Annotated in this window: 106 protein-coding genes and 1 tRNA gene (2 of these 107 cut by a window edge); 87 read left to right on the top strand and 20 right to left on the bottom strand. The window is 38.3% G+C overall.

Annotated elements, in window-relative coordinates:
- From D1B33_RS05550 to D1B33_RS05440, 22 genes are all read left to right on the top strand, one after another.
- Window positions 1–269 carry the final stretch of an N-acetylmuramoyl-L-alanine amidase gene (locus tag D1B33_RS05550; RefSeq protein ID WP_118875383.1) on the top strand. Its footprint begins 1,432 nt before the window's first position, so the window shows 269 of its 1,701 coding nt (coding positions 1,433–1,701); its start codon lies off the left edge, out of view; its stop codon occupies window positions 267–269.
- Window positions 270–581: 312 nt separating this feature from the next.
- Window positions 582–1,313: a FadR/GntR family transcriptional regulator gene (locus D1B33_RS05540; RefSeq protein WP_118875382.1), complete on the top strand. Its 732-nt coding sequence runs from the start codon at window positions 582–584 to the stop codon at window positions 1,311–1,313.
- Between the two features lie 378 nt (window positions 1,314–1,691).
- Window positions 1,692–3,296, top strand: coding sequence for a bifunctional 3-(3-hydroxy-phenyl)propionate/3-hydroxycinnamic acid hydroxylase MhpA (mhpA, locus tag D1B33_RS05535; protein WP_118875381.1), 1,605 nt, complete (start codon window positions 1,692–1,694; stop codon window positions 3,294–3,296).
- A 132-nt stretch (window positions 3,297–3,428) separates the two neighbouring features.
- Window positions 3,429–4,400, top strand: coding sequence for a fumarylacetoacetate hydrolase family protein (locus D1B33_RS05530; protein ID WP_118875380.1), 972 nt, complete (start codon window positions 3,429–3,431; stop codon window positions 4,398–4,400).
- A 98-nt stretch (window positions 4,401–4,498) separates the two neighbouring features.
- Window positions 4,499–5,446 carry a VOC family protein gene (locus D1B33_RS05525; protein WP_118875379.1) on the top strand — a complete coding sequence of 316 codons (948 nt, stop codon included), beginning with the start codon at window positions 4,499–4,501 and terminating at the stop codon, window positions 5,444–5,446.
- A gap of 154 nt (window positions 5,447–5,600) precedes the next feature.
- Window positions 5,601–6,287, top strand: a complete 687-nt coding sequence (locus tag D1B33_RS05520) for a CoA transferase subunit A (protein WP_118875378.1) — start codon at window positions 5,601–5,603, stop codon at window positions 6,285–6,287.
- Entirely contained in the window at window positions 6,271–6,927 is a 657-nt protein-coding gene (locus tag D1B33_RS05515) for a 3-oxoacid CoA-transferase subunit B (RefSeq protein ID WP_118875377.1), read from the top strand. The genes D1B33_RS05520 and D1B33_RS05515 overlap by 17 nt, the downstream gene beginning before the upstream one ends.
- A 496-nt stretch (window positions 6,928–7,423) precedes the next feature.
- Window positions 7,424–7,864 (top strand): MaoC/PaaZ C-terminal domain-containing protein, encoded by a 441-nt coding sequence (locus D1B33_RS05510; RefSeq protein ID WP_118875376.1) that lies wholly within the window; start codon window positions 7,424–7,426, stop codon window positions 7,862–7,864.
- A gap of 20 nt (window positions 7,865–7,884) precedes the next feature.
- On the top strand, window positions 7,885–8,670 hold the full coding sequence (locus D1B33_RS05505; RefSeq protein WP_118875375.1) for a DUF169 domain-containing protein: 786 nt from the start codon (window positions 7,885–7,887) through the stop codon (window positions 8,668–8,670).
- Between the two features lie 384 nt (window positions 8,671–9,054).
- A complete protein-coding gene (locus D1B33_RS05500; RefSeq protein WP_118875374.1) occupies window positions 9,055–9,762 on the top strand; it encodes a CoA transferase subunit A in 708 nt (235 codons plus the stop codon).
- The gene (locus D1B33_RS05495) at window positions 9,759–10,412 is read left to right on the top strand and encodes a 3-oxoacid CoA-transferase subunit B (protein ID WP_118875373.1); all 654 of its coding nucleotides are present in this window, start codon (window positions 9,759–9,761) and stop codon (window positions 10,410–10,412) included. Before D1B33_RS05500 ends, D1B33_RS05495 begins: the two co-directional genes overlap by 4 nt.
- 128 nt (window positions 10,413–10,540) lie before the next feature.
- Window positions 10,541–11,161 carry a TetR/AcrR family transcriptional regulator gene (locus D1B33_RS05490; protein WP_118875766.1) on the top strand — a complete coding sequence of 207 codons (621 nt, stop codon included), beginning with the start codon at window positions 10,541–10,543 and terminating at the stop codon, window positions 11,159–11,161.
- A gap of 103 nt (window positions 11,162–11,264) precedes the next feature.
- On the top strand, window positions 11,265–12,407 hold the full coding sequence (locus D1B33_RS05485; RefSeq protein WP_118875372.1) for an acyl-CoA dehydrogenase family protein: 1,143 nt from the start codon (window positions 11,265–11,267) through the stop codon (window positions 12,405–12,407).
- Between the two features lie 40 nt (window positions 12,408–12,447).
- Entirely contained in the window at window positions 12,448–14,088 is a 1,641-nt protein-coding gene (locus tag D1B33_RS05480; protein WP_199677361.1) for an AMP-binding protein, read from the top strand.
- Between the two features lie 15 nt (window positions 14,089–14,103).
- Window positions 14,104–15,465: an acetyl-CoA carboxylase biotin carboxylase subunit gene (locus D1B33_RS05475; RefSeq protein WP_118875371.1), complete on the top strand. Its 1,362-nt coding sequence runs from the start codon at window positions 14,104–14,106 to the stop codon at window positions 15,463–15,465.
- A gap of 90 nt (window positions 15,466–15,555) precedes the next feature.
- A complete protein-coding gene (locus tag D1B33_RS05470; protein WP_118875370.1) occupies window positions 15,556–15,768 on the top strand; it encodes an acetyl-CoA carboxylase biotin carboxyl carrier protein subunit in 213 nt (70 codons plus the stop codon).
- 13 nt (window positions 15,769–15,781) lie between these two features.
- Window positions 15,782–16,702, top strand: coding sequence for a hydroxymethylglutaryl-CoA lyase (locus D1B33_RS05465; RefSeq protein WP_118875369.1), 921 nt, complete (start codon window positions 15,782–15,784; stop codon window positions 16,700–16,702).
- The gene (locus D1B33_RS05460; RefSeq protein ID WP_118875368.1) at window positions 16,687–17,466 is read left to right on the top strand and encodes an enoyl-CoA hydratase; all 780 of its coding nucleotides are present in this window, start codon (window positions 16,687–16,689) and stop codon (window positions 17,464–17,466) included. Before D1B33_RS05465 ends, D1B33_RS05460 begins: the two co-directional genes overlap by 16 nt.
- A gap of 15 nt (window positions 17,467–17,481) precedes the next feature.
- Window positions 17,482–19,020: an acyl-CoA carboxylase subunit beta gene (locus D1B33_RS05455; protein WP_118875367.1), complete on the top strand. Its 1,539-nt coding sequence runs from the start codon at window positions 17,482–17,484 to the stop codon at window positions 19,018–19,020.
- Between the two features lie 411 nt (window positions 19,021–19,431).
- Window positions 19,432–20,400, top strand: coding sequence for a copper amine oxidase N-terminal domain-containing protein (locus tag D1B33_RS05450; RefSeq protein WP_118875366.1), 969 nt, complete (start codon window positions 19,432–19,434; stop codon window positions 20,398–20,400).
- Window positions 20,401–21,272: 872 nt separating this feature from the next.
- Window positions 21,273–21,860, top strand: coding sequence for a copper amine oxidase N-terminal domain-containing protein (locus D1B33_RS05445; protein ID WP_118875365.1), 588 nt, complete (start codon window positions 21,273–21,275; stop codon window positions 21,858–21,860).
- A 168-nt stretch (window positions 21,861–22,028) separates the two neighbouring features.
- Entirely contained in the window at window positions 22,029–22,799 is a 771-nt protein-coding gene (locus tag D1B33_RS05440) for a hypothetical protein (RefSeq protein WP_118875364.1), read from the top strand.
- 34 nt (window positions 22,800–22,833) lie between these two features.
- Here D1B33_RS05440 and D1B33_RS18945 read toward each other — a convergent pair whose 3' ends face one another.
- Window positions 22,834–23,046 (bottom strand): hypothetical protein, encoded by a 213-nt coding sequence (locus tag D1B33_RS18945; RefSeq protein ID WP_118875363.1) that lies wholly within the window; start codon window positions 23,044–23,046, stop codon window positions 22,834–22,836.
- A gap of 572 nt (window positions 23,047–23,618) precedes the next feature.
- Between D1B33_RS18945 and D1B33_RS18940 the strand changes: the two genes are divergently transcribed.
- The 18 genes from D1B33_RS18940 to D1B33_RS05340 all read left to right on the top strand — a co-directional run bounded on the left by D1B33_RS18940 (window position 23,619) and on the right by D1B33_RS05340 (window position 43,689).
- Window positions 23,619–23,804 (top strand): rolling circle replication-associated protein, encoded by a 186-nt coding sequence (locus D1B33_RS18940; RefSeq protein ID WP_419095280.1) that lies wholly within the window; start codon window positions 23,619–23,621, stop codon window positions 23,802–23,804.
- Window positions 23,805–25,127: 1,323 nt separating this feature from the next.
- On the top strand, window positions 25,128–25,898 hold the full coding sequence (locus tag D1B33_RS05420) for a 3-hydroxyacyl-CoA dehydrogenase (protein ID WP_118875360.1): 771 nt from the start codon (window positions 25,128–25,130) through the stop codon (window positions 25,896–25,898).
- A 27-nt stretch (window positions 25,899–25,925) separates the two neighbouring features.
- Window positions 25,926–26,708, top strand: coding sequence for an enoyl-CoA hydratase/isomerase family protein (locus D1B33_RS05415; RefSeq protein WP_118875359.1), 783 nt, complete (start codon window positions 25,926–25,928; stop codon window positions 26,706–26,708).
- Between the two features lie 24 nt (window positions 26,709–26,732).
- Window positions 26,733–27,878, top strand: coding sequence for an acyl-CoA dehydrogenase family protein (locus D1B33_RS05410; RefSeq protein WP_118875358.1), 1,146 nt, complete (start codon window positions 26,733–26,735; stop codon window positions 27,876–27,878).
- 50 nt (window positions 27,879–27,928) lie between these two features.
- On the top strand, window positions 27,929–28,711 hold the full coding sequence (locus tag D1B33_RS05405; protein ID WP_118875357.1) for an enoyl-CoA hydratase/isomerase family protein: 783 nt from the start codon (window positions 27,929–27,931) through the stop codon (window positions 28,709–28,711).
- Between the two features lie 22 nt (window positions 28,712–28,733).
- Window positions 28,734–29,885, top strand: a complete 1,152-nt coding sequence (locus D1B33_RS05400; protein WP_118875356.1) for a thiolase family protein — start codon at window positions 28,734–28,736, stop codon at window positions 29,883–29,885.
- Window positions 29,886–29,907: 22 nt separating this feature from the next.
- Window positions 29,908–30,492, top strand: a complete 585-nt coding sequence (locus D1B33_RS05395) for a TetR/AcrR family transcriptional regulator (protein ID WP_118875355.1) — start codon at window positions 29,908–29,910, stop codon at window positions 30,490–30,492.
- Window positions 30,493–30,528: 36 nt separating this feature from the next.
- Window positions 30,529–31,371 carry a 3-hydroxybutyryl-CoA dehydrogenase gene (locus tag D1B33_RS05390; RefSeq protein WP_118875354.1) on the top strand — a complete coding sequence of 281 codons (843 nt, stop codon included), beginning with the start codon at window positions 30,529–30,531 and terminating at the stop codon, window positions 31,369–31,371.
- 146 nt (window positions 31,372–31,517) lie between these two features.
- Entirely contained in the window at window positions 31,518–32,777 is a 1,260-nt protein-coding gene (locus D1B33_RS05385; RefSeq protein WP_118875353.1) for a dihydrolipoamide acetyltransferase family protein, read from the top strand.
- Window positions 32,778–32,791: 14 nt separating this feature from the next.
- Window positions 32,792–33,874, top strand: a complete 1,083-nt coding sequence (gene pdhA, locus D1B33_RS05380) for a pyruvate dehydrogenase (acetyl-transferring) E1 component subunit alpha (RefSeq protein ID WP_118875352.1) — start codon at window positions 32,792–32,794, stop codon at window positions 33,872–33,874.
- 5 nt (window positions 33,875–33,879) lie between these two features.
- Window positions 33,880–34,857, top strand: coding sequence for an alpha-ketoacid dehydrogenase subunit beta (locus D1B33_RS05375; protein WP_118875351.1), 978 nt, complete (start codon window positions 33,880–33,882; stop codon window positions 34,855–34,857).
- Between the two features lie 14 nt (window positions 34,858–34,871).
- Window positions 34,872–35,657: a 2-keto-4-pentenoate hydratase gene (locus D1B33_RS05370; RefSeq protein WP_118875350.1), complete on the top strand. Its 786-nt coding sequence runs from the start codon at window positions 34,872–34,874 to the stop codon at window positions 35,655–35,657.
- Window positions 35,658–35,741: 84 nt separating this feature from the next.
- The gene (locus D1B33_RS05365; RefSeq protein WP_118875349.1) at window positions 35,742–36,899 is read left to right on the top strand and encodes a Glu/Leu/Phe/Val dehydrogenase dimerization domain-containing protein; all 1,158 of its coding nucleotides are present in this window, start codon (window positions 35,742–35,744) and stop codon (window positions 36,897–36,899) included.
- 170 nt (window positions 36,900–37,069) lie between these two features.
- The gene (brnQ, locus tag D1B33_RS05360; protein ID WP_118875348.1) at window positions 37,070–38,413 is read left to right on the top strand and encodes a branched-chain amino acid transport system II carrier protein; all 1,344 of its coding nucleotides are present in this window, start codon (window positions 37,070–37,072) and stop codon (window positions 38,411–38,413) included.
- A gap of 137 nt (window positions 38,414–38,550) precedes the next feature.
- Entirely contained in the window at window positions 38,551–39,330 is a 780-nt protein-coding gene (locus D1B33_RS05355; protein ID WP_118875347.1) for an SDR family NAD(P)-dependent oxidoreductase, read from the top strand.
- A gap of 206 nt (window positions 39,331–39,536) precedes the next feature.
- Window positions 39,537–40,901: an MFS transporter gene (locus D1B33_RS05350; protein WP_158582922.1), complete on the top strand. Its 1,365-nt coding sequence runs from the start codon at window positions 39,537–39,539 to the stop codon at window positions 40,899–40,901.
- A gap of 61 nt (window positions 40,902–40,962) precedes the next feature.
- Window positions 40,963–42,120: an alpha-hydroxy-acid oxidizing protein gene (locus D1B33_RS05345; protein WP_233549396.1), complete on the top strand. Its 1,158-nt coding sequence runs from the start codon at window positions 40,963–40,965 to the stop codon at window positions 42,118–42,120.
- Window positions 42,121–42,318: 198 nt separating this feature from the next.
- Window positions 42,319–43,689, top strand: coding sequence for an FAD-binding oxidoreductase (locus tag D1B33_RS05340; protein WP_407656703.1), 1,371 nt, complete (start codon window positions 42,319–42,321; stop codon window positions 43,687–43,689).
- 647 nt (window positions 43,690–44,336) lie between these two features.
- On the opposite strand, the gene D1B33_RS05335 is transcribed toward D1B33_RS05340, so the two are convergent.
- Together D1B33_RS05335 and D1B33_RS05330 are read right to left on the bottom strand one after the other, a co-directional pair.
- A complete protein-coding gene (locus D1B33_RS05335) occupies window positions 44,337–45,212 on the bottom strand; it encodes a hydroxymethylglutaryl-CoA lyase (RefSeq protein ID WP_118875344.1) in 876 nt (291 codons plus the stop codon).
- Entirely contained in the window at window positions 45,212–45,910 is a 699-nt protein-coding gene (locus D1B33_RS05330) for a GntR family transcriptional regulator (RefSeq protein WP_233549395.1), read from the bottom strand. Before D1B33_RS05330 ends, D1B33_RS05335 begins: the two co-directional genes overlap by 1 nt.
- A gap of 634 nt (window positions 45,911–46,544) precedes the next feature.
- Between D1B33_RS05330 and D1B33_RS05325 the strand changes: the two genes are divergently transcribed.
- The 6 genes from D1B33_RS05325 to D1B33_RS05300 all read left to right on the top strand — a co-directional run bounded on the left by D1B33_RS05325 (window position 46,545) and on the right by D1B33_RS05300 (window position 53,944).
- Window positions 46,545–46,946 carry a nuclear transport factor 2 family protein gene (locus D1B33_RS05325; RefSeq protein ID WP_118875343.1) on the top strand — a complete coding sequence of 134 codons (402 nt, stop codon included), beginning with the start codon at window positions 46,545–46,547 and terminating at the stop codon, window positions 46,944–46,946.
- 24 nt (window positions 46,947–46,970) lie between these two features.
- Complete coding sequence (locus D1B33_RS05320; RefSeq protein ID WP_118875342.1) at window positions 46,971–47,726, top strand: aspartate/glutamate racemase family protein; 756 nt, start codon at window positions 46,971–46,973, stop codon at window positions 47,724–47,726.
- Between the two features lie 460 nt (window positions 47,727–48,186).
- Window positions 48,187–48,810, top strand: coding sequence for an isochorismatase family protein (locus D1B33_RS05315; RefSeq protein ID WP_118875762.1), 624 nt, complete (start codon window positions 48,187–48,189; stop codon window positions 48,808–48,810).
- 1 nt (window position 48,811) lies between these two features.
- Window positions 48,812–50,860: a hydantoinase/oxoprolinase family protein gene (locus D1B33_RS05310; RefSeq protein WP_118875341.1), complete on the top strand. Its 2,049-nt coding sequence runs from the start codon at window positions 48,812–48,814 to the stop codon at window positions 50,858–50,860.
- A 4-nt stretch (window positions 50,861–50,864) separates the two neighbouring features.
- The gene (locus D1B33_RS05305) at window positions 50,865–52,634 is read left to right on the top strand and encodes a hydantoinase B/oxoprolinase family protein (protein WP_118875340.1); all 1,770 of its coding nucleotides are present in this window, start codon (window positions 50,865–50,867) and stop codon (window positions 52,632–52,634) included.
- Window positions 52,635–52,699: 65 nt separating this feature from the next.
- Window positions 52,700–53,944, top strand: a complete 1,245-nt coding sequence (locus D1B33_RS05300; RefSeq protein WP_118875339.1) for a CaiB/BaiF CoA transferase family protein — start codon at window positions 52,700–52,702, stop codon at window positions 53,942–53,944.
- Window positions 53,945–54,982: 1,038 nt separating this feature from the next.
- Here the strand turns inward: D1B33_RS05300 and D1B33_RS05290 are convergent.
- A tRNA-Val gene (locus D1B33_RS05290) sits at window positions 54,983–55,055 on the bottom strand.
- A 253-nt stretch (window positions 55,056–55,308) separates the two neighbouring features.
- Between D1B33_RS05290 and D1B33_RS05285 the strand changes: the two genes are divergently transcribed.
- The 3 genes from D1B33_RS05285 (at window position 55,309) to D1B33_RS05275 (ending at window position 57,286) form a co-directional block, all read left to right on the top strand.
- Window positions 55,309–56,655 carry an acetyl-CoA carboxylase biotin carboxylase subunit gene (locus D1B33_RS05285; RefSeq protein ID WP_118875337.1) on the top strand — a complete coding sequence of 449 codons (1,347 nt, stop codon included), beginning with the start codon at window positions 55,309–55,311 and terminating at the stop codon, window positions 56,653–56,655.
- Between the two features lie 74 nt (window positions 56,656–56,729).
- The gene (locus D1B33_RS18720; protein ID WP_325049431.1) at window positions 56,730–56,873 is read left to right on the top strand and encodes a biotin/lipoyl-containing protein; all 144 of its coding nucleotides are present in this window, start codon (window positions 56,730–56,732) and stop codon (window positions 56,871–56,873) included.
- A 206-nt stretch (window positions 56,874–57,079) separates the two neighbouring features.
- Entirely contained in the window at window positions 57,080–57,286 is a 207-nt protein-coding gene (locus tag D1B33_RS05275; RefSeq protein ID WP_118875335.1) for a hypothetical protein, read from the top strand.
- Between the two features lie 45 nt (window positions 57,287–57,331).
- Here D1B33_RS05275 and qoxD read toward each other — a convergent pair whose 3' ends face one another.
- The 5 genes from qoxD to D1B33_RS18400 form a co-directional block, all read right to left on the bottom strand.
- Window positions 57,332–57,613 carry a cytochrome aa3 quinol oxidase subunit IV gene (qoxD, locus tag D1B33_RS05270; protein ID WP_118875334.1) on the bottom strand — a complete coding sequence of 94 codons (282 nt, stop codon included), beginning with the start codon at window positions 57,611–57,613 and terminating at the stop codon, window positions 57,332–57,334.
- Window position 57,614: 1 nt separating this feature from the next.
- Window positions 57,615–58,211: a cytochrome aa3 quinol oxidase subunit III gene (gene qoxC, locus D1B33_RS05265; RefSeq protein ID WP_118875333.1), complete on the bottom strand. Its 597-nt coding sequence runs from the start codon at window positions 58,209–58,211 to the stop codon at window positions 57,615–57,617.
- Window positions 58,211–60,157 carry a cytochrome aa3 quinol oxidase subunit I gene (gene qoxB / locus D1B33_RS05260; RefSeq protein ID WP_118875332.1) on the bottom strand — a complete coding sequence of 649 codons (1,947 nt, stop codon included), beginning with the start codon at window positions 60,155–60,157 and terminating at the stop codon, window positions 58,211–58,213. Before qoxB ends, qoxC begins: the two co-directional genes overlap by 1 nt.
- A 45-nt stretch (window positions 60,158–60,202) precedes the next feature.
- Window positions 60,203–61,090 (bottom strand): cytochrome aa3 quinol oxidase subunit II, encoded by an 888-nt coding sequence (gene qoxA / locus D1B33_RS05255; RefSeq protein ID WP_118875331.1) that lies wholly within the window; start codon window positions 61,088–61,090, stop codon window positions 60,203–60,205.
- 358 nt (window positions 61,091–61,448) lie between these two features.
- On the bottom strand, window positions 61,449–61,589 hold the full coding sequence (locus D1B33_RS18400; RefSeq protein WP_158582919.1) for a hypothetical protein: 141 nt from the start codon (window positions 61,587–61,589) through the stop codon (window positions 61,449–61,451).
- 170 nt (window positions 61,590–61,759) lie between these two features.
- Here D1B33_RS18400 and D1B33_RS05250 point away from each other — a divergent pair, with 170 nt between their 5' ends.
- Both D1B33_RS05250 and D1B33_RS05245 read left to right on the top strand, forming a co-directional pair.
- Window positions 61,760–62,278, top strand: coding sequence for a hypothetical protein (locus D1B33_RS05250; RefSeq protein WP_118875330.1), 519 nt, complete (start codon window positions 61,760–61,762; stop codon window positions 62,276–62,278).
- A gap of 174 nt (window positions 62,279–62,452) precedes the next feature.
- Window positions 62,453–63,190, top strand: coding sequence for an alpha/beta fold hydrolase (locus D1B33_RS05245; RefSeq protein WP_118875329.1), 738 nt, complete (start codon window positions 62,453–62,455; stop codon window positions 63,188–63,190).
- Window positions 63,191–63,294: 104 nt separating this feature from the next.
- Here the strand turns inward: D1B33_RS05245 and pabB are convergent, their stop codons facing one another.
- Entirely contained in the window at window positions 63,295–65,028 is a 1,734-nt protein-coding gene (gene pabB, locus D1B33_RS05240) for an aminodeoxychorismate synthase component I (RefSeq protein ID WP_118875328.1), read from the bottom strand.
- Entirely contained in the window at window positions 65,028–65,606 is a 579-nt protein-coding gene (locus D1B33_RS05235; protein ID WP_118875327.1) for an anthranilate synthase component II, read from the bottom strand. The genes pabB and D1B33_RS05235 overlap by 1 nt, the downstream gene beginning before the upstream one ends.
- A gap of 263 nt (window positions 65,607–65,869) precedes the next feature.
- Between D1B33_RS05235 and purU the strand changes: the two genes are divergently transcribed.
- Together purU and D1B33_RS05225 are read left to right on the top strand one after the other, a co-directional pair.
- Window positions 65,870–66,775 (top strand): formyltetrahydrofolate deformylase, encoded by a 906-nt coding sequence (purU, locus tag D1B33_RS05230; RefSeq protein ID WP_118875326.1) that lies wholly within the window; start codon window positions 65,870–65,872, stop codon window positions 66,773–66,775.
- 403 nt (window positions 66,776–67,178) lie between these two features.
- Entirely contained in the window at window positions 67,179–68,603 is a 1,425-nt protein-coding gene (locus D1B33_RS05225; RefSeq protein WP_118875325.1) for a purine-cytosine permease family protein, read from the top strand.
- A gap of 52 nt (window positions 68,604–68,655) precedes the next feature.
- Here D1B33_RS05225 and D1B33_RS05220 read toward each other — a convergent pair whose 3' ends face one another.
- On the bottom strand, window positions 68,656–69,489 hold the full coding sequence (locus tag D1B33_RS05220) for an EcsC family protein (protein WP_118875324.1): 834 nt from the start codon (window positions 69,487–69,489) through the stop codon (window positions 68,656–68,658).
- A gap of 197 nt (window positions 69,490–69,686) precedes the next feature.
- Between D1B33_RS05220 and D1B33_RS05215 the strand changes: the two genes are divergently transcribed.
- Both D1B33_RS05215 and D1B33_RS05210 read left to right on the top strand, forming a co-directional pair.
- A complete protein-coding gene (locus tag D1B33_RS05215; RefSeq protein ID WP_158582918.1) occupies window positions 69,687–70,352 on the top strand; it encodes an SDR family oxidoreductase in 666 nt (221 codons plus the stop codon).
- A gap of 262 nt (window positions 70,353–70,614) precedes the next feature.
- Window positions 70,615–72,114: a malate:quinone oxidoreductase gene (locus D1B33_RS05210; protein WP_118875322.1), complete on the top strand. Its 1,500-nt coding sequence runs from the start codon at window positions 70,615–70,617 to the stop codon at window positions 72,112–72,114.
- A 49-nt stretch (window positions 72,115–72,163) separates the two neighbouring features.
- Here the strand turns inward: D1B33_RS05210 and D1B33_RS05205 are convergent, their stop codons facing one another.
- Window positions 72,164–73,168: a nucleoid-associated protein gene (locus tag D1B33_RS05205; RefSeq protein WP_118875321.1), complete on the bottom strand. Its 1,005-nt coding sequence runs from the start codon at window positions 73,166–73,168 to the stop codon at window positions 72,164–72,166.
- Between the two features lie 350 nt (window positions 73,169–73,518).
- Here D1B33_RS05205 and D1B33_RS05200 point away from each other — a divergent pair, with 350 nt between their 5' ends.
- From D1B33_RS05200 to proS, 7 genes are all read left to right on the top strand, one after another.
- A complete protein-coding gene (locus D1B33_RS05200) occupies window positions 73,519–74,175 on the top strand; it encodes a ribonuclease H family protein (protein WP_118875320.1) in 657 nt (218 codons plus the stop codon).
- A 147-nt stretch (window positions 74,176–74,322) separates the two neighbouring features.
- Window positions 74,323–75,828: an acetyl-CoA hydrolase/transferase family protein gene (locus D1B33_RS05195; protein WP_118875319.1), complete on the top strand. Its 1,506-nt coding sequence runs from the start codon at window positions 74,323–74,325 to the stop codon at window positions 75,826–75,828.
- Between the two features lie 143 nt (window positions 75,829–75,971).
- A complete protein-coding gene (locus D1B33_RS05190; RefSeq protein ID WP_118875318.1) occupies window positions 75,972–76,175 on the top strand; it encodes a small acid-soluble spore protein Tlp in 204 nt (67 codons plus the stop codon).
- Between the two features lie 306 nt (window positions 76,176–76,481).
- The gene (locus D1B33_RS05185) at window positions 76,482–76,829 is read left to right on the top strand and encodes a hypothetical protein (protein WP_233549394.1); all 348 of its coding nucleotides are present in this window, start codon (window positions 76,482–76,484) and stop codon (window positions 76,827–76,829) included.
- Window positions 76,830–76,963: 134 nt separating this feature from the next.
- Entirely contained in the window at window positions 76,964–77,803 is an 840-nt protein-coding gene (locus D1B33_RS05180) for an MBL fold metallo-hydrolase (RefSeq protein ID WP_118875317.1), read from the top strand.
- A 120-nt stretch (window positions 77,804–77,923) separates the two neighbouring features.
- Window positions 77,924–78,694: a hypothetical protein gene (locus tag D1B33_RS05175; protein ID WP_118875316.1), complete on the top strand. Its 771-nt coding sequence runs from the start codon at window positions 77,924–77,926 to the stop codon at window positions 78,692–78,694.
- A 474-nt stretch (window positions 78,695–79,168) separates the two neighbouring features.
- Window positions 79,169–80,605 (top strand): proline--tRNA ligase, encoded by a 1,437-nt coding sequence (gene proS / locus D1B33_RS05170; protein ID WP_118875315.1) that lies wholly within the window; start codon window positions 79,169–79,171, stop codon window positions 80,603–80,605.
- Between the two features lie 238 nt (window positions 80,606–80,843).
- Here the strand turns inward: proS and D1B33_RS05165 are convergent, their stop codons facing one another.
- Both D1B33_RS05165 and serC read right to left on the bottom strand, forming a co-directional pair.
- Window positions 80,844–81,764: a cation diffusion facilitator family transporter gene (locus D1B33_RS05165; protein WP_118875314.1), complete on the bottom strand. Its 921-nt coding sequence runs from the start codon at window positions 81,762–81,764 to the stop codon at window positions 80,844–80,846.
- Window positions 81,765–82,332: 568 nt separating this feature from the next.
- Entirely contained in the window at window positions 82,333–83,430 is a 1,098-nt protein-coding gene (gene serC / locus D1B33_RS05160) for a 3-phosphoserine/phosphohydroxythreonine transaminase (protein ID WP_118875313.1), read from the bottom strand.
- Window positions 83,431–83,600: 170 nt separating this feature from the next.
- On the opposite strand from serC, the gene D1B33_RS18560 reads away from it, so the two are divergent.
- From D1B33_RS18560 to D1B33_RS05135, 6 genes are all read left to right on the top strand, one after another.
- Window positions 83,601–83,747 carry a hypothetical protein gene (locus D1B33_RS18560; protein ID WP_199677357.1) on the top strand — a complete coding sequence of 49 codons (147 nt, stop codon included), beginning with the start codon at window positions 83,601–83,603 and terminating at the stop codon, window positions 83,745–83,747.
- A gap of 158 nt (window positions 83,748–83,905) precedes the next feature.
- The gene (locus D1B33_RS05155) at window positions 83,906–84,049 is read left to right on the top strand and encodes a YjcZ family sporulation protein (RefSeq protein ID WP_118875312.1); all 144 of its coding nucleotides are present in this window, start codon (window positions 83,906–83,908) and stop codon (window positions 84,047–84,049) included.
- A 167-nt stretch (window positions 84,050–84,216) separates the two neighbouring features.
- Window positions 84,217–84,321, top strand: a complete 105-nt coding sequence (locus D1B33_RS05150; RefSeq protein WP_118875311.1) for a YjcZ family sporulation protein — start codon at window positions 84,217–84,219, stop codon at window positions 84,319–84,321.
- A 172-nt stretch (window positions 84,322–84,493) separates the two neighbouring features.
- Window positions 84,494–86,650 carry a DUF2339 domain-containing protein gene (locus tag D1B33_RS05145; RefSeq protein WP_118875310.1) on the top strand — a complete coding sequence of 719 codons (2,157 nt, stop codon included), beginning with the start codon at window positions 84,494–84,496 and terminating at the stop codon, window positions 86,648–86,650.
- A 72-nt stretch (window positions 86,651–86,722) separates the two neighbouring features.
- Window positions 86,723–87,505: an SDR family NAD(P)-dependent oxidoreductase gene (locus tag D1B33_RS05140; protein WP_118875309.1), complete on the top strand. Its 783-nt coding sequence runs from the start codon at window positions 86,723–86,725 to the stop codon at window positions 87,503–87,505.
- 359 nt (window positions 87,506–87,864) lie between these two features.
- The gene (locus D1B33_RS05135) at window positions 87,865–88,965 is read left to right on the top strand and encodes a toxic anion resistance protein (protein ID WP_233549413.1); all 1,101 of its coding nucleotides are present in this window, start codon (window positions 87,865–87,867) and stop codon (window positions 88,963–88,965) included.
- A 92-nt stretch (window positions 88,966–89,057) separates the two neighbouring features.
- Here the strand turns inward: D1B33_RS05135 and D1B33_RS05130 are convergent, their stop codons facing one another.
- The gene (locus D1B33_RS05130; protein ID WP_118875307.1) at window positions 89,058–89,387 is read right to left on the bottom strand and encodes a CotD family spore coat protein; all 330 of its coding nucleotides are present in this window, start codon (window positions 89,385–89,387) and stop codon (window positions 89,058–89,060) included.
- Window positions 89,388–89,610: 223 nt separating this feature from the next.
- Between D1B33_RS05130 and D1B33_RS05125 the strand changes: the two genes are divergently transcribed.
- The 9 genes from D1B33_RS05125 to D1B33_RS05085 all read left to right on the top strand — a co-directional run bounded on the left by D1B33_RS05125 (window position 89,611) and on the right by D1B33_RS05085 (window position 99,889).
- Complete coding sequence (locus D1B33_RS05125; protein ID WP_118875306.1) at window positions 89,611–90,543, top strand: alpha/beta hydrolase; 933 nt, start codon at window positions 89,611–89,613, stop codon at window positions 90,541–90,543.
- A gap of 293 nt (window positions 90,544–90,836) precedes the next feature.
- Window positions 90,837–91,736 (top strand): ABC transporter ATP-binding protein, encoded by a 900-nt coding sequence (locus D1B33_RS05120; RefSeq protein WP_118875305.1) that lies wholly within the window; start codon window positions 90,837–90,839, stop codon window positions 91,734–91,736.
- Complete coding sequence (locus D1B33_RS05115) at window positions 91,726–92,967, top strand: ABC transporter permease (RefSeq protein WP_199677356.1); 1,242 nt, start codon at window positions 91,726–91,728, stop codon at window positions 92,965–92,967. The genes D1B33_RS05120 and D1B33_RS05115 overlap by 11 nt, the downstream gene beginning before the upstream one ends.
- Window positions 92,968–93,226: 259 nt before the next feature.
- Complete coding sequence (locus D1B33_RS05110) at window positions 93,227–94,987, top strand: ABC transporter transmembrane domain-containing protein (protein WP_118875303.1); 1,761 nt, start codon at window positions 93,227–93,229, stop codon at window positions 94,985–94,987.
- Window positions 94,980–96,749, top strand: a complete 1,770-nt coding sequence (locus D1B33_RS05105; protein ID WP_118875302.1) for an ABC transporter ATP-binding protein — start codon at window positions 94,980–94,982, stop codon at window positions 96,747–96,749. The genes D1B33_RS05110 and D1B33_RS05105 overlap by 8 nt, the downstream gene beginning before the upstream one ends.
- A 136-nt stretch (window positions 96,750–96,885) precedes the next feature.
- Window positions 96,886–97,809: an EamA family transporter RarD gene (gene rarD / locus D1B33_RS05100; RefSeq protein WP_118875301.1), complete on the top strand. Its 924-nt coding sequence runs from the start codon at window positions 96,886–96,888 to the stop codon at window positions 97,807–97,809.
- Window positions 97,810–97,991: 182 nt separating this feature from the next.
- Window positions 97,992–98,702, top strand: a complete 711-nt coding sequence (locus tag D1B33_RS05095; RefSeq protein ID WP_118875300.1) for a cytochrome c biogenesis CcdA family protein — start codon at window positions 97,992–97,994, stop codon at window positions 98,700–98,702.
- Between the two features lie 66 nt (window positions 98,703–98,768).
- Entirely contained in the window at window positions 98,769–99,140 is a 372-nt protein-coding gene (locus tag D1B33_RS05090; RefSeq protein ID WP_118875299.1) for a response regulator, read from the top strand.
- A gap of 257 nt (window positions 99,141–99,397) precedes the next feature.
- The gene (locus D1B33_RS05085; protein ID WP_118875298.1) at window positions 99,398–99,889 is read left to right on the top strand and encodes a CcdC family protein; all 492 of its coding nucleotides are present in this window, start codon (window positions 99,398–99,400) and stop codon (window positions 99,887–99,889) included.
- A 117-nt stretch (window positions 99,890–100,006) separates the two neighbouring features.
- Here the strand turns inward: D1B33_RS05085 and D1B33_RS05080 are convergent, their stop codons facing one another.
- Window positions 100,007–100,501, bottom strand: a complete 495-nt coding sequence (locus D1B33_RS05080) for a DUF2621 domain-containing protein (protein ID WP_118875297.1) — start codon at window positions 100,499–100,501, stop codon at window positions 100,007–100,009.
- 172 nt (window positions 100,502–100,673) lie between these two features.
- Between D1B33_RS05080 and D1B33_RS05075 the strand changes: the two genes are divergently transcribed.
- Both D1B33_RS05075 and D1B33_RS05070 read left to right on the top strand, forming a co-directional pair.
- Entirely contained in the window at window positions 100,674–101,288 is a 615-nt protein-coding gene (locus D1B33_RS05075) for an SCO family protein (RefSeq protein WP_118875296.1), read from the top strand.
- Between the two features lie 143 nt (window positions 101,289–101,431).
- On the top strand, window positions 101,432–101,863 hold the full coding sequence (locus tag D1B33_RS05070; protein WP_118875295.1) for a CBS domain-containing protein: 432 nt from the start codon (window positions 101,432–101,434) through the stop codon (window positions 101,861–101,863).
- Window positions 101,864–101,944: 81 nt separating this feature from the next.
- Here the strand turns inward: D1B33_RS05070 and D1B33_RS05065 are convergent, their stop codons facing one another.
- Both D1B33_RS05065 and mscL read right to left on the bottom strand, forming a co-directional pair.
- Window positions 101,945–103,051, bottom strand: a complete 1,107-nt coding sequence (locus tag D1B33_RS05065) for a methionine biosynthesis PLP-dependent protein (protein WP_118875294.1) — start codon at window positions 103,049–103,051, stop codon at window positions 101,945–101,947.
- A 150-nt stretch (window positions 103,052–103,201) separates the two neighbouring features.
- Complete coding sequence (mscL, locus tag D1B33_RS05060) at window positions 103,202–103,597, bottom strand: large conductance mechanosensitive channel protein MscL (protein ID WP_118875293.1); 396 nt, start codon at window positions 103,595–103,597, stop codon at window positions 103,202–103,204.
- Window positions 103,598–103,737: 140 nt separating this feature from the next.
- Here mscL and D1B33_RS05055 point away from each other — a divergent pair, with 140 nt between their 5' ends.
- Window positions 103,738–104,427 carry a lytic transglycosylase domain-containing protein gene (locus D1B33_RS05055; RefSeq protein WP_118875292.1) on the top strand — a complete coding sequence of 230 codons (690 nt, stop codon included), beginning with the start codon at window positions 103,738–103,740 and terminating at the stop codon, window positions 104,425–104,427.
- A gap of 72 nt (window positions 104,428–104,499) precedes the next feature.
- On the opposite strand, the gene D1B33_RS05050 is transcribed toward D1B33_RS05055, so the two are convergent.
- Window positions 104,500–104,757, bottom strand: a complete 258-nt coding sequence (locus tag D1B33_RS05050; protein WP_118875291.1) for a GlsB/YeaQ/YmgE family stress response membrane protein — start codon at window positions 104,755–104,757, stop codon at window positions 104,500–104,502.
- Window positions 104,758–105,584: 827 nt separating this feature from the next.
- On the opposite strand from D1B33_RS05050, the gene ilvD reads away from it, so the two are divergent.
- The 7 genes from ilvD to leuC all read left to right on the top strand — a co-directional run.
- Window positions 105,585–107,255 carry a dihydroxy-acid dehydratase gene (gene ilvD / locus D1B33_RS05045; protein WP_118875290.1) on the top strand — a complete coding sequence of 557 codons (1,671 nt, stop codon included), beginning with the start codon at window positions 105,585–105,587 and terminating at the stop codon, window positions 107,253–107,255.
- A gap of 475 nt (window positions 107,256–107,730) precedes the next feature.
- Window positions 107,731–109,503, top strand: a complete 1,773-nt coding sequence (gene ilvB, locus D1B33_RS05040) for a biosynthetic-type acetolactate synthase large subunit (protein WP_118875289.1) — start codon at window positions 107,731–107,733, stop codon at window positions 109,501–109,503.
- The gene (gene ilvN, locus D1B33_RS05035; RefSeq protein WP_118875288.1) at window positions 109,500–110,015 is read left to right on the top strand and encodes an acetolactate synthase small subunit; all 516 of its coding nucleotides are present in this window, start codon (window positions 109,500–109,502) and stop codon (window positions 110,013–110,015) included. The genes ilvB and ilvN overlap by 4 nt, the downstream gene beginning before the upstream one ends.
- A 98-nt stretch (window positions 110,016–110,113) precedes the next feature.
- Window positions 110,114–111,127 carry a ketol-acid reductoisomerase gene (gene ilvC / locus D1B33_RS05030; protein WP_118875287.1) on the top strand — a complete coding sequence of 338 codons (1,014 nt, stop codon included), beginning with the start codon at window positions 110,114–110,116 and terminating at the stop codon, window positions 111,125–111,127.
- Window positions 111,127–112,677, top strand: coding sequence for a 2-isopropylmalate synthase (locus D1B33_RS05025; protein ID WP_118875286.1), 1,551 nt, complete (start codon window positions 111,127–111,129; stop codon window positions 112,675–112,677). Before ilvC ends, D1B33_RS05025 begins: the two co-directional genes overlap by 1 nt.
- Before the next feature lie 245 nt (window positions 112,678–112,922).
- Window positions 112,923–114,020: a 3-isopropylmalate dehydrogenase gene (gene leuB / locus D1B33_RS05020; RefSeq protein WP_118875285.1), complete on the top strand. Its 1,098-nt coding sequence runs from the start codon at window positions 112,923–112,925 to the stop codon at window positions 114,018–114,020.
- A gap of 15 nt (window positions 114,021–114,035) precedes the next feature.
- Window positions 114,036–115,343 carry the 5' portion of a 3-isopropylmalate dehydratase large subunit gene (gene leuC, locus D1B33_RS05015; protein ID WP_118875284.1) on the top strand. Its footprint extends 102 nt past the window's final position, so the window shows 1,308 of its 1,410 coding nt (coding positions 1–1,308); its start codon is at window positions 114,036–114,038; its stop codon lies beyond the right edge, outside the window.

Below are 115,343 nucleotides of genomic sequence, written 5' to 3'. Positions count from 1 at the left end.
ATGTGAAAGCAAATGAAGATGACCGCAAGGATAAATATTTGGCATCGGCTATCAATAATGAGATTGTAGAAAACCTAGATATGCGTGATCGAGGTATCAAGAACTATCCGTATTATGTTATCAAAAATACATCCATGCCTTCCGTGTTAGTTGAACTAGGTTTTATAACAAATAGTAACGATCTTTTAAAAATGACAACAGATAAAAATATCGATCTATATGCGACGTCTATTTATAATGGCATTGAACAATACTTTAGCAAATACTGAATAAGATAGCCAAAAGAAGAGAATAAGTAAAAGGGACTTTCTGAATTTAGGAAAGCCCTTTTTTTATGCAATTAGTGAGTATAGCAATAGACATTTATTTTAATTAGCTTCTAATTTTTGAAGGATCAATTGCTAAGCTGACTAACTGTCGGACATGTTCAACTAGAACGGAATAATAAACTAATTTACCTTCTTTTCGTTATTTCGCTAACCTCTTATTTAACCACACTAAAAATAATGCCACTCTTGACCTAAAGGTATTTTTTCAATACATTTAGATTAAATATTATTTAATAAGTGGAGGGAAAGGAAATGGCTATGCATAATTTGAGTGATCAGCTTGTCCATAAATTAGGAAAACAAATTATTAGCGAAGTAATTCCTTCAGGAGCGGTATTACCCAAAGTTGAGGTAATGAGTGAACAATACGGTGTTAGTCGAACAGTCGTAAGAGAAGCCCTAAAAGGTCTTGTAGCTAGACGATTAGTGAAGTCAGTTCCAAAAATGGGGACGATCATATGTGAACGAGAAGAGTGGCAATGGTGGGATCCCGAAGTGCTAAGTTGGGCTTGTGAAGGGGAACATAATAATAAATATTTTCAACAATTAACGGAAATGCGTCTTGCTATTGAACCTACAACTGCAGAGCTAGCTGCCGAACATGCAACTAAGGATGATATAAAAGATATAGCGACTTGCTTTGAAAAACTTGAACTTTCAGCGATTAGCAATAATGAAAAAGAATGGGCTAGCGCGGATTATGATTTTCACCAAAGTATTATGGTTGCTTCCCATAATGAACTACTCATAAATCTTGGAAAACTATTAAGAGATGCACTTCTTCAAAGCCGTCATAAAACAATGAAGATCTATAATAATGAGAATGAAAGAGAAATACCAATTTCAAAAGAACAGGCTTTGCTTTTTCACAAGAATGTTTATATGGCAATTTGTAAAGGTGATCGTATAGAAGCACGTGAAACTATGTATAACTTAATATTGCATGTAAACAAGATTTTAAAAACATATAATACCGAAAATTAAATAATGTAGAGAGAGCTCTAGAAATATAGTCCTTTCTTTATTGCTTGCAACGACTAGCTTAGTTGTTTATTAATTAAATATTGCCTTTTTATAGAAAAAATCTGTATTGACATACGATAAATCGTTTAATATTATTTATTTAATATTATGCTTGATTTTGAAAGGAGTGAGCACCTCCACCAAATTTATATTCTGAATTTTCGGAAAATTAAAGTTGAGCTAACTGATTGTTACAGTAGTTTTTTCGATTTAATTAACAAATTTGTAAGCGTTAACATTTGTATATTAATAGTTTGTTTTAGCGAGGGTATAACAGCAATTTAACGTAATCTGTTTTGTAAGCGCTAGCATTTAAATATTAATATAGGGGGAATACAAATGGAAAATGAGATTTTTGATGTTGTTCAAATTGGTTATGGTCCTGTGGGACAAACAATGGCAGCTTTACTTGGAAAAGCCGGGCATAATGTAGCAGTTTTTGAGCGCTGGCCAGAAACGTTTAATCTCCCAAGGGCAGCAACGTTTGATCATGAGATTATGCGTATTTTTCAAGATATTGGCTTTGCTGAAAAGCTCGAAGAAAAACTCGTTCCTGTTCGTAATTATCTATGGGTGAATGGCAATAGAGACGTTCTGCTTAGGATTCCATACGGCGGTGTAGATATATCTGGATGGGAAAATGGTTATCTTATGTATCAGCCTGAGGTAGAACAAGCACTTGATGAAACTGTTAAATCTTATCCCACTGTTGAAGTAAATCAAGGATGGGTGGCTGAAAACTTTATTGAATTGGATGATTATGTAGAAGTTACGCTCAGAAAGGGAGTCGTACATGCCCCTGGACAATGGGCACCAACCAATGAAACTCGTACGGTACGAGCGCGTTATCTAATTGGTGCAGACGGAGCTAATAGTTTCACAAGAAATAAATTAGGAATTCAATCTGATAATCTAGGATTTGAATCTGATTTCCTTGTTGTAGATATCCTTCCAAATGACCCGCTTATCCTGAGTCACTTACCAGAGGCATATCAAGTTTGTGATCCAAAAAGACCGACTACCGTAATAAGCCGCCTGGGTACTCAACATATCCGTTTTGAATTCATGCTTTTACCTGGCGAAACAAAAGAAGAGCTGTTAGATGACGAAAAAATCAAGAGTTTACTAAGAGAATGGATTTCACCAGAGCAAGGAACCCTTATCCGGAAAGCTGTTTATCGTTTTAGTTCAAATATTGCTCAAACATGGCAGAAAGATAATATTTTCCTTATCGGAGATGCTGCACATGTCACGCCTCCTTTTATGGGCCAAGGTATGTGTACGGGCATTCGAGATGCAAAAAACCTTGCTTGGAAGCTAGATCTTGTACTTCGTAATGAAGCCGAAAAATCTCTTTTAGAATCATACACAGTAGAAAGGTATGATCATTGTAAGGGCCTTGTTCAGATGGCCATTCAGCTTGGGAAAATTATATGCATTTCTGATGAAAAAGAGGTAGAAGCAAGGGATCAAGCATTTCTTTCAGGCAATGTGCCACCATTCCCGGATATGCCGATTCTAACAAAGGGTATCCTACACAATAACCTAAATCATGAGATATCCTCTCCAGTTGGTGAGCTGTCATTACAAGGTTTTGTGAAATATCAAGGAAATGTAGGCCGTTTTGATGATGTGGTTACACAGGGATGGACGATTATTAGTCCGAAAACTGACCCACGAAGTGTCCTTTCAGATAGTCAAATTGCACAACTTGAACAAATCGGTATGAGTTTTGTCCATGTAAGTGGAGAGGACAACAATAATGTTGTATATGACTTACATGGTAAATACGAAGATTATTTTAATAAAAGAGGAGTGGAAGCAGTTATAGTTCGTCCAGACTTTTATAATTTTGCTGCAGTGACCTCTTTAGCAGACCTTTCAAGTGTCGTGGATGATTTATTATTCCAACTTCATATCAAAAATTCTGAAACAATCATTTGATGGTTGTTAAATTTTCTGAAAATTTAGATAAAAATGGTTGTAATTGTGTAAATAAATGTATATTATTTTAATTAATAAATATTATTTAATTATTTATAATTAAAATTAAGTATCTTGAGAGGGGTAATAAAAATGGGTATTCACGTTGTACATTTCGTGCATAAGGGGATTAAAAGATGGGGAATAGTGAACGAAAACTTGGTTCGACCTATTGAGAAAGAATTTGATACCTTAGCATCTTTATTGGCGGAGGGCATTGAGAAAATTAAAGGGTTAGCTGTTCAGCAAAAGGATATTTCGCTGAATGAAGTTACATTATTAAGTCCTGTTACACAACCGGCACGTATCGTTTGCCAAGGGGCGAATTATGGGACACATCGTGAAGAAAGTGGTTTAGAAGCAAAGAGACCTCCTTTTAATTTAATTTTTACTAAAGCAGACAGTTGTTTAAGTGGTCCGAGAGATCCGATTATTTGTCCAGATCATGTTAAATTACTAGATTATGAAATTGAGCTAGGTTTAATTATTGGAAAGGAAATCTCAGAACCTCAAGAGGTTACTGAAGAGAATTTACATGAATATATTGCAGGACTGGTTATCGCAAATGATGTATCTGCCCGAGATATTCAATTAGGACAAACTCAATGGTATAAAGGAAAAAGCTATAGAACTTTTTGTCCAGTAGGACCATATGTATATTTGCTGGAAAAAGAAGATATCCCATTAATTAACTACTTAGAGCTAAACTTATGGGTGAATGATGAATTAAGACAATCAACAAATACAGAGAATTTAATATTTAAACCGGATGAAACGTTGACTGAACTTTTTGGGCTAATGAATTTCTCACCTGGAGATTTACTTCTTACAGGTACAACAGGAGGAGTAGCGCTGCGTTTATCACCTGAAGTAACAGAAAAATTATTAAACCCTGTTTTATCTGCAGAAGAGAAGATGCAGCTTATGTTGGATAGTCAGCTTCAAAGTAATTTATATCTAAAGAATAATGACGTTATTCGTTGTGAAATAAAGAGTGCAGATGGAAAAATTAATTTAGGCGTCCTAGAAAATAAAGTGGCGCATGCAGTTCCCGTTAAAGCATAAATAATAGGTTAATCCAATTAAATACAAGTATCAATCAGGGCCACTATTATTGAAAAATGCATTGAGTATTTCAACATTCAACAAGGATAGTGGTCTTCTTGAATGAAAATCAGGAATCTGTGAAAGAAGGGAGTTTAAATAAGATGAAAGTTTTTAAACTTGGTTACGCAGAGTTTTGTACAAAAGATGTTAAAGCGCTTACAAATTATTATACAAGCACTATGGGATTTACCTTGACTGAAGAAGGCGAGAATGGTAAATCGTATATATCTAGTGGAGTAGATCATCATAATATTGTCGTGGCACCTTCTAATGTAAGCCATCTTAATAAAGTAGGATGGCAAGTAGGCGGAGAAATGACTCTTCAAGAAATAGGGAAACAATTAAAAGAGCGTGGTATCTCTTCTGAGTTAAAAACGGATGCTGAACCAGGTATTTCAGAACTGCTGGAATTACAGGATCCAGGCGGCACGATAGTAAACTTGTATAAAGAGATTGCTATGCCAACACCAGGATATAGAGAAGCTGGAATCGTCCCCAATAAATTAGGGCATATTGCTATAGGTGTAAAAAACGCAAAAGAAACAGTCGATTTTTACAAGCAGGTATTAGGGTTCTGGGAGACAGATAAAATTGGAGATTTAGCTACTTTCTTAACATGCAACTCAGATCACCATACTTTAAATATTCTTCAATCCAAGCGTCCAGTTATGCACCATATTGCATTTGAACTAAGAAGTTTTGAACACCATAAAGATAGCTCTGATAAGCTCTCGAAATATGGCGTGCCTATTTTATGGGGTCCATCCCGTCATACGGCTGGACATAACATCGCTTCCTACCACAGAGACCCAGATCAACACTATATCGAACTTTTTTCAGATTTAGATATTTATATACCAGAACTGGATTATATGGATCCGCGTCCTTGGCATGAAAACTTGCCTCAAAGACCAAAAGTTTGGGAAAGCCTAAGCTATTGGGGAACAGACTTCAAACACGACTTAGTTGAAATTGTTATGCAGGAAGAGGAAGTAAAAATATAAGAGAGATTGTTTCTATTTAAAAATATGAAATAAGTAATGAATTAATAGTAGTGAACAAAGTTATAAGGGAACGTAGAGGTCATAATAAGTTGACTTTTTCGCTCCCTTCTTTTTACTTCAAAAAGATTGTTGATAAAACAGTAGGGGGAACATTATGAATAAAGTAATTGAATCTAGTGAAATAAGAAAATATTTCAAAAGTGGGGATCAGATTTTAACAGGTGGTTTTGGTATTTCAGGCACTCCTTTAACAATTATTGATGAGCTATTGGAAACGGATATTAATGATTTGACAATTGTTAGTAATAATTTAGGTGACAATGGACAAGGATTACACAAATTATTTATGCAGGGGAAAATTAAAAAAGCAATTGGCTCCTTTTTTACCCTTAATAGAGAAGCTGTTATTGCTTGGTCTAAAGGTGAGCTAGAAATCGAATTGTTACCTCAGGGTACATTAGCTGAAGCTATTCGTAGTGGTGGGGCTGGTATCGGTGGTTTTTACACAAAAACGGCTGTTGGCACGGAATTAGCTATAGGAAAAGAAGAAAAGATAATCGATGGAGAAACATACATCTTTGAAAAAGCAATCAAAGGTGATGTAGCCATTATAAAGGCAGCTAAATCAGACAGACTTGGAAACCTTGTCTACCATACAACAGCTAGAAACTTTAATCCAGTTATGGCTACAGCTGCAAAAATAGTTATTGCCGAAGTGGATGAAATCCTCGAAGTAGGTGAGTTAAACCCAGAGCATATCGTGACTCCGCATGCCTATGTGGATTATGTAATTCAGAGCAAATATTCAAAAGTAGGGAGTGAGTATGTTGAGTCAAGATAAGAGAAATGTTATCGCAAAAAGAATTGCTCAGGAATTAGAGGATGGTCAAGTTGTCAACTTGGGTATAGGGGTTCCGACATTGGTTCCAACCTATTTAAATGGTAAAACGGTACACTTACAAACAGAGAATGGCCTATTAGGAATGGGACCAGCTCCATTGGAAGAAGAGATAGATATCGATTTAATGAATGCTGGGAAAGAGCCAGTTACTTATTTGAAGGGTGCATCGTTTTTTAATAGTGCAGATTCTTTTGCACTGATACGAGGTGGACATGTTGATGTGGCTGTTTTAGGTATTCTTCAAGTAGATATTTATGGTGAAATTGCTAATTGGGCTGTCCCTAACCAACCTATTTTAGGAGTCGGAGGCGCAATGGATCTAGTAACTGGCGCAAAAAAAGTCATTGCGGCAGCTACATTATTCGCTAAGGACGGGACATCCAAGCTAGTTAAGGAATTAACTTATAAAACAAGTGGAGCTCGACGGATTGATCTTTTTGTTTCTGATTATGCTGTTTTTTCATTTACTGATGAAGGCGTAAAAGTAGTAGAAATACTTGAGGATGTTACTATCCAAGAACTAAGTGAGAAGGTTGGATTTACATTAGAGTACGCTCATGACTATGTCCCTAATAGATAATATTGGCATGTGATTTATTTAGGGTGAAAATAGATGGAAACTTATATTAAAGAAGGAGCTCAAACTGCTTTTGGTACGAACGGTGGATTGATAAAGGATGTCAGCGATGTTGATTTGGGTGTGTAGCAGCAACCAAAGCAGTTATTGAAATAAGTAGTATTGTATGTTCTTATTTGGATTTTTTAAATATATCAATTTCCTTTTTCCTTGTACAATCTCCATAAAAGTTGGGTCAATTCCTGTTCTTGGGATACGGGATTTTCCCAAGAAGTTAAGTTGTGCAAATTAAAAATTCATAAAATATTTACTCATTTTAAATATAGAATTCATTAAAAAGTATTAGCTTGAATAATTTAAAGATAATTAGACTTTAAACGTATAAATTACAGTTTTGTATCAATCCACAGAATGAGCGGTCGCTCAACTTGGGGATTGACGAAAGAGATATGGATTTGGACAAGTTAGCGGGAATTTAAAAGAAAAGGGAGTGTATTTTTTGTTTAATAAAAAATTTGAGCAGTTTGAAGTGAATGAAACTTGGAAGTCGAGGGGTAGAACGATTACAGAGTCTGATCTCGTCATGTTTTCAGCTTTTAGCGGTGACTGGTACCCACTTCATGCGGATAAAGAGTATGCAGAGAAATGCACACCTTTCAAGCAGCGTATTGCACACGGAATGCTTGTATTATCTGTTGGAACAGGGTTATTGCAAATGGAACCGGAAGTAGTAGTGGCTTTTTATGGAATTGAAAAACTGCGATTTATTAACCCGACGTTCATCAATGACACTGTTCATCTCGAGCTGGAAGTCATTGATTTGAAGGATAAAGGCAATGGAACAGGAGTAATAACGTTTAATCAAAAGATTGTAAAACAAACAGGTGAAACGGTTGTTACAGCAATTCTAAAAATGCTTGCAAATAAAGAAGCTAATTAAATGGAAAAGAGGCTAAAGATATGAATTCCAACGAAACAATCTATGAATGGGAAAACATTGTTGATCTTTTAAATAAATATTTGCGTTTAAAAACGATACCTATTGGGATGAAAATGTTCGAGAAAAAAGAAGATATGGAAGCCATTTCAAAAATTAGAAGGCCAAAGGAAAAATATACTACAGATCAAATTGTTGCACAAGCAGCTCGGTTAGGTTGGACCGTAGGCATTACAGCCGAAGACTTGGTTATGCCTCAATGCAGTGTTGTACTAGGATTAACTCCACGGGATGAAAAATGGCTTTCCGGAAAAGAGATGGCAGGGGTTTGGTTTGAAACTGAGGAAGATTCTGCTGCCCATCAAGAAGCGATGCATACCGTTCCTTATGGTAAATATCAAGCGATGGCGGTTTCGCCTCTTATTTCAAATCGATTAACTTCCCCGGACATCTGCTTAATCTATGCTACACCAGGACAGATGATTCTACTGATTAACGGATTACAATGGAAAGATTATAAAAAGCTGGAATGGCGTGCGGTGGGGGAGTCCGCTTGTGCAGATTCTTGGGGTAGAGCACTTGTTACAGGTGAGCCTAGTTTATCTATCCCATGTTACGCAGAGCGACGGTATGGTGGAGTATTAGATGATGAATTGTTAATGGCCTTGTCTCCACAAGATTTAGTAAAAGCTTTGGAAGGGCTAAAAAAATTAAGTCAAAATGGATTACGTTACCCAATCCCTCAATATGGGATACAAATAGATGCTTCGATGGGCCTAAATGCCAGCTACGGCAAGAAGGGTGATTAGATTCAAAGAATGTACATGCTTTAAATGAGATTAAACAGGAACACTATGTCGGAAATATGTTTATTGGTGAATTGCTGTTAAACAATATGCAAAAAAATCTATTAATAAACTTTTATCAGGTAGATTACTTATGATAGCTGTCTATCGCGTACTCAATCTAATGCGACTTATCACTAGCCCTAGCCCCATCCTCGTTCAAAAAATTCTCTACCTTCTATATATATATGAAGTTGAATCGCTTAATCTAAACCACTAATCCAAAGCCCTCGGTACGATCCTGTTTTGACCCATTGAAAATATTAATCTACAGAATATACAGTTATCATTTCAATTTTCAGAATATTCGTATACAATAAACTTGAAATTACTCAAAGGAGGTATTTCATGAATAAAACAGAAAAAACAATACATGAGATATTAAAGGGTCTAAAAGATGATTCAACAATTTTAGTAGGAGGATTCGGTTTATGTGGCATTCCGGAAGTAGCGATTGAAGCGATTTGTCGGAGTGGAGCAAAAAACCTGACAGTTGTGAGCAATAACTGTGGTGTCGATGACTGGGGGCTCGGTTTACTCTTGGCGAATAAGCAAATTAAAAAAATGATTTCATCATATGTAGGAGAAAATAAAATTTTTGAGCAACAACTTTTAAGTGGTCAACTAGAAGTGGAACTAACTCCACAAGGCACATTGGCGGAACGAATCCGTGCAGGGGGCGCAGGAATACCAGCTTTTTATACGGCTACAGGTGTTGGTACTCCAGTTGCGGAAGGGAAGCCAGTAAAAGTTTATGAAGGAAAGGACTACATTGAAGAACGGGCCATTGTAGGTGATTTTACATTTGTAAAAGCGTGGAAAGCCGATAAACTTGGCAATCTAGTCTACCGAAAAACAGCGCGAAATTTCAACCCTATTATGGCAACGGCAGGTAAAATTACCATTGCTGAAGTAGAAGAGATTGTGGAAGTAGGCGAATTGAATCCAGACGAGATCCATACACCTGCTGTCTTTGTGCAGCATGTCATTTTAGGAGATTCATCTAAAAAACGAATCGAAAAGCGGACAACAAGAACAGAGGGGGTAGCCGGATGACATCTGCTAAAGATCGTATTGTTAAACGGGCAGTCCAGGAAATTGAAAATGGAATGAATGTCAATCTTGGCATCGGTATTCCGACATTGGTTGCAAATGAAATTCCAAGTGATTATCAAGTGCTATTACAATCAGAAAATGGGCTATTAGGAATTGGACCATACCCTCTTGAGACTGAAATAGATCCTGATTTAATTAATGCAGGAAAAGAGACGGTAACAACTGTTGCTGGAGCATCCTTTTTTGATAGTGCTGATAGTTTCGCTATGATTCGTGGTGGCCATATCGATATAGCCATTTTAGGCGGTATGGAAGTATCGGAACAAGGTGATTTAGCCAATTGGATGATTCCTGGGAAAATGGTAAAGGGTATGGGCGGTGCAATGGACCTTGTACAGGGAGCAAAGCGTGTCATTGTTGTGATGGAGCATGTGTCGAAATACGGAGAGTCAAAAATAAAAAAAACATGTACATTACCATTAACAGGCCAGAAAGTTGTCCATCGATTAATTACAGAGCTAGCAGTCTTTGATTTTACAGAGCAAGGAATGGTACTGATGGAAGTAGCTCCTCATGTAACAGTAGCAGAGATAAGGGAAAAAACGGAAGCAAATTTCACCTTATCAGAGAATCTGAAAATAGTTACCTAGATATAGAAATAACATATATTTTTTTGCATTTTGCTGCATATAGCGAACTCTTAATCTGCCGAAAGAAAAAGTATAGGTAAACACGATACTCAAAGATTAAGGGGTGGTTTATGGAAGGAGTAAAACCAATGGCAAGACTATCAGTGAAAAAAAGGATTATTGAAACAGCGCTAGATCTTTTTGAGGCAAAGGGCTATCACGGTGTTTCTGTGGATGAAATAGTTGAAACAGCTAGTACCTCAAAAGGTGGATTTTATCATAATTTTAAATCAAAAGATGCGTTGCTCTATGAAATACATGATGTATTCATATCATATGTTTTAAAAGAGACGAAGGCAGCATACGAACAACATGAAACACCAATCGATAAAGTATGTGCTATGCTCTTCGCATTTACAAGTGTGTTCGACTTGTATAAGCGGCATATTACCGTTTTCTATGATGAAAGCGCTTATCTACCGCCAGTGTATAAAGAGGTCATTAAGGAAAAGAGAACGGAATATCGAAAACTAATTGAGCAAGTAATTGAAGAGGGCAAGGCGAGCGGACATTTTAGAGAAGGTATCTCAACAACGATCACTACAATGGCCATTATCGGGTTAGTGAATTGGACGTATAAATGGTATCAACAAAATGGACAGTTGACGATGGAAGAAATAACTTTGTACTTCAATGATTTTATCTTGCGCGGTATTTTGACGAAGAAAGGGTATGAAGACGCGTTAGCAAAGCAGTATTTACTAGTATAGCAGAAAAATAGCCAGGGCAAATATGCTGGTTTTTTAAATCATTGCTTCAAACCGACTAGTCAGTACCATTTTAGTGAAAATCAAAAATAATGGGGGAATGGTTATGAATTTTGAGCTAACAAAAGAGCAGCAAATGATTCGCGATATGGTTCGGGAATTTGCTCAAGCGGAAATTGCACCATATGCACGTGAGTTGGATGAGAAACATGAATTTCGTAAAGAAAGCTTCGACAAGATGGGAGAGTTGGGACTATTGGGAATTCCTTTCCCGGAGAAGTACGGTGGTTCCGGTGGTGACACGGTATCCTACGCACTGGTGGTGGAAGAAATCGGCCGCGCTTGCGGGGGCACAGGGCTTTCTTATGCAGCTGCTGTTAGTTTGGGGGCAACACCGTTTTATAATTTTGGAACGGAAGAGCAAAAACAGAAATTCTTAGTTCCGATGGCGCAAGGTAAAACACTCGGGTCATTCGGTTTAACAGAGCCTAATGCCGGTTCGGATGCTGGCGGTACCCGTACAAGAGCATTTTTAGATGGCGATGAGTGGGTCATCAATGGGGAAAAATGCTGGATCACCAATGCAAGTTATGCACGTCAAATCGTGGTGACAGCCGTTACAGGGAAAAATGATCGGGGCAAAAACATAATTACAGCTCTTATTGTGCCAACTGATACAAAAGGCGTAACGATTCGTTCGGAATATCAAAAAATGGGCGTTCGTGCATCGAATACATGTGAAATAGTATTGGAAAATGTGCGGGTACCAAAGGAAAACGTATTGGGAGATGAGAAAAAAGGATTCGGACAATTTCTTGATACATTAGACGGCGGACGCATATCAATAGCAGCATTGTCAGTGGGAATCGCACAGGCAGCCTACGAAAAAGCTCTGCAATATTCGAAAGAGCGGGTACAATTTGGGCAGTCTATTTCAAAATTGCAGGCCATACAATTTAAGTTAGCGGATATGGCGATGGAGATTGAACTAGCACGTAATATGGTACACAAAGCGGCATGGTTAAAAGACCATGGCAAACCGTTCAAAAAGGAGGCTGCATTCGCTAAATTATTTTCTTCGGAGATGGGCTTCCGTACATGTAATCAGGCGATCCAGATTCACGGTGGTTATGGCTATATGGCTGAATATGATGTAGAGCGGCATCTGCGTGATATTAAACTAATGGAAATTGGAGAAGGCACATCGGAAATACAGCGTGTTGTCATTTCACGTGCCATCGGTTGCTAGATGTATAAGAACTTTGACAAAAAAATAGGGAGGTATGCGTATGGCAGAACTGGTTTATCAAACGATTGGCGAGCTATTGGAAGAAAGGGCTTTGAAATATCCAGAACGTGAAGCATTAGTCTATGCAGACCGTAATTTGCGCTTAACATACAAACAGTTCAATGAACATGCAGATAAGGTAGCGAAAGCATTAATGGCGATCGGTCTTGAAAAAGAGCAGCATTTTTCGGTTTGGACAACAAATGTACCGGAATGGCCGGGCTTGCAATTTGGCTCAGGCAAAATGGGGGCGCCTCTTGTTACGGTAAATACGAATTATCGTGCAAATGAGCTGGAATATTTATTAAAGCAATCTGATTCACGAGCGATTATTTTAATCGACCAATATCGAGACCATTCTTTTATTGACACAATGTATGAGTTATGTCCAGAACTGAGAGAGTGTGAACCTGGTAATCTAACAAGTGCTCGCCTGCCGCTTCTAAAAAGCGTAGTTGTGATCAGTCAAAAAAAATATCCAGGCACATTTAGCTATGAAGAGTTCTTGGCAAATGGAGCTGCTATTTCGGATGAACAGCTTGCAGAGCGCAAACAATCCCTAACATTCGATGATGTCATCAATATTCAATATACATCAGGTACGACAGGGTTCCCAAAAGGGGTTATGCTGCGTCATTCCAACCTGATTAACAATGCTATTAATATTGCAGAATGCATGAAGCTAACACATGAGGACCGCTTGTGTATTCCAGTACCGTTTTTCCACTGTTTTGGTTGTGTGATCGGTACATTAGCCATTGTTTCCGCGGGCGGGACGATGGTACCAGTTCAAGAATTCCATCCAGAAGTCGTATTACAGACAGTTGAAACAGAAAAATGTACAGCTCTACACGGTGTGCCGACAATGTTTATTTCTGAGTTGAATTTACCGAATATTAAGGAATTTGACTTATCAACGCTTCGTACAGGTGTTATGGCTGGTTCAAATTGTCCGATTGAAGTGATGAAAGGCGTTATTAACAATATGGGAATGGGGGATATCACCATTTGTTACGGCCAGACAGAATCTTCTCCGGTTCTTACTCAAACACGTACAGAAGATCCACTTGATTTAAAAGTGGAAACGGTTGGGCGAGCATTGCCAAATATTGAAGTGAAAATTATGAAACCAGGTACAACTGAAGAAGTGTCAAGAGGCGTACAAGGGGAAATTTGTGCGCGAGGCTATGTTGTGATGAAAGGATATTACAATAATCCTGAGGCAACAGCAGAAGCTATCGATAAAGAGCAATGGCTGCACACAGGGGACCTTGGCACGATGGATGAGAATGGCTACGTGCGAGTAACGGGGCGCCTGAAAGATATGATTATTCGAGGCGGGGAAAATGTCTACCCCCGTGAAATAGAGGAGTTTCTATATAAGCACCCGAAAATACTGGATGTGCAAGTAGCGGGTGTACCGGACGAAAAATACGGTGAAGAAGCAGCGGCGTGGATTATCTTGAAGGAAGGGCAATTGTCAACGGAAGAGGAAATACGCGAGTTTTGTACAGGAAAGATCTCTCATCATAAAATCCCGCGTTATATTTTCTTTGTGGACCATTATCCAATGACTGCTTCTGGAAAGATTCAAAAATTCAAGCTGCGCGAACAGTTCAATGAATTTTCCAAAACATTATAGCCGGGAGGTTTAACCATGTTTAAAAAAGTATTAATTGCCAATCGTGGTGAAATTGCACGACGGATTATTCGAACGTGCCATAAACTTGGAATACAAACAGTTGCGGTTTATTCAGAGGCAGATGCCAACAGTCTTCATGTAAAGGAAGCGACTGAAAGCTATTGTATCGGAAAACCCCCTGTCTCCCATAGTTATTTAAATATCGATGCCATTCTGGATGTTGCCAAACAATCTGACGCTGAAGCGATTCACCCAGGTTATGGACTTCTTTCTGAAAATGCTCGCTTTGCAAGGCGAATAGAAGAAGCAGGTTTAATCTTTATCGGTCCAACAGCGAATGTCATTCAAGCAATGGGAAGTAAGATTGAAGCTCGGAAAACGATGGAGCAAGCTGGCGTACCAATCGTGCAAGGCGTCAATGAACCAATTGCTGATGCAGATGAAGCAGCAACAATTGCACAAGAAATCGGTTACCCTGTCATGTTAAAAGCTTCAGCCGGCGGTGGTGGAATCGGTATGCAGCTTGTAAACAATGAAGAGGAATTGCGTAAGGCGTTTGAAGGGAATCAAAAGCGTGCACAAAGCTTTTTTGGAGATGGTACGATGTTTATCGAGAAATTTATTGCACAACCACATCATGTAGAAGTGCAAGTATTGGCGGATAAGCATGGTAATGTCATTCCTGTGTTTGAACGGGAATGTTCGATTCAACGACGTAATCAAAAAGTTGTTGAAGAAGCGCCATCGCCATTCATCACAGAAGAGACACGCCAAAAAATGCTCGATGCAGCAGTCAATGCGGCAAAGCATATTGGTTATACAAATGCCGGGACAATAGAGTTTTTAGTCGATTGTGATCAAAATTTCTATTTCTTGGAGATGAATACGCGACTGCAGGTAGAGCATCCCGTAACAGAAGAAATTACAGGCATGGATTTAGTCGAACAGCAGCTAAGAGTAGCGTATGGCGAGATACTCGCTTTTTCGAGAGAAGACATCGTAAGAAAAGGGCATGCGATCGAAGTGCGTATTTATGCGGAAAATCCTGTATCGTTTTTCCCTTCACCAGGAAAAATCACTAAACTTGAATTACCTCAAGGAGAGGGGATTCGCCATGAGGTAGCAGTTCAAAATGGCAGCGATGTAACGCCATTTTACGATCCAATGATTGGGAAGTTAATCGCTTTTGCACCAACTCGTAGGCAAGCATGCATCAAATTAGCGGATGCTCTGCGAAACTATGTAGTAGAAGGTATTGATACAAATATTCCGATGTTGCTAGAAACGGTTACACATCCACAATTTTTATTGGGTATCACAACAACAAAGTTTGTGGAGGAATACTATTTACCATCAGTAACAACAGCCGGCAAATAAGTTGAGAAGCGGCGCGGCGATTGAACTTTGGCGAGAATCTATCAATACGTGCCACCTCTCTATATTCTATTTTAAGCGGAGGGATAGTATATGACAATAGTGAAAGCTAGTATGGCAGGAACAGTGTGGAAAATTTTGGTGAATGAAGGTGAAGAAGTAGCGGCTGGTCAAGATGTGGTGATTTTGGAATCAATGAAAATGGAAATTCCGATAGCGGCGGAAGAAGGTGGAACTGTAAAGCGGGTAATCGTTGCAGAAGGGGACTTTATCAACGTTGATGACAACTTAGTTGAAATTGAATAAGGAGTGAAGGAAGGTGCAGCTGCCGAAGCAAGTTCAAATAAAAGAGGTTGGTCCGTGTGACGGGCTACAAAATGAAAAAACATTCATCAAAACGTCCGATAAGGTTGAATTTATTAATCGGTTAAGTGAAACTGGGCTGGATTATATCGAAATAACGAGCTTTGTTCATCCAAAATGGATTCCGCAATTAGCGGATGCAGCAGATGTGTTGAAAGAAATTAAACGCAAGCACAGTATAACGTACGCAGCACTTGTGCCAAATATCAGAGGACTTGAGAGAGCGATAGAAGCAGAAGTTGATGAAGTCAGTGTCTTCATGTCCGCCAGTGAAGGACATAATAAAGCAAATATCAATAAATCCGTAGCTGAAACTTTTCCTATATTAAAAGAAGTAGTGAACGAAGCCTTGGCAGCAGGAAAAACAGTACGCGGTTATATTTCGACGGTTATTGCTTGCCCATATGATGGTTACACACAACCGAAGCAAGTAGTGCGAGTGGCAGAAAAGTTATTTGAGATGGGCATTTCTGAAGTATCATTGGGCGATACGATTGGTGTAGGGGTACCGACGCAAGTCGATGCACTGTTAAGTGAAATGTTGAAATCTTTTAAGGCAGAACAATTAGCAATGCATTTCCATGATACACGCGGTACAGCATTAGCGAATGTGGTCACTAGTCTTTCGCGTGGCATTACAAAATTTGATAGTGCAGTCGGCGGGCTTGGTGGTTGTCCGTATGCCAAAGGCGCTGCAGGCAATGTGGCCACAGAGGATTTGCTGTATTTATTGCACGAAATGGGCATTGAAACAGGAATAGCACTAGAGGGAATCCAACAAACAGCTCTTTTTATAGAAGGAATTTTAGGTAGAACACTGTCATCCAAGCAATTAGCAATCGTACGCAAGGAGGAAGATTCATGCCAAACTTTGTAAATGTAGAAGTGACAGAAGGTATTGCCATTTTAGTGCTTACCAGAGCTGAATCGGCGAATGCATTATCCATTCAAATGCTTCATGAAATAAATAATGCCCTCGAAAGGATTCAATATGATCGCTCCATCCGTGTCGTGATTGTAACAGGAGATGGGGAAAAGGCATTTTGCGCAGGCGCAGATTTAAAGGAACGAAAAGGCATGAGTGAAGAAGAGGTTCGAAAAACAGTTGCTTTAATCGGTAAAACGGTTGATCATTTTGATACGCTTTCCCAGCCAGTTATTGCAGCGATTAATGGTGTAGCATTTGGCGGTGGCTTAGAGCTTGCACTCGCGTGTGATATTCGAATGGCAAGCAATACAGCTAAGATTGGTTTGACCGAAACTGCACTTGGCATTATTCCAGGAGCTGGGGGAACACAGCGGCTTCCACGCTTAATTGGTGCGGGCAAAGCGAAAGAGCTCATTTATACTGCACGCCGTCTAACAGCGGATGAAGCATATGCATATGGAATTGTTGAACATGTCGTACCCTCCCAACAACTAATAGTAGAGGCTAAACGACTGGCAACTGAGATGGCAAACAATGCACCGCTGTCATTAATCCAAGCAAAGAAAGCCATTAATCAAGGGATGCAAACAGATATTGCAACAGCTTTGCAAATTGAATCACTAGCCTATAATCACTTATTAAATACAGAAGACAGACTAGAGGGGCTACGGGCATTTCAAGAGAAACGCCAGCCAATTTATAGCGGAAAATAAAGGGGGATGGGAGAAATGGCGGATATTTCAACAGAAAGCAAACATCAAGAATATAAAGAAATGATTTCAAAAGGGGGCCATGAAAAATATCATACTAAAAATAAAGAACAAGGAAAATTATTTGTTCGCGATCGACTTAAGCTATTGTTCGATGAAGGTTTACAGGTAGAGGATGGAGCGTTTGCCAATATACTTGCAGGCGACCTACCTGCAGATGGTGTCGTAACCGGTATTGGGAAAATCCACGGTCGAACGGTATGTGTGATGGCAAATGATTCAACAATCAAAGCTGGTTCATGGGGAGCACGGACAGTTGAAAAGATAATCCGAATTCAAGAAACGGCCGAAAAACTAGGCGTTCCGTTATTATATTTAGTAGACTCTGCGGGTGCTCGCATTACAGATCAAATTGAAATGTTTCCCGGCCGTCGTGGGGCAGGACGTATTTTCTACAATCAAGTAAAATTGTCAGGGCGTATTCCTCAGATTTGTTTATTGTTTGGCCCATCAGCGGCAGGTGGAGCGTATATTCCGGCATTCTGCGATGTTGTTGTCATGGTTGAAGGCAACGCTTCGATGTACTTGGGCTCACCACGTATGGCTGAAATGGTTATCGGTGAAAAGGTTGATCTTGAAACGATGGGCGGCGCGAAAATGCATTGTTCGGTTTCAGGGTGTGGTGATGTATTAGCAAGAACAGAAGAAGAAGCCATCACTTATGCGCGTCAGTATATTAGCTATTTCCCAGATAACTTTAAAAATAAGCCGAAAATGGAAGCGCCGAAACTACCGGCTCCTTCCGAGAAATCCATTGAAGATATTATACCAAGTAATCAAAATGCAGCTTTTAATATGTATGATTTAATCGATCGAATTATTGATGAGGACTCATTCAGTGAGGTGAAAAGGTTATTTGCTGCTGAAATCATAACGGGTTTTGCTCGCATAAATGGACAATCGGTAGGAATCATTGCAAATCAACCGCGAGTTAAAGGTGGTGTATTATTCCACGATTCTGCTGACAAAGCAGCGAAATTCATTAGTTTATGTGATGCTTTCCATATCCCGTTAATATTCCTGGCAGATGTACCCGGTTTTATGATCGGTACACAAGTAGAAAGACTTGGAATTATTCGCCATGGCGCAAAGATGATTTTTGCAATGAGTGAGGCAACTGTTCCGAAGATTTCGGTAATCGTTCGCAAGGCATACGGGGCAGGGTTATACGCCATGGCTGGTCCAGCATTTGAGCCAGATGTATGCATTGCATTGACAGGTGCGCAGATAGCCGTAATGGGACCGGAAGCAGCAGTAAATGCAGTATATGCCAATAAGATTGCAGCTCTACCGAAAGAGGAGCAAGCAACATTTATTGAAGAACGGCGCAATGAATACCGCAAAGAAATCGATGTCCACCGCTTAGCTTCAGAACTCATTATCGATGATGTCATTGAACCGAATGAACTGCGTGCTGCACTAGAAAACCGATTAGATGCCTATAAGTCGAAAGAGCTTATATTTACCGAGCGTAAACATGGTGTAAGACCTGTTTAAAGTTAAATCCCCCGCAAATAAAGTGAAGCGGGGGATTTAACTTTTAGAAACACCTTATCAAAATATCAGTTTCCAAGTAACTGATTTTATTTTCTAATTTCTGTTAGTAAAAAAGGGTGAAATTTTAAGAGTAAAATTGAAAGTGAAAAATGAGAAGCCTATAGACATTGAAAGATCAATGTCTATAGGCTTCTCTAATTAATGGTCTCGACAGGGTTCGAACCTGCGACCCCCACCTTGTCGAACAAATAACAATTAAATTGTTATTTCTAACTAAAAGAATTTCACTTCACTTAAACAAGAGCTTTGGTAAACTTTAATAAGTTTGTCAATTTCATATTTTATTTGAAAATTAATAAAATTTATTATATGATAAAATTGTAAAATTTTGCTATCGAAAGCAGGAGAATTATGAAAAAAGAGATGTTATTAACAACTGGATTATTAATGGGAATGGCTTTACCAGTAAACGGAACAGTATATGCTGAAGAAAATACAGGGCCTATACCTTCAGAAACTACAATTACAGAATCGAACAGCACCAAAACAAATGTTGATAACACAGAGGAAGCTACTAAAACAGAAGAAAAACCAGTTCTTACTCCATTACCTATACCAAAGCCAATGGAAACTACTGTTATCAATGATGGTAAACTTTATAAAGGCAGAACTCTATTGCCATTACGTGCAATCTCAGAAGGTCTAGGATTAGATGTTAAATGGAATCAAAAGAAGAAACAAGTCACTATAACAGATGGTTATATTTATGTAGTTATGACACAAGACTCCAATAAGATACAGATTGATGACAGGACAGTTACTATTGATGTGCCGGTTAAGATTTTCAAAGGAAAGACTTATGTCCCTATAGCTGCGGCTGTGCCAAATAATAATAATGCACATGTTAGTTGGAATAACCATACTAAAGTTGCTACAATTACTCTTGGCAACAAGGAAGTTATCGTAAGTACTGGAAAAAATAAAGTAGAGAATAAATTGCCAGAAGTAAATGAACTAACACATACACGAATTTCTACTCTTTTAAAAAAAGCGACTGATATTAGCATCATATCATTTATCAACCAAAAACAAGATTACTTTAGACCATACTTCACTCAAAAATTCATGAGCCTAGTTGTAAGTCAAGAAGGTTTACCTCATGATAAAGATGGAAAAATTGCTACAGCTTTCATGTACGTTAGCGATTACACTAAAGAAGAGTTTAACGTTGAAGGCAAGAAAACAATCGTTGTAACTCAAGTAATACCTAACTGGAATGGTACAAAAGTAAATATGCAGAAGAGAGTGAGAATTGTAAAAGATAATGGTGTATGGAAAGTTGACTATGTTGAATATCCTAGAACAGAACAAAACCTCTAATATATTAATTGATTAATCGGCGTTTAAGATTGAGTAAAATTGTGATTTAATTAAAAATCTATCGGACTGCTATTGTTGTAGCAGTCCTTTCTTGTAATTATTTTCATCATTAAAGAAAAATTACAGCTATATAACGCAAAGATATGGATGGGGAGGAGTACCCGATTCGAGAAATAGGCGTTAAACTAGATGCTTTTGTGGTATGGAACAACACAACGAAAGTAGCTTCTGTACTCACTGTAGGCAATGATCCAAAACATATATGAATGAAACTAGACTCAAATATAAAGTAGATGACGGAAAATTCAGATGGATGTATCTGTATCTATAGAAGATCGAAAAACTTATTTACCATTAAAATATAATGATGAAGCGCTAGGGTGTAGAGTAAACTGAGAAAAAAGCAAGTAATTGGATAAATTATATGCTAATTGGGCCATTAGAATATACGCTCAGCCACTCTTATAAAGATAGACTTGAAGAAGCCATTGCTACAACATTAAACTTATCAACTATACCACAAAAAAGAGCACACTTAAGACAATAATTTACGGATGAAATGATTAATAGAATCATTCAAAATAAAGGATTAAATTTGAATGGTTATTATCTAAGTTCAGAAAACGAAGACCACTTTTCACATATTATTATCCAAGCCAATCTCGTATGAAAATTGTAATGAGAGGGTCTACTGATTATCATGAAAATCAAGCTATAAAAACTAGTAGGATTATAAAGGAAGATGGTGGAAAATGGTTAGTAGATTTTATTAAAGAAGATTATTGGCTAATGCGTCCTTAATCTTTAACTAAATCCGGGTTCACACTATATATAAACAACGCAGAAGCTGCAATACTTGAGAAAGAGCATTAATCGTTGGTGGTAAACTTCTAAAAGGAAGAACTTATGGTCCAATTCGAGCAATTGGTGAAGAACTTGATGCTCAAATTAAATGGAAAAACAAAACTAAAGTTGCTACCTTAATTAAAGATGACCACACGATAACAATGCAGGCCGGTTCAAAGGTTGTAACGGTAAATGGTATTAAAATTCTAATGGATGCATCTGTTCACTTAGAAGATGGAAGAATTTACTTACCAATGAGGTATGTTAGTGAAGCTTTAGGTGAGCTAATCAGATGGGATAAAGGTAGACAATATGCTGTTTTAGGTGATGAATATAGAGAGCATTTGTTTATTTATGTTCAGCCAATCTTCTTTAGAGATGCAATTGAGATCCTTGACAAAGAAATAAGCAATTCTGGCAATGATTATACGGAAATGACCGATGCTAGTTATTTAGATTACTCTTATCCTAGTCAAAAAAGCATGACTATAACAAGTACTAAAGTAGTATGGGAAGAAGATGTGTACCTCACACAAGAAGCTTCATTAGTTAAGAAGAATGGTAAGTGGGTAGTAACTTCTATTAATGAATCTACAGAATTGTATCGCCCTTAAGTTGTAATGAAATTCGTATTTATGGCGGGCTTGTCCTGACTCCTACTTTAAGTGGGAGTCTTTTCTTATTTAAGGCATTGTTAGTGATTGTTTTCAAAATGGATTGTTTAGCACAATTTAGTTGAAGGTGAATATTATGATGTGATGAGAATAAGAAAGGGGAAAGTAATGGTTAATTTCTATCATTGTCCTATGTGTGGAAGTGTTTCGTATAATTACCCCAATTTCGGACAGTATCCATATCCCGGATATGTCCAAACCTCTGCACCATCACATACTTATCTTGTACAACAAGAACAACGTAATTTAGTACCGCCATCTGAGCTCGCTCAACTTGCAGGTAAACAAATCCAAACAACTGTACCAATTTTGGGTACTGTCACTGCTTGTGTAGGAAATTATGATGCCAGTCGAAATCGTGTGTCACTATCAAATATTACTAATGTTCAGACTGGTGTAAATCATGGTGCTATGGATTATCTTCCTGAAGAACTTGTTGGATATAGAGTTATTAGTGAAACATGTACAGGGGGTGCCGGCAGGCCAGATCAAGGCAGACAACCAGAGCAAACAGGGCCAGTAGCAACAACGGTAATTAGAAAAACAATCGCATCTGCACACCTTCCTCGGAGTCTAACTAGAATGCAATTATACCGTGCTTATATTGATGTAACAGTGCCTACTAGTTTTAGAGGCCGAGCACAACAAATTTTAGATACATGTATGGAAAACGCAACAAATGCTGCTAAAGCGTATATGGTAACTCCTGTAGCTACAGCTTTAGGTACATTAAATCCTGGACCAATTGTTGCTGCTCTGCCTGGAGCTGTTGCAGAAGCAGTTAGAACATTTACTACATGTGTTGGTAGTGAACCAGAGATTTACCCGTACATCTTAAACAATACAATCAAAATAACTCCTGGTTCGGGTTGGGCTTAACTAACTTAAAGCGGTTAGCATGAATGAGCTTTGTCTAACATGCGGTCATGTTTGGAAGCCCCAGTCGTCGATTTAATTCGTTTTCTACATGGTTTCGCAAAGCAATACTCATATATCGATGCTCATATAACTTGCCTCGTAGTAAAAATGAATAGATCTGGATTTTTCCTTCATCTTTTGGTTTTAAGTCAGCTTTCCCTCCAATTTTGGAAAGCTGGCCTTTTGTATTGAGCAGTTCTTTTCTCATTTTGCCGGTTGTTTTAAATATCTGAATATATCTTTGTTAATTTAATAATGCAACATAAGCGAAGTTACAAGAGGTACTGCCATCACCCGGTATTATCTCTTTTGACGATTTGATTTCAAGTGCTTACATTTTCCTCGCAATCTAGATCAGTACATTCTCTTAACTTGATAGTATGTACACTTAGCCCCTTTTATAAAACAGATAGTTATTCCTCTAAAGCCTTTATTTCTCTAGGTTTCAATTCATTTTTCAACAAAATAACAGAAAATAGGAAATAAATTGGCCATACAAACTTACAACATGAAAGTAATTGTTAGTGGTAATGTATTTGAATTCTAACGATACGAGGACACTGCATTTAGAGGATTTGAAAGAAAGTCAGCATCACGCATTTCAAATCAACAAGCATCTGTTACAGCAAGAGAAATTGATTATGAAACAGGAGAGATTATTGAAAAGAACAAAGAATATTGAGGAAGAAGTAACATTCAGGCAAGAAATAAGGTAAGACGACTAGCACTTTGTAATTTCAACAATCAAAGTAAATCAATTACCCTAACATTTGAGAACTAATTAATGATTTAAAAAGGGCTAATCGGTTATTTGGTAAATTTATTGAACGTGTACGCAAAAAACATCATAAAAATTTAAAATACATTGCAGTCTCAGAGTTTCATGAAAGAAGCGGTATACATTTTCATGTACTTTGCGATTTAAAGTATTTAGGTGTTAAAAACTGTCTACAATGGGGGAGTTAACATCAAAAAAATTGACTATGTAGATAATGTTGTTGCATATATGGTCAAGCACATGACTAAAAGTAGCATATATGTACGTATTTTTTCAAAGAAAGCTTATTCATGTTCCCGAAACCTAGAAAAACCACAAGAATTATATGGTGCTCAAGCAGAGTATCTTTATCAAAAAATGCTTGAGGAAGAAAGAAAAGAGGTTTATTCGTATCAGTATGAGAACAACCAAACCTTTAAACTAGTCTATTATAAAGAATACAATTTTAATAGAAACTATAGCCGCTCAAACAAATAGCGATATTAATAAGCAAAATTAAAATAAGCTATTTTTTTCTAAAACACAATGAACGCTTAACACCTTCGACCGAAGATTAATACTGTCCTGATTGAAGGTGTTATTTATTTTATCTATTTTTATTTCTTAATTCATTTAAAAATTCTCTAGCAGACTTTTTTAGAAGCTTTTATTCTTCTATTAGTTTCACCTCATCTAATGCTTTTAAAATATGCTCCTTTCTATCGGGTTCTATATGATTGCTTTTTATAATTTGCTTATACTTGGATGCCACACTTTTTAGTAGTCATGAGGATTGATGCCAAAATGATGCCACAGAGTTAAAAATCATCAAAATCAAAAAAACGTTATACAAAATAAAAAAGCCTCAAACCCTTGATAAATAAGGATTCAAGCCTTCGATTAGAGTATGGTCTCGACAGGGTTCGAACCTGCGACCCCCACCTTGTCGAATTTATCTTTAGAAAGAAGCTAAGTTTAAATGAGTTCAAATAAGTTAAATAAGTCTGATTTAATAGGGTTTTCAGGATAGGGTAAAGCAGCTCAGTTAAATAAGTTCATTACAAAAAAATAATTCTGCGGACAAATTGCGGACAAAAGAGTAAACAGGTGGTCTGTATTACTCTTTTTTTATTTGTCTGTATTATCTGTATAAATATAAAAGATGAATTAACAGATCATTAGGTAGTATGAATTACTGTAGATAATCCTTATATCTTTCTAAATTAAGTTGTTTATCCATAAAATCTTGAATTAAAACCTTAGAATTTTAAGATACTCTATCTTTCTAAATTCGAATTTTTTTTTGGAAATTTTCCCTATATTGCTAAAGTAAAACTTATCTATTGGCTACATCAAATAATAAAACGGTTTATTTTAAAATATTATTGTTAACTAAAATGTCTGAAAATTAAAAATATAGATTGACATATCTGAGTTTTTATTAAATAATTTGAACAAGGATTCAAATTTTAACCATAGAGTTAAAAAGGTTAAATATTCATAGACAGTAAGATTATAAGGGGGGACCTAGTATGGAATTGAGTAATCGTGTTGCATTAGTTACAGGTGGAGGCTCGGGTTTAGGAGAAGCGACAGTTAAACGAATTGTCAATAACGGTGGTAAAGCTGTGATTTTAGATCTCCAAGAAGAGCGTAGTTTGGCGTTAGTTGAAAAAGTGGGAACGGAAAACGCTGTATTTGTGAAAACTAACGTAACGAATGATGAAGAAGTTCAAAATGCAATTAACATAGCGTTAAATCATTTTCAGAAAATAGATCTATTAATTAACTGTGCAGGAATTGCGACTCCAAATCGTGTAGTTAGTCGGAAAGGCGCTCAAAATCTCTCTGAATTTACAAAAGTAATCGAAGTTAACTTAATAGGTACTTTTAATGTAATTCGTTTGGCAGCAGAAGCGATGTTTTCCAATGAACCTAATGAAAATGGAGAACGCGGTGTAATCATTAATACAGCTTCTGTTGCTGCATTTGATGGTCAAATTGGCCAAGCAGCCTATAGCGCATCAAAGGGTGGAATTGTAGCGATGACACTACCAATTGCTCGTGAATTTGCAAATCAAGGTATCCGGGTCAATACGATTGCACCAGGTTTAATGAAAACACCATTAGTTGGAACGTTACCAGACGAAGCAATCGCATTATTAGAATCTCAAGTACCGTTCCCATCCCGACTAGGTAAACCTGAAGAGTATGCTCAATTAGTTACTAGTTTAATTGAAAATCCTTATATCAATGGCGAAACAATTCGTTTAGATGGTGCCATTCGAATGCAACCTAAATAATTTAAATAGTTGGAGGGAATGTAAAAAATGGAATTGATTAGCTATATACTTAATGACGGTGTTGCCGTTGTGACAATCGATAACCCACCAATGAATGTTTTAAACAATAAAGTGGCATGTGAATTAGATGCTGTATTTAGAGAATTAAATACGAATTCAGAGGTCAACGTCATTCTTTTAAAAGGTGCAGGCGAAAAAGCATTTATGGCAGGCGCAGATATAAAAGAGTTTCCAAACCTTATATCTCAAACACGGGATGAAATTAAAGAATGGAATGAGAAAACTAACTCGACGATCACATATATTGCGAATTGTTCTAAACCAACTATTGCTTTATTAAATGGGTATACGTTCGGTGCTGGTTGTGAACTTGCGTTAGCTTGTGACATACGTATTGCGGAAGTACGTGTACTAATTGCTTTACCAGAAGTTAAATTAGGCTTATTCCCAGGAGGCGGAGGAACGCAACGTCTTCCTCGACTAATAGGAACTGGAAAGGCAAAGGAACTTATGTTTATGGGTGAACCAATTACGGCCGACGAAGCTTACCGTATTGGATTAGTAAATCAAGTTGCTTCAAATGGCTGGGGGTTAGAGGTAGCTTTGAAAATGGCACAAAAAATTGCTAGCTATTCAATAGAGGCCTTAAGACGGATCAAGCAAAGTGTAAACGAGGGTGTCGATTTATCTTTGGAAGAAGGATTAGAATTAGAATCTAATCTATTTGCAGATATTTTTGCAACAGAGGATGTAAAAGAAGGAATTAATGCATTTATCGAAAAACGTAAACCTGTCTTTATAAATAAATAAGACATTAGGGGTAGGGGGCTTTACATGATTGCTTTAGCAACGAAAAATGAACATGAAATATATCGAAAATCCCTTCGAAAGTTTCTAGGAAAAGAAGCGGCACCATATTTTCTAGACTGGGAGAAAGAACAGCAAATACCCAAAAGTTTTTGGAAGAAGCTTGGTGAACAAGGTTATTTGTGTCCATGGGTAGATGAAAAATATGGTGGAGTAAATGCAGATTTTATGTATTCTGTCATTTTTCAAGAAGAAATGGAACGAATTGGTACCGGTATGTGTGGAATTGGCCTGCATAGTGATATTGTCGTTCCTTACATTTATGATTTCGGATCAGAACAGCAAAAAGAACGTTGGATTCCAGGCTGTGTAAGTGGTCAATATATAACGGCAATTGCTATGACAGAACCAGGATCCGGATCAGATTTAGCAAATATCCGAACAACTGCAATTAAAGAAGGTAACGAATATATCATCAATGGTGAAAAAACCTTTATTACAAATGGCTATTCAGCTGATTTAATTGTTGTTGCGTGTAAAACTGATCAAAATATTGAACCAGCCCATAAAGGGATTAGTTTATTTGTGGTCGAATCTGGAACACTTGGATTGACAAAGGGAAGTAAATTAGAAAAGGTTGGTCAACACGCAAATGATACTTGTGAGCTTGTATTTGAGGATGTCCGCGTGTCAGCTGACAACTTGTTAGGTGAAGAAAATAAAGGTTTTTACTATTTAATGCAAAAGTTACAACAGGAAAGAATCGTTCTAGCCATCTCAGCGATTAAGTCATGTGAAATGATGTTAGAGATGACGATGGACTATGTGAAAAAACGTACGGCATTTGGTCAACCAATTTCTTCATTCCAAAATACTCAATTTAAGTTAGCGGAAATGGCTTCAGAAATATCAATTGGCCGAAATTATGTTGATAATTTAGTCATCAAACATATGAATAACGAAGATATTGTCACCGAAGTTTCGATGGCGAAATGGTGGATTAGTAATTTAGCGAAACGCGTATCTGTCGAGTGTATGCAATTACATGGTGGCTATGGCTACTCCGAGGAATATGAAATTGCTAGAAGATTTAGAGATTCTGCGGTTTTATCGATTTACGCAGGAACAAACGAGATTATGAAAAATATAATCGCGAAAAGAATCGGGCTATAGACGAGTAGATTCAACGATTCCTAATTTTTATATGATAGGTGGTGCATTCATTGAGTAAGTCAGTTTTACTGGATATTGAGGATAAAATGGCAATCATTACGTTAAATGAACCTTCTTCATTAAATGCATTATCTGAAAAATTAGTAAAAGATTTTACGGAAGCTCTTGAACAGATTAAGTACAATCCAAAAATTCGTGTTGTCTTACTGAAAGGGAATGGTAGAGTGTTTTCTACTGGGGGTAATATAAAAGACTTTCCAGAAGAAGCACATCAGGCTACGGTAGGTCGTGAATATATGGATTCATATGCGAACCTAATTCGTGAGCTTGCGCAATTAGAATTACCAACCATTGCTGCTGTTCATGGCTATTCGTATGGAGCTGGTTTTAGCATCGCATTAGCCTGTGATTTTATAGTTGCTTCAGCAAGCGCTTCTTTCTCTATGGTGTTTAATAAGGTTGGGTTGGTTCCAGATTTAGCAGCACTTTACCACTTACCAAGAATTGTTGGAATGGCTCGGGCAAAAGAGATTGTTTACTCTGCTAGGGCAATCAGTGCTCAAGAAGCAAAGGAATATGGAATGGTTTTCGAAATTGTATCTGAAGAAGAGCTACATTCTAAAGCCCTTGAGTTAGCCGAATCATTTACTACCAAGGCTACACGATCCATCGGTTTAACGAAATACTTGCTAAATCAGAGTTTTGAACTGCCATTACCACAATTTTTACAACAAGAACGTTTGGTTCAAGCTGTTGCATTTTCATCAGATGATTTTGCAGAAGGATCCACAGCTTTTCTTGAAAAGAGAAAGCCTAATTTCCAAGGTAAATAATTTAATTTATGGAGTTGATAATATGAGCGAGGTTTATATCGTTGATGTATTAAGAACACCAGTTGGGAAAAGAAAGGGTGTTTTATCCAACATTAGACCAGATGATTTGGTAGCACTAACCATAAAAGAACTAATAAAAAAAGCTAATATATCTCCTAGTGATGTCGAAGATGTAATTTTAGGTTGTGTTCACCAAGTAGAAGAACAGGCCCTTAATATTGCAAGAACCTCTGCATTAATCGCTGGTTTACCAATTGAAGTACCTGGTACAACGCTTGATCGTCAATGTGGTTCAGGTCAACAAGCTATTCACTTCGCGGCACAAGCAATCTTAAGTGGAGACATGGATATAGTGATCGCTGGTGGTGTGGAAAGTATGTCTCGAGTTCCTTTTGGCTCTACTCGAAAAGAGACAGATTGGAGTAACCAATTAACTTCTCAATACGAAATGATTCATCAAGGAATATCGGCGGAACGAATTGCTGACTTTTGGGAATTGTCAAGGGAGGATTTAGATCAATATTCATTAGAAAGTCACCGTAGAGCGTTGCATGCTCAAAAAGAAGGTTACTTTGACAAAGAAATTATGCCATTAGATGTAACATTAGAGGATGGTACGACGGTAACAATAAAAGCAGATGAAGGGCCAAGAAAAGAAACTTCATTAGAAGCTTTAGCAAAATTAAAACCTGTTTTTAAAGATAATGGGAAAATACATGCAGGCAATTCAAGTCAAATGAGTGATGGAGCTGCAGTACTGCTTCTTATGTCAAAAGCAAAAGTTGAGGAACTTGGGATTAAACCAAGGTTTAAGATAATTGCAAGAACTGTTGTTGGCTCAGATCCAACACTTATGTTAACGGGGCCAATTGAAGCGACAAGAAAAGTACTTAAAAAGGCCGCTTTGACTTTAGACGACATGGATACGTATGAAATAAATGAAGCATTCTCCCCTGTGCCATTAGCCTGGATGAAAGAATTAAATGCGGATCCTAATAAGTTAAATCCAAACGGAGGCGCTATTGCTCTTGGACATCCGCTAGGAGCTACTGGTGCACGAATTATGATTTCCATGATGCATGAACTAGAAAGAACAGCTGGAAGATACGGTTTGCAGGCTATCTGTGAAGGTGGGGGTATGGCAAACGCAACAATCATCGAACGAGTAATGTAGACCGACAATTGGAGTGAAGTAAATGAAGCTCTCAGATAAAAAAATGAGAAAGAAAAAGGAAGATATCCTTTTAAGTGCAATAAAAGTAGTAAATAAAAAGGGACCTAATGGTGCAACAATGGAAGACATTGCTGCTGAATTACTAATGACGAAAGGTTCACTCTATTATTATTTTAAAAATAAAGAAGATATTATCTTTCAATGTCATGAAATGGTGTTAACAGAAGCGACAAGCGATATTGTAGATTGTCAAAATGGTAATGGAACAAATGAAGAAAAATTATTGAATATGATCAAAACACATATTCGCTATGCAATAGAAAAGAAAGAAATCTTTAACATGATGATCAAACCTGGAGAGATGTTTACAGAGGTACAATTAAATCAAATTTTACACATGCGAAATGAATATGCTTTGAAGTTTGATGAGACAATTGTTAAGGGTATTGCTTCTGGTGAATTTGTTTCGGAAGATCCAGTGCTTACTAGAATGATGATTTTAGGGGCAATGAACTGGATCCAACAATGGTATAGACCTAATGGCAAAAAAACCATTAATGAAATTCAAGAAATTTATGCTGCATCTTTGTTGAAACTTCTAAAATAGTTAATTCTTAATCAACCTTTAGTCAGGGGTGTATGTGTGAATATTGGCGTTGTAGGATCAGGTACGATGGGAAATGGGATTGCTCAAGTGATGGCTACAACTGGATATCCAGTAGTTTTATATGATGTGAAGATTGAGGTTCTTCACACAGCTCTAAAGACAATTGAAAAAAATTTGGAGCGATTAATAAAAAAACAATCGATTTCAGTAGATGTATCAGAGGTTTTAAATCGCATCTCAATTACTCAAGAAATAAGTTGCTTAAAAGATGCTGACATTATTATTGAAGCCGCAACTGAAAATATGAAAATTAAAAAAGAGATTTTCTCTAAACTAGATCGTCAATGTAAGGCCGATACAATTTTTGCTACGAATACATCAGGTCTAAGTATTACCGAGCTAGGCGGAATTACCAATCGAGCAGATAAAGTCATTGGGATGCACTTTTTTAATCCTGTTCCGGTAATGAAACTTGTGGAAATTGTTAGAGGTTCGAATACATCTGACGAGACTTTTATTAAAATTTCAGAACTTGTGAGTGAAATAGGAAAAGAAAGAATCACAGTTCAGGATGCCCCTTTATTTGCTGTAAATCGAATTTTAGTCCCAATGATCAACGAAGCAATCTTTGTATTAGGTGAAGGAATTGCATCCATTGAGGATATTGATAAGGGAATGATGTTAGGTGCAAACCATCCAATTGGTCCATTAGCATTGGCGGATTTAATTGGTTTAGATACCATGTTATTTGTTTCTGAAACATTATTTGAAGAAACCGGTGATTCTAAATATCGAGTCCCCCCATTATTACGTAAATATGTTCGCGCTGGGCATTATGGGAGAAAGAGTGGGAAAGGTTTTTATGATTACTCGACTTGAACTTTATCATTAATCAAGTAGGTCAAATAGTGTTTGGAAAATATCTGTCTATTTTAAAAAACAATTACTATATTCTGAATAGTAGAGTGATTGACAATTAATAGGTCACATATTATTTATTGATAGTTTTTAGGAGGGGAAGTAAAATGTCGTACGAGTTTAAATTGCCGGACATCGGGGAAGGTCTTCATGAAGCAGAAATCGTTAAATGGTTTGTAACTCAAGGGGAAATCATTAAAGCTGATCAACCGATTGTTGAAATTCAAACAGATAAAGCAGTGGTTGAAATTTCATCTCCAAAGGCAGGTAAAATAACTACTCTAGTAGGGGATGAAGGTACTGTCGTTAATGTAGGTGAAACCTTAATTACACTTGAGTTTGAAAGTGAGATTGCGGCTAGAACCGTTTTAGAACATGAAGTGGAAATTCCAATACCTGAAGCACCGTCTACTAAGGCACAACTTTCTAACACAAAACCAAAGTCAGCGGCGAATCGGGTACAAGCTGCTCCTTCTGTACGAAAATTTGCAAGGAATATCGGAGTAGATATAGAGAAAATAACTGGTACTGGTCAAAAAGGCCGTGTCACAAATGAAGATGTACAAAATTACGCAAATCAACTAAACAAACCTCCCAACATACTACAAAATAAACCCACAGACTTACAAACAAATTTCGAAAAAAATCAAGAAAATTCAAAAGAAATCATTGAGGAAATCCCAATGAAAGGATTACGAAAAAGGATTTCAGAGAAAATGGTGCAATCGGTTACAACGATTCCTCATGCAACAGCAATGGATGAAATTGACATAACGAATTTGGTAGCCTTGAGACAGGAATTAAATACTAATTTACTTGATAAAGGAATGAAACTTACTTATTTGCCTTTTATCATAAAAGCTGTGACAAAAGCGTTAATTAACGTTCCAATTTTTAATGCTTCATACAACGAGAAAGAAGAGAAAATTTTACTTAAGAAATTCTACAATATTGGCATTGCAACGGCGACGAAAGATGGACTGATTGTACCTGTTATTAAAAATACGGATGCAAAGTCTATGTCAGAAATTGCAGAAGAATTAGCTCTTCTTACAGAAAATACACGTAACCGAAAAGTTGACCCTTCAGATTTAAAAGGCGGAACATTCACAATTAGTAGTTCTGGGAAAAATAGCGGCTGGTTTGCGACACCGATTATTAACCACCCAGAAGTAGGTATTTTAGGAGTCCATTCAATCAAAGAAAGAGTGGGCGTCGTCAATGGAGAAATCTCTATACGACAAATGATGGGGATTTCTTTATCGTTCGATCATCGGTTAATCGATGGAGACCATGCGGGTGAATTTTTAGAGTCTATTAAAAGAATACTAGAAAATCCAACTCAATTGATATTGGATGCACGATAAGGGGAGGGAATTGAATGCAAATATTAGATGAAATCAATGCTCCGTACCATCAAATCATTAAGTCAACTGGTGAAGTGGATGACCAGCAGTTAAATGATTTAAACCTGTCGTCAGAACTTCTCCTTGAAATGTATGAATGGATGTTAAAAGCCCGTTTACTCGATGAAAGACTATTAAAAATGCAAAGACAAGGTCGGATTGGTACATTTGCACCTTATAGTGGGCAAGAGGCTTCACAAATAGGAAGTGCCTTTGCCTTAAAAAAGAGCGATTGGATGTTCCCAAGCTATCGAGATATAGGTTCTTGCCTGGTACATGGCATGCCAATTGAGCAACTTGTTTTATATTTGAAAGGTTTTTTACAAGGGGGCAGCCCACCAGAAGATGTAAAAGTATTACCTGTTCAAATCATAATTGGAGGACAAATTCCACAAGCAGCGGGTTGTGCGTGGGCAAGTAAAATTCGAAAAGAACAAGATGTAACGATCAGTTATTTCGGCGATGGGGCAACATCTCAAGGTGATTTTCATGAAGGATTAAATTTTGCATCTGTTTTGCAATTACCAGTGGTTTTCTTCTGTCAAAATAACCAATGGGCAATTAGTGTCCCAATCGAGAAACAAATGGCGACGAAAACGATTGCTCAAAAGGCAATCGCCTATGATATGAAAAATATTCGAGTTGATGGAAATGATGTTTTAGCTGTCTATAAAGCAACTTTAGAAGCGGTTGAACATGCGAGAAATGGAGGAGGGCCAACATTAATAGAAGCTGTTACGTACCGAATAGGACCCCATACAACGGCAGATGATCCAAAAAAATATCGTGAACAAACAGAAGTGACGCAATGGGTCGATGAGAAAGAACCGTTAATTCGATATAAAAAGTTCTTACAAAATCAAGGCTTATTAACAGAAGAATCGGAACAGCAATTACGTCAAAAATTAGAACTTGAAATTAGTACTGAAATTGAAAAAGCTGAAAAAATTGTCGCCGAACCATTAGCTACGAGTTTTGATCATGTGTATGATCAACCACATGCTAATCTATTAGAACAAAAAATAGAAGTTGAGAAACGTACTGCGGAAGGGAGATGAAAACGATGGCGAATTTAACGATGGTTGAGGCAATTAGAGATGCGTTAAAGGTTGAAATGGAGAACAATGAAAGTGTGATTTTACTTGGAGAAGATATCGGGAAAAATGGTGGCGTTTTTAGAGCGACAGATGGACTAATCGACATGTTTGGGGAAGAACGAGTAGTTGATACACCACTAGCTGAATCAGGTATTGTCGGTGCTTCTGTTGGATTAGCGATCAATCACATGCGACCAGTAGCTGAAATTCAATTTCTAGGCTTCATTTACGAAACGATGGATCAAATCTGTGCCCAGGCAGCACGCGTTCGTTTCCGTTCTGCAGGTCGATTTTCAGCTCCCTTAGTTATTCGAAGTCCGTTTGGTGGTGGAGTCCGTACACCTGAACTACATGCAGATAGTTTAGAAGCGTTATTTGCCCATACACCAGGATTAAAAGTAGTCATGCCATCCAATCCATACGATGCAAAAGGACTATTAATATCAGCAATTCGAGATGAAAATCCTGTTCTATTTTTAGAACCAATGAAATTATACCGTGCGTCTCGAGAAGAAGTGCCAAGTGAAGCGTATACAGTACCTTTGCATAAAGCGAATATTATCCAAAGTGGAGATGAAATTACCATTGTTGCTTATGGTCCAACTGTTCCAATCGCAACGTCTGTGGCAAATGAATATTTGCAAAAAGGAATTTCAATCGAAGTGATTGATTTGCGCACAATTTATCCAATCGATTTTGAAACAATCATTGCTTCCGTTGAGAAAACTGGGCGTTTAATCATCGTACACGAGGCAGTGAAAACAGGTGGTGTTGGTGGAGAGATAGCGGCACATATTAGTCAGCATGCATTCTTTTCATTAAGATCTCCAATTACACGTGTAACGGGATATGATACGCCTTATCCTGTTGCGTCTGTCGAAGATGATTGGTTACCGAATGTTGTTAGATTACGTGAAGCCATTGAAGAAAGCCTAAATTGCTAAGGGAGGATTCAATAATGGAATTACTAGAATATGTAGAGAAACTACAAGGGGCCATTGTTAATAAGAAACCCATACCGTATTTTAAAAATACCATTTCATCTGAACCTTTAACTGAGCAATTAGGTTACAAAGTACAAGATTTATTTATTCAGAAGCAAATCGAAGCCTTAAATAGTGGCTTGAAAGGCTATAAAATTAGCATGACAAATGAGCAGATGCAAATGTTCTTAAATACGAATGCCCCTGCTTACGGTACTTTTTTAGATTCGAATATTGTGACAGAACAGCTAAGTTTGAAGGAACTTTTCTATCCATTAATTGAAATGGAACTCGTTTTTGAATTCACTGAAGATTTATCGATGGGAGCAAAAGAGAATGAAATTTTAGAAAAAGCAATGGTTGCTCCAGGACTTGAAATTCCGGATTCTAGGTATGATAAATGGTTCCCACCTGAAAAAGGGACTTTGCTTGGTGATGTGATTGCAGATAATACAGCAACAGGCGTACTTGTACTAGGAGAGTATCAACACATCCCGACAAATTTAAAATGGGACTCAATTCACGCTGATTTGTTTTTAAATAATATTAAAATTACAGAAGGTGATTCATCTGCTGTTCTTGGAAATCCAATTTGCGCAGTCGAATGGTTAACAAGTAAATTGGCTTCTGAAGGAAAAACCATTCAAAAAGGCATGGTGGTTTCGTCTGGCACATTCATCAATCCATTGAAACTTGAAAAAGGTCTTTACGAAGCAGAATTCGACTACTTTGGAAAAGTATCGATTCAAATTGTAGAGTAATGAACTTGCAAATGTAATTAGAAATTTGGTTTCTATATACAAAAAAGTTTTGAAAAATAGATACATTGAAGGGAGAAATGTATTTTGAATAGTTTCCTAGTTACTGAATGGACGGATACAGTTACAGGTGCCAAAGGATATTTAGCGCTTGATCGAGTGTTTGATGGTGTTGCTGGTGGAGGGATTCGTATGAAAGAGGGCGTTTCAAAAGAAGAGGTACAACGCTTAGCCCATACGATGACTTTGAAATTAATGGGACTCGGTATGCCAATAGGTGGTGCAAAAGCAGGTATCGATTACCCTTCAAATAAAGCAGATAGTAAAGACGTTTTATATCGTTTTTTAGAGGCACATAAACCATTCCTTGAGCAAGTATGGGGAGCAAGTGAAGATTTGGGAACAACTAAGGAGGACATTGTACGAATCGTTACTCAGCTTGGCCTAGAATCCCCTGTAGATGCATTTTTATATCGAATGGATTCGTCTACAAAAGAAGTAATTTTGAATAACTTAAAAGAATCTTTATCTTTAAACGTAGACGGTGTAACAATTACTGATTTAGTCACTGGACTTGGAGTGGCAAACTCTACGCTAGAAGCACTTAAATCGATTAGTTTGAATCCTGAGGAAGCGACGGTTTCGATTCAAGGATTTGGCAGTGTAGGTGCAAGTACTGCGAAATATTTAAATAATGCAAAAGTAAAAATTGTATCGGTTTCTGATGTGTCTGGCACACTTTACAATCCAGAAGGACTAGATGTAGAGCTTCTATTAAAAGCAAAAGATGAAAAGGGAAATATCAATCGCTCTTTAATTCCAGAAAACTATATTCAATCTAACCGGTCTGATTGGTTAACTTACGAAGTTGACGTATTAATTCCAGCGGCAATAGCAGATGCAATAAATGACGAGAATGAATCACAAATTCAAGCTAAATTAATTGTCGAAGGTGCAAATATTCCAGTTACAATTGAAGCAGAGAAACAACTTTTTGATCGTGGAATTTTAGTCGTACCAGATTTTATTGCAAACAGTGCCGGTGCTGGCTTCTTTGGCACAATTTTATATAAAGGAATTGGTCCTGATGCATATAAAATATTTGACTATTTAAGCAACCAAGTTTCTTCAACAACTGAGTGGATCTTAAGAAAAGCCAAGGAAGAAAATATTTCTCCTCGTGAAGCAGCTGTTTTATTTTTAGATACAAATCAAGTCAAAATAAATGTCGCAGAAAATGTTTAATAAAATAATTAAATAAAGACGAGCCAATGGTAAAACCAATTATTTTCTTAAGATGCAATTTGCAAATGAAAGATATAGTAGACTATTTTCTTCTCATTTGCAAAATGCATTTAAGTTCTAGATTTCACTTCAATATTTTGTGTTCAAAACAAATTGAAGGAGTTGGTGCTATGCATCAAGGGAGAAAGTTATCTTTTACTGAAAATATGGCAGTTGGTTTTATGCTTTTTGCGTTGTTTTTAGGTGCAGGTAATGTGATTTTTCCACCATTACTAGGGCAAATGGCTGGTGAAGAATTGTTTTGGTCTATTCTTGGATTTATTATTACGGGGGTAGGTCTTCCATTATTAGCTGTATACACATTGGCGAAATCTGGTGGAGATTTACAACAACTTGCAAGTAAAGTGCACCCTTTATTTGCAGTTATCTTTACACTGATAATTTATTTAGCGCTTGGTCCATTCTTTGGTATGCCAAGAACTGCTACTGCATCTTTTGAAATTGGGGTTATACCGTTAATTTCTAAAGATTTTGCTTCTACCATCTGGCCATTAGCGATTTATTCAGTGCTCTATTTTGGAATTACAGCTGTTTTATCTTTAAATCCTTCGAAACTAGTTGATCGTATTGGAAAGATCATGACGCCTGTATTATTAATTGTTATAGCTCTATTAGGCGTGAAAAGCTTTTTAACACCGATGAGCGAAATTTCAGAACCACAAGGCACATTTAGTTCAAGTGCATTTAGTGAAAGTTTTATACAAGGTTATCTGACTATGGATGTTATGGGTGCATTAATTATCGGGATTTTTATTACATCTATTTTGCGAGAAAAAGGGGTTACTGATAAGAGTCTAATTTCTAAATCTACTATTTTTGCAGGTATTGTGGCAGCCACAGCATTAGCTTTTGTTTATATTTTATTAATGTATATAGGTGCAACAAGTACGGGGGCAATTGGCGTGCAGGAAAACGGAGGAGCGGTTTTAGCATTGGCTTCTAAATTATTATATGGAAGTACGGGTGTTTATATTTTATCCATTACCATCATAGTAGCCTGTTTGACAACAGCAATTGGCCTTGTTTCTGCTACTGCACAATATCTTACATCGTTACTTCCTAGGATTTCATATAAGTCTTTTGTTTTAATCTTATCCATTTTTAGTACGATCGTTTCGAATGTGGGGTTAACAAAGCTAATAGCAATATCAGTGCCAGTATTAGTAGCAGTTTATCCAATAGCTATTATGCTAGTCTTATTGTCTTTAGTTGAACGATTATTTAATAGTGCACGTATTGTCTTTGCAATTGCACTTACTATTACAGGGATTATCAGTATGTTTGATGGTTTAAAAGCAGCAGGAATTAGTATTTCACCAATTGAAAATCTTTTGAGCACATTACCTTTATATAATGCAGGAATCGTCTGGTTGATACCAGCCATTATTGGCGCAATAATTGGCTACATTATTTCATTATTTTTAACGAAAAAGGTCGAACCTTTAGAAGATTAAATCATTTGGAATAATTGTACGTAATTAGCGAAGGACAGCAATTAGCCCAATATATAAAGATTGAATCTAGATGGTTGAAAGGTAATTTTTTTAATTTTATTGATTTTTAACAATCTAATTTTGGGGTGGTGTTTTAATTGGACTTAAATTTAAAAGAGAAAGTTGCTGTAGTCACTGGAGGAAGTAAAGGGATCGGATTTTATACGGCACTCCAATTAGTAAAAGAAGGTGCGAAGGTAGCAATTGTAGCGAGAAATAAACAAAATCTTGAGGGAGCAGCAGACATAATTAAAGAACAAACAGGAGAGTCTGTTTTCATTATTTCTGCGGATGTAACAAAACAAGATGAATGTACTCGCATAATAAATGAGACAGTAAATTATTACGGGAAATTGGATATTTTAGTTAATAATGCTGGTCAATCTGCTACCCTTTCTTTTGAAGAAGTTGACGCGGACTTGTGGCAATCGGATTTGGATCTAAAATTATTTGGTGCCATCAATTGTTCAAAAGCGGCAGTTCCATATCTTAAGCAAAAGGGTGGATCAATCATCAATTTATCTGCGGTATTAGCTAAAACACCACCAGCTACTAGTTTGCCTACAACCGTTAGTCGAGCAGCAGGTCTTGCTTTAACAAAAGCGATGAGTAGAGATTTGGGCAAATATAATATTAGAGTTAATGCGGTTTGTATTGGGTTAGTACGAAGTGAACAAGTTGATAGATTGTGGCGAGAAAAGATGCCTGATTTAACTTGGGATGAATACTCAAAAGAAATAGGAAAAACCATTCCCCTTGGCCGAGTTGGAAATACAGAAGAAGCAGCTAAAGTAATAACTTTTTTAGCCTCAGATGCTGCATCCTATGTAACAGGTACATCTGTGAATATTGATGGAGGATCAGGAGGAACATTATAACTTAATGTAATCAATCTAAAAAAATACCTGAACAATTCTCAGATTAGGGATCCGATTGATTCTAATTTACTGAATATACAAAATATTTTGTCAATTATTGATTAGATTTACAAATTGCTGATTTATGTAATACAGAAAGTATTGATAAAAGTGACTGATTGCACCGAGACCCATCAAGGATATCAAAACAAATGAGGGGGAAATGGATGTCAACGATTAATGTGGCACAGACATTGGCAGAAAGTAAGCTTACAAAGTATCACTTTAGTTTAGTTTTCTGGTTTTGGTTTATTATCGTAATTGATGGTTATGATTTAATTGTTTTCGGTACGGTTGTTAATAGTTTAATGAATGACTGGTCACTTACAACAACACAGGCTGGACTTCTTGGAAGTATAACGTATATCGGGGTTATGATAGGCACAATTTTACTTGGTATTTTAGGAGATAAAATTGGTCGTAAACAAGTAGCCATTTGGAGTTTTGTGGTATTTTGCTTATTAACAGGTGTAGCTGGTTTTTCAAACTCACCAGTCATTTTCGGTACTTTACGCTTTCTAGCAGGTCTTGCATTAGGTGGCGTTATTCCTAATATCGCTGCACTATCTACTATATATTTCCCCAAAAAATATCGTAATGTACTATTATGTATGATTCAAGTAGCTAATCCAATTGGTGGTATGATAGCTGCGTTTATTGCAATACCTATCATACCTGAGTTTGGATGGAGAATGATGTTTTATATTGGGTTTATCCCTCTTATTACACTTCCGTTTTTGATTAAATATTTACCAGAATCTCCAGAAATTTATTACCGCTCTAATCAAAGTAAACTGGCGAATGTATTAAGTAAAATTCAATCTAGTAATATACAAAATGAAAATGTCCAATTTCAACTAGGTTTCCCTAAAAAAGAGAAAACAAAGATAAAAAGATTATTTGAAGATAAACGTATGCTTACTACATTACTATTCTGGTTTGCATTTATCTTGTCCCAATTAGTCATGTACGGTTTGAATACATGGTTACCAAATTTAATGCGTACGGCAGGATATACAACAGCATCAGGTCTTCTATTCTTAGGCCTTATGAATTTAGGAGCTGTGCTTGGAGGATTAGTTGGTGGTTTCCTAGCAGATCGTACAAGTGGTCGAAAGGTGAATATTATATTCGGATTAATCGCAGCATCCATGATTGCATTATTAGCTATACCAATGAATTTGCCTTTAGTAAGTTTAATAATTATTGTTAGTGGTTTTGCTGCAATTGGTATGCAATTAGTTGGGAATTCTTATGTGACATTGTATTATCCAACAAATTTACGTGCCTCTGGATTAGGTTTCGCCTCTGGATTTGGGCGGATTGGTGCGATGTTGGGTCCATCACTTGGTGGGATGCTACTAGCATTAAATTTACCGTTCCAGTTAAACTTCTTACTATTTGCCATTCCTGCTGTACTATTTTCTATCTTGTATTATTTCGTTCAAGAAAAGTACGCTTACTCATCATCGAATGAACAAGAGGATATGCAAGAAATTGAAAATGAGCAGCTAGTAGAAGTGAAAATCTAGTATTCTGTGATGCTATTTATTGATGAATAGGATAGATAGGTAACCTGATATAGATAGGGGAATGAATAAAAAGATGGAAAATCAATCAATTGAGATAATTGATACTGATAATGAAAAGATGTTTCCGATTACTTACAAAGATCTTGAAGCGATGGTTGAAGAAAAGCTACCAAAAGGAAATTATGAATATATTCGAGGTGGCGCTGGTTCAGAACAAACAATGCGTAATAATCGAATTGCCTTTGAAAGTTATTCATTGGTTCCGCAACTATTAAAAGATACATCACAAGTTAATACGAGCATTTCTTTATTTAATCGTACACATCCCACACCGTTTATTTTTGCGCCAGTAGGGATGAACTTATTAGAGCATCCTGATGGTGAATTGGCTGTAGCAAAGGCAGCTTCTAATTTAAACATGCCTTATTCACTAAGTACTCTTTCAAGTTATTCGCTTGAAGAAGTAGCACAAGTCGCGCCAAATTCCACTAAGTTTTTCCAAGTGTATTGGTCAGTAAATGAAGAACTAAGCTTAAGTATGATCTCTCGAGCAGAAGATGCAGGGTATAAAGCGATTATATTGACTATTGATACAACTACGATGGGGTGGCGTGAAGGAGATTTGAAACAGAACTTCTCCCCGATATCCCAAGGTTATGCAAAAGGAAATTATATAAATGATCCGATTTTCCAAATGAATCTAACTAACGGTACTTACGAGAATTATATTGATGGAATTTTAAAGAATTTACATCATCCTCACTTAACATGGGCACATGTAGAAAAACTTAAAAAGTATACCAATCTACCAGTCTTACTAAAAGGAATCCTACATCCCAATGATGCATTAAAAGCGCTTGAAAGTGGCATTGATGGATTCATTGTTTCGAATCATGGAGGTCGTCAATTAGACGGTGTCATCGGAAGTCTAGATGCATTACCCGATATTGTTAAGCATGTTAATGGCAAGGTACCAGTGCTATTTGATAGTGGAATATATAGTGGGGTTGATGCATTTAAAGCATTAGCTTTAGGAGCAGATGCAGTTTGCATTGGTCGACCATATGTCTATGGTCTTGTTATTGCAGGAGAGCAAGGAGTCGAGAGGGTAATGACCAATATATACAATGAACTTGTCACAACAATGAAATTAGCGGGGGTTAGATCAATCGACGAACTGCGAAAAATAGAATTAGTTAAAAGGAAAAGTCATATTTAATAAACTATTGTGCGAATCAAATGGAGATTAACAGATGATTGTAGCAAAAAAGTACAACATCAACTAACGTTGGGTTGTGCTTTTTTTACACTTCTAGGACTAAGATTAAATTCTTCATTAGAAGAACAATAACGATAAATTCTAAGAATGTGATTTCATAAAATAAAGTATTTACAACGGTTTAAAATATAGGAGGGAGTGATTGTGTTGGATAGATTAGTAGAAGCATTAAGAGAGGGTGTAAGAAAAGTATCTATTAATCAAACGGTTTTAGAACATCACAGCAAAGCCTTAACGTATCATAAAGCAAGTACACCAGATGTAGTAGTTTTTCCGAAAAGTGAAGAAGAACTTGTACATGTCGTAAACATAGCTAAACAATTCAAAAAACCCATCGTGCCTTTCGGTATAGGAACCAGCGTTGAAGGACATATTATCCCTTATCATGGGGGCATAGTTGTAGATTTCTCTGAAATGAATGAAATTCTGTCAATCAACCCTGAAGATTATACGGTAACAGCACAGCCGGGTGTTACACGTGAACAGTTGAACCAAGCGTTAAAGAAACACGGTTTATTTTTTCCAGTCGATCCTGGAGCGAATGCAACACTTGGTGGGATGACTGCAACAAATGCAAGTGGTACAAATGCTGTGAAATATGGAACAATGCGTCAACAAGTGCGTAAGCTACGGGTCGTGTTAGCTTCCAGTGAAGTCATTAACGTTGGATCTGCTGCAGCAAAAACATCTGCTGGATTTGCACTAAAAGATTTATTTATTGGATCTGAAGGCACTCTTGGAATGATTAGTGAAATTACGTTGAAAGTGTATGGTATTGAAGAATATAGTGCGGTTGCAAAATTAACATTCAATTCATTACAGCAGGCAAGCGAAAAAACACAACAAATTCTAGCATCTGGATTAAAAGTTTCAAAGATGGAGTTAGTAGATGCTGAAACAATTGATATTATTAATGAACAATCTCAACTTGATTTAAAGGTAGCCCATTCACTATTAATTGAATTAACAGGTAGTAAAGAAGAGGTTGAGTTAGATTTATCCTTACTTCAATCTATTTCAGAAAATTCCACATGTGAGCTTCAATTTGAGACGGATTCATTAGCGCGTGCAAAGCTTTGGCAAGCACGACATAATGCAGCATTATCCGTTGCAGCTGCGAATCCTGGTAAGGGGTTAATGTTTACAGATGTTTGTGTACCATTATCAAAATTAACTGCGGCCGTCATGCATGCGAGGAAAGTTGTAGATCTTCACGGAATAAAAGCATCCATTATAGGTCATGTGGGTGACGGTAATTTCCATGTGGGTTTTGCAATTGACCAAAATGATGAAGAAGAGCTTGCTCTCATGCATACAATAAATGATCAAATTGTCCAATTTGCATTAGAAGTAGGTGGGACATGTACTGGAGAACATGGAATTGGCGTAGGAAAGAAACATTTTTTACGTCAAGAGCACTCGACTACATTGGAAATAATGAAAGGGATTAAAAAATTATTAGATCCAGACAATATGTTTTCACCGGGTGTATTATTTGATATGGATTAACAAAATGAAAGAAATCCTTTGTACAGTTTTTGACTTCTTATGAAGTATAGTTAAAAATTTGAAGATTGATAAAGTTATACTGTAGTTGAGAAAGCTGCACAATTTTACCCCTTGGAAACGATCTTCCAAAGGGGTATTTTTAATGCTATTCAACCTAGTGAGAAGTAATTGGAAAATTTCTTGCGGACAAATTGCGGACAAACTTAGAAATTTGATAAGTTTAAATAAATTTGAGCATAAAGAAAAAGTTCTAGGAATATTGATACATCAACGTTTGTAGACCTTTTAAAAGAATGGTCTCGAAGGGGCTCGAACCCATGACTCTCACGTTGTCGAATTTGTCGGTATAAATAAGTGTAGATAAATTAAGTTCAATTAAGTTAAATAAGTCTGATTTTTGAAGCTTTTTAAGGTGATTAAAAGCAGCTCAGTTAAATAAGTTCAATACAAAAAAATAATTCTGCGGACAAAATGCGGACAAAAGAGTAAACAGGTGGTCTGTATTACTCTTATTTGATATTTCTGTTAAATCTGTATTAGTAAAAATCTAGGCAGCATAAGTAGAGGTATCTACAAAAAGAGTTGTGAATGCTGTTGCATAATAAATCTTTTACTCTTTTACCTGTGAATTTTCGATAGACATCCCCTTAAACTTTCATAAGCATACCATCCAAGCGCTTCTCCATCTGTTCTTCCATCCACAGCGCTGTTTCGACAAGTTTTTGAAGATTGGTTCCGGTTTCAATTCCCATACCGGCAAACATATTGACCATGTCTTCCGTGCAGACATTGCCAACAGCTTTGGGTGCGAACGGACAGCCGCCAAGCCCAGCGATGGAAGAATCGAAACGGCGGATACCAGACTGATAACCTGCGAGAACATTTGCAAGACCTAACCCTCTGGTGTTGTGAAAATGTAGTCCTATGTTGACATCGTCTCCATAATTTCGCTGGAAACGTTCAACCATTTCACTAACTTGCAGAGGATTGGCAAGTCCGGTCGTGTCAGCAAGAACGATTTCAGAAGCTCCTGCTTTGACGAACGCTTCAGAGATTTCAAGCACACGCTCAACGGGAACACCTCCTGAAAACGGGCAACCAAATGCTGTTCCTAGAACTCCAACAACAGATTTTTTCGCAGAGTTCGCTTCTTCGATGACTTTTACTAACTCTATGATATTTTGATCAACGGTTTTTCTGGCGTTTTTTAGATTGAATGCATCACTTGTCGCTGTTACCACATGATAAGTATGAACAGCAGTTTCCAGGGCCCGGGTTAAGCCGGGATAATTTAAGACGAGCCCAGCGTAAGTTACACCCTCAACTTTAGGTACTCTTTTCATAACTTCTTCGGCATCCGCCATTTGCGGGACGACTTTCGGATTCACAAAAGATACAGCTTCAATTTTTCTAATTCCTGCATCAATCAATCGGGTGATCATTTGAACTTTCTGAGCAGTACTTACAGTTTTTTTTTCATTTTGAATTCCATCGCGAGGACCTACTTCGCAAATTTCAATCATTATGATTCTCCTTTCCATAGCTGAATTTGTGGGTTATTCATTTGAATAAGAACATCGTCCCGCCCTTGGTATATATGCTCCTGCATAGCAATTTTCGCCCGATCGGGTTCCTGGTTTTCAATCGCTTTCAAGATGGTCTTATGCACTTCCAGTGAACGAATTAATTGGTGTTCGTTATACCAGTAAAATGAACGAAAGACAAGAGGCAGAACGACTACTTTTGATATAAGGGATTGTAAATGAGTATTTTTGGTTGCTTTGAAGATTTCATCATGAAACTCTTGATTTGCCTTCTGGATGGTTTGGATGGTTGTGATATCGGACCGTTTCCATTGAGCAATTGCTTTTTCGTAGGTAGAATTTTTGGTCCGTATCGCTTCCACCTCTTCTTCAGATCGGTTTAAAGAGGCTTCACTAGTTCCATAACTTTCTAACAAGGCACGTAAATTATAAATTTGTTTAATATCTTCTACTAAAAACTCTCTTACAATATAACCTCGACGTTTATATGGAGTAATTAAGCCATCAGATTCTAGTTGTTTAATTGCTTCCCGGATTGGAGTGCGGCTAACATTTAGTATAGACGCTAAAAATTCCTCTGTTAATCGTTTACCAGGCTCTAATTCTCCAATTATGATTGCATCTTTAATATACATATATGGATTGATAATTATAACCATTCCTTTCGATTCGCTCATTTAAAAAACGCTAAGGAAAAATAGTTGCGTTGAGCGAATTTTATTATTCTAGACTTTTAGGGATAATTAGTTATTTGCAAATCTGTGGGAATGAGTGGGCAATTTTAATTCAGAGTGCCTTATTGTTATATGTGTAAATTGTTTTCCCAAGGGTAATAAGTGTGAATTCGAGAACCCAGACTACTCTTTATATAAACATTACTTGTTTGTAGCTGAAATTTTATTACCTTCTCTCGCTACCAGGAAACTACGTGACCTGATACCGCATGGTAGTGAAAAGATTCGGTTTTAAAACAGCTTACCAGTTCATATATTTTATTGTATACAGTAATTATATTAAGTGCAATCTGAAATATTAAAAGTAGTTCAATTCACGGTTTAAATCATTGATATTTAAGGTTTATAACTAATTTAAAAATAACATTCAAAAATACACCGAAAAAAATATTGACATACTGTATACAAAGAATTATGATTTTGTTGTATTACCAATTTTCAGAAAAATCTAACTTTAATTAAACATAAAAGAAGGGGGGGGTTCGGGACTATAAAAAATTGTTTAATTTTTACATTTAACCTCAAACCTTAATGAATTTAAGTGAGAGTTTTAAAGAATACTAAGAGGAGTGATTTTATGAAGGATAGAAATTATTTAATTGAAATGGCTCAATATAAATACTTTGAAAATGTAGATAAATATGATTTGGATGGAGTCCTTGATTGTTTTTGTGAAGATGCCACGTTTACCGTTCGATCTGGAAATCCCGCAAAACATCATGGAATAGTAGAAATCAGAGAAATGTTTGTAGAACTATTTAAAGGATTCCCAAACAAAATGGTTCACAAAGATTTTAAGCATATTGTAGACGAAGAAAATGAATGTATTGCGTCACAATTTAATGTGGAATTAATGTCTGGTAATAATGACGAAGTTTATCAAACTAATTGTAATTTCTTTTACCTCGAAAACGGTAAGTTTAAGGAAGTTCATGTATATATGATGGGGCAAAATGTGCTTGCTGGGAAAAAAGCTTAGCCTGCAAAAAAGGGGATGAACGGAATGAATAAAAGAGTGAAAATTATCATACCTATCCCAGTTAATGAGAGCGGGGTGAAAAATCGACAAGCACAATTACCTAAAGAACTAATACGGCCAGGATATGAGGTCGAATTTGTTTCTGTTAAAAATGGTGCGTCGCTTGGTGATAGCTATTACGATACAATGCTAATGGATATGTTTGTTTTTGAAGCGGGACTTAAAGCAGAAGAGGAAGGCTATGATGCGGTCTGTATTGATACGGTAAGTGATTCTGGTCTTTACGCTTTGCGTTCAAGATTAGACATACCTGTTTTTGGGCCTGGACAAATGGCTTTTCATACAGCGTGTATGATAGGTCAAAAGTTTTCAATTATAACCATGTGGGATGAATGGTTTCACCTTTACAAAAAGACACTAACCGAATATGGATTGCAGCATAAACTAGCATCTATGCGTTCCATTAATACAAGACCAGACCTTTCTGAATTATTAAATGGTAAAGAGGAAATAATCTTTGAAAAGCTTGAACAGGCGGCTTTGAAAGCAATACATGAAGATGGCGCGGATGTCATTGTTCTTGGTTCTACAACGATGCATCAGTCTTTCAATTATTTAAAAGAACGTTTACCTGTACCCGTTATTAATCCTGGATTAATGATGTACAAGTATTGTGAAATTTTTCTTGAACTTGGATTAACACACAGTAAAAAAGCATTCCCTTCACCTGAAATTATTAAAGATGATGATATTTTCAGCGGACTAGCTTCTTCATATTAAAGAGAACATTATGAAAAAGCTTAGCCTCTAATGGAGGTTGAGTTTTTTCCTTCATTTTAATCCAATATTTTAATTATTCACCTAGTTGTATCAATGAATAAGTTCTAGTAGAAAATGTAATCTTAACGAAATTGTATGGTGTACTAATTATAAAAAGTTTTTAGGTAGATAACGTATATATATACTTAAACTATTCTTTGTTCAATTGTATATAAGATGATAGAAAAACATATTGGAGTACCGAGCAACTTGAATATACGTGCCTCCTCGTAAGGGCATGGGCATTTTCTCCATGTAATATAACGTTGAAGAATTTTTCTTTATGCCGCGGGAACAACGTCCAAAAATTGTGGTATTACGCAATCATCGCAGAAAGCGAAGTGTAAATCAACTCTTTACGAAAAGAGGCAAATTAATAAATTGGTAGGTTTGCTATTAAATGCTGAGAAAGGGAGTTTCCATGAAATTAGATCAATTTAAAGGATTTGGACACTCCACTGGTATGGGGAGTAAGCCTGCTATACTAGTGATTGATTTTATGAAAGGGTTTACAAATGAGGATAGCCCTTTAGGTTTTAATTTTGATAATGAAATTAAAGCAACGAAGAAACTACTCCATTTCGCAAGACAAGAAGAGATTCCAATTATATTCACTACGGTAATGTATGAAGCGCATTTTAAAGATGGTGCCCACTTTGTTCAAAAAGTCCCAGCGTTAACATGTTTAACAATGGAAAGTGAGTGGGTCAAGATTGATCAAAGGCTTGAAAGGAAAGAAAGTGAACCACTCGTAATTAAAAAGTTTGCGAGTGCTTTCTTTGGTACAAACCTTGCTTCTATTCTAGCATTTGAAAAAATTGATACAACACTAATTGTAGGTTGTACTACCTCTGGATGTGTAAGGGCTACTGCGGTCGATGCACTACAACATGGTTTTCGAGTTGTTATACCCGAAGAATGTGTTGGTGATCGGTCTCAGAAAGCGCATGAAGCTAATCTATATGACATTGAAACGAAATATGGGGATGTAATCAGCTTAGAAACAGCAAAAAATTATCTACTCAATTTGAAAGGGGAGAAATGAGATGTATAGAGTTGCTGTTGATGTTGGAGGAACTTTTACTGATATTGTGCTGCAAAATGAAAAGACCGGGGAGATTTATGGAACAAAAACGCCATCAACGACAAACGACCAATCCATCGGACTAATGTCGGGAATTAAAAAAGTTTGTGAAGAGCGCAATGTCAGTCTGGAAGAGATTCGCTCCATCATACATGGAACAACGGTTGCAACAAATGCAGTGCTGGAGGAGAAAGGAGCAAAGGTGGGTTTAATCACGACTGAAGGGTTTGAGCAAATTCTGCACGTTGCTAGATCTTGGACACCAGCACCGATTTCAGCTTGGATGGGTTTCCATAAACCGGAACCTCTTGCGGACTTGATCTTTACGAGAGGGGCAAAAGAACGCATTACAGCACAAGGCGATGTCCACGCGGAATTGGATGAAAGTGATGTGCGCGAAAAGATTACGGAACTGTATGAGACTGGGGTTGAAAGCCTGACCATTAGTCTGTTGAATTCTTATGCCAATCCTTCACATGAGAGAAAAATTCAGGACATCGCGTTATCAATTAATCCTGCAATCCCAGTAACGATTTCTTACGATATCCTGCCCGAATTCCGGGAGTATGAACGCACATTGACGACCGTTATGAATTCTTATGTCCGACCGCCAATGCAACGTTACTTAACGAATATCGAATCAAAACTAAAAAATGAAAAAGTGAAAAGCCGCGTGAGCATTGTTCGTTCAGATGGCGGTTTAATGAGTATCGCTGCAGCTTCTTCCCGTCCGGTTCATACAATGTTATCAGGCCCATCAGGAGGGGTTACCGCTTCAGCAATGATCGGTGTACAAGCTGGCTATCAAAATGTCATTTCGTTTGATATGGGAGGAACTTCTACAGACGTTTCGTTAACACATGCTGGAAATCCGAAAGTCTCACGGGAAACGAAAATCGGTGTCTTTCCAGTTAAAGCACCATCGTTGGAAGTGGAAAGTATCGGTGCAGGAGGGGGTTCAATTGCCCATGTTCCGTTGACAGGCGCTTTGCGTGTTGGACCTCAGAGTGCAGGCTCTACACCGGGACCGGCATGTTATGGACGGGGCGGTACAGAACCGACCGTAACGGATGCGAATGTAGTTCTCGGCTATCTTCCTCCGAGCCTTGTGGGCGGAGAAATGAGATTAGACGTAGAGGCTTCAATTGCTGCAGTGAATACAATCGCCGAAAAGTTGGGCGTTGATGTTTATACGGCTGCGAAAGGAATTTATGAAATTGTCAATGAGAATATGTACGGAGCAATTCGTGTGGTATCTGTTGAGAAAGGATACGATCCTCGTGAATTCTCCCTGCTTGCCCTTGGCGGCGCAGGTCCGCTTCACGCCAACGCTTTAGGTAAGCTATCTAGCAGTTTCCCAGTAATCATTCCACCGATGCCAGGTGTACTTTCTGCACTCGGCTTCCTGCAATCGGTAATCCGAAACGAATTCTCGAAAACTTTTATAAATTTATTGAGTGCTTTAGACGAGAAAACGGTGATAGATGAATTAAAGGAACTTGGAGATAACTGCAAAGAATGGCTAACAGAAGAGGGAGTTCCCGAACAGCAGCGTACAATCAAACACGAAGTAGATGTCCGCTATTACCGTCAAGGGCATGAAATTCCAATTGAAGTCTGGCTGGAAGAAATTCAGGAAAAAGGATTGGTATCCATCAAAGAACGCTTTGACAGCATCCATGAAAAAACGTACGGTTTTAAGATGGATTCCGAAGTGGAAATCGTCAATATCCGTGCAGTAGCGCTCGGGGAGGTCAAAGCCTTAAAACTTCCGACTAATGAAGTAGGAAGCGAAGATGCTTCAGATGCGATTGTTGATATAAACCATAAAGCCTATTTTGAAAAAGAGTTCTTGAATACGCCGATTTATGCAAGAGAGCTTTTAAAACCGAACAATAAAATTTACGGACCGGCAATAATTATTCAAAAAGACAGCACAACTTTGGTAATGCCTGGCAATGTCGGTGTAGTAGATCAGTATATGAATCTTCTAATTAAAGAGGGGGAATAAGAGGATGGCGAGAATTGATTCGATTACAGTTGATATCATTGAAAACGCATTAAAAAATATCAAAGAAGAAATGGATGTAACACTGTTCCGTTCTGCTATGTCGCCGGTTATACGCGAACAGCACGATTGTTTCCCGATGATTACCGACGCTGAAGGAAAAATGGTGGTTGGTAATTTCGGTTCTCATATTCCTGAGGTCATAAAACAATTTCCGGAAGGAATGCATGATGGCGATGTCATTTTTGTCAGCGATCCTTACAGCTGTGGTGGTTCAGTATCACACGTTAATGACTGGATGATTATTTTGCCGATTTTTCATAAGGAAAAGCTGGTTGGCTATTCATCGATGTTCGGGCATGTAATCGATGTCGGTGGACCAGTACCATCGAGTATGCCTGTAACGGCTACAAGCATTTTCGGTGAAGGTATTCGCTTTCCGCCGGTCAAGCTTTATGACAAGGGTGTTCTAAATGAAGCCATCATTAAAATCATCAAAGCGAATACGCGAACGCCACTGGAGAACTACAGTGATCTAATGGCGCTAGTCGCATCTTGCCGGACAGCAGAAAAGAGAGTTAAAGAATTATGTGAACGCTTTGGTACTGATTTTTATTTTGAAGCACTGGATGCTTTGCTGAACCGTACTGAAAAAATGATGCGTCATTTAATCACAAATTTCCTTCCAACAGAACCTGTATCGTTTGAAGATTATATTGATGATGACGGGCTAGGGAATGGGCCGTTCAAGATGAAGCTGACGATGTGGCGCGAAGGCGAGCACGCTTATTTTGATTGGACCGGTACAGATAAACAGTCACCGGGGCCCATCAATTATTATCTCAGTGAACCGATGTTTAAAATGTTTATTGGTTCATTCCTGATTTCAGTCTTTGACCCGGCAATCAATTTTAATGATGGTTTCTATGACCTTCTTCATATTGAAACACCGGAAGGAACACTGATGCGACCGAAGTCTCCGGCTGCATTAGGATGTCGGACACATGCTTTAAGTCGTCTCTTTGATGTATTAAGCGGCGTACTAGCGATCAATTCACCGGAAAGCAGTCCTGCTGCAGGCTATGGAACCAGTCCATACTTCATTTTCTCCGGACAAGACGAAGAAGGCCGTTCGTTCAACTTAATGGAAGTTATGTATGGCGGATTGCCTGGCAGACCGATTGGAGACGGATTAGACGGTCATTCATGGTGGCCTGCGTTCGTTAATATCCCGACCGAATATTTGGAAACGTATTATCCATTAATGGTGAACTATTATAAAACAGGAACTGACTCTGGTGGAGCAGGAAAACATCGTGGAGGGAATTGCAATGAAAAATTATACACTATTTTAGCATCAGGCCAAGTCTCGATCCATGATGATCGTGAAAAGATTCAACCATGGGGCATCAACGGAGGTGAAGCAGGTTCTTCTTCTTCAAAACTATTAATCAAAAAGGATGGCACACAAATTCGATTGTCTTCCAAAGTCGATAATGTCGATGTTGAAAAAGGTGATCAGATTCTCTTCATCACTGGAGGAAGCGGCGGTTGGGGCAATCCGATTGAACGGAATCCAAATTTGGTGAAACTAGATGTTGCCCGAGGGCTCGTGAGTAAAGAAAAAGCGTTAAATTCGTATGGAGTTTTGCTCGGAGAGGATTTGGAAGTAGAAATTGAAGAAACTGAATCTATTCGTGCGAAGATGAGAGAAAAAGTTGGAGAGCTTCAATCATTTAATTTTGGAGACCGTGATCAAACATTAGTAAAACTTTAAAAAAGCAGGCACTTTGCCAGTCAAACAAAGTGCCTTGCTTCATTATTATGTTGGAGGTGCAGTAAATGGCTAAAGTGACGGAAGTTAAAGATGTGAAAGAAGAAAAAGAAAGTACAGAAAGACTGCCACTTGAAGGAATCCGTGTCCTTGAACTGGGCACCTTGTTGGCCGGACCTTTTACTGGTCGAATGCTTGGTGACTTTGGAGCAGAAATTATTAAGATAGAAGCACCCGATAAAGCGGATCCAATGAGGCAGTGGGGGCAGCAAAAAGACGGCGAAGGGCTTTGGTGGCCAATTCAGTCACGCAATAAGAAGTCTGTAACCTTAAATTTAAGAACTGAAGAAGGGCAAAACATCTTTAAGGAATTGGTCAAAGAAGCTGATATCATCATCGAAAACTTTCGCCCCGGAACCATGGAGAAATGGAATCTTTCTTACGATGAACTTATTGAGATCAATCCGCGAATCATTATGACGAGAACTAGCGGCTACGGTCAGACAGGGCCTTATCATAAACGTGCAGGATTCGGAAGTGTCGGAGAGGCGATGGGTGGCATCCGCCATATTACCGGTTTTCCTGATCGGGCGCCTTCAAGAATCGGTATCTCTTTAGGTGATACATTAGCAGCTCTTTTCGCGACAATTGGGACATTGACGGCGTTGAACGAACGCCATTTTTCAGGAAAAGGGCAAATGGTTGATACTGCCATTTACGAATCTGTCTTTTCGGTTATGGAGAGCATAGTGCCGGATTACCTACTGGCTGGTTATATCCGCGAACGCATGGGCAATATCTTGCCAGGGGTGGCACCTTCAAATATCTATATGACGAAAGAAGGTACTTATATTGTGATCGGTGCTAATGCAGATGGGGTTTTCAAAAGGCTTTGCGAAGTGATGGGACGGCCGGAACTTTTCATTGATCCAAGATACCATACACATCATGCGAGAAGTGACAATATGACGGAGCTGGATCAATTGATTGAAGAGTGGACAAAGACACAGGAAACCAACGAACTGCTGGAGATGCTTGCGGAAAAAGGTGTGCCATCTGGTCGGATTTATTCTGCTAAGGATATAGTCGAAGACCCCCATTACGCGGCGAGAGACATGATTATTAAAACAGAGCACCCAGTTCTCGGTGAATTTCCAATGCCTGGAGTAGTTCCAAAACTAAGCCGAACGCCTGGTAAAGTCAAACATGTAGGAGCTGAAACTATCGGGAAAGATAATGAAGGGGTTTACGGTAAACTATTAAACTTCGATGAAGTGAAATTGAAGGAATTGAAGAAAAAACAAATCATTTGAGTGATAGAAGGGAGTCTCTATGGCCAAGACTCTTTACCAAAAAATATGGAAGCCTCATGTCGTAGTAGACTAAAAGATCAGCCAGATTTTATTTATATCAACCTTCATTTAATTCATCAAGTGACTTCGCTCCAGGCATTTGATGGACTATGTCTGGCAAACCGCTTCGCTTAATACGGAGGTCTGACCGGACACTTGCAAGATGAATCATGCAGTTCCGACAAATGACCGGGACATTAGCCAGTACTTATTTTGAAAGAATGTAGACAGCCTTCTGATAAAACTATTTTATATAAGGTTGGTTGTAGATTAATTAATTCAAGAGTTAGAATGAATTGTAATGAACAGCCATTTTATTTGGAGGGTACAGAAAATAAAATCCGAAACAAAAATTTTAATATAAAAGTTGATTTGTTACACGAATATCGTGACAAATCGACTTTTTTAGTTTGTAAGATTTATTGAAGAGGTTAGGGATTTTAAAAGTAAGGAAGTATTTCCAAAAGGATTTGTGATTCTATCTATTTTAAGCTTTTTGATTACAATCACTATTTTCTTGTTAAAACTTATTGGATAATTGCATTCAACATAGCACCTACTATTATATGCTTAAACCTGTGTTTGGTTATTAAAATCAATGAATTAACTGTTGACTCTAAAGAGGTAGATAAAATGAATGGGCCACAATTTCATAAATAATAGAACTAAAAGACCCAACTTCAACGATCGGTTTACTATCGTTTTAGTTATTACGGTGTTATATCGTTCCTTATACGCTGGGGTAATTAATTTAGTTTCGGCTGTTGATTATTTCTTTTTACTTATTTTTATATTGGCTATTATTTCATATCCAATATTACCGAATGAAGAGAATGAGAATGCAGATATTTTTCATAATGCTATCCAAAGTGATAAGGAATAATCTTGCGGACAAATTGCGGACAAAGATTACAATTATAGAACTATTAGAGAAAATGGAACAAAAAGAAAAAGCCTACAAACACTAATAAATCAATGTTTAGAGGCTTTTCATATTGATGGTCCCGAAGGGGCTCGAACCCATGACCCCCACCTTGTCGAGGTGGTGCTCTCCCAGCTGAGCTACAAGACCGTAATATTTCTTTATTTTAACATACGTAAGCAAAAAGTCAAGTTAGCGTTTTCTAAATAACTCATTTGTTTACATATTAACAAAACATAACCCAGTACCCTGTCCAATAAATAAGCTGTAAATTGTCCACAAGACTTCTCTATTAAAATACCACTGCTTACTCATGAATCGGCGAAATACCGAATATTATTGGATATCGGATAGTTAAGAGCGTTTACACAAGCCGTAAGATATAAACCGACTGGAGGGTTTTATGTTCAGAAAAATTCTTGTTGCAAACCGTGGGGAAATTGCGAGGCGCATTATTCGGACTTGCGGCAAAATGGGAATTGAAACGGTTGCGGTCTATTCAGAAGCAGATCAAGACAGTTTGCATGTGAAAGAAGCAAGTGAAAGCTATTGTATAGGGAAATCACCAGTAGCTCAAAGTTATTTAAAGATCGAAGCGATTATAAATGCTGCATTGCAATCAGGTGCCCAAGCCATCCATCCCGGTTATGGCTTGCTGTCGGAAAATGCCGAGTTTGCAAGGCAAGCAGAAGAGTCAGGGCTTGTATTTATTGGTCCAAGTCCAAGTGTTATTGCTGCATTGGGAAGCAAGCTGGAAGCGCGGAAATTGATGCAAAAAGCGGGTGTTCCCATTCTTTTGGGCGTAAATGAACCGATTCAAACTGTTGAAGAAGCTGTTGAAGTGGCAAATCAACTAAGGTATCCACTCATGCTGAAGGCTTCGGCGGGTGGCGGCGGCATTGGGATGCAGCGAGTCGAAAATGAAGATGAACTGAGGAAAGCCTTTGAAGGCAATCAAAAGCGGGCACAGAGTTTCTTTAATGATGGAACGATGTTTCTGGAGAAATTCATATCTGAAGCACATCATATAGAAGTGCAGATCATGGCAGACCATTATGGGAATGTGGTACCGATCTTTGAGCGGGAATGCTCAATCCAGCGACGCAACCAAAAAGTAGTGGAAGAAGCGCCATCTCCGTTTATTTCTGAAATTACAAGACAGAAAATGATGGATGTAGCAGTAGCTGCTGCAAAATCCATCGGGTATACGAATGCAGGAACAGTTGAGTTCTTGGTTAATAAAAATCAAAACTTCTATTTCTTGGAGATGAATACACGGCTGCAAGTAGAGCATCCCGTCACGGAAGAGATTACAGGCTTGGATTTGGTAGAGCAACAAATCAGGGTTGCATATGGGGAGCCGTTGTCGTTTACGCGTGATTCCTTAGCAAAAAAAGGCCATGCCATCGAGGTTCGAATTTATGCGGAAAACCCAAATACGTTTTACCCTTCACCGGGGACCATAACAAAGCTTGTTTGCCCTGAAATGGAAGGGATTCGTCATGAAATTGCTGTTGAAACAGGAAGTGTGGTGTCACCCTTCTACGATCCGATGATTGCCAAGTGTATAGCAACTGGAGAAAACCGCCAACAAGCATGCGAAAAACTGGCTGTAGCACTTCAAGGATATATGATAGAAGGAATTGAAACAAATATCCCCATGCTGCTTGCTGTGATTACCCATCCACAGTTCTTAAAAGGAGTGACGACAACCAAATTTGTTGATGAGTATTATTTATTGAAAAATTGAAAAGGGGAAAGTGGAATGAATAAAAACAACCATAAACAAATTGAAGAATCTGTGTTGCAAGGCGGTCATAAAAAATACCACCAAAAGATATTGTTATTCTGGAGTCAATGATAATGGAAATTCCGATGGTGACAGATGAATCGGGTCACGTAACACAAATATTTGTCCCAGAAGGGAATTTTATCAATGCAGATGATGATTTATTGAAAAACGAATAAAGGTATTCTCCCCTAAACCAATGGCATTTATCCTAAGCACCTTCACAGTTGAAGGTGTATTTTTTGTGAAAAAATATTGTCAACCTCTAATTTCGAACTATCGGTGAATAAAATGTGAACTTTTTGTTAATAAATTGTGGCTAATTTGTGAAAACTAATATATAATAAAGACAATAAAAGCAATTCAATCAAAGGGGAGTGGTCACATGTTAAAACTATTTACGAATCTTTGTGCCATGCTGATTGTTTTCGGAATTATTCTTACTGTTGCAAGTATTTACACAAACATCTCCGTTTGGTATGGAATCGAAATGACCAAAGGTGCGGGAACATTATTTATCATGTTTCTATTCATGCATTTACTTGAAGAACAAAAGAAGGCAAACGAACAACAGCGCACTATAGTAGAATAAACAGCAAAAAAGCTTGAGAGCAAAGGCTCTCAAGCTTTTTCTTTATTACATATCCCAAAGTAAGATAAGTAATGTACCCAATACGGAAAGAACAACTATTACAATACCAAAAAGTATATTCGAATAGATTGCCCATCCATCTTCTGTTTCACCAGCGTGCATGAATACTACAAGTTGCAGAGTCGCTTGGATGAAGGCTGTTACCAATAGAATAGTCATTCCGGCTGTATATGACATATCAGTGAAAACAACCAATAAAGCGATTAAAGTTAAGACAAGGGAAGCAACAAATCCCATTACCTGTTTTGCAGGGAATAATTCTTTCATATTACATCATTCCTTTCAGATAGATGAAGCTGAAGATAAAGATCCAAACTACATCTAAGAAATGCCAGTAAAGAGAGAAGATAAATGATTTATTCGCTGTTTGAGGTGTTAATCCGCGTTTCTTTACTTGCAGAATGATAAATAATCCCCAGAATAAACCTAAAGTTACGTGAGCACCATGTGTTCCCAATGTTGTTAACAGGGCTGCAGTGAAGGCACTTGTTTGATAAGTAGCTCCCACATGATAGTAGTGCATAAACTCATAAATCTCTACCCCTAGGAAGACTAAGCCAAGCAATAGGGTAATCGCAAAGAAAGAAAGCATTGCATTTTTGCGGCCCAAGCGCATAGCGTGAATTCCAAGACCAATCGTGAAACTACTTGTTAATAAGACAAACGTTTCAATCAATACTGGTGTAATTTCAAAAATCTGTGCTGGTGTCGGTCCGGCACCTGTACGACCTTCCAATGTGAAATATCCCATGAAAAGGGTACCGAATAGCATAATTTCAGCACCAAGGAATATCCAGAATCCCAAAATGTTTAACTGATTTTGATGCGTGCTATATTCAAGAGGCTGCGAATGATCAATTTTCATTATTTAGCACCTCCAAGTTTTCTTTCAGTTTCTTTAATTTCTTCCACGGAAATATGGTATCCATCGTCTTTTTCAAATGAACGAAGTGCCATGCAGAAGAAGATACCCAGTAATGCAATAACTGCTGGAATCCATAACGAGAACACGAATGAGAATCCGGCAACGAAGAAGATCATTCCCATGATAAATGGTACCCCGCTGCTGCTCGGCATATGAATCTCTTCATATTCACCTCTGAATAATTGATGACCGTTCATTTTTGCATCCCAGAAAGCTTCACTTGAATTAACATGCGGTAATCTCGCGAAGTTGTATTCCGGAATTGGCGTATGAGTAGCCCATTCTAGTGAACGTGCATCCCAAGGGTCGCTGCCAATTTCTCTTGATGAGTTTTTGAAACTGTAGAAAACGTTCCAAAGAATTAACACAAATCCGATTGCCATGATAGCTGCACCGATGAATGACACCATATTTAACGGGCCAAAGCCAGTTGCTTCTGAATAAGTGTACATACGACGTGCTTGGCCGTCCAAACCTGTAATGTACATAGGGAAGAACGCAAGGACGAAACCGATTGTTAGTGACCAGAATGCCCATTTCCCGATTTTTTCGTTTAGCATGAAGCCAAAGAATTTAGGCCAGTAATAAGTTAAACCAGCTAGCATAGCGAATACTACACCAGGGATAATTGTATTATGGAAGTGAGCTACCAAGAACATTGTATTATGGTATTGATAGTCTGCCGCCGACATGGCAAGCATAACCCCTGTAACCCCACCAACCGTAAATAACGGAATAAAGGCTACTGAGTAAAGCATTGGCACTGTAAAGCGGATTTTTCCTTTATACATGGTAAATAACCAGTTAAAGATCTTAACTCCCGTTGGAACAGCAATCGCCATTGTCGTAATGGAGAAGATACTGTTTGTAAGTGCTCCTTGTCCCATTGTAAAGAAGTGGTGAGTCCATACCAAGAATGATAAGAACGAAATTAACACCATAGACCAAACCATAGGCTTGTATCCATATAGGTTTCTTCTCGAGAACGTTGGAATAATCTCACTGTAAAGTCCGAAAGCAGGCAAGATCAGGATATATACTTCAGGGTGTCCCCAAATCCAGAAGAAGTTCGCCCAAAGCATATCCATGCCACCGTTATCGGAAGTAAAGAAGTTCGTTGCAAATAATCGGTCAGTTGTACCCATTAATAACGCTACTGTTAAAACTGGGAAAGCAAACACAATAATTAAGTTTGCGATGAACGCTGACCAAGTAAACATTGGCATCTTCATTAATGTCATGCCAGGTGCACGCATTTTCAAGATTGTCGTACACATATTAATACCAGTCATTAATGACCCAATCCCTGAAATCTGGATTGCGATCATATAGTAGTTTGTACCAACGTGTTGACTGAAGTCATTCCCTGCAAGAGGGAAGTAGGAAGTCCAACCTGCATCCGGTGAACCACCAATAACGAAAGAAATATTAAATAACATTGCGCCGGCAAAGAATAGCCAGAAACTTAATGCATTCAAGCGTGGGAACGCAACATCGCGTGCACCAATTTGAAGAGGCACAAGCAAGTTCATAAACGCAAAGATAAATGGCATCGCCATAAAGATAATCATTACAACACCATGAGTCGTGAAAATCTCGTTATAGTGTTGTGCATCCAATAATTCAGCATCCGGAACGGAAAGCTGCGCACGCATCATGATAGCGTCGACGCCACCGCGGAATAGCATTAGAAGCGCCGAGATTAAGTACATAATCCCGATTTTTTTATGGTCAACTGTTGTTAACCATTCGCGCCATAGATAACCCCATTTTTTGAAATATGTTAAACCAGCAATAATTCCAATAGTAACGAGTGCTATTGCAACCATTGAGGCGTAAATCGCCGGACTTGGATGAGGTATGGCAAAACGCTCAAAAAATTCCATCCTTGTTTCTCCTTTCAAGAAAAACGTAAAGCTTTTCTTTTCATATTAATGACCGCTATGGTCGGATTCTTCTTCAGAATCATTTCCTTCTTCAGAAACGTCGTTATGAGTATGTTCTGGGGCAGGGCTGAATTCTAAATGTGTACCAGTGAATGTCATTTGACCAAGGTGGCCAGGTTCCAATAATTCATCAAATTTTTCTTCAGTTAGTGGCTCGGCTTTTTCATGAACCTCTTGTACCCATTCATCAAATTCTGTTTGAGACATTGCTGTTACGTTAAATGTATTTTCAGCAAAACCTTTACCACTGAAGTTTGCATTTCGACCTACATATTCACCAGGTTCATCAGCACCTAGGTGTAATGTTGTCACCATGTCGGCCATTGCGTATTTTTGACCGCCAAGTTGCGGAATCCAGAAACTTGTAATCGGTCCGAAAGAATAAAGTTTGAATTCCAATGGACGATCGGTTGGAATATAAAGATAGTTCACTGTTTCGATTCCTTCTTCTGGATAGCTGAAATGCCATTTCCAGTTGGAAGAAGAAGCATAGACTACTAAAGGTTCCTCATTTTCGTAACCTACAGGTGCAGATTCAACGATATAGTTACTTTTCACAGACATAAAGGATAAGAAAGCAACAATCAGTACTGGAATCCCGATACAAAGTGCTTCAACCCATTTATTTCCCTCGATGTGAGGTGGTTCGTAATCGTCTGGTTGATTTGAAGCACGGTATTTAAATAAAATAACGACTAAAATAGTCAAAACTGCGATTACGATAAATGACATAATACCAATTGATAGCATAATGTCGCTCGCTTGTTGTGCAGCTTGCGGTCCTTTTGGATCCAGAACCATTAACGGCTCACAACCAGCTAAAACGAGTACAAATGCTAACATGGACGATAAAAATGCCCATTTTTTCTTCATACAGATTTTCACCTTCCCTTAATAGCCAGAGTTATTTTTTAAGAATGTGTCTCTGACTCTCTAAATCTATTTTAATCATGAAAATAGTAAAAACATCTATTTTGAGCCGATTTCACAAAAGGTTCACCGTCCATTCAAAAGTTATTCACATAAAGTTCACCATTTATCAAAAAATATTAAAGTTTGTAAATAATTGTCAATGTAAACGAATACATTTTTTTATTTTTTGGTATTTTGCTTCTATTTTTCTAAAAGAATAAAAGGGAGTATTATTTTGAAATAAAAAAGAGCCATCCCAATTTTATAAGGATGACTCTGATTTTTATGACTACATATCAAAAATTTATCAATAATAAAACTAATCATTTATTTTATTATCTTGTAATTCAATTTTCTTTAAAGCCCTTTCAAAATTAAGTTCTTGTGAAATTTCTGCCCGGTTATTAACTTTTTTTGGCTTTTTCATTTTTTTAAAAGTTGTGCTGCTTTTTTTCGCCATGATTTATCACCTCCTGAGTGTAGCTTGGACTTTTTCAAATGGGGGCATTCATATTGATTCTTGGTAAGAAATTTGATTTCTTGGAGCACTTTTCTTCATTTTTAATACAATCGCCCTTGCAATCAGCCTAAAAACGCATTAATTAGTAAATAGAAGGAGGGCTGATCATTATGGGGTTGGACTGTAATTCGAACAAAGAGAAGAAAAATGCCGAGCATAATCGAATAGAAAGCAATGTGATTTTTGAAAATAATTCTCTTATTATTAGTCAAAGCTTTTGTGTCAATGCGACGGTTGGGGGGGATCAGAATTTGGTTGTTGAAGAGAAACCGCTATTTCATTCCGATCAGCAGCCATTTAATACGGAAGACTCTTCTGCCTTTCTCGATGAATCGCTTCTGCCCACGGAAAAGTCGAGTCCTCAAGACTATACACTCATTTATGCAGCTCCAGCCCTGCCCATTCTTGCACCGCTTCTCATCACGGTCATTGCTCGCAATTTGTCTGATAACGATGTGTTAATTAGCATAGAAGATGATGAAGAGGTATTGGTAGAGGAAATAGTTCCAGCAAATTCGGAACTTGCACTGACCGCTCAAAATGCTTTGTTTGTAAGAGCATTGGCATTATCCCAAAGCAAATTGCAATTTTTTATCAATGTTTATCATCCGACTAACCTATATCGATAATGTTCACTATTATCCTCAAGGTGATACCGTTGGAGCAGCCATTCCTGTTGAAACAAGGGGGCTCTAGTGTATTGTTATGGACAGAAGAGGTGTGGCATGAGTGAAAGCTGGCCTATCGTTTTATTAACCGAATTACGGGTAAAATCTTACTAATAAGGTAGGAGGGGAGTAATTATGCTTCATTATATAAGAGAAGGGGCGGGAGATCCGCTTGTATTAATTCATGGATTTTTAGGATCTAAGGATTTATTTAAAGATGTAATACCAGATTTGGCAAAGCATTTTGACGTGATTGCAATCGACTTGCCGGGTCATGGACAAAGCGAGGTTGAACAGGATACCTACACCGTCTATGACTATGCCAAAGCAGTGGCCCAAGTATTGCAGCATGAGTACATAACAGAAGCGATATGGCTGGGTCATTCTTTGGGAGGTTATATTGTTTTGGCTGCACTGGAGCAAAATATTGCGCCAATCAATAAAGCAATACTTGCTTATTCTTCCGACCTGGCCGATACCGAAGAACAAAAAGAGAAAAGAACCGAGCAGCAGCAGAAAATTGCCGAAAAAGGAGTAGAAACGTTTGTTGATGAAATGATTGGCGGATTTTTCAGCAAAGAGAATATTAAGCCAAAAGAAGAAATTGAGATTGCAAGCCGCATTGCTTATCAAGCTTCAGAAAAAGGTTTGATCCTGGCGCTGGAGGCGATGAAAACAAGACCTGAACAGCACGGTTTCATCGAGCAAACTTCAACGCCCATATTAATTATTGAAGGATTGCAAGATGAAGTGGTGAAACCTATTCAAACCGAGAATCCAATCGTGCATAAAGTGCAAACGAACACCGGTCATCTTGGCATGCTTGAAAATCCCCAAAAATTTGTCGAAGCGATTTTAGATTTCGAATCTTGATGCTGTGCGGATCTGTCACTGGGACAAGTCTTTCTTATTTCATGCACTCTGCAGATTAAAAAAAGAATGTCTTTCACCACAAAAGGTGAAAGACATTCTTTATTTTATAACAACTCAACTTTTATCCATTTACGGACACTGTTAATGAACCAAATGTGGGAACATGCTGCAAGGTCGCGAAGGGTTAAGACTTTTACCTGTATTGTCCCATTTTTCAGCAAGATCTCCCGGAATGTTCCTGCAAGCAGTCCGCATTTTATTGGAGGGGTATAAAGCTTGCCATCCAACTCCAGCACCACATTTCCGTTTGTGAATTCTGTCAATTCTTGATTTTCATTCCATAATAACACATCAAAAACGTCCGGTTGCTGGAATTGGAAATATAGATCACGATTGGTTGTTTTATGGTACAAGAATAAATTTTCCTTATCAATCGGGCTATCTGCCAACTTTACAGTAACTGTATTCGGTTGATGAAGTGGCTGGGCCTCCATCATCACCTCGCCAAATTCCGATAACTGCAAACGCACCTTATAGTCGCCGGTTTTTTGGGACTTGCAAAAGTCCAAGAGCAAATGTTTAACTTTTTCCCGGTCAAACCGAAAGTTGAAATATACCGAAGATTTTTCCATCCTGTTTAGATGCTCTTCTAGAAATTCGAATTTCCCTTGGGTCAAGAGAATGCTTTCAAGCAAGTGGAATGCCGGTTTCTTCTTTTTGAGTAATTTTGCTTTTGTTAACACTTCATTATATTCATCATTTGAAGTAGAATCCCATGTAATCCCGCCTCCAACACCATAAGTCGCTTGACCTGTTTGATGATTGATCAGTACGGTACGGATAGGAACGTTGAAAATGGCTTCATGTTCCGGAGTGATGTAGCCGATCGCACCGCAATAAACGTCCCTCGGTGCCGTTTCGATGTTCGCAATCAATTGCATTGTGCTAATTTTCGGTGCACCTGTAATGGATCCACAAGGAAAAAGTGCTTTAAACACATCAAATAGGGCAGTATCAGGTTTGACCTCTGCTGTAATGGTTGAAGTCATTTGATGTACTGTTGGATAGTGTTCAATTTGGAAAAGTTTTGGCACCTTGACTGTTCCTTGTTTTGCAATCATGCTTAAATCATTTCGCAGCAAGTCAACAATCATCACATTTTCCGCTTGATTTTTTTCGGAATTTGAAAGCCACTTTGCATGTTCTTCATCTTCTTCCAGCGTTTTGCCTCTGGCAATGGTTCCTTTCATCGGACGAGTCGTAATTCGATCATCTTTTAAATGAAAGAAAAGCTCCGGCGATGCAGATAAAACGCTAAAATCACCTGTATTGATATATGAGCAATAATTGGAGGATTGCGCAGTTTTTAATGAATTAAAAAATGCCAGATCGTCCCCGGAAAAGTGGGAAGATAAGCGAATGGTATAATTTGTTTGATACGTATTGCCATTTTTAATTTGTGACTTAATTGTTTCAATCGCAGCTTCATATTCAGCAATGGAAGTATTCGGTTGCCAGTCGGAAAGCTCGTACTGGCCCTCGCTCATGAAAGTTTGGCCAACAGGTTCTGAAAAAATTCCAAACCAGACGAGCGGCATTGTCGGCTGGTTATTCACTTCAAAAGCCGGATCGAACGCTGGTGCACTTTCATAGGAAACAAACCCTGCCGCATAGTAGCCATCCTTCACCGCTTGCTGGATTTGCATAAAGCTAGGGTAAACATCTTCGATTTTATGCGCAATAATGATTTTGAGCGGATCTCTAAAAGCAAGAGGATGGATTTTCCCATCTTCTCCGGCAAATTCAAATGATAAGAATGGTTCTTTAATTTTGTTCATTATGTATAACCTCTGTTTTTAGTAAAGAAATTTTGAATCATTTGCAGTCCATTTTCCGTTAAAATGGCTTCCGGATGGAATTGGACGCCTTCTACATTAAATTCTTTGTGTCGCAATGCCATAATTTCCCCATTTATCGTTTTCGCGCTGACTTCAAGACAGTCCGGAAGTGTTGCTTCATCTACAATTAAGGAATGATAGCGCGTTACTTTTGCACGAGAGGGGATATCTCGAAATATTTGGCGGCCATCATGTTCAATTTTTTCTACTTTTCCATGCATCGGCTTTAACGCCTTTCGCACTGTTCCTCCAAAAGCTTGGGCGATTATTTGGTGGCCAAGGCAAACGCCCAAAATCGGGATTTTATTGTAAAACTCTTTTACCACATCCAAGCAAACTCCGGCAGTATCCGGATTGCCCGGTCCAGGTGAAATTAAAATAAAGTCAGGACACAATTCATTTATTTCGTGGGTTGAGATCTCATTGTTTCGTTTTACAACTACCTCTTCATCGACTGTCTGAATATATTGGACAAGATTAAAGGTAAACGAATCAAAATTATCAATGACAAGGATCAAACGTACTTCTTCCTTTCAAGTGTAATTCCAAGCAGTATAGTTATGAAATTATTATAAAAGAATGTGTACAGAAAAGCGACGTTTAAGCCATTTCATCTCACTTGCTTTTTTTTCCCAGTGAATAAAAAAAGCGGGATATGACATTTTACATTGATTTAAGGTGTTGCTCATTCTTGTAAAATAAAGGATAATAGTATCAATTTATTCCTTCTAGTAAAAAATGGATTTTACTGAATCTTAAGTGAAGAGCAGAGGTGTATATAATGCAACCGGAACAAATCAAAAAAGAACGTGCGGAAGATAGCGCGAAACTTGAAAATAGAGCAACATTGCTGGTGAAATGTCCCGACCAACCTGGAATTGTGTCCGTTTTATCTACGTTTTTATTTCGCCACCAAGCCAATATTATTGAATCAAGCAGATATTCCAGCAATCCTGAAAATGGTACATTTTTTATTCGTTTGGAATTTACATGCGAAAAGCTTTCATCAAAGGCAGCTGAAATGGAGAGGGAATTTAAGTTGATTGCAGATGATTACAAGATGGATTATGACTTTCACTATTTAAGCAAGCGCCAACGTTCCGCTATTTATGTCTCCAAAGAATTGCATTGCCTATTGGAATTGCTGTGGGAATGGCAAAACGGGGATTTGGAAACGGATATTGCGGTTGTGATCAGCAATCATGAAGATGCACGGGAAATCGTGGAGTCTTTTGGAATTCCTTTTTACTATTTGCCTGCAAACAAAGATATTCGCAAAGAGGTAGAAAGGCAGCAAATCGCTTTAATGAAAGAATATGAAGTAGATGTTTTAATATTGGCGCGGTATATGCAAATTTTAACGCCGGATTTTGTAAATCATTTTGAAAGCCGAATCATTAATATACACCATTCCTTTTTGCCTGCATTTATCGGTGCAAACCCTTATGACCGCGCATATAAAAGGGGAGTCAAACTCATCGGTGCAACTTCCCATTATGTAACAAACGACCTGGATGAAGGCCCGATTATCGAACAAGATGTTGAACGTGTAGATCATCGTGATGATGTGGCGACCTTAAAGAAAATCGGTCGGCAGATTGAACGCCGCGTTTTAACTAAAGCAGTGAAATGGCATTTGGAAAAACGTATTATCGTTGAAGGAAATAAAACGATTGTGTTTCATTGATCACCAACAATTTATTAGATGTAAACAGTAGCCGACCATACCTTTTTTGGGACGGCTGCTTTTTTATTTTATGCCCTTGAATGGTGTTTGAATTTTTCCGCTAAACCAACTTATAAACCGAACTGTATATTTATACACATTGGTTAAAATATCAAAAAATTATCACTCTCTAAAACGTTGGTATATATGGGTTTCGATCAATTGCATTTTTATCCACCCTTGATTATGTCAACTAAGTATGCATATAATATGTTTGCAACAGAAAATCTCCGGCGACGGAGTATAGGATTTTCTTGATTGATAAACCTATCAATAACTAATCCTCCGTTAGTGGAGGTGAAGGTTAGCGGTAAAACCAAAATGGAAGGGGATTGTCTCTCAATAGCAAAGAAAGGATGATTAGATGACTTTAACTCAAGAAACAGAACGTATTGAACAAACAAAAGGTGATTATTCTTTTGAAGCAGTTCCGGAAGATAAACGCAATATGGGTTGGTTCAGTGTAACCAATATTACATTCGGGATTGCAACGGCAATATTCTACTTCCAAACAGGAAGTGTTATGGCACTCCAATTCGGAGCAATGAATGCGATTATTTCCGCGATTTATGCGATCGTGATTGCTGGTGTGCTAGGTACAGTTATCGCGTATCTCTCAGCAAAATCAGGAATGAACGTAAATTTGATGTCTCGCCAAGGATTTGGGTACATAGGTGCTTCCCTCACTTCATTAATTTACGCATCGAATTTTATTATGTATTGTGCATTTGAAGGTATGATTCTAGTTACTGCTGTACATGCATATTTCCCCTCTATTCCATTATGGTTACTCATCATAGTATTCGGATCAATTGTTATTCCTCTTAATTGGTTCGGTATCAAACAACTAGACAAATTACAAAAATGGTCTTTACCGATCTTCATGCTATTCTTAGTTATCACAATTATTGTTGCATTTAACACGCCATCAAAATACGGCGGCAGTTTCTGGACATACATGCCAGAGGGAGTTCAGGTTGGCGGAACGGCGCTATTATTATGCATCGGGATGCAACATGGCATCATGGGGTTAACGGCTTTAATCGCATCGGATTATGCACGTTTCCTAAAACCAAAAGATATTAAATTTGGTTCCTTCATGATTGGATTTATCCCACAAATCTTCTGTTTTGGTGTAATGGGATTACTCGGCATTTGGTTTGGCGTTCGTTTGGCGGAAGCAAATCCGGGAGTTTATATTGTTATACTTCTGGGGCTCGGCGGGGTGCTATTTACCATGTTAACTCAATTGCGAATTAACATTACAAATGTATATAGTGCATCACTGTCATTATCCAACTTTTTCGAAAATGTATTTCACTTTAAACCTGGCCGCCGTTTCTGGGTTGTTGTATCTGCTGTAGTGGCGATTTTATTAATGCTTGGCGGCATCCTGGATTATTTAGGCACTGCGATGACTTTCCAAGGTGTTCTTCTAATGTCCTGGGCGGCTATTTTAGTAACAGACGCTCTTGTCGTTAAAAAGTTATTGAAAATTGTACCGCAAAGATATGAAGCAGACCAAAGCAAGTTATACAAATGGAATCCGGCGGGGGTAGTACCCTTAATCGTTTCAAGTATTCTCGGCACTATTGCTGCAGTGGGCGTTATGGGAACTTTCTTGCAAAATACTGCCACTTTCTTTGCCGCGATTTTAGCTTCGATTTTATCAATTTTAATCGCCGTTTATACAAAAGGGAAGTATTATGAAAAGACGCAATCCAATGAAATGCCTATGGATTCCAAAAACAAAGTTAAACATGGAACAAAAGAAGTAACGGTAGATTAAATAGGAAGAAAAAGAAAAGTTGAGAACCGTTTCGTTGGGTTCTCAACTTTTTTTAGAGGGAATCTGTGGAAACGTTTGATTCCACCTTATCTATTTCACGCAATTTATCGTAAATTCTTCTTTTTCGATAGAGCATTATGCCAGCCTCTGCGACATCGTCCATCATTCCCTTGTTAATGATGGCGCCAAAAAGCATCCCGACGACTGGCACCATCTGAAATAATTTTTTCAATCCAAAATTATCACGATAGGTAAAGAAAACTTCTTGCCAACCCTTTAGTTGGCTGATCATACTAGCGGCACTGTCTCTTTTTTCATGCATCATTGAAAGTTCATTCAAGATGGATTCTTTCCCCACAATATCGGCTGAAGCGAATTGCAAGCATTTGATGATAAAGACCCGCTCTTGTTTTTCATTCGGATCATATCCATGGATGATGGCAATTTCCTGCAAAGTTTTAAGCGCCATTCCCAATATGACGGGTATATCGACCGCAAGGGTAAAAATGCCGCCAAACCCTGTAGTGGCACCTTGAACTGCTGCCAATTTACTTCGTTCACTTTGCAATTTATTGCTGGCTGAAATCATATCCTGGATAGGCAACTTTCCAATGTCCGTGATGTTTTCGACTGGCTGGGAAGTGAATCGGCTGATTTTTTTAATCATTAGCGCTTCGTTGATTAAATATCTGCCGCCTGTTTGGACATAGCTGCCGAGTTCATTGACTAAAACGGCGATTTTTTCCTGTATGAATTTTGGTGTTAGCTTATCGATTAATTTAAAGGGCAGACGACCTATCTTTTCCCAAAAAAATAGTCCCTTTTGGTCCTTTTCCCATTTTTCGATTTCGTACAAATAGACGGTTAATTGCTCTTTAGATTCCATAAACATTCTCCTAACGGTTTTTCTTCATATAATAGTGTTTACGAAAAAATTTAAATAATGTTTCATCTATCTCCTAATTGATACCCTATTTTAATTATAATAAAGGGGAAAATTGAATCTTTTTAATATAAATGGTTAAATTTATGGAAGAAAGCCGAAAATAACGTAAAAGAATCCATTTAAAAGGTTGTGAGGTATTGAATATAGTTGTGATTGGTGCAAATGGCCAAATAGGTAGATACCTTATTAAATACCTAACGGAAAGTGGACAACACAAAGTAAAAGCTTTGGTCCATAACACAGCGCAAAGTGCATATTTTGGACAACTTGGAATTGAATCATTTGTATTGCATTCAACTCAATCCTTGGATGGTTTTGTCAATTGGATAAAGGGTATAGATGTATTTGTATTTGCAGGAAGCATTGAAGGGGAGGATCGCGAAGGTTCAATTTTAACGGAAGTTGATTCTACCATTCGATTATTTGAAGCCATCATATTTGCAAAAGGAAAACGCGTTATTTATGTAAGCACAATTGACATTGGAAAGGAAAATTGGCCGCGTTTCCCGGAATTTTACCGGCCTTTGCTGGTTAAAAACCATCATATTGTACAGTGGGTGAGAAATTCGGATTTGGATTATACCATCATTCAAACCGGGAATTTAAGTGATTGCCGCGGAACGGGGTATATAAAAATTGTAGAACTTGATGCAGTGAAAGGTGAAATATCCTATGAAGACACAGCAAAGGCAATTTTGCAATGCATAGAAACCAACGCTACTATAAAAAGGGAATTTAAGATAGTCACTGGCAAATTGCCGATTGCAGATGCAATTATGGAAAGTGGGATTTCAAACTTATAATATTCTTTAATTGAAGAAAAATCAGCGTCAATAAAAGAGAGTTACATTAAAAATTCCATAATTTGCTCATAACAGCGGCAGAATTCTACTTATAACTTCTTTTTAACAATTTACAAATTAATATATACTTTAATCTATGTAAAAATGTAGTATAATATTATACAGTTATAATTAAGGTGTATTGCATAAGTCTCTCGCTCAAGCTCTTGAACAGTGGAGCGGCTACATCTTTTTCAAATATAGGGGAGATAGGAAGGTAATTATGAGTACTAAATATGAGAAAACAGACGTTATCTTAATTGGTGCCGGCGTTATGAGTGCAACATTAGGCTCCTTACTTAAAGAATTAGCTCCGGATTGGAATATTAAAGTATTTGAACAGCTCGACAAAGCAGGAGAAGAAAGTTCCAACGAGTGGAATAATGCGGGTACAGGACACTCCGCGCTATGTGAACTGAACTATACACCACAAAAATCGGATGGTTCCGTGGATATTAAAAAAGCGATCAATATCAATGAGCAATTCCAATTATCAAAACAATTTTGGTCTTACTTAGTAAAAAGCAATTTAATCAGCAATCCAGAAGATTTCATCATGCCGATTCCTCACATGAGCTTGGTTATGGGCGAAGATAATGTGGATTTCTTGAAAAAACGTTTTGAAGCGCTTTCAAATAATCCGTTATTCGATGGCATGGAATATACTGAAAATCCAGAAACGCTGAAAGATTGGCTTCCGCTTGTTATGGAAGGGCGTAAAGGCAACGAGCCGATTGCAGCAACAAAAATTGACTCAGGGACAGATGTTAACTTTGGTGCTTTAACTCGTATCCTGTTTGAACACTTGCAAAAGCAAAATGTAGAAGTGAACTACAAACACTCTGTTTCTGATATCAAGCGTTCAAATGACGGTATGTGGGAAGTAAAAGTACACGACCTTGACGGCTGCAAAATGGAATACCATAAAGCAAAATTTGTCTTTATCGGTGCTGGCGGTGCAAGTCTTCATTTATTGCAAGCAACTGGAATTCCGGAATCAAAACATGTCGGCGGTTTCCCGGTAAGTGGATTATTCATGGTCTGCAACAATCAAGAAGTGGTGGAACAACACCATGCCAAAGTATATGGAAAAGCGAAATTAGGTGCACCGCCAATGTCGGTACCGCATCTAGATACACGCTATATTGACAATAAGAAATCTTTATTGTTCGGACCTTTCGCAGGATTTTCACCGAAATTCCTGAAAACGGGTTCAAATATGGATTTAATTGCTTCCGTAAAACCAAACAATTTACTTACGCTATTGGCTGCTGGTGCCAAAGAAATGAAGCTTACAAAATACTTGATTCAACAATTAATGCTATCGAATGAGCAGCGTCTGGAAGAACTGCAAGAGTTTATTCCAAATGCTAAATTGGAAGATTGGGATATCGTGGTAGCTGGCCAACGTGTGCAAGTTATTAAAGATACAGATGCAGGAAAAGGTACATTGCAATTCGGTACAGAAGTCATCACTGCTGAAGACGGTTCCGTAGCGGCATTGTTGGGAGCTTCGCCTGGTGCATCTACTGCCGTTAAAGTTATGCTTGATATCATCAATAGATGTTTCCCGGAACGTGTCCAAGAATGGCAACCGAAAATCAAGGAAATGGTTCCTTCTTACGGAATTTCCCTGATGGAAAACCCGGACCTATTAAAAGAAATCAACGCTTCAACTTCAGAAGCACTTGGGCTAGTTAATAAAGAGCCGATCCATAATTAAGAGATTTAAAAGAGCCTTTCATCAATTTGATGAAAGGCTCTTTATGTTTCTACGATTCTTCCTCGAAGTAGAGTTTATAATACTTGCGGTTTGTCGCTTCATCAAAGCCAACTTCAATCAGTTCATCCACTTGCTCTATGTTTTGCAGATTTACTTGTATCTCGATGTTGTCATCCAGTTTAATTTTTCGCTTATACGTTTTCTCAACCTTTTCCACGGCGTTTCCGGAAATCATTGTTTCATAAGGCTTGACTGTATTGATGATGATATCTCTTTGGACGGGTTCCGCTTTTTCGAAAACTGTCTCAATGTATTCATCTACTTCAAATGTTTCTTCGTTTCTGAAATAATCCAATGTTTTATTTAAAAAACCCAGTTTTTCCGTATTTGAAAAACTATCTTCTTTTAAAATATATTTCTTGCATTCGGATAATGCCAAATTTGTTTTATGGTAATGTTCATCTTTTACTTTGATCTTGAGGAAACGTTCCTGCCAGTAGACAATATCCTCTTTTCTTTTTGTTTTTATGAAAACGGCAGGGGATTGATCTGCGCCCATATCAACAATTACTGCTGCATTATTCGCTTTTTTAACATTAATGCCGTCAATGCCGTTTACACTCATCTTGTTCTGCTCTGACTGCACATCCAGGAATATTTCTTTTTCATCGATTTTTACTATGGAAATGGCTCTTTTCACACTATTGTTCCATATGCAATTATCGAATAACCCTATGAATAATTCGCCGCTTTTAATTTGGGGGTGTTGGGAGGAGGTATGCAGATGAGTTGCAATATGTTGAGCTTGTTCTAAAAAACTGTCTTCATTTTTGAAGATCGACGTTGCATAGCTATAAATCTCATTTAAAGCAAGGCTGCTCTCATGGTAAAATTCATATTGCTGATCCCAATCGATTTTATTAAAAGCTAATTGTGCAAAGGCTGCTTCCAGCAATAGTTCAGGCTGGGTATAGACTTCTTCCCCTAAAACGAGTGCATCACTAACATGGTGCATGCTATATTTCGCTAGCTTACTTTCACTTACTTCCCACATGATGTTCTCCTTTAAATTGAATGTCGCTATTTACCTTAACATAATTATAAAAGTTTTATTATGAAATTTATATGAAAGTTGGATTAGAAAACTCCAATTTTGATAAGGGTATACAAATTTAAAATAATACTATATAATAATTAATAGAATACAAGTGATTCGAAAAGGAAACCATTTCTGTTAAGTGCCGGTAACACTTAATGTAAAGAAATGGTTTTTTTCTGTTTAAAAAGGTTTAAAACACGACATAAAAGGTATGGGTACTATAAGGCGTTTAAAAATTAGCCAATTATTTGTAAACTTGCGTTATTATGTCCATAATAATTGTAAGAAAATTCAGGAGGATTTCCATGCTGATTACAATTGAATGGACATATAAGTCAAAGAATGGAATTGAAACAATTTTTCGCTCGGATGAAATGCCGCCTGCACATGCTCTGGCAATTGCAGAAGACTTGGAAAAAACAGGTCGAACGAGCAAGATGACCTTCATCGACCAACATGATAGTACATGGATGGCAAAAGAACTTAAAAAATACTTAAAAGAATTGGAAACAGAACCGCATCATGTTCAAGTGTACTTTGATGGAGGCTTTGATCTTCAAACGAAAGATTCAGGGCTAGGAATCGCCATTTACTATGAGCAAAATGGAAAGTCCTATCGACTTAGACGCAATGCGCCGGCGATTGGGCTTGTTTCAAATAACGAGTCGGAGTATGCGGCGCTTCATTTGGCGATTGTTGAATTGGATTTACTGGGTGTTCATCATCAAACGGTTTGTTTTCTTGGTGACTCCCAAGTAGTAATCAATCAAATGAGCGGTGAATGGCCAGCATATGAAAAAGAACTCGCAAGTTGGGCGGATCGCATTGATGAAAAATTAAATAATCTTGGCATCACGCCTGAATACGAGCTAATTCCACGTAAATTAAACGCCGAAGCCGATCGCCTTGCAACACAAGCTTTACAGGGCATAGATATTAACGGAAACATTGAGCTTCAATGACCAGTTAGGTGCAAGTCATTTATTCTTTTGCTGTAATTTTATTATGTAAACTAATTGTTTTGGTATTTTTTCACGCCCACCGTTCTATTTTACTATTTATTTGCATAAATAATTGTGGGAGAGAATCTAAGATTTGGGGGAGAGTAAATGGAACAAGCAATTGAAAAAAGAATTGGAATCACCAGTTTGAGAAGCAAAGTGGCAACACCTGAAGAAGCGGCAGCTTTCATTCAAAATGGCGATATTGTAGGGATGAGTGGATTTACTCGGGCTGGGGATGCTAAAGTCGTACCATTGGCTCTTGCTGAACGAGCTAAAAATAACGATTTGAAAATTGATGTTTATACGGGTGCATCATTGGGGCCGGAAGTCGATCAAATCTTGGCGCAGGCAGGTGGCATACGGAAACGGGCTCCATATCAGGGTGACCCCGTAATTCGAAATCTGATTAACACCGGGGAAATTTTATATGTAGACGCTCATCTTTCCCATAACGCCGAACTTGTAAGACAGGGGATCATCGGTCCAATCGATTATGCCATTATCGAAGCAACGGCAATTACGGAAGATGGCTATTTGGTGCCGACTACTTCAGTCGGAAACTCGCCAATTTATGCGAAATATGCCAAGAATATTATTGTAGAACTGAACCTTGCCCATTCGGAATCATTTATTGGGGTACACGATATCTTTATCCCGGAAGACCAAGGAAATCGAAAACCATTGCCGATTTTGAATGCAGCAGATCGAATTGGTGATATTGGCATTAAAATCGATCCGGAAAAAGTAAAGGCTATCGTAATTTCAAACGAGCAGGATGCTCCTTCTTTAATCGTAGATCCCGATGAAGAGACGCAAGTGATGGCCAATTATTTACTGGATTTTCTTCGCAGTGAAATCAAAGCCGGTCGCCTGACAAACAAACTTGCTCCAATCCAATCCGGTGTTGGCTCTGTTGCAAATGCTGTCTTGGAAGGATTTAAAGATTCCGAATTCGAAGATTTGCTGATTTTCTCTGAAGTACTGCAAGATGCGGTATTTAACTTGATTGATGCCGGAAAAGTGTCGTTTGCTTCTTGTACTTCCATCACGATTTCGGAAGAATTGCAGAAAAAAGTGTACGGCAATCTTGAAAAGTATGCAGATAAAATCCTGCTTCGTCCACAGGAAATTTCAAATCATCCCGAAGTCATACGACGACTCGGATTAATCGCGATAAATGCAGCGCTGGAAGTTGATATATATGGAAATGTCAACTCTACACACGTTGGCGGTACCAAAATGATGAATGGAATCGGCGGATCGGGTGATTTTACACGCAACTCGCGTCTAAGTATTTTCGTTACAAAATCTTATGCCAAAGGCGGAAAATTATCTTCGATTGTTCCGATGGTGGCGCACCATGACCATACAGAGCATGACGTTCATGTGATTGTAACGGAACAGGGAGTTGCCGACTTGCGTGGATTGGCGCCGAAAGAACGTGTACCATTAATTATTGAAAATTGCGTACATCCTGAATTTAAGCAACAGCTTTGGGATTATTACAATGAAGCTGTCGAGTTAACTGGAAATGCCCATACGCCGCATAATCTTGAAAAAGCGCTTTCCTGGCATGTCAATGCAATGAAAACAGGCAGCATGAAAATATAAATCCCTCTATATGAACCCTTCACAAGACATTTCCTTGTGAAGGGTTTTTAAATTCTTATGAAATGATTTGCCATTTGCAAAGTATAAAAGCATGAAAGTAAAACAAACTAATTTTGTACTTTTAAAATGGGAGGATAGTTTATATGAAACAAAATCCAAAAAAAATCGCTGGGCGTCCAAAAAAATTCATGGGTAAAGAAGAAATGATTGAAAATATTAAAGACAATATGCGAGAAGCAGAAATAAGCATGGAATTTGCCGGAGAAGAAGAATTGGAGCACTTGCAAGAAAAAAACGAGCGACGTAAACACGAAATCCAAAGAATTAAAAATGAGCCATTAACATAATTTTGCAAGAGCTGTTGTGAAAGTTGACTTTCAAGACAGTTCTTTTTCATTATAGAGAATATAGTAATTGAATTTAAAAAATCTGATAAAATAGAATAAGAGAAAAATGTTATATAATCGAGAGAAAAATTTCAGGCGATTATGTATAAATGATTCAGATTATGGTAAAATTACTTGGCAGCATTCACCATAATTAGAGGGTTGTATAAATTTCGAATTGAATATAAGATAAACTTTCACAGTACTAATTTTTCGTTCTGAAAGAAGTTCAAAATTAGGAATAGAAGGTTTTATTGGAGGCTTATGATGAACTATAAAATTTTAAACAAACCAGTATTCGAACAGGCTCAAGTTCGTTCAGTTTCGGATGTGGAATTCACTGAAGAACAATTGCAGGATGGAATGAAACTAGCTGTTTCAAAAGCAGATCCTTTACTTGCCCTATACTTGGTTGATATGGAAGGACAAAAAAAGTTTGAAGTGCGCTGGGATGATTCTTCCGAGATTTTTAACGGATGGTATTCCGCTTGGGATAATTTCACATGGTGCTTGAGTGTGGTAGAGCCGCCGAAAGAAGAACGCACAATTGCAGCCGAACCACCGAAGGAAGAAAGCGCAAGTGCTGAAGAAGCGCCAAAAGAAGAACAAGAATAATAGAAGATTATCATACTCTCTCTTTTCAGGAAGGGGGAGCTTTTCTTTTTTAAGCAATAGAAATAGAGTTCGTCTTTTTGGTATTAGTTTGATAAGATAATTGGTAATATTAGTTACTTTAGGGGTGAGTTATTTTGATTAAATATCAAACAGATAATATGACGATTTTTCAAAGTGTATTATACAAAACAACATCCCTTGTTATACGGACAGAAGATTGTATTCTTATTGTGGACCCCAATCTGCTTCCGAATGAAGTGGCAGAAATTCGCCAGCATGTTGATCGATTTAGGGGAACGCAGCCCCTTTATTTAATTTTTACGCATTCCGATTGGGATCACATTGTGGGATATGGGGCATTTCAGGATGCAAAAGTCATTGCCAGCGAGGCATTTCATCTAAAAGAAGATAAAGAAAACCTTCTGGATTTAATCCATGAGTTTGATAATCAATACTATATCGATCGTGATTATCCCATTACTTTCCCTATCGTCGACATTGCTGTGAAAGAAGATGGCCAAGTTCTGGAGCTTGGGAATACAAAACTTACCTTTTATAAAGCGGAGGGCCATACAAACGATGGTATATTTACAATAGTCGAGCCATTGGGTATATGGATTGCAGGCGATTACTTCTCGGACGTTGAATTTCCTTTTGTCTATGATAGCAGCGAAAAATATGAAAAAACGCTATCAAAATCGGATCATATTTTTAACCATCATACAGTCAATTATCTGGTACCAGGACATGGAACGGCGACGAATCTTCGCGAGGAAATGATCTTCCGGAAAGTTCTATCCTACCGCTATATCCAGGAACTTCGAAATGCGATAAAAGATAATGTAGATCATCGATTTTTGATTCAGGGCTATAAATATAAAGCAGACCAAATAAAAAGCCATGAAGAAAATGCAGCATTGGTAAAGAAAGAACTGGAAATCGTAACAAAGCAGGAACTTGAAGGTCTCTGCTGAATAAGTAATCAATTTTATTGAAAAAAAGCACTCGGACAATTCATTTCCTCCAGTTAAAGTACCTCCCAGATATTCGCCGCATAAACTAGATGAGGCGATAAGAAGGGGGTGTTTTGCTAATTGGGAATTTATGTGAATAAAGAGCTCCCGGAAGTGTTTTGCAATATACAGAAAATTGAAGTGCCAAACCAAGCAGAATTTCGCTTGGATGAGTTGTCCGACCTACTCAAACAACAACTTCTGGACAATCGAAAACTCGCTAAGAGTATCATTCACTTGCAGCAAACTCAAAATGATTGGAATCTATACCAAACAGCCCATCTGAAGAGAGTGGACAAAAGAGTCGACGATTTGGCGGAATCACAACAATTTCAAGAAACTCTTACACATCAAATCATGAGCTTCCTTGAAAAAATTGAAGAACAGAACAGCATTATGCAACAGACCATTAACTATGATCAGCGATTCCAAAATGACATATATCAAAAAGTTATTGAAATTTCGCAAACAAACGATGAGGTGCAGGGACAATTAACGAGTATCAACCAGCAGGAGAGTGAAATAACCACAACTTTGACGGACTACTCCTCTAGTCTTGATGCTCTAACAAAAAGCGTCGAACAACTTGTTTCAACACTCGCTCATATTGAAACACAAACAATTGAACAAAATACCCTAAACCAACAAATTGCCGAAAAAATCAGCGGATTGGAAGAAACGCAAAAAGATGCTGATCATCGTGCGGATGTACAAGAAGGCATGATTGAAAAAGTGAGGCTTCAAGTGGACCATTTACGTTCCATCTTGTTTGAACGCTCCAACTTCTTGGAAGAAAAAATAGAGAAGGTTTTGCAAAGCTTAGCGGAATATTTCAATAAACTAAAACAATAAAAGGCAAGTTTACGATAAGGCAACCTTAAAAGGTTTGTATCAGAAAAGAAAATTTTCCACATTGATTGAATTAATTCCTTTTATTTGATACAGTATAAGAAATATGGAATCTATGATGTGACCAAGTAAATAAGAATTGTGAAACAGAAAATATAGCAGCAGCTGAGAGCTATATCACCGCTTCTTATTGAACCCTATCACGGAAGATGCAAGCAAAACTTGCCGAGTCGTTCTCGTTATGGAACGTTGGAGGGAAATAGACAAAAAAGAGAGCCGGTTTAACAGCAGGCTGCCAATCGTCAATTTCCGAACAAAGGTGGTACCACGTCATTATGCACAAGACGTCCTTTTACAGGGCGATTTGTGCTTTTTATTTGCCCATTTATTTGTTTGCAAATCGAAAAGGGATACCTGGTTTTGCAGTTATTAAAGTAGGGTTCATCGAAATGTATTTAGGTTTTAGGAGGAAACAAAATGTCACAACAAACGAATGATTTTTCAAAATGGTATATTGATACTATTCAAAAGGCCGATTTAATGGACTATACACCCGTTCGCGGTTGTATCGCATTCAAACCGGATGGCTTTGAAATCTGGGAACATATCCAGGGGGAAATGGATCGCCGTTTTAAAGAAACAGGGCACCGCAATGCTTATTTCCCAATGTTGATTCCCGAGTCATTTTTCCAAAAAGAAAAAGATCATATCGAGGGATTCTCGCCGGAACTTCCATGGGTAACGGAAGCTGCCGGAGAAAAATTGGAAGAACGCTTGGCACTGCGTCCTACTTCCGAAACAATGATTGGCCACCTATATTCTGATTGGATTAAAAGCTACCGCGATCTGCCGTTGTTAATCAACCAATGGGCAAACGTTTTCCGCTGGGAAAAGAAAACATTGCCATTCATCCGTACGTCGGAGTTTTTATGGCAAGAAGGTCATACGGCGCATGTTGATGAAGAAGATGCACGCAAAGAAACAATGCAAATGTTAAATATTTATAAAGAAGTAGTTGAAAACTTCTTGGCCATTCCGGTTTATGACGGTCAAAAAACACCATCTGAACGTTTCGCGGGTGCAGTTGATACGTATTCCATCGAAGCGATGATGAGGGACGGAAAAGCGGTACAAGCTGGAACCTCCCATTATTTAGGAACGAAATTCGCGGAAGCTTTCGATATTAAATATTTAAACAAAGAAAACAAACACGTTCATGTTCATACAACTTCATGGGGGACTTCAACTCGCTTGATCGGTTCGGTCATCATGGTACACGGGGATGAACAAGGCCTTGTGCTGCCGCCAACAATTGCGCCAACCCAAGTTGTCTTGATTCCTGTGGGGCCATGGAAAAAGAACCCTGCAATCATTGAGAAATTAGATGAAATCTTTGCTTCCTTAAAATCAAAAGGCATCCGTGTTCGTCTGGATGATTCAGACCAATCGCCTGGATTTAAATTCAATGAATGGGAATTAAAAGGGGTTCCTGTACGCATCGAACTTGGACCGCGTGATTTGGAAAACAATCAAGTGCTTTTAAAAGCGCGTGATGAAGAAAATAAACAAACTGTGGAACTGGAAGCTGTTGTCGAAACTATCGAAAACGAGCTGAAAGTGATGCAAAAACGTTTATTTGATAAGGCAAAAGCATTCCGTGATGAGAATTCCCATAGCCATATTGATACGTTGGAGCAATTGCACCAACACTTGGCGGATTCCGAGAAAAACGGAACAATTCCTGGCTGGGTATTAGCTGGCTGGTGCGGTGATGATGCTTGTGAGACGAATGTAAAAGAAGAAACGAAATTTACAACGCGCAACATTCCATTCAATCCTCCAACAACTAAACATACATGCATCAACTGCGGAAAAGAAGCAAAGCATACTGTTTGGTTTGGCCGCGCATATTAAGATCGAGAAGTATACAGGGCTGTGTTAAAAGCTTGCTTTTAATGCAGTCTTTTTTATTTATTTGAAAAACGAAAAAAATCCACCTTTGAGGGTGGATTTTATGGTATACAATCAATCTTTTAGCAAAGTGTGTAAATTAATGAGAGTAGAAAGGATTCTAATTTTTCAGGTGTCATAACCATCATCTCCTAGTATTTCTATACCCAAAAGAAGCGGTATAAAAACACAAGATGCTGAATTATGAGTAAGTATTGCATCGATGAGGTTCTAATTGGTCCAACTCCGCTTGCGCACGCTCAACTTGGATGGTGGCATGTTCGATATGAAATTCATCTTGCAATAATTTCAGTGCATCCTTCAATACCCGGTCATGTTCGTTTCGCACAATCACTAAATGGCAGCTTAGCGCAGTAAATTCTGACGTAACACTCCATACATGAAAATCATGCAGTCCAATCACCCCTTGAATATCAAGGAGCGCTTCACGAATCTTCTTAACTTCCGTATTCATGGGGATACCTTCCATTAAAATATGAAAGGACATCGTAGTGATTTCAAAACCGCTTTTTAGAATAATGATGGAAATAAGAAAACTCGCTATCGGATCTGCCATCGTCCATCCAAACCACATAATCAAAATAGAAGCAATTATCGCTCCTACTGATCCGAGCAAATCGCCCATAACATGCATAAATGCGGCTCTAACATTCAGATTTTCGCTTGTGTCGGCACGCGTTAAAAGGAAAGCGACAATGAGGTTGATCATTGCGCCGACCACTGCCACGGCCAGCATTCCAACACTTGAAACCTCTTCTGGCTGTGCGAATCGCTGCAGCGCTTCATAAATAATAAGAAGGGCAATCCCGATCAGCAGCAGGCCATTGAACAGCGCGGCTAAAATCTCCAAACGACGATAGCCAAACGTCATTTTACTGTTGATGGCTTTTTCGCCCAATTTAAATGCCAGTAGGCCAATTCCCAAAGAAAGCGCATCACTGAGCATATGGCCGGCATCCGATAGCAATGTTAAACTATTCGTAAATAATCCACCCAGGAATACAACGACGACAAAGGCAGAAATAATGCAAAAGCTTGCAAAGAGCGCTTTTTTGTTTTTGGCGTGATGATGGTGATGGGAATGAGAATGCGAATGTGCCATAAGAGACCTCCATCAAATTTGGCAAAGAGGGAAGCGAAAGGGAGAATTTACGATAAGTTGTCCACTCTTAAACCTAATCTCGTTTTTATAAAATGTATTCGCATGGCAAACTCTATATGACAAGAGATTTGAGATCAGTCGTTTGTGAGCGGCGATATATGATGATTACTCTCTTGAAAACTGCTATTCGTTGAGTGGGATGGTATCTCATTATTCTTATTCTGAAGTAACGGTAATCTATGATAAAGTTCGCCAGAGTAATTTTAAAATTTCGGTGATATAAATTAAATTGAAAAGAAAGAGAGCAGAGCGGTAAATGCCTGTTGTAGTGGTGTGTGTGTTCTAACGGGAACATAGAACCGTTGTAAATGTACTTTGGAGGGGGAATTTTGTTTGAAAGGGGATATAGAAGCGCTCTTAAAGACCGTATGAGAAGAGTCTGTATTCAAAAGGGAACATAGCGGCACATTCATGCCCATTGATGAAAATCCTTCATTTAAAAAGAAAAAAGATAATCCCCATAACCGCTTTTTCAGTGTCTATGGAGATTATCATTCTACTTAAAAGATTATGAATGTTTATTTTGGAATTCAACCATAAAATCAGCTAGTGCTTGGCATGTCTCGAACGGCACGGCATTATATGCTGACGCGCGGCAGCCGCCAACAGAACGGTGGCCATTTAATCCGATAAAGCCGGCTTCTTTTGCTTCTGCCAAGAACTGTTTTTCAAGCTCTTCATCCGTAACTCTGAAAGTAATATTCATTAATGAACGAGATTCAAGAGTGGCGTGGCCTTTGTAGAATCCGTTGCTTTGATCGATTACATCATAGATGACTTTTGCTTTTTCGTCGTTGTTCTTTTCAATCGCTTTTAAGCCGCCTTGCGCTTCAACCCATTTTAATACTTCACCCAACATGTAAATGCCGAATGTTGGCGGTGTATTGTATAAAGAATTATTATCCGCATGCGTTGTATATTTCAATATTGTAGGGATTGTTGTATTTGCTTTTTCAAGCAAATCTTTTCGGATGATAACAACCGTTACACCGGATGGTCCCAGATTCTTTTGTGCACCTGCATAGATGATCCCGAATTTGCTTACATCCACCTCTTTCGATAAAATATCGCTGGACATATCCGCTATCAACGGAACTTCACCTGTTTCCGGGAATTCTTTCCATTGCGTACCGTAAATGGTGTTGTTTGATGTAATATGAACATAAGCATCGTTTTCATCAAATTGAATTTCATTTAAAGTTGGGATGTTTCGGTATTTGTTTTCTTTCGTGCTTGCTGCTTCAACAGCCTGTCCAAATAGCTTCGCTTCCTTAAATGCTTTTTCGGACCAGGAACCCGTCATAACATAGCTTGCTTTTTTCCCTTCGCTTAAGAAGTTCATTGGCACCATTGTAAATTGCAAACTTGCGCCGCCTTGTAAAAATAGCACTTCGTAATTGTCCGGAATAGCGTATAAAGTTTTTAAACGAGAGAGGGCTTCATTATGTACTGTTTCATAGTCTTTGCTGCGATGACTCATTTCCATAATGGACATACCAGTGTTATTGTAATCCACCAGTTCTTCCTGTGCTTTTTGCAAAACTTCCAGCGGCAATGCGGATGGACCTGCATTAAAATTGTAGGCACGTTTTGTAGTTTGTTTCAAATTAAACACTCCTTGGAAAATATCATTCAATCTATTTGACTATTATATACTGTTTCAATCGTGAATGGATTCGATTTTTTGAAAAATGTAGAATTTTTCGATATTACTGTTTTTCTTGTGCTTTAAAAAGAAAAATTGGAAAAAATATTGAAGAGGTAGGAGGAAAAAACATGGATATAGTTGCGGCTTTTATTTTTTATGTCATTCCGGCTTTATTTATTATTTGGTTTATGGTGAACATGGTTTCCGCACAAAGAGAAAGAAATGCACTTTTGAAAGAACTGATCGCGAAAATCGAAAAAACTGGGGAAGAGTAAACAGTGCTTTTACCTAAAAGTCGACAATTTGCCTAATTGCTGGTCCTCCGAGCGCATTTAATACAAGTATGAAATCTATTATAAAGATAGCGCTGGACATAATAGATTTTCTCAATTCTGAAATAAAACATATGGCAATTCAATAAGGAGGAGCGCATATGGATCAATCAAGCAGTTTTGAAGGTGTTGGCGGCAGCTATAGCGGAAACGGTTCCAATGGTTTTGCATTATTGGTCGTTCTATTCATTTTATTAATCATTGTTGGTTCTCAATATTTCAACAATAATAAAGGCTATTACTAAAACGAAACAAAACATTGCATGTAAGGGGATCTGGTTGAAGGATCCTCTTTTTACTGTGCATATAGAGGTTGTTCGACTTAAAAAATTTCTGTAATTATGCTTTTGTCCCTGTTTTCATGCCCCAGTTATCATAAATTGTATTATCTTAACCAAAGGGGGAAAAAGATATGTATTGCAGCGGCGGCTATTCAAAAAACAGCAACGAGTTTGTTTTAATCGTTGTATTATTCATTCTATTGATTATTGTTGGTGCTTACTACTTTAACTACTAAACAAACGCCATTGAAAAAAGGGTTTTAAAGCGTTTTATGCTTTAAAACCTTTTTTTTGCTTCAAGAATGGACGAGTTGTCTTCAAATCATTGCCTTTGCTCCTTGAATTTGAAATTATATACATTACAATGAAAAGAGCAATTACCAAATTCACAAAGAAGGGAGTTTTTGAATGAATCACGATACGGAAGAACGTATTGCCAAGTTGGAAAAAGAAGTACTTTCTTTGCGAATGGAACTGAATGAATTAAAAGGAATAAAAACAGACCAAGCAAAAGAAAGCTCGAAAGATGATGTTGAACCAAATAATCCGCGGCCGATACTGCAAACGGAAGAAACGGAAAACCATTTGGTGAATTTAAATAAGAAAGCATTATCTTCCCAAAAGAAGAATCCAATAGTTGCCCCAATTTCATCAAGTACTGCACAGGTGCAAAATGAAAAAAAGCATCGCAGCTTAGAAGAAATGATCCTTTGGTTATTGCCAAAGGTGTTTATGTTGATTCTTGTATTAGGAGTGCTTTGGGGGCTTAAGGTGATTAGCGATATTGGTGTATTAACCAATAGCGTGAAAATCCTTTTAGCATATATATTATCCTTGGGTTTAATCGCAGTTGCCGTATTCATGGATCGGAGAAAACCGGAATCATCCCGAATTTTTACCGTTGTTTTATATGGCGGGGCTTTTATTGTAGGAATTTTAACAACAGCCGCCGGTGCCATTCTCTATGATGTATTGAATCTTTCAATTGCACTTATTTTGGCATTTTGTTATATCGCCTATGGAATGCTTATTTGTTATGTAAAGAAAAACCAGGTTTTATCAATCTTTGTCGTATTCACCTCATTACTGCTGCCTTATCTATTGGAGTATATGGATTTCAACGGAGCGGTGATTGTGTTTTATGTGCTGATCGTGTTCTGTTCAATGCAATTGATTTTCCTTAAGCATCATCAATCAATTGCGATGTATTGCTCTTATTTTTTCTCCACGATTGCTTTATTCGTCATCTGGAATTTGAATCGAGACGGCGAATGGCTCTATTTGCTTAGCTTTATACTATTAAATACTGTGCTATTGGCGGTCTGGTGGCGTTTATACAAACCATTCAGCAAAAGAAGAACGATTCATGAAGGCCTTCTTTTTAGTTTAAGTTTAGTAACAATTATCATGATCAATCAAGTGGCGGACGCTGCTTCCATTCCGCTTCTGGCAATGACCTTTATTTATGCTGCTGCGGCTGCCTTGGCTTATAAACAAAGCAGTTCTAGAATCCTGGATATTATGGCTACACTCTCCTTGCTTACTGTGATGAACATAGTGGTGGCATTGGAACTTGGCGATAGTTTAGAGCAATTGCTGCTTCCGTTTACTGCGTTTTTAGGCTTGCTGCTCTCGCTAAAATTGAATGCCTATTTGATGAAAGTAATTTATAGCCTAATTTTTGGATTTAATATACTGATTCATCTGCTTTCATATAATGTAGAGCCTTTTTGGAGTGCGGCACATCTAAACTATGTGTTGATTTTCGTTTATTTACTCATCCTTTTTATCCAATTGAAACGATTCTATCCAAAAACCCATCAAGAGAAAGAAGATGTCATGATCTCCTTTGCAAATGATTTCTTCCCAATTGTTATTACGGTCTATTTCTTTATTTACATCGCTAAAATTGATTTAGCTTATCTATCTAATAATCACTATCCATACATTACATTGCTGCTTTTAGCCATTGCCATGACAGGCTCTTTGTTTATTGCTGAAAGATTTATAGGAAGATTTTTAAGATGGATGTTGTTATTTGCTTTTGCCCTAGGCTATTTCTATTTGTTGCCAACACATTATGTCGAGGGATTAGATGTTTGGCTAAACCTATTTGTTCGCCTTCTCTATGTTTTGATCATAATTGCAATCATTGGGGATCTTTATATGAAAGGGTATATATATAAATCTTGGATTAGCAAAACAAAGATTGATATAGATGGAACCATGGCGGCAGGCATCTTTTTTGCGATGGTTTTGGGATACTCGATTCTTGAACAATTTAAATATGACTATATGAGCTATTCATTGGCGGTTATTACATTAAAGACGCTGCTGCTGTTCATGACGGCCACCATTTCACTTTGGATCAGTTCAACTGGGCAATACCGGAACGTTAGAATACTAGGGTTTATACTCATTCCGATTGCGATGATGAAGCTTATCTTCTTTGATCTGGATTCGTTGGATTTAGTTGTGCGTGCAATTTTATTTATGGTGATTGGGGGTATTGGCTTGTTTTTATCGAACCGATTGCTATCGAGAAAAGCAGAAGATAAAGAATGATGCCAAAATGCGTACAATTTAGATTTTTTCTTATATAATTTAACTATTAATAGATGAGAAGGGGTTACTGCAATGGATTTAGGTTTAAAAGGAAAAGTAGCAGTTATAACGGGTGCCAGCAAGGGGATTGGTTTATATACGGCACTTCAACTTGTAGAAGAAGGAGCGAAAGTTGCCATCATTGCGCGTTCTGAAGAAGGATTGCAGGATGCAAAATCTTTTATACGCGAAAAAACGGGGGAGGAAGTCTTAACTGTTTCAGCCGATGTTTCCAAAGAAGAAGAGTGTAAGAGACTAATCGATGAAGTCGCGGCACATTTCGGCAAAATCAATATACTAGTAAACAATGCGGGAAGTTCATCTGCCAATCCATTTCAAGATGTGGATGGTGCGCTTTGGCAATCCGATTTGGACTTGAAGTTATTCGGCGCCATTAATTGTTCAAAATACGCGCTTCCATATTTAAAAGAGCAAAATGGAGGAGCCATCGTAAATCTTACCGCGGTTCTGGCAAAAACGCCTCCTGCCTCAAGTTTGCCGACGACTGTTAGCAGAGCTGCCGGTCTGGCATTGACAAAGGCAATGAGCAGGGACTTGGGACAATTTAATATTCGGGTCAATGCAGTTTGCATCGGCTTAATCCGCAGTGCGCAAATAGAGGAAAGATGGCAAAAAGCAATGCCTGATGCCTCGTGGGAAGACTATTCCAAAGAAATCGGTAAAACGATTCCTCTTGGCCGAATTGGAAACACGGAAGAAGCGGCGAATGTAATCACTTTTTTAGTATCTGACGCTGCTTCTTATGTAACCGGCACGGCAGTCAACATTGATGGCGGTTCCGGGGAGGCCCTTTAACTTCATTCAGCCTTGGATTTATCCAAGGCTGAATGAAAGCCTCCGGCGGATGCCACAGATTTTCGACGGAAGTTTATCGAGCAAGCTCGATAAAATCTGGGCACAAATACGCCAAGGCGAATTTGATTTTTATTCCTTAAAAATCCTGTTAGGAATAACAGGATTTTTTTATATGAGGTTCCTTGAAAAACGAAACTTTTGTCCTTCTAGATTCGTAAGAGATATATAAATAATTTTTTATATACAAATGATAATTCTATCCAAGATAATCTTACATGCAGTAATTTTTAATAGATGGAACGGAGGAACACCCTATGGCAGAAATGAAAAACCCATTATTTGATGATTTGGATTCAAAAATGCACGAAGGAAATCATCTAACAGAAACGCCACCACAGCCGCTTGTATCCAGAGAAGAACTTTCACAAATAAAGAAGCGCCAGCTTGCGTTAAAGGAAGATCCGCAAGTACAAGCTCTTGCTGAAAAAATCGATATTAAAAACCAAATTGCCGTGTTGGAATTCGGCAAAGAAACGGCTACGGCAATATCAAAATTCTCCGATAAAATGCTGGGCTCCATAAAATCAAGCAAGCTCGAAAAATCAAGTGAACTAATTCAAAATCTAAACAAGATTATGGACCGTTTTGATCCACAGGATTTCAAAGAAGAGAAAAAGGGCGGACTGATCAAGCGATTGTTCAGTAAAGGAAAAGAACAGCTGGAAAGACTCCTTTCTAAATATGATACGATGAATAAAGAAATCGATGGTATCTATCATGAAATTCAAAAATACGAGCTTGAAATGAAACGAAACACAATCGAACTTGAGCAAATGTATGACCAAAACTTGAATTATTTCCAAAGCCTGAGCGAGCATGTTGCCGCAATTGAAGTGAAACTTGAACAACTGCAACCGCTCATCCCATCTTTGGAACAAAGAGCAAATGAAGGCGACCAGGAAGCCATCATGGAACTGGAATCGTTAAAAAGAACGATGGAATTGTTGGAACAGCGCCGTTATGACCTGGAAATGGCCCAGCAGGTTTCATTCCAGGCAGCACCGCAAATTCGCATGATTCAACAAGGAAACAATCATTTAATCGGAAAAATCAATTCCGCGTTCGTAACGACTATTCCAATATTTAAGCAAGGTCTAATCCATGCGGTAACACTTCAACGCCAAAAACTTGTGGCCGATTCCATGAATGAGCTGGATAAGCGAACAAATGAAATGCTGATCCGCAATGCAGAAAACATTCGCCAAAACAGCGTCAATATTGCCAAAACAGCGGGATCACCAAGTATTAAAATCGAAACAATCGAAACAACTTGGCAAACCATCATGACGGGAATTGAAGAAACAAAACAAATTCAGGCAGAAACGGTCCGCAACCGTGAAGAAGGAAGAAAGCGCATCGAACAACTGCAACTCCAATACGAAAAACTGAAACGTATGTAAAGAAAAGTGGACACCGACAGCCCACTCCAGCAAAAAAGCCTGCCCCTCAACTGAATTGAAGGGCAGGCTTTATTATAGGCGAATCGTTTTAATTAGTAATATCCTCTTCTTCTTCTTCGAACTGGGAAACAGCTTGGGTTTGGATTCTCCGGTGTACCACAGTTTTCTTCTGACTCAAAGACTTCGTTTACTACTGATTGTGTTTGCGGGAAATAATGCTGATTATGAATCATGTGCTTGTTAACCGTTGTTGTGTGAACCGGGTGATAATGTGGAACAACCGTGTTGAAAATATTCGTTTTGACAACTTCTTGAGTAGGTGATACCTGAGCTGGTGCAACTTGTGTCGGAAATACATTTGGTGGACAGCAAATCGGTCTTGGACAATGGCCCATGCCCATGTGATGACGGCGTTGACGCATATTCTTTTCCCCCCTCCTATATAGAAATAGTTATGCACTATTAATTTATTCAACAACTAGAAATTGAACTAGATAAATACCTATAACCCATCTTCTACCCAAGATTTAAACTAAATTTTCTATATCTCCTATTATATAGTTGATTATTCCCACTAACTTACTTATAATTAAATGTATAGTGATTTTGTAGGGATTAAAATCGACAAAAAGGATCGTGAGTAGGATGAATAATATGTTAGACGCCGCTAAAAGGTATTTAGAACAAGCAAATCAACAAATTCCTTTGCATAAGATGACTCCAATGGAAGTTAGAGAGATGCGCTCGAAGGCTCCCAAAATAAAATTAGAGAAATCTGTCCCGCTAAGCAAAGTGCAGGATAAATATATTTTAGTGCGAGATGGGGAACAGATTCCAATCCGCATTTATACGCCACAAGGGAATGGGCCGTTTCCCATTATTCTATACTTTCATGGTGGAGGGTGGGTATTGAATGATATCGAGACATGCCATGCAAGCTGCCAACTTATTGCTTCACTTTCCGATGCGATTGTAATCTCGGTTGGATATCGCTTGGCACCGCAGCATAAATTTCCGACTCCATTATATGATGCTTACGATGCCTTCTTGTGGACGGTAAAAAATAGTTCGATAATAAATGGCAAACAAGATCAAATTACCGTAATGGGAGATAGCGCAGGGGGGAATCTAGCAACGGTTGTTGCGTTGTTAAATAAAGAACTCAACGGGCCGACAATTGCTGCGCAAGTATTATTGTATCCTGTAACGGATTTATCTTTTTCTACAGATTCCTATGAAGAATTTTCGGTCGGCTTTGGCCTGGAGAAAAAAGATATGCAATGGTTTGCTCACTACTATTTAAATAACATGAAAGAACAAGTTCATCCTCTCGCTGCTCCTCTTCAGGCGGAAGATTTAAGTAATCTCCCGAATGCTTGCATTATTGTTGCCGAAAACGATGTGTTAAGGGATGAAGGAATTGCCTATGCTAAAAGGCTGCAGCAATTCGGTAATATAGTAGAGCTTCATACGGCAAAAGGATTAATTCATAGCTATTTCACGAAAAATGAATATTTCGGCAGGGAAATAGAAGATACCGTTTATATGATACGAGATTTTTTAAAACATCAATTATAAACTCAATAGTTCCATGATCAGAGGGCAGTTTTATGATAATAACCATAAAACTGGCTTTTTTTTATGATGTATACGAGGAAGTAACCATCTTTTAATTACTCTTTTCCTATAAATATATAAAAGAAGGAAACTTTCTGGAAATTTACCCGTATAACAGTAAATGGAGATTTTGGCAGGGCAAATTTTGATGCCTTTCGTCTTTGGACAAGCGTTGAAGAATATAAATGATTTGTTGGCTAGCTGAACTCTCGGTTATTAATTCAAAGTTTTAACGATTTGGAAGGAGCTGCAAAATGACTTTAGCATTGGAGCACGTTGTGAAAAAATATAAAGATTTCACAGCTGTAAACGATCTTAATTTTATTATCGGAAAGGGCGAAATCTTTGGTTTAATCGGCCAAAATGGTGCCGGTAAAACAACAACTTTCCGTATGATTCTGGACTTGCAGGATCAAACATCCGGCAAGATTACTTGGGATGGAATCCCCATAAAAAAAGTCAACCGTGATTGGCTGGGTTATTTGCCGGAAGAGCGCGGAATTTTCCCTCAAATGAAAGTGGAAGAACAATTAATTTTCTTTGGTGAATTAAGGGGGATGCAGCGCGGTGAACTAAAGAAAGAAATTGATTTTTGGATTACTTTTTTTGATTTAGAAGAAAAACGCCACCAGAAAGCCGAAACATTATCAAAAGGAAATCAACAAAAAGTGCAATTGATTGCGAGCTTTATCCACAAACCAAAATTTTTGATTTTGGATGAACCCTTCAGCGGGCTTGATCCGGTAAATCGAGATCTTCTAAAAGAAGCCATTTTATTACTAAAAGAGAGAGGCGTAACCATTTTATTTTCGAGTCACCAGATGGATAATGTGGAAGAGCTATGCGATCACCTTTGTTTGCTTAAACGTGGTATTTCCCTATTTTCGGGTAGTTTGCTAGATTTAAAGAAACAATACGGCAAAACAAAATTAACGTTAAGAACCTCGTTCCCTTTAAGTGAATTGAAAAAAATGGCGGGCGTAAAAGAAGTGAAAATAGACCGTGATGAATATTTAGTGACATTAACGGATGAATCCTTTGCTGAAACTATTTTTGATGTTGTTTCCAATGGTCAGTATATTGAGAAATTCAGTTTGGACTATTTATCGCTGGATGAAATTTTCAAAGATAAAGTAGGTGGCAATGTTGAATAAACTATGGATTTTAATCAAGCGGTTATACAAGCAGAAAATTAGGGCCAAGTCATTTATTTTAATGACCCTTTTCTATATGGCCATTATTTCTGTCATACTGTTTTGGTCTGATATAAAGGCTATCTTTGTTAATGACGAAGCACTGGAAGTTGCACTCGTCAATGAAACATCGGTAGAATTGGAACCAATCTTTGTTTCGAATGAAGAAATTACTTTCCGTTTCCCTTCCGAACCGGAAGAAGAGCTGCATGAACAATTAAAGCAAGACGAATATGACGCAGTGGTTGTCGTTTCGGAAGAAGAGGAAACATTAAAAGCGGATATCGCAACTTATGTTCCCTTAAAATTGGTTGATCAATCGACCATTTCATCTTTCATACAATACGCAGGCAAGATTTACGGAATTCAACACTTAAATTTAACGGCAGCCGAAGCTGACCGGATTCTGAACTCTGAACCAATCATCACAAATACCAATCTGAATGAAGGACTGGCAGATGGGAAAAGCGAGGAGCAAAAACAATCCGGTATGTGGGTTTCCTATTTTGTAGGGATTGTCATCTACTTCTTTATTATGGCCTTCCTATCAATGATTACAACGGACGTCGCATCGGAAAAAGGATCGAGGGCATTGGAAATGTTATTGGTCAGCGTAAAGCCAAGTACCCATTTTCAATCTAAGATCATCGGCATCACATTGCTGGCTTTTACTCAATTTGCAATTATCTTCGGGTTTGTTTTGGTTTTGCTCCGTTTTTCGAATCAAGGGGATAAATGGGATAAGGTCGTGTCAATTGTAGAGGAACTTTCCTATTCGTATGTGTTTTATGCCATCGCCTTTTTATTTTTAACGATTATTTTGTACTTGATCATCGGAGCACTATTTGGCTCGCTTGTGTCGAAAGTGGAGGAAGCCTCCCAAGTGATGACGCCTGCCATCATGGTTACGTTAGTAGGCTTTTATGTGATGATTTCTGGTGTTGCCAATCCGGATACATTGCTCATTAAGATCTTCTCCTATATTCCTTTAACTTCGGGTATGGTAATGCCAATGAGAATCGGAGCTACCGACATTTCGTCGATCGAATCAATACTTTCATTGATGCTACTGCTTGCAACGGTGATTGTCAGCTACCTATTAAGCTTATCGTTTTATAAGCGCAGTGTATTAACGTATAGTTCCGGCGGTATTATTCAAAAAATTAAAACCGTCTTAAAGGTAACAACCTAATTAATTGAAAGAAGGAGCATTCTTGAACGTTTGATACTCAGGAATGCTCTTTTAAATTTGGCGGAAAGTTTCGCTGTAATTTTTACCTAGTGCATTTCCGGAAACTAAACCTTTTGGCTGAATTCATTCGAACTTTGAACTATTCAAGGTAATGAGCTTTCCGTAAAGTGGGATTTTTGCTAAAATAGGTGGGTCTTGAGAGAACTGAAATTTCCGAAAAAGGAAAAAAGCGCCTCGGAAAAGAAAAGAAGGTGAATGAATGGCAGTCTTTGTTAAGTTAAAGTGGTTTTTTGCAGAAAGGAAACGTCAGTATATTTTGGGACTCACGATGCTCGCTTTCGTAGCCATGCTAAATTTGATTCCGCCAAAAGTGATTGGCTATGTGATCGATGAAATAAGCAAAGGGGACTTAACGCGCCTTTCGCTTGCCAAGTGGGTCGGCATTATTGTAATCGTGGCCATTTCCACTTATATTTTGCGTTTCTACTGGCGGCAAATGATTTTTGGTTCTTCCAATTATTTAGCGAAAGTTCTAAGAGAAAAGTTATTCCGTCACTTTACTAAAATGAGTCCATCTTTTTACCAGCGAAATCGAGTAGGCGATTTAATGGCCCATGCAACAAATGATGTTTCGGCAGTTCAACAAACGGCAGGAATCGGTGTGCTGACTTTATTTGATAGCATCACAACGGGCGGATTTGTGATTTTGGCAATGGCCTTTACAATTGATTGGCGCTTAACCATCATTGCTTTAATCCCCATGCCGATCATGGCGATTCTGACAAATTATTATGGCAAGCTTCTTCACATGCGCTTTCGGGAAGCACAGGCAGCTTTTTCTGACTTAAATGATAAAACGCAAGAAAGCATTTCAGGCATAAAGGTTATTAAAACGTTTGGGCATGAACGGGAAGATATAGCTGATTTTAGGCGGCTATCCAAGGTTGCGGTGGAAAAAAACCTGAAAGTGGCAAAAATAGATTCATTGTTTGACCCGACCATCAGTTTCGTCATTGTCTTGAGTTTTATGCTGAGCTTGGGGTTTGGCGCGAAATTTATCTATGAGGGCGCCATGTCGATCGGCGATTTGATTGCGTTTAATACTTACTTAGGCTTACTTGTTTGGCCAATGCTCGCTTTTGGAATGCTTTTTAACATCATGCAGCGCGGGGCGGCTTCCTACGAACGAATTGAGGAGCTGTTAGCCGTTCCAGTCGAAATTGATGATAAAGAAAGTGCGCTTGATGTGAAGCCCCGTGGAGATATCCAATTTGAAGTTGAAGAGTTCAAATTTCCGGGAGAACAATCCAGCGCACTGCACAATGTACATTTTACGTTGAAAAAAGGGGAAACATTGGGGATCGTTGGGAAAACGGGTTCCGGAAAAACAGCCATCTTGAAGCTATTGCTGCGCGAGTTTGAAGGGTATACGGGTGAAATTACATTCGGCGGCATTGCAATCGATGATTATAAAAAAATAAAACTAAGAGAATCGATTGGGTATGTCCCGCAAGACCACTTTTTATTCTCGGCGACCGTCTTTGAAAATATCGCTTTTAACAATCCGACAGAAAAAAAGGAAATCGTGGAACAAGCGGCAAAAATCGCTCATATCCATGAGGATATTTTGCGATTTTCCGATGGATATAAGACGCTTGTGGGCGAACGGGGCGTTTCTTTGTCTGGCGGGCAGAAACAGCGTATTTCAATTGCGCGGGCCATCTTGCTAGAACCGGAACTTTTGATACTCGATGATTCATTATCGGCGGTGGATGCAAAAACCGAGGAAGAGATTCTGAAGTCCCTGAAGGAAAGCAGGAAAGAGGCAACAACAATCATCACCTCCCATCGTTTAAGTGCCATTGAACATGCAAACCAGATCATCGTCATGCATGAAGGAACCATTGTTGAAAAAGGCACGCATAAGGAGTTGCTGGCATTGCAGGGCCGTTATTCCGAAATGTACCGGCTGCAGCAGCTCGAACGCCTGGTGGAGAAGGGAGGAGAAGCAAATGAATGACCAACCGACTTTTTCCAATAAAGAACAAAGAATCATCCTTTTTCGGCTTTTATCTTATTTGAAACCATATAAAAAGTCGGTCCTCGCTGCATTAATGCTGCTTGTGTTAACCGTAATTGCGGATGTACTGGGCCCTTATTTGATCAAAATTTTCCTGGATGAGCATGTTGCAAAAAGGAATTTTGAACTGCAGCCGATCATCTTTTTGGCTATTGCTTATTTTGTCATTCAAATGGTAAATGTAGCATTGACGTATTTGCAGCTTTTCAAATTCCAGCAAGTTGCTTTGATGGTGATTCAGCAATTGCGGATGGATGTTTTTTCGAAAATCCATCAATTGGGCATGCGCTATTTTGATGACACGCCAGCCGGCTCCATTGTTTCAAGGGCCACCAATGACACTGAAGCAATCAAGGATTTATTTGTGTCTGTCTTAAGTTCCTTTGTCCAGGCGGCCTTTTTAATTGCGGGTACCTATATTGCCATGTTTTTGCTGAATCCGGTGCTGGCTTTTTATGCCCTTGTGCTGCTTCCGCTTATCTTCCTGGTTATTTACCTTTACCGGAAGTTTAGTTCGGTTGTCTATTTAACAATGCGCGAAAAACTAAGTCAATTGAATTCAAAGTTGGCAGAAAGTCTTTCCGGCATGAGCATCGTGCAAAGTTTTCGCCAGGAACAGCGCTTTAATGATGAGTTTGATGAAATCAACCAGCAACACTATCGAGCAATGATGAATAATATAAAATTGAATAGTCTCCTATTGCGGCCCATCATCGATATCATATACTTTGCTGCAGTTGTCATGTTATTAACGTACTTTGGCATCAGTTCTTTTGATCGTGCCATTGAAATAGGGGTTGTTTATGCGTTTATAACATATATCAACCGTTTCTTTGAACCGATTAACACAGTTATGGAACATATGGCATTTTTCCAACAAGCCATCGTGGCGGCGTCCCGCGTATTTAATTTGCTGGATGAAACTGAATTGGAACCAAGCCAAAAAGAAAATGAATTTGAACTGACAAAAGGATTCATCGAGTTTAAAAACGTTACTTTCAGTTATGATGGAAAGACGGATGTTTTAAAAAATATTTCTTTTGTGGTCAATCCAGGGGAAACTGTCGCGTTGGTCGGTCATACCGGCAGCGGTAAAAGCTCGATCATCAACTTGCTGATGCGATTTTATGAATTTGGGCAAGGAGACATTTTAATAGACGGCGTTTCCATAAAAGACTACAAAAAGAAAGAGCTAAGAAATAAAATAGGCTTGGTTTTACAAGATCCGTTTCTTTTTTACGGAACCATTGAGAGCAATATTCGGCTATTCGATAAAACTTTGACTTCCCGGGATGTAGAATCGGCTGCACAGTTTGTTCAGGCAAACCATTTCATTGAGCAATTGCCGAATCAATATCAACAAATGGTCACGGAGCGCGGCTCCACTTTTTCAAGTGGGCAGCGTCAACTGATTGCTTTTGCCCGTACTATTGCCACAAACCCTAAAATTCTAGTATTGGATGAGGCTACCGCTTCCATTGATACTGAAACAGAAGTGGCCATTCAATCCTCTTTGGAAAGAATGAGAAAAGGTCGAACAACGATTGCCATTGCGCACCGACTCTCGACCATTCAAGATGCGGAACAAATATTGGTTTTGCATCAAGGAGAAATTGTAGAAAGAGGCACTCATCAGCAACTGCTGAAAGAACAAGGGTTATATCATAAAATGTATTTATTGCAAAATGGATTGGTTGAATAGTTTATTTAGTCATTCGTTTTCAGGGGCGGCTTTTGCTGAACCCCTTTTTTTATTGAAATTCTATAAAAATGCTCGGTATTTACTTCAATAATTTAGAGGACTATAATTGGTACATTAATAAAAAGAAGGTGTCACAATGAATTTTGATCAAAAAGGCATTCTCTATGCTGTTGCAGCTTATGGGATATGGGGTGTCTTTCCGCTTTATTGGAAACTATTGATTCATGTGGATAGTTTGGAAGTTTTGGTTTCCCGTGTTATATGGTCCTTTGTTTTTACGGTTCTATTTTTGATTCTCATCAAACAAAGACAGCTGTTGATGGAGGACTTAAAGTCATTATGGAAAAATAAAAAACTATTTGTTTCACTTTTAGGCGCCTCTTTCGTCATTTCATGCAACTGGTTTTTCTATATTTATGCCGTGAACAATAATCATGTGGTGGATGCAAGTTTAGGCTATTATATCAATCCTTTGATTACGGTTGTATTCGGTATGATTTTCTTCAAAGAGAAGCTTTCGAAAATGCAGATTCTAGCAGTAGTTGTGGCATTTATAGGGGTTGCATTTTTAACTTTTGGCTACGGTCAGGTGCCATGGCTGGCTCTGCTGATTGCTTTTAGTTTTGCGATTTATAGTGCGTTGAAAAAACAAATAACATTAAACGCGACACGTGGTTTGGCCATTGAAACGTTATTCATGCTGCCAATCGGGATAGGTTACTATATTTATATTATGTTAACTAATAAAGCTTCTTTTTTACATGTTGACTGGATGACGGATATTTTGTTGATGCTGGGTGGAATTGTTACGGCAATCCCGTTGGTTTTCTTTGCAAAAGGGGCAAAATTACTTCCGCAATATGTTATTGGCTTTATCCAATATATGACCCCGACCACCGTTCTTATTTTGGGAATCTTGCTTTACGGTGAACCATTTACGAAAATGGACTTTATTTCATTCAGCTTTATTTGGCTGGCGATTATTATTTTTACATTATCAACCATTGTGGAATCAAAAAAACGCTTGCATTATCGCGAGCAAATGGTCAATGATTTATAAAACAAACCGTAAGAGGAGTAAATCTTGGATTTATTCCTCTTTTTGTTGAGCGGGATGTGGTATGATTTAACAATATAGTTTTTTGATTTAAGAGTTTCGCCATAAAGTTTTCACAATCCAGTTTACAGCTTTTTTTCTAAAATTTTGGTACGATGTAGACATTAATTGTAAGGAGAGAACACATGAACACAGATGTTAATGTCTATTTAGCATTCGGTGCCGGCTTTTTAAGTTTTATCTCACCCTGTACATTGCCTCTTTATCCAGCCTTTCTTTCGTATATAACAGGGATGAGCTATGATGAACTTAAAAATGAAAAAGGAATGCTTCAAAAGCGCGCAATTTTACATACATTATTCTTTTTGATCGGCTTTTCAATTATTTTTATTGCCATTGGTTTTAGTGCATCGATTGCCCAGGAGTTTTTCTTGAATTACCAGGATTTACTGCGTCAAATTGGTGCAATCTTGATCGTGGTTTTCGGTTTAATGATTGTTGGGCTGCTGCAAATTGATTTTCTAATGAAAGATCATAAATTTCAGTTTAAAAACAGACCAACAGGCTATTTTGGCTCGGCATTGATTGGTCTTGCTTTTGCTGCAGGCTGGACACCATGTACTGGGCCGATATTGGCTTCTATTATTCTTCTTGCAGGTACAAATCCTGAATCAGGCATGTGGTATATGCTGGCTTATTACTTTGGGTTTGCCATTCCATTCTTCATATTATCTTTCTTTATCTCGAAATTAGGATGGATACGCAAGCACAGTCAAAAAATCGTTAAAATTGGCGGATATATCATGATAGCGGTGGGTATTCTATTATTCTTTGATGGCCTGGAATTGATTATCCGTATTTTATCTCCGTTTTTCGGTGGCTTTACTGGCTTCTAATCTAGTAAAATTACAGTTAAAAGAAGATGACAAATTGCAATAAGTTTTAAAAAAGGGGAACAAAGAATGCCAAAAGTATTAATTGTGGACGATGCACTTTTTATGAGGGTTGCAGTTGGTAATATGTTTAAAGAGTGGGGTTTTGAAGTCGTGGGGGAAGCTTCCAATGGAAAGGAAGCGGTTGAGTTATATAAAAAACATCAACCTGATTTGGTCACGATGGATATTACAATGCCGGTGATGTCCGGTCTGGATGCCGTAAAAGAAATTATCCCCGAGTTCCCGGATGCCAACATTATCATGATGACGGCGCTTGGACAACAGAGAATTATAGTGGAAGCGATCGAAGCTGGTGCCAAGGACTTTATCACAAAACCCTTTGAAAAGAATCAATTGAAAATGGTTGTTGACAATATTTTGGGTATAGACGAGCATTGAATAGATGGAACAAGAATCCTGCCAAAGTGTGATGCTTGGCAGGATTTTGCAGTAGATTAAGTTTAAAACATTGGCACTTTATCTTAGAAAGCATTTTCCATGCAGTTTTTGTGGAAAAAATAGAGCAAATAGGTTATCATCAATACGTTATTTTATTGTTCACTCACTCTATCGAATTATTTGGTGCAGTGTTATAAGTACGGAGGTTCTGTACCTCGCCGCTTGAAAGAGAAAGATTTAAAGAGGAGGGAAGAGCTATGTTAACCAATATACCTTCTCAATATTTACTGATTGGTTCCACAGTGATGGCTTTTATAATGGGTGTTCTTGTGATGTTTGTTCGGATTCGTTCCCAAAAGAAGCCTGTTAATACAAAAAAAATCTTAATTCCACCTATTGCGATGTCCTCGGGGGCACTCATGTTTTTCTTGGAGCAATTTCGAGTAACGCCATTGGAAATACTGGAAGCTGCTGCAGTAGGAATGGTGTTTTCAACAGTCCTGATCGCTACATCCAAATTTGAAATTAGGGATAATGCAATCTATCTAAAGCGTTCGAAGGCTTTTTTCTTAATTTTAGTTGGGTTGCTTATTGTTCGTGTCATTATGAAGTTGGTTCTTTCCGATACATTCGATGTGGGAGAACTTGCGGGAATGTTTTGGATACTAGGTTTTTCAATGTTATGGCCTTGGAGAATTGCGATGTTAATGCAATATAAAAAACTCGAAAAAACCATGCTTGCTGCTTAGAAGAAAAAAGGGGTCACTCCATTTTCTAATCTATGCTGAGCAAGAATTCAATGGATAGATTTTAATGAAAAGCAGGCTGCCCAGAAGTTCTGGACAGCCTTTTTCGTATGTATAATTTTACTCAAAATAGTTTTCATAGGGACGAACATCAATGTCCATTTCATCAAGTTTTTTACGTAAAAACTTATGATCGCGTTTTGGCGTTGCCTGGATATACCCTCTGATCAATAAATCCTCCGATATGGATTTTGCTTTTTCCTTTAAAGCAAGTTCGCCAATCTTCCCGGCAATTTTCTCTTTGGCCACCTGGCGAAATAAATCAGGTACAGGACTAACTAATTCGTTCAGCAATTCCTTCGCATCATTATTCCATAAATGAATTGTTTGATCGATATAGTAGCTCTGCCAATCCAAATCCGATTTTCCGTCTTGTTTAGGCAAGGCCTTCAGGAACTTTCGGAACATGAAAAAACCGCCAATCCCCATTAATGTTATGAGAACGAATACCCAAAACAAGATAAACCATAAAAACCAACCTTCCAAGTTGTTCAAGCCATTCACCTCTTCACATTCACTCTCCCTTATTATAAAAGGATGTTGCAAAGTTTTCATTAGAAATTGTCCCTTATTTGGAAGAAAAATGATAGAAAGCTAGTTGAAGGGAAGAGTAAAACTTCAATTCCCTCAACGTTTTCACAATTTTGTATGATATTCTTAATTTTGTTTGGTTGTACATTTTTTAGTATTTCGATAAGATGAGAGAGGGAATAGAGGAGTTGAAGAGATGAAAAAGAAATCAGTGGGTCTGATCGGGTTACTATTAATTTCTGTTATTTTAAGTGCTTGCAGCAATTATAAATTTAAGGCAGAGACAGAATACACGATCGATGATTTCACGGCAACCGATCACCGCGGTGAAGAAGTGACTTTGGAAAGTTTAAAAGGGAAGCCTTGGTTGGCAATGTTTATTTTTACGAATTGTACAACCATTTGTCAGCCGATGACCTTTAATATGACGCAAATTCAGGAAGAGCTGGAGGAGCGCGGAGTGGAAGATTACAACCTTGTCGGCTTTAGTGTAGATCCTGCAACAGATACGCCGGAAGTCTTGTCTGAGTATTTGGGCCACTATAGTGTACCCGATGAGTCAAAATGGCATTTAGTAACAGGATATGATCAGGCTTGGATTGAGCAATTTGCATTAAATTCCTTTAAGTCTTTAGTGAAAATGCCAACAGAAGGAGACCAGGTCATTCATGGATCATCGTTCTATTTAGTTGATGAAAACGGAATCGCTGTAAAGAACTATACAGGCTACTCCGAGACGGAGGAAGGCGTTCCATTTGATACAATCGCGATTGATATGGAAACTTTGATTGAAGAGCGATTAGGCAAGTAAAATAGTAGGATGGAGCCAGGCTGAAACTGCCTGGCTCTTTTATTGCCACTAAAAATAGTGAAAGTCAATTTCAAGTGTAATCTTGAATATTTTTCGAGAGTTGGCAGAAAATAAATAAATCAAAAATGATTGGAGGTTGGAAGATGAAATCTGTGAAAGAAATTATGACAAAAACGATTAAAGTATGCGCTCCGCATGACACTGTAACTTCTGCTGCTAAAATCATGCGGGATATTGAGTGTGGCTCCGTACCGGTTTGTGAAGGGAAAAAGGTAGTCGGAATTATTACCGACCGTGATATTGTTATTCAAGCAGTGGCGGAAGGGAAAGATACCAATTCTGTCCATTGCCATGATTGCATGACAACGGATGTTGTGACTTGTTCACCAAATACCGATATTCATGAATGTGCACAAATGATGGCACAATACCAAATTCGACGCATTCCAGTGACAGAAAATGGCGATATCTTAGGGGTAGTGGCGATTGGAGACTTGGCGAAAGAAAATATTTATCTTAATGAGGCTGGATATGCGTTGAGCGAAATATCTGAGCATTCAAGGTTCGACCATTAAATGTAAATGAGTTGTTTCTCTTAGTGGTGAAAACGAAAATTAAAAGCATGGGGTGTGATCAAATCGTCCCCATGCTTCTTTTTAGAATTCTTTTCTTAATTGTTCGAAAACTTGTTTTAAATCCTCAATAATATCCTCTGCTTCTTCAACACCCACAGAGAAGCGAAGCAAGCGATCATCCACACCGCGGGCAACGCGTTCTTCGTAAGGAATATCCGCATGAGTCTGTGTAGCGGGATATGTAATGAAGCTTTCCACCCCGCCAAGACTTTCAGCGAATGTAATTAGTTGGATTCTTTGCAAAAATGGATTAACCATTTCTGCTTCCTTCACCTTGAATGAAAGCATGCCGCCTTTGCCTGTATATAAAACATCCGTTACAAGCGGCTCTGTTTTTAAATATGCAGCAACTTTCTTTCCGTTTAGATCGTGCTGTTTCAGTCGAAGATGAAGTGTTTTTAACCCACGTATGATTAACCAGCTATCCATTGGTGACAAGACCAAGCCCATTCCGTTATGAGCGAAAGCAAGTTTTTCACATAGTTCCTGGCCTTTGGCAACGACTAATCCAGCCAACACATCGTTATGTCCCGCAATATATTTTGTTGCACTATGTAAAACGATGTCCGCCCCGTGGTCGATTGGACGCTGGAAATAAGGTGTGTAGAATGTATTGTCTACAATGAATAATAACTTATGTTTTTTGCAGATGGCAGCAAACGTATCCAAATCGAATTCAATCATCAACGGATTTGTCGGTGTTTCAAGGAATATTGCTTTTGTATTTTCAGTAATTAAACCCTCAATTTCTTCGACAGAAGCAAAATAAACCGGTTTAATATTATAGGTTTCTCCAAATGTTTTTAATAGACGATAAGTACCGCCATAAATGTCATCTGGAACGATGATTTCATCGCCTGGTTTGAATAGGGATAGAATTAATTGAACTCCTGCCATCCCTGAGCTGCATGCATAACCTTGATCCCCGTTCTCTAAATCTGCAATCCCTTTTTCAAGCAACTCACGCGTTGGGTTTTTTGTTCTTGTATAATCATACCCTGTTGATTGGCCAATTCCTGCGTGCTTATATGCGGTAGACAAATAGATTGGCGGGTTGACGGCGCCCGTTTTAGGGTCACTTAAATTTCCTAGTTGAACAAGTTTCGTCTCAATTGAACGTTTTGTCACTTTTCCTCACTCTTCCTTTTTTAAAATACATTTCAAAACTTTTTGAATGAATCGATAATAACGATTATTTATTCAATTTATCATGTTAAAGTTTTGAAAACAACCGTATCATGGGAAAGTAGGGAAAAGAGATTAAAAATGATTAACGACCTACGATATTCTCTCTTGTTTTTTTAACAGGTCCCTGATTTCTTTTAGAAGTTCTTCTTTTGCATCCAACTCAGGTATAGGCTCTTCTGCAACTTCTTCTTTTTTCTTGAGATTTAACTTGGCCATCACCCGCAAAGCCATAAAAATGGAAAACGCGACGATTAAAAAGTCAATAATGGATTGTATAAAGGCGCCAAGCTGGATTTGTGCCTCTCCAATACCAAACATCAGGCTTTCCGTTAAGTCGATTCCGCCAGTCAACATTCCAACAATCGGCATAATGATAAAATCCACAAGAGCCGTTACGATTTTACCGAAGGCTCCACCGATGACTACTCCTATTGCTAAATCGAGTATATTGCCTTTCATGGCAAAATCTTTGAACTCTTTCCACATAAACATCATCTCCTTGATTTCAAATACTTAGTTAGTATAAAATAGGGCTTTCAAAGAATCTATCTTGCTATTATCGTAAATAATGGAGAAAAGAAAAAAGGATCGCAAATTGAGAATAAATTTCTACTATAGGTGGTCATATGGCGAAAAGCAAATCTAAAATATCAAAGAAACCTTTAATAAGTCCAAGTTTCAAACTGCTGTTAATTTTTTTATTAATCCCCATTTCGGTAACGGTATATTCGATGGTGTTTGTTACATGGAAGTCGATGAGCGATTTGCCGCTTGTTGGATTCTTGTCGCATAAGGAAAAGAATCAACTTCAAGAGAAATTGGACCTTCAAATCCCTGAAGAGTACATCCCCATCTATGTTACTGCAGGAGAAACATACGATGTACCATGGACATTGCTCGCTGCCCATCATCGCGTAGAAACTCGGTTTTCATCTATGAAAACACTCGTATCACCCGTTGGAGCGGAAGGGCACATGCAATTTATGCCTTGTACTTTTGTTGGCTGGAGCCATCCAACCTGCAGCGACTTGGGAAAGGGCGAGATACCGAAAAGTGACAAGACGGATCCTGACATTATCAGAAAATACGGTGGATATGGTGTGGATGCAAACGGTGATGGCGTTGCAGACCCTTTTAATCTGGAAGATGCGATTTACAGCGCGGCGAATTATTTATCACAATCGGGTGCATCGGATGGGGAGCTGAAAAAAGCGATTTTTCATTATAATCACAGCGAAGAATATGTAGATGACATTTTATATTACTATCATCAGTATGAAGAAATTAGTGATGACTTAGTAAAAGAAGCGTTCTAAAAAGAGGGTTTAGGACAACATAAAAAGCTCTATGGCGGTACCATAGAGCTTTTTACTGCTAAAATCTAAAGATTAAGTTGCTTTTCTCATCGATCTCATAATCAAGCTTACAATAAAGATCAGGACGATGGCACCGATTAAAGCAGGGAAGACGTAGAAATCAGAAACTTGCCAACCCCAATTTCCTAATACTGCACTACCAATCCAAGATCCGATAATTCCTGCCACGATATTACCGATAATTCCTCCAGGAACATCTCTTCCAATAATTACTCCAGCTAACCAACCTAGCACGCCGCCGATAATTAAATACCAAATAAAGCTCATCATAATTCCTTCAACTCCTTTTAATTATTAAAGCGTGTACTAACTTATTGCCCTAGAATTCAAAGTTTAAAACATATCTCACTGATTTTTTCAGTTAATACAGCTCCCATTACTAATATGTACATCTTTAAGTAAACAAATGCATAAAACGGATAGAATGTAGAATTGTCAGAATGAAATTTGGCCATAAAATGCACCAGATTGTATTCGAAGCTTATATTCAGCAAGAAAAAAGGGAAGCAATTATAATCTGAATAAAAAAATTCACAAAATGTTCAAAAAGTTTTGATTTTTTAAAATTCAAGGAGTATAATTCAATCAAGGAACAAATAAAAATTTAAGCAATGGGGTGTTTTGTATGAATATGATTATCATGAAAAAATTAAATCGACAAGCTTTGGTTGTTGTATCCCTTCACTCACTCATACTTTTAAACCTCACATTGGATTTACTGGCAATTAAATAAAAGCTGAAAAGTCTAGTATAATACTAGACTTTTAATTTTGAGCGCCGGATTCCTGGATATTTCCTAACTTTCAGGATGATATTAATCGGTAATCAAAAGAAATTAAAAAAAGATAAATTTTCAAAAAAGTTAATTTAAACAGAAAATTAATGCTTCAAGAGAGTATGTAAACGATTCCAAACCATTTTTTTGTTTTCAATAGTATAAATTGTTTGAAAAATTGGGTTGACGGCAATCGACTTTTTGTACTATGATATCAACTAATTTAACAAGTTCGTTCATTCGAACAATAGTTTGCTAGAAAAGTATAGATTGTATTACATTGATTTATTATGAATGCAATTTCATGAGGGGCGTTTCAAAAATGAGAAGTGACATGATTAAAGTAGGAGTTGATCGTGCTCCTCACCGTAGTCTTTTATATGCTACAGGAAAAGTGAAAGCAAAGGATTTAGGGAAACCGTTTATCGGTGTTTGCAACTCTTATATCGATATTATTCCGGGCCACGTACATTTACGTGAATTTGCGGATGTCGTAAAGGAAGCAATTATCGAAGCTGGTGGAATTCCATTTGAATTCAATACAATCGGTGTGGATGACGGAATCGCAATGGGTCATATTGGGATGCGCTATTCGCTTCCAAGTCGCGAGTTGATCGCTGACTCAGCTGAAACTGTTATTAATGCACACTGGTTTGATGGAGTATTTTACATACCAAACTGTGATAAAATTACCCCTGGTATGTTAATGGCGGCAGTGCGTACAAACGTGCCTTCCATTTTCGTATCGGGAGGACCGATGGAAGCAGGAACGTCTGCATCAGGTAAACAACTTTCGTTAACATCTGTTTTCGAAGGTGTGGGTGCACATAAATCAGGTAATATGTCAGCTGAAGAGCTATTGGACATCGAAAACAATGCTTGTCCTACATGTGGTTCATGTTCAGGGATGTTTACTGCAAACTCAATGAACTGCTTGATGGAAATGCTGGGTGTTGCTCTTCCTGGAAATGGAACAATCGTTGCAACAAGCGAGCAGCGACATGAATTGATTCGTGAAGCAGCAAAACAATTGGTTCGAATGATTAAAGAAGACATAAAGCCTAGAGATATTATTACAAAAGAAGCGATTGATGATGCCTTTGCATTGGATATGGCAATGGGCGGTTCCACAAATACCGTTTTACATACATTGGCAATTGCAAACGAAGCTGAAATCGAGTATGAATTAGAAGATATCAACAAAGTAGCGGCAAGAGTGCCGTATTTAGCGAAAATTATGCCTGCTTCGGATATCTCGATGGACGATATCAATAAAGCTGGTGGTGTGAGTGCCATTATTAATGAATTAACAAAAATTCCGGGCGCCATCCATCCAGATCGAATTACGGTTGCAGGCAAAACAATGGGTGAATTGGTTAAAGATCACCACATTATCGATGACAAAGTAATCCGTACCAAAGATAATCCTTATAGTGCTGTGGGCGGCTTATCCATTCTATTTGGAAATATCGCTCCGGAAGGGTCCGTTATTAAAGTGGGCGCTGTTGATCCATCCATTAAAACGTTTGTTGGAGACGCTATTGTGTTTGATTCGCAAGATGAAGCGCAAGCTGCCATTGATAATGGAACGGTTCGAGAAGGCCATGTTGTAGTCATTCGTTATGAAGGACCAAAAGGCGGTCCGGGTATGCCGGAAATGCTTGCGCCAACTTCGGCAATTATGGGACGCGGACTTGGTACAAAGGTTGCATTAATTACGGATGGTCGGTTCAGTGGCGCTTCCCGTGGCATTTCAATCGGCCATATTTCTCCGGAAGCAGCAGAAGGTGGGCCAATTGCACTAATTGAAAATAATGATAAAATTGTTATTGACTTACCAAATAGAACGATTAATCTAGATGTATCAGAAGAAGTTTTAGAAGAACGCCGGAAGAAGCTGACACCATTCCAGCCGAAAATTAAAAAAGGCTGGTTGGCAAGATATTCAAAATTAGTAACAAATGCTTCAAAAGGCGGAATTATGAAAATTTAATTCACTATCCTTAAATTTTCATGGTATAATAAAGAAAATTAGAAATAATAATATTATAACTATATAGATCTAATTCGATGATGAGGTAAAAGGTTATAGAGTCTTGTATCTACCAGAGAGTCGGCATTGCTGGAAGCCGATGATACAACTATAACCGACATCCCCTCGGAGTGAGCTATTAAACGCGTCAAGCAACTAGATAGCTCCGGGCATAATTCGAAATGCTCGTTATTAATGAATAGTGTGCTAACCTTGTTGCACTTTGAATTTTCAAATTATTTGAAAAGTTCATTGAAGGTTGGTAATTCCCACTATTCGCGAGGTAGCTTTTTGGCTATGAACAAGGGTGGTACCATGAAAGTCTTTTTCATCCCTACGCAAAGGTTTTGTTTGCGTTGGAGAAAAAGGCTTTTTTTATTTCATTGAAAATGTAAATTGTCCAAATATTTGTGATTTTAAAGGGAGGAGTTAACAAATGGCTGCCAATGTATCAACAAGCGAAAAAACAACAGATGCAAATGCAACTGCCCAAACGCTTGCGGAAGTAAATAATAAACCGAGAAACGGTGCTGACGTTTTAATTCAAGCACTACATGATCAAGATGTTGATATTGTCTTTGGATATCCCGGAGGTGCTGTATTGCATTTATACGATGCGATGTACAAAAATCCGATTCGCCACATCTTAACAAGACACGAACAAGGGGCTATTCACGCAGCGGAAGGGTATGCTCGCGTATTGAATAAACCGGGGGTTGTCATTGCAACAAGTGGACCGGGAGCAACGAATCTCGTAACAGGTATCGCGGATGCCATGATTGACTCGATTCCATTAGTCATCTTTACAGGTCAGGTAGCAACGGATGTAATTGGTTCGGATGCCTTCCAGGAAGCGGATATTATGGGAATTACAACACCGATTACGAAGCATAACTATCAAGTGCAAGATGTTAATGATATACCGCGAATTGTAAAGGAAGCATTCCATATAGCGAATAGCGGTCGTAAGGGTCCGGTATTGATTGACTTCCCGAAAAATATTTCCGCCACGATTTTTGAAGAGGCTTTGGCGGAAGCGAAAAAGGAAGAAGAAATATACTTGCCCGGTTATCAGCCGAATACAAAACCGAATTATTTACAAATTCAAAAAGCCATCCAGGCAATCACGGAAGCAAAAAAACCATTAGTTTTAGCTGGTGCCGGTGTTCTATTTGCAGATGCGCGTCAGGAATTGACTGAATTTGTCGAAAAATATAAATTACCTGTTATTAATACGTTGCTTGGATTGGGAAGCATCCACGGACAACACGAACTTTTCTTTGGCATGGCAGGGATGCACGGGGCGGCGGTTGCCAATGATGCAATCCAAAAATCGGATTTGATTATTAATATCGGTGCACGTTTTGATGATCGTCTGACAGGCGATACAAAGCTATTTGCACCTAATGCAAAAATCGTTCATATCGATATCGATCCTGCAGAAATCGGTAAAAACATCCCAACGGATATCCCGATTGTCGCAGATGCAAAAGAAGCTTTAAAAGCATTGCTGAAAAAAGATTTCCAAGGACCTGACGCAGCGGAGTGGCTTGATTATCTATATGCAAAACAAACAGATTGTCCATATTGGTACAATGAGGACCAAAATGAAATCCTGCCGCAGCAAATCATTGAAATGGTTCATTCCATCACAAGTGGTGATGCCGTAGTAACAACGGACGTCGGGCAGCATCAAATGTGGGCGGCGCAATATTACAAATTAAATCATGATCATCAATGGGTAACATCTGGCGGACTTGGAACAATGGGCTTCGGATTCCCGGCAGCAATCGGTGCACAATTTGCCAAACCGGATAAAAAAGTGATTTCCTTTGTTGGAGATGCCGGCTTCCAAATGACTTTGCAGGAACTTGCATTATTAAATGAGTTCAAACTGCCTGTAAAAATTGTAATCATTAACAATGGTGCCCTTGGAATGGTACGTCAATGGCAAGAACTATTCTATGATTGCCGCTACTCTCAAAGCTTGATGCCGATTCAACCGGATTTCGTAAAATTGGCGGAAGCTTATGGAGTTAAAGGTTACCGCATTAATACATTGGATGAAGCACAAGGGATTTTGGAAGAAGCTATAAATTCAGATGAACCCGTCGTGATTGATGCACGCGTTAAACAATTGGAAAATGTTTATCCGATGGTTCCAGCCGGAAAATCACTTGATGATATTGTAGGGGTGAAGAAATTTTGAAACGCGTAATAACGGTAACTGTGCTAAATCAAAGTGGCGTACTTAATCGAGTAACTGGCCTTTTGATGAAACGTCAATTTAATATTGAATCCATCACGGTCGGCCATACAGAACAACCAAACATTTCCAAAATGACATTTGTTGTTCAAGTAGCCGATGAAGTCAAACTTGAGCAATTGGTTAAGCAATTATCCAAGCAAATCGATGTTCTCAAGGTAAATGACATTTCTGAAAAATCGATTGTCCTGAGGGAGCTGGCATTGATTAAAGTAGTATCGCCGGCTAATCTCAGAAATGAAATGAATGCCATTGTAGAACCATTCAGACCGCAGATCATTGATACTTCGAAAAATGTTGTAACGTATCAAGTAGTCGGTCATCCGGACAAAATCGATGCATTTATTGAGTTGATTCGCCCATATGGCATTAAAGAGTTAACACGAACTGGCGTAACAGCATCCGTCCGTGAAACACAACCAATTGAAACACCGCAACTTTCTATTCTTAAGTAAGTTTGTCTTACAAGATAGTTAGTATATATTGGATAATGCGTTTTATGTGTTATCTACTACATTATAAAAATAGAACACAATCTTAGGAGGAAATGAAAATGACAAAAATGTACTATCAAAACGAAATTAACGAGGCACCTTTACAAGGAAAGAAAATTGCGATTATCGGTTATGGTTCTCAAGGCCATGCGCACGCATTAAACTTAAAAGAATCTGGTTATGACGTAGTAGTAGGTGTACGTCCTGGTAAATCTTTCGATCAAGCTAAAGAAGACGGTTTAGATGTAAAATCAGTTGCTGAAGCTGCTCAAGAAGCTGACATTATCCAAATCTTGCTTCCGGATGAAAGACAAAAACAAGTATATGAAGCAGAAATCGCTCCATATTTAACAACAGGCAAAGCGTTGATGTTCGCTCACGGATTCAATATCAACTACGGCCAAATCGTACCACCTGCTGATGTTGACGTATTCTTGGTAGCTCCAAAAAGCCCGGGTCATTTAGTTCGTCGTACTTACGTACAAGGCGCTGGAGTTCCTGCATTATTCGCTATCTATCAAGATGCTACTGGTCAAGCTCGTGACCTTGCATTGGCTTACGGTAAAGGAATTGGCTCTGCACGTGCAGGTATGCTTGAAACTACATTTAAAGAAGAAACAGAAACAGATTTATTCGGTGAGCAAGCAGTACTTTGCGGCGGTACAACAGAATTGATCAAAGCTGGTTTTGAAACATTAGTGGAAGCTGGATACCAACCAGAATTGGCTTACTTCGAAACATTGCATGAATTAAAATTAATCGTTGACCTTATTTATGAAGGCGGTATGGAAACAATGCGCTACTCAGTGTCAGACACTGCTGAGTGGGGAGACTATGTAACAGGTCCACGTCTAATTGATGCTTCAGTTAAAGCGCGCATGAAAGAAGTATTAGCGGATATCCAAGACGGTACTTTCGCGAAAGACTGGATCAAAGAAAACGAAACTGGCCGTCCACGCTACAATGAGTACAAAAAAGCGGGTGCTGAACATCAAATTGAACAAGTGGGAGCAAAATTACGTGAAATGATGCCTTTCATCAATGAAGGCAAGAAAAAAGTGGTGATCAAGTAGTGCGCAAGATTGATATATTCGATACAACGCTACGTGATGGAGAACAGTCGGCTGGTATTAATTTAAATACTGCAGAAAAAATCGAAATCGCAAAGCAACTAGAACGCCTAGGCGTCAGCATCATTGAAGCAGGATTTCCTGCTTCAAGCCCCGGCGATTTCGAAGCAGTCAACAAAATTGCGGGTACAGTGAAAAATTCAATTGTTACAGGTCTTGCTCGTTGTGTGCAAAAAGACATCGATGCAACCTGGGAAGCGATTAAAGTGGCGGAACAACCACATATTCACGTTTTCCTTGCCACAAGTCCAATCCACATGGAATATAAATTAAAAAAATCGCCTGACCAGGTATTGGAACAAGCGGTAGAAGCGGTAAAATACGCGAAAAAATTCTTCCCGCTGGTACAATGGTCTGCTGAAGACGGCTTCCGTTCTGATCGTGAATTTTTAGTTCGCATCATTGAAAAGGTAATCGAAGCCGGTGCTACAACAATTAACGTTCCGGATACGGTTGGATACGCTTCACCTCTAGAATATGGTGAACTTTTCAAATACTTGCGGGAAAATGTCCGCGGCTCGGAAAAAGTGAAGTTCTCGGCTCACTGCCACGATGATTTAGGAATGGCGGTTGCGAATTCCATTGCTGCAATTCAAAATGGTGCAGACCAAGTTGAATGTACGATCAATGGAATTGGTGAACGTGCAGGAAACGCGGCATTGGAAGAAATCGGTGTAGCGATGCATATCCGCAAAGATATCTACCAAGTCGAGACTGGGTTGAATCTTAAAGAAATTAAGCGCACATCTCAACTTGTTAGCCGTTTAACGGGTGTAGTGATTCAGCCAAATAAAGCGGTAGTAGGGAAAAATGCATTTGCCCATGAATCGGGAATCCACCAGGACGGTGTACTAAAACATAAAGAAACGTATGAGATTATTTCTCCTGAACTTGTCGGTGAAGGCGAGGTACCTTTAGTTTTAGGAAAACACTCCGGTCGTGCAGCATTCCGTGACCGCGCTGAAAAAATGGGCTTCGAGTTATCGGATGATAAGTTGAATAAAGCCTTCCAGGAATTCAAAAAGTTGGCTGACCGCAAAAAAGAAATCAATGAAGAAGATTTAATGACTCTTCTAACAGAACAACAAGTTTCAATAGAAGATGTAGCATTATATGAACTAAAATCTGTTCAAGTTTCTTATGGGACTGAAAATATTCCTACTGCAACTGCATCAGTCATCACTCCAGATGGCGAGCTTAAAACATTGGCTGCAACGGGTGCTGGATCAGTGGAAGCGATTTTCAATACATTGGAACAATTGGTCAATGCCACAGTCAACATCCTTGACTTCCGAGTGAAATCGGTTGGAAAAGGAAGAGATGCTTTAGGAGAAGCGGTTGTAAATCTTCGTTTCAACGGGGTTACATCTACTGGCCGTGATGCTTCACAGGATGTTCTTGAAGCAACGGCAAAAGCCTATCTAAATGCAATTAACCGTTATTTAATCCAGGAAAGCGTCCGCGGTAAACAACCAGTGGAAGCGAAACTTTAAAAAGTTCGAATGTTTAACATACAAACACCTTCACGGTGGCTTAAAATTGATTTTTATATGCTGTTTGCAAAGTAATAAATCAACAAAGGAAACGCCATCAAAGAAATTCTTTGGTGGCCTTTCTTTAATCAATTAGAAAAGCAGCTTAGAATAAAAGATTATTAATTTTTGCAATATTGCTAAGAATCAATTTTCGGAAATTTCGCTATAAGCGTTAAAAACATGAAAGAAAGGTGTTTTTGCAGATGGAAAAGAAAATTACAGTACTTCCCGGTGATGGCATAGGTCCAGAAGTGGTGGCAGCTGCAATAAGAGTATTAAAAGTTGTTGCAAAAAAATACAACCATGATTTTCAACTAGCATATGCTGCAATCGGTGGGGCGGCTATCGATCAGTTCCAAGATCCCCTGCCAGAAGAAACTATCGAAACGTGCAAACAAAGTGACGCTATTCTGTTAGGGGCTGTTGGAGGACCGAAATGGGATAATAATCCGGCAGAATTGCGCCCGGAAAAAGGCTTGCTTCGAATTCGTAAAGTGTTTGACTTATATGCAAACCTGCGTCCGGTAAAAGCATTCCCGAGTTTGCTTGATGCTTCTCCATTGAAACGCGAAGTAGCTGAAAATGTTGATTTGATGATTGTTCGGGAGTTAACGGGCGGTATTTATTTCGGGGAGAAAAAACGTTCCGAAACCGAAGCAAGTGATTTGAATATCTATAATCGCGAAGAAATTGAGAGAATCGTAGACAATGCTTTTGAGCTTGCACGAGTTCGCAGAGGACGACTTTGCTCAGTTGATAAAGCAAATGTTCTTGAAACTTCCCGTTTATGGCGACAAATCGTTGAAGAGAAAAAAGAACACTATTCAGATGTAACGGTCGAACATAATTTAGTAGACTCTGTTGCGATGAAATTAATTACAAATCCTGGCCATTATGATGTAGTGGTAACAGATAACATGTTTGGTGATATTTTGAGCGATGAAGCATCGGTAATTACGGGCTCATTGGGTGTACTGCCTTCCGCTTCCATTCGCAGCGATAGTTTTGGTCTTTACGAGCCGGTTCATGGTTCTGCTCCGGAAATCGCCGGCCAACAGATCGCAAATCCGGCAGCAACAATTCTTTCTGTTGCAATGATGCTTCATTATTCATTTGGTTTGCAAGAAGAAGCAGCTGAAATTGAACGTGCAGTAAATGCCGTATTCGAAGATGGCCATTATACTGCAGACTTAGTGAAAGATGGCGGCATCGCACTTTCAACAGATGAATGGACAGACAAAGTAATTGCTGAAATTGATACAAATTTCGTTGCAGATAGTATTATGGAATCTTATATTTAAGGATTGGTGAAGATAATGGCTAAAAATATAATCGAAAAAATTTGGGATTCGCATGTGGTATACGAAGAAACAGGAAAACCAGATTTGCTTTACATTGATCTTCATTTAATACATGAAGTTACATCTCCTCAAGCATTTGAAGGATTACGCTTGGCTGGACGTAAAGTACGACGACCGGACTTGTGCTTTGCGACGATGGACCATAACGTACCAACTAAAAATCTGCCAACCATCAATGATCCAATTGCGAAAAAGCAAATTATGACTCTAGCCGAAAATGCAAAAGAGTTTGGTATACAGCTTGCCGATATCGGTCATCCTGATCAAGGAATTGTCCATGTTATTGGACCGGAGCTTGGTTTGACACAACCAGGAAAAACGATTGTTTGCGGCGACTCGCATACGTCCACACATGGAGCATTTGGCGCTCTGGCTTTTGGTATTGGTACTTCCGAGGTTGAGCATGTACTTTCCACTCAAACACTTTGGCAAACAAAGCCGCCTACAATGGAAATTCGCGTAAACGGCAAGTTGGGTGTCGGGGTTTCCGCTAAAGACATCATTTTGGCAATCATTGCAAAATGGGGAATTGGCATAGGTACAGGCCATATTGTCGAGTATACGGGTGAGGCGATTCGTAACCTTTCTATGGAAGAACGTATGACTATTTGTAATATGTCCATCGAAGCTGGTGCAAAAGCCGGTCTAATTTCACCGGACCAAACGACGGTTGAATTCTTGCGTGGACGCCGTTTTGCACCTAGCGAAGGAAACTTCGAACAAGCTGCACAATATTGGCTAAGTCTTGCTTCGGATGCGGATTGCTCATATGACGTAGTATTGGAAATTGATGCTGATGAAATCGAGCCAATCGTTACATGGGGTACAAACCCATCCATGGGTACAGGGGTTTCCAAAACAGTTCCGACTTCAAACGACTATGAATCGGAATCCGATAAAGCTGCTCTTCAAAAAGCGCTTGCCTATATGGGATTGGAAGAAGGCCAGCCGATTTCGTCCATTGATATTCAACATGTCTTCATTGGTTCTTGTACGAACTCGCGTCTATCAGACTTGCGTACAGCTGCCAGTATTGTAAAAGGAAAAACAATAGCACCAGGTGTGAAAGGAATTGTTGTACCTGGTTCTTGGTCAACGAAAAAAGCAGCAGAAGAAGAAGGCTTGGATCAAATCTTCCTGGATGCTGGTTTTGAATGGCGTGAATCTGGATGTTCTGCATGTTTAGGTATGAACGAAGATATTATTCCTTCTGGTGAGCGTTGTGCTTCTACATCAAACCGCAATTTTGAAGGCCGTCAAGGT

The sequence above is a fragment of the Ureibacillus yapensis genome, assembly GCF_003515775.1.
GTDB lineage: Bacteria > Bacillota > Bacilli > Bacillales_A > Planococcaceae > Ureibacillus > Ureibacillus yapensis.
Note: the sequence above shows the minus strand (reverse complement) of the source record. Positions and strands in the feature narration are given on the sequence as shown.

Bases quoted from the DNA above. Each gene is read 5' to 3' on its own strand.
- D1B33_RS05540 (WP_118875382.1), top strand. From the start codon at position 582: ATGGCTATGCATAATTTGAGTGATCAGCTTGTCCATAAATTAGGAAAA.
- mhpA (WP_118875381.1), top strand. From the start codon at position 1,692: ATGGAAAATGAGATTTTTGATGTTGTTCAAATTGGTTATGGTCCTGTG.
- D1B33_RS05530 (WP_118875380.1), top strand. From the start codon at position 3,429: ATGGGTATTCACGTTGTACATTTCGTGCATAAGGGGATTAAAAGATGG.
- D1B33_RS05520 (WP_118875378.1), top strand. From the start codon at position 5,601: ATGAATAAAGTAATTGAATCTAGTGAAATAAGAAAATATTTCAAAAGT.
- D1B33_RS05515 (WP_118875377.1), top strand. From the start codon at position 6,271: ATGTTGAGTCAAGATAAGAGAAATGTTATCGCAAAAAGAATTGCTCAG.
- D1B33_RS05505 (WP_118875375.1), top strand. From the start codon at position 7,885: ATGAATTCCAACGAAACAATCTATGAATGGGAAAACATTGTTGATCTT.
- D1B33_RS05500 (WP_118875374.1), top strand. From the start codon at position 9,055: ATGAATAAAACAGAAAAAACAATACATGAGATATTAAAGGGTCTAAAA.
- D1B33_RS05495 (WP_118875373.1), top strand. From the start codon at position 9,759: ATGACATCTGCTAAAGATCGTATTGTTAAACGGGCAGTCCAGGAAATT.
- D1B33_RS05490 (WP_118875766.1), top strand. From the start codon at position 10,541: ATGGCAAGACTATCAGTGAAAAAAAGGATTATTGAAACAGCGCTAGAT.
- D1B33_RS05485 (WP_118875372.1), top strand. From the start codon at position 11,265: ATGAATTTTGAGCTAACAAAAGAGCAGCAAATGATTCGCGATATGGTT.
- D1B33_RS05480 (WP_199677361.1), top strand. From the start codon at position 12,448: ATGGCAGAACTGGTTTATCAAACGATTGGCGAGCTATTGGAAGAAAGG.
- D1B33_RS05475 (WP_118875371.1), top strand. From the start codon at position 14,104: ATGTTTAAAAAAGTATTAATTGCCAATCGTGGTGAAATTGCACGACGG.
- D1B33_RS05470 (WP_118875370.1), top strand. From the start codon at position 15,556: ATGACAATAGTGAAAGCTAGTATGGCAGGAACAGTGTGGAAAATTTTG.
- D1B33_RS05460 (WP_118875368.1), top strand. From the start codon at position 16,687: ATGCCAAACTTTGTAAATGTAGAAGTGACAGAAGGTATTGCCATTTTA.
- D1B33_RS05455 (WP_118875367.1), top strand. From the start codon at position 17,482: ATGGCGGATATTTCAACAGAAAGCAAACATCAAGAATATAAAGAAATG.
- D1B33_RS05450 (WP_118875366.1), top strand. From the start codon at position 19,432: ATGAAAAAAGAGATGTTATTAACAACTGGATTATTAATGGGAATGGCT.
- D1B33_RS05440 (WP_118875364.1), top strand. From the start codon at position 22,029: ATGGTTAATTTCTATCATTGTCCTATGTGTGGAAGTGTTTCGTATAAT.
- D1B33_RS18945 (WP_118875363.1), bottom strand. From the start codon at position 23,046: ATGAGAAAAGAACTGCTCAATACAAAAGGCCAGCTTTCCAAAATTGGA.
- D1B33_RS05420 (WP_118875360.1), top strand. From the start codon at position 25,128: ATGGAATTGAGTAATCGTGTTGCATTAGTTACAGGTGGAGGCTCGGGT.
- D1B33_RS05415 (WP_118875359.1), top strand. From the start codon at position 25,926: ATGGAATTGATTAGCTATATACTTAATGACGGTGTTGCCGTTGTGACA.
- D1B33_RS05410 (WP_118875358.1), top strand. From the start codon at position 26,733: ATGATTGCTTTAGCAACGAAAAATGAACATGAAATATATCGAAAATCC.
- D1B33_RS05400 (WP_118875356.1), top strand. From the start codon at position 28,734: ATGAGCGAGGTTTATATCGTTGATGTATTAAGAACACCAGTTGGGAAA.
- D1B33_RS05395 (WP_118875355.1), top strand. From the start codon at position 29,908: ATGAAGCTCTCAGATAAAAAAATGAGAAAGAAAAAGGAAGATATCCTT.
- D1B33_RS05385 (WP_118875353.1), top strand. From the start codon at position 31,518: ATGTCGTACGAGTTTAAATTGCCGGACATCGGGGAAGGTCTTCATGAA.
- pdhA (WP_118875352.1), top strand. From the start codon at position 32,792: ATGCAAATATTAGATGAAATCAATGCTCCGTACCATCAAATCATTAAG.
- D1B33_RS05375 (WP_118875351.1), top strand. From the start codon at position 33,880: ATGGCGAATTTAACGATGGTTGAGGCAATTAGAGATGCGTTAAAGGTT.
- D1B33_RS05370 (WP_118875350.1), top strand. From the start codon at position 34,872: ATGGAATTACTAGAATATGTAGAGAAACTACAAGGGGCCATTGTTAAT.
- brnQ (WP_118875348.1), top strand. From the start codon at position 37,070: ATGCATCAAGGGAGAAAGTTATCTTTTACTGAAAATATGGCAGTTGGT.
- D1B33_RS05350 (WP_158582922.1), top strand. From the start codon at position 39,537: ATGTCAACGATTAATGTGGCACAGACATTGGCAGAAAGTAAGCTTACA.
- D1B33_RS05345 (WP_233549396.1), top strand. From the start codon at position 40,963: ATGAATAAAAAGATGGAAAATCAATCAATTGAGATAATTGATACTGAT.
- D1B33_RS05335 (WP_118875344.1), bottom strand. From the start codon at position 45,212: ATGATTGAAATTTGCGAAGTAGGTCCTCGCGATGGAATTCAAAATGAA.
- D1B33_RS05330 (WP_233549395.1), bottom strand. From the start codon at position 45,910: ATGAGCGAATCGAAAGGAATGGTTATAATTATCAATCCATATATGTAT.
- D1B33_RS05325 (WP_118875343.1), top strand. From the start codon at position 46,545: ATGAAGGATAGAAATTATTTAATTGAAATGGCTCAATATAAATACTTT.
- D1B33_RS05320 (WP_118875342.1), top strand. From the start codon at position 46,971: ATGAATAAAAGAGTGAAAATTATCATACCTATCCCAGTTAATGAGAGC.
- D1B33_RS05315 (WP_118875762.1), top strand. From the start codon at position 48,187: ATGAAATTAGATCAATTTAAAGGATTTGGACACTCCACTGGTATGGGG.
- D1B33_RS05310 (WP_118875341.1), top strand. From the start codon at position 48,812: ATGTATAGAGTTGCTGTTGATGTTGGAGGAACTTTTACTGATATTGTG.
- D1B33_RS05305 (WP_118875340.1), top strand. From the start codon at position 50,865: ATGGCGAGAATTGATTCGATTACAGTTGATATCATTGAAAACGCATTA.
- D1B33_RS05300 (WP_118875339.1), top strand. From the start codon at position 52,700: ATGGCTAAAGTGACGGAAGTTAAAGATGTGAAAGAAGAAAAAGAAAGT.
- D1B33_RS05285 (WP_118875337.1), top strand. From the start codon at position 55,309: ATGTTCAGAAAAATTCTTGTTGCAAACCGTGGGGAAATTGCGAGGCGC.
- D1B33_RS05275 (WP_118875335.1), top strand. From the start codon at position 57,080: ATGTTAAAACTATTTACGAATCTTTGTGCCATGCTGATTGTTTTCGGA.
- qoxD (WP_118875334.1), bottom strand. From the start codon at position 57,613: ATGAAAGAATTATTCCCTGCAAAACAGGTAATGGGATTTGTTGCTTCC.
- qoxC (WP_118875333.1), bottom strand. From the start codon at position 58,211: ATGAAAATTGATCATTCGCAGCCTCTTGAATATAGCACGCATCAAAAT.
- qoxB (WP_118875332.1), bottom strand. From the start codon at position 60,157: ATGGAATTTTTTGAGCGTTTTGCCATACCTCATCCAAGTCCGGCGATT.
- qoxA (WP_118875331.1), bottom strand. From the start codon at position 61,090: ATGAAGAAAAAATGGGCATTTTTATCGTCCATGTTAGCATTTGTACTC.
- D1B33_RS18400 (WP_158582919.1), bottom strand. From the start codon at position 61,589: ATGGCGAAAAAAAGCAGCACAACTTTTAAAAAAATGAAAAAGCCAAAA.
- D1B33_RS05250 (WP_118875330.1), top strand. From the start codon at position 61,760: ATGGGGTTGGACTGTAATTCGAACAAAGAGAAGAAAAATGCCGAGCAT.
- D1B33_RS05245 (WP_118875329.1), top strand. From the start codon at position 62,453: ATGCTTCATTATATAAGAGAAGGGGCGGGAGATCCGCTTGTATTAATT.
- pabB (WP_118875328.1), bottom strand. From the start codon at position 65,028: ATGAACAAAATTAAAGAACCATTCTTATCATTTGAATTTGCCGGAGAA.
- purU (WP_118875326.1), top strand. From the start codon at position 65,870: ATGCAACCGGAACAAATCAAAAAAGAACGTGCGGAAGATAGCGCGAAA.
- D1B33_RS05225 (WP_118875325.1), top strand. From the start codon at position 67,179: ATGACTTTAACTCAAGAAACAGAACGTATTGAACAAACAAAAGGTGAT.
- D1B33_RS05220 (WP_118875324.1), bottom strand. From the start codon at position 69,489: ATGGAATCTAAAGAGCAATTAACCGTCTATTTGTACGAAATCGAAAAA.
- D1B33_RS05210 (WP_118875322.1), top strand. From the start codon at position 70,615: ATGAGTACTAAATATGAGAAAACAGACGTTATCTTAATTGGTGCCGGC.
- D1B33_RS05205 (WP_118875321.1), bottom strand. From the start codon at position 73,168: ATGTGGGAAGTAAGTGAAAGTAAGCTAGCGAAATATAGCATGCACCAT.
- D1B33_RS05200 (WP_118875320.1), top strand. From the start codon at position 73,519: ATGCTGATTACAATTGAATGGACATATAAGTCAAAGAATGGAATTGAA.
- D1B33_RS05195 (WP_118875319.1), top strand. From the start codon at position 74,323: ATGGAACAAGCAATTGAAAAAAGAATTGGAATCACCAGTTTGAGAAGC.
- D1B33_RS05190 (WP_118875318.1), top strand. From the start codon at position 75,972: ATGAAACAAAATCCAAAAAAAATCGCTGGGCGTCCAAAAAAATTCATG.
- D1B33_RS05185 (WP_233549394.1), top strand. From the start codon at position 76,482: ATGAACTATAAAATTTTAAACAAACCAGTATTCGAACAGGCTCAAGTT.
- proS (WP_118875315.1), top strand. From the start codon at position 79,169: ATGTCACAACAAACGAATGATTTTTCAAAATGGTATATTGATACTATT.
- D1B33_RS05165 (WP_118875314.1), bottom strand. From the start codon at position 81,764: ATGGCACATTCGCATTCTCATTCCCATCACCATCATCACGCCAAAAAC.
- D1B33_RS18560 (WP_199677357.1), top strand. From the start codon at position 83,601: ATGGATATAGTTGCGGCTTTTATTTTTTATGTCATTCCGGCTTTATTT.
- D1B33_RS05155 (WP_118875312.1), top strand. From the start codon at position 83,906: ATGGATCAATCAAGCAGTTTTGAAGGTGTTGGCGGCAGCTATAGCGGA.
- D1B33_RS05150 (WP_118875311.1), top strand. From the start codon at position 84,217: ATGTATTGCAGCGGCGGCTATTCAAAAAACAGCAACGAGTTTGTTTTA.
- D1B33_RS05145 (WP_118875310.1), top strand. From the start codon at position 84,494: ATGAATCACGATACGGAAGAACGTATTGCCAAGTTGGAAAAAGAAGTA.
- D1B33_RS05140 (WP_118875309.1), top strand. From the start codon at position 86,723: ATGGATTTAGGTTTAAAAGGAAAAGTAGCAGTTATAACGGGTGCCAGC.
- D1B33_RS05135 (WP_233549413.1), top strand. From the start codon at position 87,865: ATGCACGAAGGAAATCATCTAACAGAAACGCCACCACAGCCGCTTGTA.
- D1B33_RS05130 (WP_118875307.1), bottom strand. From the start codon at position 89,387: ATGCGTCAACGCCGTCATCACATGGGCATGGGCCATTGTCCAAGACCG.
- D1B33_RS05125 (WP_118875306.1), top strand. From the start codon at position 89,611: ATGAATAATATGTTAGACGCCGCTAAAAGGTATTTAGAACAAGCAAAT.
- D1B33_RS05120 (WP_118875305.1), top strand. From the start codon at position 90,837: ATGACTTTAGCATTGGAGCACGTTGTGAAAAAATATAAAGATTTCACA.
- D1B33_RS05115 (WP_199677356.1), top strand. From the start codon at position 91,726: ATGTTGAATAAACTATGGATTTTAATCAAGCGGTTATACAAGCAGAAA.
- D1B33_RS05110 (WP_118875303.1), top strand. From the start codon at position 93,227: ATGGCAGTCTTTGTTAAGTTAAAGTGGTTTTTTGCAGAAAGGAAACGT.
- D1B33_RS05105 (WP_118875302.1), top strand. From the start codon at position 94,980: ATGAATGACCAACCGACTTTTTCCAATAAAGAACAAAGAATCATCCTT.
- rarD (WP_118875301.1), top strand. From the start codon at position 96,886: ATGAATTTTGATCAAAAAGGCATTCTCTATGCTGTTGCAGCTTATGGG.
- D1B33_RS05095 (WP_118875300.1), top strand. From the start codon at position 97,992: ATGAACACAGATGTTAATGTCTATTTAGCATTCGGTGCCGGCTTTTTA.
- D1B33_RS05090 (WP_118875299.1), top strand. From the start codon at position 98,769: ATGCCAAAAGTATTAATTGTGGACGATGCACTTTTTATGAGGGTTGCA.
- D1B33_RS05085 (WP_118875298.1), top strand. From the start codon at position 99,398: ATGTTAACCAATATACCTTCTCAATATTTACTGATTGGTTCCACAGTG.
- D1B33_RS05080 (WP_118875297.1), bottom strand. From the start codon at position 100,501: ATGAAAACTTTGCAACATCCTTTTATAATAAGGGAGAGTGAATGTGAA.
- D1B33_RS05075 (WP_118875296.1), top strand. From the start codon at position 100,674: ATGAAAAAGAAATCAGTGGGTCTGATCGGGTTACTATTAATTTCTGTT.
- D1B33_RS05070 (WP_118875295.1), top strand. From the start codon at position 101,432: ATGAAATCTGTGAAAGAAATTATGACAAAAACGATTAAAGTATGCGCT.
- mscL (WP_118875293.1), bottom strand. From the start codon at position 103,597: ATGTGGAAAGAGTTCAAAGATTTTGCCATGAAAGGCAATATACTCGAT.
- D1B33_RS05055 (WP_118875292.1), top strand. From the start codon at position 103,738: ATGGCGAAAAGCAAATCTAAAATATCAAAGAAACCTTTAATAAGTCCA.
- D1B33_RS05050 (WP_118875291.1), bottom strand. From the start codon at position 104,757: ATGATGAGCTTTATTTGGTATTTAATTATCGGCGGCGTGCTAGGTTGG.
- ilvD (WP_118875290.1), top strand. From the start codon at position 105,585: ATGAGAAGTGACATGATTAAAGTAGGAGTTGATCGTGCTCCTCACCGT.
- ilvB (WP_118875289.1), top strand. From the start codon at position 107,731: ATGGCTGCCAATGTATCAACAAGCGAAAAAACAACAGATGCAAATGCA.
- ilvC (WP_118875287.1), top strand. From the start codon at position 110,114: ATGACAAAAATGTACTATCAAAACGAAATTAACGAGGCACCTTTACAA.
- leuB (WP_118875285.1), top strand. From the start codon at position 112,923: ATGGAAAAGAAAATTACAGTACTTCCCGGTGATGGCATAGGTCCAGAA.